Here is a 111,993-nt window from a genome sequence, read left to right on the forward strand (position 1 = left end):
AAGTGAAACGATGCATCGCCGATGGTAGTGTGGGGTTTCCCCATGTGAGAGTAGGTCATCGTCAAGATTAAATTCCGAAACCCCAATTGCGAAAGCAGTTGGGGTTTTGTTTTGCCCGCAGGAAAGTATTTATGGCCTGCTAACGATGCTCTCATCGCCTATTGCAGTCACTCCATTCTCTCGCCGCTGTAAAGTCTCCGGCACCGCCAGCAGCAACAGCCCAAACGCTACCCCGGCAATCACTGCCAAAGTCAAAAACGCCGCGCTGTATCCGGCCTCCTGCACCACAATGCCTGCCACGCTGCTGCTCAAGGCTGCGCCCAGGCCGAACACGGTGGAGAGGGCGCCGAGGCTTATGTTGAAGTGCCCGGTGCCTTGGGTCAGGTCTTTCACCACCACCGGAAACAGCGCGCCGAAGACCCCGGCACCGATACCGTCGAGCAGTTGCACGGCAACCAGCCAGTACGGATCGTCAGACAGCGTATAGAGCACGCCGCGCAGGGGCAGGATCAGAAAGCCTGCCAACAGCAGCGGTTTGCGCCCCCAGACATCGGCCTTGGCCCCGACCAGTAACGCGACGGGCACCATGACCAGTTGCGCAGCGACAATGCAGGCCGAGGTCAAAGGTGTGGCCATTTGCAGATTGACCTGCGCCAGTTTCTGGCTCACCAGCGGCAGCATCGCCGCGTTGGCCAAGTGGAACAGCGCGCAGCAAATGGCAAACATCAGCAAAGCCTTGTTGCTCAGCAGAACCGACAAGCCCGAAGGCGCTTTGCCCTGTGTCGCGTCGTTGGGGTCAAGGCCCCGGGCGATATCGTGGTCGATGGCGTTGGCAGAAACGAAGCTGACGGCAACCACGCTGCCCAGCGCCATGACCGCCATCAGATAGAACACCGCTACCGGGCCGAACAGGTAGGCGAAGCCACCGGCCAACAGCGCCGCGCAAGCGTTGCCAGCATGGTTGAACGTTTCGTTGCGCCCTGTGCGTCGGGTGAAGGCTCGCGGGCCGGTGATGCCCAGGGTAATGGCCGAGATGGCCGGAGCGAACACCGACGCCGCGGCGGCGCTCAAGGCTTGAGTGATCGCCACCAGGCTGAACGATGTGACGAAGGGCAATACTACGCAACTGCCGGTCACCAGCAACGCGGCAATCGCGATCACCGCCCGTTTGCTGCGGGTGTTGTCGACGAGTGCGCCGGCCGGCGTCTGGGTGACGAGGGCGGCGATGCCGGCGAGGGTCATCACTAAACCGATGCTGGCCGGTTCCCAGTGATGCACCGCCAACAGGTAAATGGCCAGATACGGCCCGAGCCCGTCGCGCACATCGGCCAGGAAGAAGTTGAGGCTGTCGAGTGAGAGATTGTTGCAACGATCGGAGTGATTGCTCACGCGGGTATCTTCAGTAATCGAGGTTCGGCGAAATGACTCAACCTCCGCTAAGTCAGTGACTTGTCGCCTGCGGATTTAGTTTCCTGCCGGATGCCGTCGACACACTCTTTTCGCTCGACATTCTCCCGAGCAATGGCAGCCCGACGAGGGTCAAACCTCACCTAGCGGGACAGCACCGCCAGCAACGGCAGACTGTAGACCCACAACCCCGCACCGCCCCATTCGACACTCGCGGCGCTGGCCAGCAGCATGCCGATCACGCACAACGCGACTCCCAGCCATTGCCAGCCACGGGTGCGCTGACCCGGCACGCTGCCGGCAAGCAACACAATCGTCAGCGGTAACAGATTGGCAAACAGTGACGCAGTGCCCGGCGTGACGCCGAGTTGAATCGACGCGGCAATCGGCCCGATGTACCCACCAATCGCGAACCATCCCAACAGCGCCTGATGCAGTACCGCTTTGCCGCGCAGACCACGCAATCCCGCCCAGGCAAACGGCAATAACAGCAGCGCCGCCAGTACAAATCGCCACAACGAGGCGAGGTACACGCTGCCCTGATCGGCGACGTAGCGATAGCCAATAAAACCGGAACTCCAGCTGACCACCATCGTCATCAGCAGCGCGACGCTGATCACTCGCGAAAAGCGAATAGTCGGGACGTTCATCGAATGGCACCTGACAGAGGACTGAGTTCGATGATATGAATCTAGGCTTGATGCATTCAAACGATACGATTCGCACCACTGATGCAGGATTTCTAAACCATGGCCGAAGTCCTTGATATCGACCTGCTGCGTACATTTCAGGCGATCGTGCGCTTCGGGCAATTTCTTGCTGCCGCCAGTTTCCTCAACAAGAGCCCGTCAGCGGTCAGCCTGCATGTGCGGCGTCTGGAAGCCCTGGCCGGGGGACGACTGCTGGAGCGTGACAACCAGACAGTCAACCTCACGCCATTGGGGCGTCGCTTTGCCTTGCAGAGCGCCGAACTGCTGCGTCATCACGATCAATTGTTGGCGAGTTTCAGTACGCCGCTGGCCAGCGGGCGAGTCAGGCTTGGGATTTCCGAGGAGTACGCCGGCGCGGTGCTCGGGTGTTCGTTGCCGCACCTGTCGGCAGATTTTCCGCACATCGAACTGGAAGTCGAAACCGCGTCCAGCGGCCGTTTGAGCGCGCGCCTGGAGCGCGGTCATTTGGATCTGGCGTTGCTGGTGATCGTAGCCGATGCCGAAGTATCGATGCGCTGCGTGAAAACACTCGGCTTTACTCAACCGGTCTGGGTCGCCGCGCACAACTACACGCATAATCTCGCCAGGCCGGTGCCGCGGCCTTGCACGGCAAGGGTTGTCCCTATCGCAGCGTTGCGGTGGATGCGCTGAGTGTGCAGGGTCGCCGTTGGCGCGCGGTGATTGTCAGCGCCGGTGCTACTGCGCTGGAAACGGCCATCGAGGCCGGGTTGGCGGTGGGCATTGTTGATCGGGCGCAAGTGCGGTCCGGCATGCGGGTGCTGAGTCCTGAGGAAGGGTTTCCAGAGTTGCCGTTGCACGAGTTGCGCCTGATGCAGGCGCCGGGCGAGTTGAGTGAGGCGGGGGAGGTGTTGGTGCGTTTGATCGGTGACGGCTTCGTATTGTGAAGTGTTGATCGACGGCAGCCCCGCACGGGGCCGCCGCCAGTCAGCACATCAGTTGATGCGCGGATGCTGCTGCACCAACTCCTTGCGCTTGGCTTCCAGCTCAGCGATTTCGGCGTCGATGTCTTCGATTTTCTGCTCGATGTTGTCGTGGTGTTCCTTGAGCAGTTCCTTGGCTTCCTCAAGATCTGACGCGGCCGGTGCGGCGCCACGCAACGGCTTGTTGGCGGTTTCCTTCATGGTCACGCCAGTGATCAAGCCGACCACGGCAATCACCATCAAGTAGTAGGCGGGCATGTACAGGTTGTTAGTGCTTTCCACCAGCCAGGCCACAGCGGTCGGGGTCAGACCGGCGATCAGCACCGAGACGTTGAACGCAGCGGCCAGCGCGCTGTAGCGGATGTGCGTGGGGAACATCGCCGGCAGGGTCGAGGCCATCACGCCGATGAAGAAGTTGAGCAACACCGCGAGGATCAGCAGGCCGGAAAAGATCAGGCCGATCTTGCCGCTGTTGATCAGCATGAACGCCGGAATCGACAGCAGAAACAAACCGATGCTGCCGACCACAATGAAAGGCTTGCGGCCGATCTTGTCACTGATAAAACCGATCGCAGGTTGCACGAACAACATGCCGACCATGATCGCGATGATGATCAACACGCCACGGTTTTCGCTGTAGTGCAGGTTGTGCGACAGGTAACTCGGCATATACGTCAGCAGCATGTAATAGGTGACGTTGGTCACCGCCACCACGCCGATGCAGGTCATCAGACTGCGCCAGTGTTTGGTCGCGACTTCCTTGAACGAGACTTTCGGACCGCCCGCCAGACCTTCGCGATCACCTTCCTCGAGTTTCTCGACGTGCTGCTGAAACGCTGGCGTCTCTTCCAGCGCATGACGCAGATAGAGGCCGATCATGCCCAGCGGCAGGGCGAGGAAGAACGGCAGGCGCCAGCCCCATTCGAGGAATTTCTCTTCGCCGATGATCGTCGAAATCAGCACCACCACACCCGCGCCGAGGACGAAACCGGCAATCGAGCCGAAGTCCAGCCAACTGCCGAGAAATCCGCGTTTGCGGTCGGGGGCGTATTCGGCGACGAAGATCGATGCGCCGGTGTACTCGCCGCCGACCGAGAAACCCTGAGCCATTTTCGCCAGCAACAGCAGGATCGGCGCCCAGATGCCAATCGACTCATAGGACGGTATCAAGCCGATGGCGAAGGTGCTCAGCGACATGATCACGATGGTCGCGGCCAATACTTTCTGCCGCCCGTACTTGTCGCCCAGGGCACCGAAAAACAGGCCGCCCAACGGCCGGATCAGGAACGGCACCGAGAACGTCGCCAACGCCGCAATCATCTGCACGCCGGGATCGGCGCCGGGGAAGAAGATCTTGCCCAGTGCGTAGGCGACAAAGCCGTACACCCCGAAATCGAACCATTCCATGGCATTGCCCAGTGCAGCGGCGGTGATCGCCTTGCGCATCTTGGCGTCGTCGACAATGGTGATGTCTTTCAATCCGATGGGATTGACCTTGTTTTTCCTTGATTTCATGCGGGTCACTCATAGCTGAACGGATTCGATGCCATTGTTTTGGTGGCATGGGTTCTTTCCGTCAGATACAAGAAGACACGAAAAAATTCACTGCTCGCGGCATTTTTGTCGTCTGCACCAGCAGAGGCGCAGCAGAGCCCACCCGGCGGCGATTACGCAAAAGCACAAGACGTCAGGCTGAAAACCCGGATAATGGCCGCCAATTCGTTTTTGCTCTCTGGTAAACCCGCATGGAAATCAAGGTCAACTTTCTCGACAACCTTCGACTTGAAGCCAAGTTCGACGACTTCACGGTGATCGCCGATCAGCCCATTCGCTACAAGGGCGATGGCTCGGCACCGGGGCCGTTCGACTACTTCCTGGCGTCGTCGGCCTTGTGCGCGGCTTACTTCGTCAAGCTGTACTGCGAAACGCGCAACATCCCGACCGACAATATTCGTCTGTCGCAGAACAACATCGTCGACCCGGAAAACCGCTACAACCAGATCTTCAAGATCCAGGTCGAACTACCGGCGGACATCTCCGAAAAGGATCGTCTGGGCATCCTGCGCTCCATCGACCGTTGCACGGTGAAGAAGGTCGTGCAGACCGGTCCCGAGTTCGTGATCGAGGAGGTCGAGAACCTCGACGCCGATGCGCAGGCGTTGCTGATGCCGCATTCGACATCGGAGGCGGGCACCTACATTGTGGGCAAGGATCTGCCGCTGGAGCAGACCATCGCCAACATGTCGGGGATTCTCGCCGACCTGGGCATGAAGATCGAAATCGCTTCGTGGCGCAATATCGTGCCTAACGTGTGGTCGCTGCACATCCGTGACGCGCACTCGCCGATGTGCTTCACCAACGGCAAGGGTGCGACCAAAGAGGGCGCACTGGCCTCGGCACTGGGCGAGTTCATCGAGCGCCTGAACTGCAACTTCTTCTACAACGACCAGTTCTGGGGCGAAGACATCGCCACCGCCGAGTTCGTGCATTACCCGAACGAGCGCTGGTTCAAGCCCGGTCCGAAAGACGAGCTGCCGCCGGAGATTCTCGACGAATACTGCCTGGACATTTACAACCGCGACGGCGAGCTCAAGGGTTCGCACCTGTACGACACCAACTCGGGCAACACCCAGCGCGGCATCTGCTCGCTGCCGTTCGTGCGCCAGTCGGATGGCGAGGTGGTGTATTTCCCGTCCAACCTGATCGAAAACCTGTTCCTGAGTAACGGCATGAGCGCCGGCAACACCCTGGCCGAAGCGCAGGTGCAGTGCCTGTCGGAGATCTTCGAACGCGCGGTCAAACGCGAAATCCTCGAAGGCGAAATGGCCCTGCCGGATGTCCCGCAGGAAGTGCTGGAAAAGTACCCGAGCATTCTCGCCGGGATCAAAGGCCTGGAAGAACAAGGCTTCCCGGTGCTGGTCAAGGACGCCTCGCTGGGCGGTGAATTCCCGGTAATGTGCGTGACCTTGATGAACCCGCGCACCGGCGGCGTGTTTGCCTCGTTCGGCGCGCACCCAAGCCTGGAAGTGGCGCTGGAACGCAGCCTGACCGAATTGCTGCAGGGCCGCAGTTTTGAAGGCCTGAACGATTTGCCACAGCCGACCTTCTCCGGCCAGGCCGTGACCGAGCCGAACAACTTCGTCGAGCACTTCATCGACTCCAGCGGTGTGGTGTCGTGGCGTTTCTTCAGCGCCAAATCCGACTTCGAATTCGTCGAATGGGACTTCTCCGCTCAAGGCGAAAACTCCAACGCCGAAGAAGCCGCGACCCTGTTCGGCATCCTCGAAGGCATGGGCAAAGAAGCGTACATGGCGGTCTACGACGACCTCGGTGCCAACGCTTGCCGGATCCTGGTGCCGGACTACTCGGAAATCTACCCGGTGGACGACCTGATCTGGGACAACACCAACAAGGCCCTGCAATTCCGCGCTGACATCCTCAACCTGCACAGCCTGAGCAAAGTGGGCCTGCGCAACCTGGCCCAAGGCCTGGAAAACAGCGAGCTGGACGATTACACCGACATCACCACGCTGATCGGCATCGAGTTCGACGACAACACGCCGTGGGGCAAGTTGACGATTCTGGAACTGCGCCTGCTGATCTACCTCGCCCTGCAGAAATTCGAACAGGCCAAAGACCTGGTTGAAGCGTTCCTGCAATACAACGACAACACCGTCGAGCGCGGCTTGTTCTATCAGGCGGTGAACGTGTGCCTGGAAATGGAGCTGGACGAGGATCTGGAACTGGCCGATTACGAAGCCAACTTCCGTCGCATGTTTGGCGACGAGCGGATGGACGCGGCGATTGGTTCGGTCAACGGCAGCGTGCGTTTCTACGGTCTGACGCCGACCAGCATGAAGCTCGAAGGGCTGGATCGTCATTTGCGCCTGATCGACAGCTACAAGAAGCTGCATGCGGCGCGGGCGAATGCCGCAGCGTTGAATCGCTGATGGCAGACGGTCATTTTGCGCTGAGTTAACCGTGGTGAGGGGATTTATCCCGATGGCGTGCTAAGTGGGCCTGGCTTCTTCAATCAAGAAGCGGTCTGCTGCGCAGCCCATCGGGGATGAATCCCCTCGCTACAGATGATTATTCTGGGAACATGGAGATTCAAGGATGGAAGAGAAGGTCGTGAAGTCGAAGCTGGTCAACTTTCTGGTGGCTGACGTCGAGGTCGATTACGAAGGTGTCGGCGATTTTTACGACGCTGCCGGCAGTGGCAATGTCGGTGCATTGGCCGGCGTGCTGGAGGGTTTCAAGGAGGTTTACGGCGGGCTGTGGGTCGGCGGCAAAATGACCCTGACCAATACCGCTGTGTACTTGAACGCCAATGCCATGAACCGCATGGTGCAGGACGGCACACTGGACATCAGGGTGCCGCTGGGGATGATCCGCAAGGTCACCCTCGAAGGTGGCTTCATCACAAAAATCGTCTGTCTCGACACCGATGCCGGCAGCATTCTGTTCCGCTGCTATGGCGCCAAGGACGTCGTCGCGTTGATCGAGAAGTCGATCCAGCCACGGGTGTCGACAGCGGTGCTCAAGCGGGCTCGGTAAGCACGCTGCCGGGCGCGACATTCAAACGCGCTCAAGTGCCGAAAACTGACTGCTCAACCACGTATACAGTTGCGACACCGCTGGCGATATCTGCTTGCGGTGCGGGCATACCATGCTCAGGGGGGAGGCGCTGCCGGGATGGTCGGGAAGTAACACGACCAGCCGCCCGGCCTTTACGTCCGCACTGACATCCAGCCAGGATTTGCAGGCAATCCCTTCACCTTCCACGGCCCAGCGCCGGACCACATCGGCGTCGTCGCTGAACAGCGGTCCGGAGACCTGAATGGTTTGCTCGCCCAGACTCCACTTATCGAAAACCCGGCCGTTTTGCAGATAGAGCAGGCACGGGTGCGCACCCAGCTCTTGCGGTGTCGACGGTTGTCCATGGCGTTCGATGTACTGCGGTGAGGCGACCAGTACACGACGGTTACCGGGAGCCAGGGGCAGCGCGACATAGTTGGCATCCGCGTTCGAGCCGTAGCGGATGGCGACGTCTACCGGGTCGCGAAACAGGTCGGCGACCTGATCGGACAGGACCAGACGCAAGGTCAGTTGCGGATGCTGGCGGCGGAATTCCGAAAGCCAGGGCAGCAGCACATTGCGCCCCAGGTCGGAGGGCGCGGCGACCTGCAGCACACCGCGAAGTGGCGTGTTTTCGCCGCGCAGATTTTCCTTACCCTGTTTGAGCGCTTCCAGCACCGAGTGAGCGGTGGGCAGGTATTGCTCGCCTTCGGCCGTCAGACGCAGGCTGCGCGTAGTGCGGGCAAACAGGCGCACGTCCAGTTCGCGCTCCAGGCGCTTGATGGCGGCGGCGACCTGACCGGGCAACAGATCAGCCTCCAGTGCGGCGGCGGTAAAACTGCCCAGCGCGGCACTGCGCGTGAACAGACCCAGATCATCAATGCGAACCATCTTCACTCCAAGGGTGAAAGTGTTGGCGGATTCTGCCGGTTTTTCTCTGTACTTGTGAGCCTTTTTTGCAGGTGCGTGCATTATTCCTTCAGCACTGCAAGCAATTGAATGAACGCTTCAAGGGTTCATTTTCATTTTTAAAGTGAAAGTGTTGGTGCGTTTTGCAGGTTTTTCTTTGTCAGGGGGCAGTTGAAGATGGCGGCCAGTGAGTGCCACAGGCCATCCGACAGCGAGTTTCCATGAAAGCCATCACCTTTACCCAACACGCCTTACCCATTGAAGATCCACAGTCATTGATCGATACCGACATCCCCGTGCCGACCCCGGGCCCGCGAGACCTGCTGGTCGAAGTGCGTGCGGTGTCGGTCAACCCGGTCGACACCAAAGTGCGCGCCGGTACGTTCACCAAGGAGCCGAAAATCCTTGGCTGGGATGCCGCCGGCGTGGTGCGTTCGGTCGGTTCCGAAGTGACCCTGTTCCAGCCCGGTGATGAAGTGTTCTACGCCGGTTCGATTGCCCGCACCGGCAGTTACAGCGAGTACCACTTGGTGGATGAACGCATTGTCGGGCACAAACCGCGCTCGTTGAGTGCCGCCGACGCGGCGGCGCTGCCGCTGACGTCGATCACCGCCTGGGAGTTGTTGTTCGACCGGCTCGGAGTCGCCGAAGGCACGGGGGAGGGCAAGTGCCTGCTGATCACCGGGGCCGCTGGCGGCGTGGGTTCGATGCTGGTGCAACTGGCTCGGCAATTGACCCGACTGACCGTCATCGGCACCGCTTCACGGCAGGAAACCGCGGACTGGGTTCGCCAGTTGGGCGCGCATCATGTCATCGATCACAGCGCGCCACTGCTCGATCAACTGCGGGCGTTGGGCATCGACGAAGTCAGCTACGTCGCCAGCCTGACTCACACTGAGCAGCACTTCGCGCAGTTGGTTGAAGTCCTGCGGCCACAGGGTCGTCTGGGCGTGATCGACGACCCGGAGACCCTCGACGTGATGCCGCTCAAGCGCAAGTCGCTGTCGTTGCACTGGGAGCTGATGTTTACCCGCGCGTTGTACGAAACCGAGGACATGATCAATCAGCATGAGTTGCTCAACCGCGTCTCCGGCCTGATCGATTTGGGTGTGTTGCACACCACCGTGGGTGAGCACTTTGGCGCGATCAACGCGGCGAACATGCGCCGTGCCCATGCGCTGGTCGAGAGCGGCAAGGCCCGGGGCAAGATCGTTCTCGAAGGTTTCTGAGCAGCACCCACCGCACATTCAGCCCAGCCCTGTAACGGGCCGGTCAGGAGCACTTTATGCGTTTGAAAAAACTTCCCGTGGTGTTGGCGCTGGCATCGGCGTACGCCTTGGCCATGCCGTTCGCCCATGCTATCGACGCGGTTGCGCTGCCGGCCAATGCCCCGGCTGACCGGGCGTTCGGCAAGCTGGAACAGGTGCACGCGTTCTACGATGCGATGCCCACCGGGGTGACGGTCAGCGAGACCGGGCGAATCTTCGTCAACTTTCCGCGTTGGGGTGACGATGTACCGTTCACCGTCGGCGAGCTTCGCGACGGCAAGGTCGTGGCTTATCCCGATGCTGCGATCAACCGGGAGAACCCCCGCGATCCCAGTGATGGCCTGATCAGCGTGCAAAGCGTGGTGGCCGACGGCCAGGGCCGGGTCTGGCTGCTCGACACCGCCGCTCCGGGGTTCGCTGATCCCAAACCGCGCGGCGCGAAACTGGTGGCGGTGGATCTGGCGAGCAACCGCGTGGTCAAGCGTCTGGTGTTCCCAGACAACGTGATGCTGCCCAGCACCTATGTCAACGACATGCGTTTTGATTTTCGTACTGGCACGGAGGGGACTGTTTATCTGACCGATTCGTCCTTGCGTGGCCTCGGTGCCATCATCGTCATGGACATCGCCAGCGGCCGTGCCATGCGCCGCTTGAGCGGCGCGCCATCGACGTCGGTTGATCCGGCATTCGTGCCGGTGGTGGAAGGTTTGCCGGTCACGGTGGAAGCAGCGGATGGCAAGCGCAAACCGCTTGCTGTGGCCTCGGACGGCATCGCGCTGTCGGCGGACGGCAAGACGCTGTACTTCACGCCGCTGTCCAGTCGACACCTGTATTCGGTTGCCACGGCGTTGCTGCGTGATGCCAGTGTCAGCGAAGCGCAACTGGCCACCGCCGTGCAGGACCTTGGCGAGAAGGGCGCGTCCGATGGCATGGAAGCCGACGCTGCCGGGGCGTTGTACGCCGGCGACTACGAGCACAACTCGATCCGCAAACGCCTGCCCGACGGTCAATGGCAGACGCTGGTGCACGACCCGCGACTGCTCTGGCCCGACACCCTGTCCATCGGCCCGGACGGCTATCTGTATTTCATCGCTAACCAGCTGCATCGTCAGGCGGTGTTTCGCGGCGGTCAGGATCAGCGGCAAAAACCCTACAGCCTGATGCGCCTGAAAATCGATGCTTCGCCGGCGCCTACTCGTTGAAAGTTGATTTCACTATTGGAGAAATGATGATGAATGCGTCCACTGAAGTGTTGGTGTCGATTGCCGTGCTCAAGGCCAAATCTGGCAAGGAGCAGGCCTTGAAAGAGGGACTGTTGGCACTGGTTGAGCCGACACGCGCAGAGCCGGGCAATCTCGACTATGTATTGTTCGAGCTGCGCGACGCGCCCGGGACGTTCTACATGCGCGAGGCGTTCAAGAATCAGGCGGCGCTGGATGCGCATTTCGCCATGCCGTATTTCCAGCGCTTTGCCGCCACGGCGGATGACCTGCTCGAAGAGCCGCTGCAGTTGATCTTCCTCGAGCAAGTTTCGTCCTGAGAACGCTTTGACGTTCAGCCATCCATTCAAGCGTTCGGGGTGTTGCCAGGGCTAACTCATTTACTAACGGTGATGCAGTTGCCCTCGGGCCCCGCCTTTCAGCGTTTGCACTGCGCCTGCACCACCTGGCACGTGTTCGGTGTCCCTCCCGATCGGCTCGCATAACGCATGCAGTTATTCATCGCCTTCTTGCGGGCCATGCTCAAAGTATCGCCCCAGGCCAAGCCGCCCTCGCCGGAGGTGGGTACGGCTTTGGCGTAGCAATTCGAGCCGTTGGTGGCGTAGCGCTTGCTCGAACAGCCTGCCGTCAGCGCCACAGTGGTGGCGAGCAGGGTGAGCAGCAGCCATGAGCTGCATTGGCGTGCGGTGATTGCGGTCATTCGGGTTCCTCGGTGGGTCAGGCGCTTCAATTGCCTCGCTGACAGGCGTTGGGCATTATCCAGCAATCGACATAAGGAAGCGTCCCCAATGCATGCACCCACACTACACCTGATGTGCGGCAAGATCGCCTCGGGCAAATCGACCCTGGCGAAATCGCTTGCTGAGCAGCACGGCGCGCTTGTGCTGAGCGAGGATCAGTGGCTGTCGCGGCTGTATCCGGAGCAGATCAATTCGGTGGCGGATTACCTTCGGTGCGCGCGGCAGATTCGCGGGGTGCTGGGGCCGCTGGTGGTCGATGTGCTGGCGGCGGGGGTGAGTGTGGTGCTGGATTTTCCGGCCAATACCGTGGCGGATCGACAGTGGCTGCGCGGGCTGGCGGACAGTGCGCGAGTGCGGCATTGCCTGCACTATCTCGACGTGGATGACGACACCTGCCGCGCCCGGCTGCAGGCACGCAACGCGCTGGCCGAACATGAGTTCGCGGCGTCGGATGCGGAGTTTGATTTGATCACGCGTTACTTTCAGGTGCCGGAGGTGGGCGAGGGGCTGGAGATCGTCACGCACCGCAATCCCTAGCCGGCTGGCGCCCACATTGATCGCGCCCGGCCGCCAATCCCGAGGTCAGCGCATAACCCCGTGGGAGCGAGCCTGCTCGCGAAGACGCCGTGTCAGTCACAATCACGTTGGCAGGCCTTCGCACATTGTGGCGCACCAACCGCTCACCCGTTTACCGAGGATCAGTCAGTTGGCGCAAGACGATCTCCACCGCCTGATGCACGGCGAGAGTCGCTGTGTCGAGGCAAAGGATCGGCTGCGTCCAGGCTTCATATTCGTGATTCACCACAGAGGACCAGCTCGGTGGCGTCAGGCCCATGATGTCTGATTGCCGCTGTTCCACCCGACGGCGATGCTCACGCGGGTCTGAGCAAATCACTTCGATGTTGAGCAACGCTACGCCCGAGCGAGCCGCAACGTCGGCCCATGCTTGTCGGCTTTCAGCCACCGGATTCACACAATCAACCACGACACTGCGGCCGGGACGCAGGTTGTTCATGGCCAGCTCGTTGGCGACCCTGTAACCGCTGCTGCCAACGTCATCAGCCAGAACCCCGGCGTTGCGGATGGCCTGTTCGATCGTGTCGATACGCAGATAGGTCGCCTCCAGTCGAGTCGCGAGTGACTGGGCGATGGTGGTCTTGCCTGTGCCTGGCAGGCCACTGAATACAATTAGCATGGGCACTCCTTAAAAGCCCGTTCGAACAACTCGAGCCATTGAGTGGTATCCATTTCACACATCCTGCGTCAGTCCATTTGGGGGGAGGGATTATGGACGGAATCTCTTTCAACCGAAAACTCCACATTCATCACTGAATCCTGTAGGAGTGAGCCTGCTCGCGATAGCGGTATATCTCTGACATTTACGTTGTCTGACACACCGCTATCGCGAGCAGGCTCACTTCTACAGTGGCTCTCCGGCCGATACGGACAAAAAACGCAGCCCACGGACCAATCGCGCAGCCATTTTCTTACGCAGTCGTTCTGTCATATTCAGTATCAATCGATTGCAGATAGTAGCCAGCCCAACGCTAATTCCAATGAGGCTGCACTGTGTTTCAACGTCTAGTGTGTTCGCTGTCCGTTCTGAGCCTGTCCATCGCCGCTGCCCACGCTGCCGAGCCGGTCGCGCTCGATACGCCGCGGCTGAAAAGCATCGACAATTTCCGTGATGTCGCCGGCCTCACCACCGCGTATTCCACGGCCCACGACGGCACGATGCGCGGCGGGGTGTTCTACCGTTCCAATGCGATCACGCCGTCGGCAGCGGATCTGGCGACCCTCAACAGCCTTGGCATCAAAGCCGTCTACGACCTGCGCACCCCGAGCGAAATCGCCGGTACGCCGGACACGATGCTGAGCGGCGCGACCTACCAGAACATCGACATCATCGGCAGCACCACCTCGGGCGCGAACATCACCACTGTCTCGTTCAAAAGCGCCGCCGACGCCATCGCCATGATGGAGCAGACCAACCGCGCTTTCGTCAGCGACGCGGGGATGCGCGGTCAGTTCGGCACGCTGTTCAACGAACTGGCCACCACCGACGGCGCGCAACTGTTCCATTGCACCGCCGGCAAGGACCGCACCGGCTGGACCGCCGCCGTGCTGCAGAGCATCGCCGGGGTCGACAACGCGACCATCATGGCCAACTACCTCGCGACCAACGACTACACCGCCGCCCGTGTCGCCGCGACGCTCAAGGCGCTGCCGCCAAGCATGGCGTCGATCTACGCGCCGCTGCTCGGCGTGCAGGCCAGCTACTTGCAGGCCGGTCTCGATGAGGTCAGCGCCGAATACGGCAGCATGGACAACTACCTCAAACAAGGCCTCGGCCTGTCGCAGGAAACGATCTACGTTCTGCGCGGCAAACTGGTCGAGTACAACAGCCTGCCGGGTCAGGCCGGGTTGATTGGCAACGCCGCCGCCGGTGCCGATTTGCTCCGCGAGTTGCAGAACACCCGTCTATCCGGCACCTACAGCGCCTACAACTACTACCTGCAATCGGCGATCGACGCCGGCACCCTCGGCGGTGTCGAATCCCAGGTTGGCGGCCAGGTTCACGCCGACGCGGCCAGCTACCTGCTGCGCCAGAATGCGCTGATCGAACAAGCCGCCGCGCCTTACGCCAGCGGCACCGACCTGAAAGTCGGCCAATACCGCGTGTGGACCACCGCGCTCGCCGGCTACCTCGGCACCGACGGCTCGTCCCACGCCGAGAGCAGCAACGAGCACAGCCAAGGCCTGATGGTCGGCATCACCCAGCGCTTCTCCGAACAGCTCAGCACGCGCGGCGGTTTCGGCTACAGCAAAGGCACCGTCGGCGGCGCGGGCGGTGAGGCCGATACCGACTTTACCTTCTTCAACTTTGGCGCCCGCTACGGCTTCACCAGCCTGGAACGCGGCCTGTTCGTCGACGCCAACGCCAGCGCCGGCTATGTCGACTACGACAGCAAACGCGAGCTCGGCAGCGGCCTCGGCACCGCGAAGGGCGACACCCACGGCAACCTCACCGGCGCCACGCTGGCGCTGGGTTACCGCGCGCCGGTCAACGGCATGATCCTCGAACCAAGCCTCGGCTTGCGCGTCAGCCACCTTGACCTCAAAGGCTTCCAGGAGAAGGGCAGCGAACTGTCCCTCGACGTCGACGACAATACCGCCACCCGCCGCAGCGCCGTCGCCAACCTCAACGTGGCGTTCGCCCCAGTGGCGATGGGCGCGTGGCAACTGGTGCCGGGCGTGCAAGTCGGATACGAGCGTACGCTGGGCAACAACGACGTCACCAGCCAGAGCCACCTGCTGGGCCTCGACATCGAACAACGCGCCGCCTTCGACAACCGCGACCAGTTCAGCGGCGGCGTCAACCTGATGGCCAGCCTCGGCGCCGTCAGCCTCGGCGCAGAAGTCGGTGCCAGCGGCGGCGGTGACAGCCACGGCTTCAGTGGCAGCCTGAAGGCCAGTTACGCGTTCTAAAAGAACGGACATCACTCAGGTCAAGGATGACCAAAACTGAAGGACGCTCCCCAACCTGTGGCGAGGGAGCTTGCTCCCGCTGGGCCGCGAAGCGCCCCCCAAACAGCCCCATTCAAACACACCCAACTGACTCACCAACCTGACCATCCCGCTCAGCAATCCCCCCACAACGCTCGCCAGCAAATGCCAAAAACTGCGCAACAGGCAGCGGTCTGGCAAACAACCATCCCTGACCGAAGTGCACGCCATGCCCGCGCAAATACTCCAGCTGCGCGTCAGTCTCGATGCCCTCGGCGACCACTTTCAAACGCAGACTTTTCGCCATCTGAATGATATGCGCCGTCACCGAACTCGCCTCCGGATCGCGCCCGATCGTGTCGACAAACGACTTGTCGATCTTCAGCACATCCAGCGGCAACTGCTGCAAATGCTGCAGGCTGGAAAACCCGGTGCCGAAGTCATCGATGGCCGCCAGGTGCCCCGACTCGCGCGCCTGATTCATCGTTTGTCGCGCCGATTCAATCTGCATAAATCCGCGCTCTGTAGCCTCCAGCCAGATCTGGCTCGGCCACACATCAGCCTTGCTCATGGCCGACTTCAGCCGTGGCAGAAAGCGCCCGCTGCTGACATCCGCGGCCGCCAGGTTGATCGCCACGTGCAGACCGCGTTCTTTCACCAGCAGCGGCCCCAGATCCTGCATGACATGGTCGATCACCTGATCGGTGATCGGCAGAATCAAGCCACTCTGTTCCGCCAGCGGGATAAACAGATCGGGCCGCACCAGGCTGCCGTCCGGATGCCGCCAGCGCACCAGCGCTTCGGCGCCGACACAGGCGCCATCGCTCAAATCGATAATGGGCTGGTAATGCACGATGAACTCACGATTGCGCACCGCCAGCTCCAGTTCCGCCAATGGCGACAAGCGCTTGCGCGTACGCCGCACAATCACCAGCGTGAGCATCCCGGCCAGCAACCCGCCGATGGGCAGCAACAACATCTCCCGACGCACCAGACCCTGCAGCAATTCGTGGCGCGACACCGCCGCGATGGCGACCCAGTCACCGCTGTGAACGAGGGTATACAGATAACCGTCCTCGAGCGCCGAAGCGGGGCCCAGATGCACCCGACTCATGAAGCGCTCCGCCCCCGGCCGCGACACGCCGACCAGTTGTCCGGCAGCGGTGCCGACCATCAAATGCACATCGTCCTCGACCATCACCTGCAAAAACTGCTCAGGGTCCACCAGCACATTGAACGCCGCGTACTGCAGCGCCATCATCGGCTTCGCTGGCACAATCCGCGCCTGCACCCCCAACGACACGCGCACGCCGTCAGCGGTGACGAAGTCCTCCTTCCACGGCGTCACCCGATGGCCCACCGGCCCCCAGGAACCGCAGGCGTAAACCTCTTCCTCGACATAGCCGATCGACTTCACCGCAAACGTGTTGATGGTCAGCAGACGCATCTCGTCGATGCTCTCCGGCGTGCACGGTACGAGGCTGGACGCGGCGACGCTTTTCAGCACTCCGGCGGCTTCATGGAAGGTATTGTTGGCGCGATGGGACGCCACGCTGGCCAGCGATTCAAGACGTTGCTGCGCCGCTGCCAGGTTCAACACCCAGGCGACGTAACCCATCAAAAGCACTGGAAGCAAGACACACGGAAGGCCCAGGAGAATGCTCCCCCAGACAATGCGTTTTTTGTTCATTTGACGCCACCTTGGCCCACGGCCCGTGACGTGCGGCTGCACGGCTGTTAATCAGCTCGTACAGATTAGCGCTGGCGCAATTCACTGATCTTGTCGCAGATCAATGCTCTTACCGACAACGCCTGTCAGCGTCGCGGGCGCGCGCCCGAGCGTAAGTCCGCCGGACTCACCCCATACGCCTGCTGAAAATACTGACAAAACCGTCCGACATTACTAAAGCCAAAACGCAGCGCCACCTCCGTCACTGACGCCGAATGCCGCTGCCCCAGCGCTTCATAAGCCCGCTCCAGCCGCACCTGACGCTGATACGCCACAATCGATGTCCCGACAAACCGCCGAAACCCCTCCTGCAATGCGCGCTGACTGACATTGCTCAAGCGTGCCAACTCCACGCCGCTCACCAGTTGCTCCGGATGCGCCTGAATAAACTCCACCGCCAACTTCACATGCCGCGGCGCCACCATTGGCGCAGGCTGGCGCAACGCCTCGGTAAAATTGTGCGGCCACGCCTCAAGCACCGCATCAATCAACATCTCGCGCAACCGCGACGGCATCAGCGTGCCGCTGTTGAGCAACAAATCAAACTCCGTCCCCGTCGCCAGATCAATCAACGCCTTGATCCCCTGAAACGCCGCCGTGTGCAGATCCACCACCGGCTCAAACACAATCTTCTGCCCAATCGGCCGCCCCAACAACGCCGCCAACCGCTCAGTGAGTTGCCCCCGATTCACCGAAATCCCGTGCTGCGCATGATTATCGAGAAACCGCATCGAACGGATATCCGCCTTATCAATCGCCAACCCCAGCTGCGCCACACCGACGGATTCGGTGCGGTGGTTAAACACAATCTTGCCGGCCGTGGGAATCACAAAAGTGATCTCGTCCTGCAGGTCGGGGAAGGTGACGGTGAAATCGCCGTGGTAATGCATGCGCCGGAAACTGACGCCGTCGTGTCTGCCGTAGACGCCGCCGATGATGATGTCGGGCGGTGGCGGCGGGGTGTCGGCGTAGCGATTGCCGAAAAGCCGGGAGAAGAGGGCGCCGAAGTCTTCGGAATGGAGGTTTTCGGAGCGGAGGATGATTTTTTGGCGGGGTGGGGCGACGGAATACACCTTGGGGCACCTTTTGTTGGGGCTCTTGGGTAAGTGGGGGAGGAGGCGCAGGGGAGGTTAGCAGGTTGGGGTGACAGGTTTGTGACGGTAAAGAGTCCGTCTTGTTCCAAAAGCGGTCGTCCGTGAGCGGCAGCTTTCGGCCATTAGCGGCCGTTCTGGAATGGCAGGAAACGACCGATAACTGTCTTCGATACGCAACTTTCGCCCGGCAGCGGCTCGATTGTAAGAATATGGCGGAGAGCTGCAAAACCGCCTACGCTTATAGAATGATTCCTCGAACGCCTTGCCCATCTGGTGGTATAGAGCCGAGAGATCTGACTTCCTTTGACCGTCCACTTAACACCCACCCGGACCGACCCGCGCCTATCGCCAGCAACTGACCCCTGAATCCGTTCCACACGACCAGCAGTACGGCGCAACGGGTAAAAACCAGACCCAGTCCCCCCACCTGTCGTTCAAAAGCGACCGATGCCGCAGCACCTCTGGAAACGGGGGCGCTGTTCACGTTCTGCCATGAGGTCAATCCGTATGTATCGGCCGAGCACGATTCCTTACCAGCAGCATCAAGGGTTCAGCCGAACCTTCACTCAGGGGCATTTGAGCCTTGGATTATTCTTTCCCATGGAGGCGTTCGACGGGGACACTCCGAGCATGCTCAACCAGGTCACACTGGCTAAACAAGCCGAGGCGCTGGGCTTCTGCGCGCTCTGGTTTCGCGACGTGCCGCTTCGCGACCCTGGCTTCGGCGATGTCGGCCAAGTCTTCGACCCCTGGGTTTACCTGGGTTATATGGCCGCCCATACCTCGGAGATTGCACTTGGCACCGCCTCCATCGCCATCCCGCTGCACCATCCCCTGCACACGGCCAAGGCGTCAGCCAGCGTCGATCAGTTGAGCACTGGTCGCTTGATTCTGGGAGTTGCTTCGGGAGATCGGCCAGTGGAGTTTTCGGCGTTTGGCGTCGATCCAGAAAGGCGTGGAGAGATCTTTCGAGAGCACTACGAGGTGATTCGCCGAGCCCACAGCACCAGTTTTGAACCCATCCACTGGAGTACGGGTGAAATGCGCGGCGCAGACCTGATTCCGAAACCCACCACCCAATTCATTCCAATGCTCGTGACCGGCAACAGTCGCCAGTCACTAGACTGGATCGCGCGCGAGAGCAACGGCTGGATCAACTATCCACGCATACCGAACATGCAGCGGCTGGTCGTGGAAGATTGGCGATTGGAGGTCACCAGGCAATGTGGCTCTGTGTACAAGCCCTTTACTCAGTCGCTGTACATCGATCTCGATGAGAATCCGTCCACGCCACCCACACGTATCCATTTGGGTTTCAGACTGGGACGTTACCATCTACGGTTTTTGCTGGAGTCGCTTGAGGAAATCGGCGTGGACCACGTCATTCTCAATCTCAAATATGGCAAGCGCCCTGCGGCGGAGGTTATCGAGGAATTGGGTACGCACATCGTTGCGCAGTTCGGAGTGCAGCCGCGTCAGGCAGCTCATTGAACATCGGTCACTGCTACGCCGACGAATGCTCACTTGACGAAACCATAAGGTGTCACGGCGCGGATGACCTCCGGTTCTATATCAATGATGGAGATCTTCGCGCCATGAGCGACCGGTGCCCGGCAAACAATCAACCCTACCCAGCCTAAACCCGTGATGAGTACGTTGCCTTGCAGATTTTGTGCGGCTTCCACGCCGTCCATGGACACGATTTGCGCGCGTATCCTTTCACTAATACCGAGCGCGCGAGCATGGCATGAATCCTGGACACGGCACTTTAGCCATGACATTTTCTTCAATACAGGTGTTTTGATTGATCACCGCCCGGAACAGCAGCAGGCCCAGGCGATCCTGATTTTCACAAAATACATCCTGGGCCTCCCCGAACTGAATGGAACTTCCTGTTGGATTTGCTTAACCGGGCAGCTTGGCCGCAAGGACGTCAACCTTCTCGATTGATGGAGGTTCGGCAAACAGCTCGGCAGCGTTTGCCATAAGCGCCGCCGCGACCTTGCCCGAAAGATGAGCCTGCCGGCCCGCTTCATCCGGGAATGCGTCAAAGATGCCAAAGGTAGACGGCCCCAAGCGGATTCCAAACCAGGCTGTAGTGGCTGGCTCCTCCTCCACTAAAGGAAGGCCGCTCAAGAGAAAGCGCTCCACCTCTTTCTCTTTCCCAGGTTTTGCTTCCAGACGAACGAACAACGCTACTTTGACCATGACGTGGCTCCTGTTGTTACGATGCGGCTGGTGCTATCTGGTCGCAATAGCTAAAAGGGGCATCCGGCTGTTAACTATGGTCGACGACACCACGATTACAAACCCAAAGAGACCAAGGGTAGCGCCGCATGTCGCTCGGACACTGAGAATGACGTAGTAGGCAGCGCGCAAACCGCAGACCAGCCGCTTGATCACTTTTCCCGAGCTGTGGCCTGATAATCAAGACTCAACGATATCTGAAATTCAGGAGAACATAACAGATCATGGTGACTGTCAAGCCGACCAATATGTACTCGACACGCGGTAGAAATATAACTAACCCACCTAAAGAAAACACGATCAAGGTGTTTTGCAGTATGTATTTCCTTATTCGACTCACAGCTATGAAATAGCCATATTGCTTCCCCAGGAAAAACAAGACCATGCCGGTGATCGACATAATCTGGAAATCGCGCATCGCAATGTCATTCAGGATCGCATGCCTGATCAAATTTGCCAGGAGCGCCAACCCCATAAAAAGAAAAAGGTGCGAGTAGATCAAGGCGTGCCCACTCATACTGCTGTGATTTTTGCTCAGCAGGTAAAAACTATCAAAATAGATCCACCAGATACTGCAAATCATGATGAATCCGGTGATTGCCGCCATCACATTGTAATAACCCCATTGAATGTTAGATAAGCCTCCGGAAAGGCTAATAATTGACTCCCCCAATAAGATTAGGGTGAGTAGGCCTATGCGCTCAACCAAGTGCTCTGTGTGTGCTGGCAACGGTTTTAATTTAGTCCAGAAAAATACAGGAAACAGAATATCAAGAACAATTCCAATATAAGCAACAAGGTAACGCAAGGGCGGGTCAAAAATAACGGATGAAAGGCTAATAACTGCGCTAACTAATAGGGCGAAGCCGAGCCTTGAGGAAAGTTCGCCGCGAGAATCGAGTTTACTAATGGATGAAATGTACATAACACTGATGATCGCTCGTATACCAAAATAGCAGGCAATAATAAGCGGGTAGTTCACTTCCAGGTCTTCCCCAATCCGTGCCGATAGCACAATGAGCAGGAGCATTATGAACAATGTTGCCAAACGGTGAAGATTACTGTCTGTATCGAACCTGTTGGAGTAAATCGTGTGACTGGACCAGATCCACCACAACGGTACAAAAAGCAGTAAGAATGTCCATAATTGCTTATGTTCAAAGTGGCCGTCATGAACATGTCCGAGCGTGTGCGTAACCTGGCCTATCGTAACAACGAAAGTCAGGTCAAAAAACAACTCCAACCATGTGGCGTGTCGATTTTCTTCATAATACTTCAAAGATTTCATTAGTTGCCGGCTCCGTGTACACCTCTTTAATGTAGAAGGAAGCTAACGCTGGTTTGCCCTCGGCTCTGGTGTGGATGATGCCAGGTCGATGCGGCTATCTAGCGATTTTGTCCGCGCACTAACAGAAGCTCAGTCATCTGACACATCTCGTTGAACTCTGGGACCCCGTCATAGCGAAGTCCGTCAAAGTAAAACGCTGGAGTACCGTTCACGCCGCTGCGTACACCGCCATTGAAGTCGGATTGTATTTTAGGGATGTAAGTGTCCTTTCGCATGGCAACGTCGAGTTCCTCGCTGGAAAGGCCGTGTTTTAGAACAATGGCGCGATACAGCGGTAGACCCAATCGATCCTGATTTTCATACAATTCGTCGTGAGCCTCCCAGAAGAACCCTCGACTCCCGGCATACTCCGCGGTGACCGCTGCACCCAGCGCATGCGGGTGAGCGGTGGTCAGAGGAAAGTTACGGAACACGAACAGCAAATCATCGCGAAAAAGCTGTTGCAGATTCTTGACCATCCAATACGCTTCACCGCAATAGGGACATTCATAGTCGCCAAATTCCACCAAGGTGACCTTGGCATGCGCACTTCCCTGGCGATGGTCGTTGGCACTTACCGGGACTTTGAGAGTGGCCATGTAATCACCTGTTAATTTTTGGTTGACGTGCTTTGTGGCGCATTCGCCAGAGCATCCAGCGCATCCAGAATGCCGTCCGCCCCAGGGTTGATTGCCATTGGTGAGAGGTAGCTCCAGGCGACCACCCCCTCCTTGTCAATCACGAACAGTGCCCTCTTACAAACTCCGGGCTGGGACTCGTAAGCTCCATACTGTCGTGCCACCGCCCCTTTGGGCTCGAAATCGGCCAGCAGGCTGAAGTGGAAATTTCGATCTTTGGCAAAGGCCTGATGACACCAGGCGCTGTCAACCGAGATACCCAATAGCACCGCACCGGATTCTCTGAAGGTGGGTAACAACTGGTTGTACAAGGTCAGTTGGTCACCACACACCGAAGTCCAGTCAGCGGGATAAAACGCCAGTATCACGGGATTTCCCTTTAGCTCACGCAGCGACAACTGTTGATCAGGGGTTGCGTGAAGAGTGAAGTCGGGCGCGACAGTACCGGCCGGAAGCGGACCCTGAACCAGGTCGCCATTGGTTTTTTGTGCATCATCGAACTCTAAAGTGTTCATTGCTTGAACCTTGATAGATGGGTGGTTGGGACGTGCTCAGTGGGATGCGACGTGCCCGGCGGGATAACTCCATCCACCATCAAGGGGTTCAAAAAAAGACAACGCTGCCTCGATCTCAGCCTGAGCCTGAGTGATTTCGGCAGCGAAACGTTCACGTTCCGCATCAAGGAACACAAGAAGATCCGCCGTGTAATCGCGGAATTGGATTAGGCCAGGTTGGCAGGGGAATGGTCAGATTCGCTCTGGCTCACCAATGACTATAGTCGTTGATGACGCTTGCCGTAGTAGCTGAACGATTTTTCGCTACCCACCAGTGCCAACAACACTCACGCGCTTATCTTGCTGCCATTTCAGGCGGCGTTTTAACACGATGATTTTGGCAGCTATTTCGCCACTTCAGACGAATTTACATCTGCTTTCTGGACGACAACTGCTGCCCGTTACGACAAGCAGAAATCGACCAGAGGCAGACACTGAAACCGCCTTCAGGTCGACAGAATGAAGGTTGATATGGGAAATGCTCTGGACAAACGAGTCGTTGTCATTAGTGCCGGCATCGTGGGCGCTTCGCTGGCGTATCACCTGGCTGATAAAGGCGCGAATATCACCTTGGTTGAGGCTGAAGGTAATCAAAGATGCGGCTCGTGCAACGATGGTGCTGTACCTAACGAATAGTCGAGATCGGTCTTCGGGAAGCTGAGCGGTAGTCTTTGCGAATATTGTCACTGACCGCTTTTGGCCGGAAGCAGACGAATCACGCAGTCGATTTCTGACAGATCCCTCTTGGCGCTCACCATAGAGCGCCAAGCGAGAGTGTTCGCTACGCCGTTGGCACCACATTATCCAACGCCTGATTCACCGCCAATTCCCCCAGCATCACCACCTGCGCAATGCCGAGCAGCGTCTTGCGAATCGGTCCCTCTACCAACGCGGCCACATCTCCCAGCATCACCGTCGCCGACCCCAGCGATTCACTGGCGTTCGCCAGCAATTCCTCGGTCGCGATCTCGGGATTAGCGAGGAACATGGCGTTGGGTGTGTAGGGCGTTGCCATGACCTGGCTGGTGGGGTTCAGGTAGTGGTCGAGGGCGCGTTCGGCGGCTTCGTGGAGTTTCTTGGAGTCTGGGGATTCGTAGGGCGAGATCGTTTCTGTTTCGGGCGGATTGGGCGTTACTTTGAACATAGGTGAAGCTCCAGGATGAATAAAGTGGAGCCATCACCTTCGCTACCAAACGAAGGGTGGTGGCCAAACGCAGGTTGGTAGACCGGTCACCTGGATACCCGGCGCATCCGAAGATGCCCTACGCATGGCCACCATAAAAACAGCGGACGAAACCGTCCCTGCAAATAGGATTGCTATGCGACAGGTAAGCCGGGCTACCAAACCCGATCGCTGCTTTTCAGCGACCGACCCACGATAGAACCCGCACCCTAGGCGCACAAGCCGGCGGATTCTGGCGTAGTCGTAGGCAAAGGCGCAAGGCGTTGTAGTTTGGGATGACGTAACGGCGAGTGTTTTTAAACGAATGCGGGGAAATGGTTAAACGCGAAGATTTTTTGAGCTGTTCTTTTTTGAACGGATGGTTTGGCGAGGGGTGGAAGCAGAGCCGATTTGCAGTTCATCGGTGCGGTGCGACGTTTCGCTAAATCCTTTTACCACTGGAGTGGTTTTTGTCTGGGGACTGTCGACGCGGGCGGTGGGGTTGGTGGCTGCGGTAGGCTCGGGTTTTCTTCCTGACTGGGCTGACGCCATCGCGAGCAGGCTCACTCCTACAGTGGGTTTTGCGGTGTTTGCGAATGTTGTGCCGGGCAGCAAACCTGTAGGAGTGAGCCTGCTCGCGATTTGGGTATCCACGATGCTCGGGTTTATTCATCACCCTTTTGGACACAGTGTTTGTCCAGCCGACCGATTTTTGCCGTGCGCTGCAACCCCTAACATCGTCTGCAACCCGTGATCCAACACGGTTCCCCACAAGACGGTGAACATCATGAAGCTTGCAAAAATCGCTCTTCTTCTGGTCCTTGGCGGTATCGGCGCGCAGGCGTTTGCGGCGGATGAAACCGCGCAGGTCGAGGCCTATAACGCTGCCGTTCAACCGGACATCGCCCACGTGGTGTCGATCTCCGACGCGGCCAACCAGTGCGGCGCGGTGCCGGTACAGATGACCTATGACGACTCGACCGGTGCACGGCATGTCGTGCAATACCAGGTGATGGGCAGCGGTTGTTCCAACGGTTGATGGTTGATGCCGGCGCTGGAGGGTCGACACTCCAGGTCTGCGGCACTAAGCGTTGGCGAGTGGTCTGGCGCCGGCCATGTCTTCATCGGACGCCAGCAGTTGCGGGATGGCGGTTTTCAGGAACTCCACCCAGGTCTTGATTTTGGCGTCGACGAATTTGCGCGACGGGTAGATCGCGAACAGGTTGTATTCCTCCAGGCGGTACTCCGGCAGGACCCGCACCAGTGTGCCTCCCACCAATCCTTCGACGGCGGATGCCAGCGGCTGAATGCCGATGCCCATGCCATTTCTGATCGCAGTGGCCATGCCGTCGGCGGTGTTGATGTGGAAGGGTGAGTCGGGGATGTTCTGGGTTTCCATGCCCTGTGGCCCTTCGAACACCCAGTTTTCTGCGGGCATCACCGTGTTGACGATGCGCAGGCAGTCATGCGCGGCGAGGTCGCCGGGTGTGGCAGGGTGGCCGCGTTTGCTCAGGTACGACGGCGAGGCGCAGAGGATGCTGTAGGTGGTGCCCAGGCGTTGCGCGACAAACCCGGAATCGGGCAGGTCGCGGGCGAGGACGATCGACATGTCGTAGCTTTCTTCGAGCAGGTCGGGCAGGCGATTGCTCAGGGTCAGATCGAACATCACCGTGGGGTGAATCTCGCGGTAGCGGGCGATGGCGTTGATCACGTAGTGGTTGCCGATGGCGGCCATGGCGTGGATCTTCAGACGCCCGACCGGCAAGGTCTGGGCGGTGCCGGCTTCTTCGTCGGCTTCGCGCAGGTCATCGAGAATTTTCTCTGCTCGCTGCAGGTAGCGCATCCCGGCTTCGGTCAGGGCGAGGCGGCGGGTGGTGCGGTTGATCAGGCGCGTGTGCAGCCGGGCTTCGAGGCTGGAGACGGCTTTGGACACATTGGTCGTGGTGGTGTCGAGCACGTCGGCGGCGGCGGTGAAGCTGCCGCTCTGGGCCACGCTGACGAAGCAGCGCAGGGTCTGAATGACGTCCATCGTTGTGGTTGGCTCTTTGGATGGGGTTGCCATTCTAGGGTTTGCCGTGGGTGGTGTTGCAAATGTTTGCGAATGAGGGGCGGGCGCATGGCGGGTGAAGGGCTTGAGGACATTCTGGCGCCGGTGCTTTCGGTGGTGTTCTGCGGGATCAATCCGGGGCTGCTCGCGGCGGCGCGGGGGCATCATTTTGCCGGGCGCGGCAATCGCTTCTGGCGCACCTTGCACCTCGCCGGGTTCACACCGTATGAAGTGCGGGCGGAGGATGATCGAAGCATCCTGCAATTCGGCTGCGGATTGACCGCGGTGGTCGAGCGGCCGACGGCGCGAGCGGATCAGTTGGCGGTGCAGGAGTTTGCGGCGGTGGCTTTGAGCTTTGAACAGAAGATCACCCGCTGTGCGCCGCGTTATGTGGCGTTTCTGGGCAAGGCTGCGTATGCGGCGTTGTCGGGGCAGAAGGTGGTGGCGTGGGGGTTGCAGGCAAAGACCTTTGGTGGCGCGCACGTGTGGGTGTTGCCCAATCCCAGTGGGCGCAATCGGGCGTTCTCCCTTGAGCAATTGGTCGCGGCATATCAGGAATTGCATGAGGCATTGATCGCTAGCGGGTAAAGCAGGCATCCAGCGTTTTTCGGTTGGCCAGCTACGATTGATGCAGTCAAACCGCCGAGGAGGACGCCCGCCATGAAACCCGAAAAACCACCCACCGACGCCTCGGCACTGATCGACGCACGAATCGCTGAACTGGCCGACTGGCGCGGGGCCATCCTCGGCGAGATTCGCAAGGTCATGCACCAGGCCGATCCCGAGGTGCTGGAGGAGTGGAAGTGGCGGGGCGTTCCGGTGTGGTCGCGGGGCGGCATCATTTGCACTGGGGAGACCTACAAGACGGCGGTGAAGATGACCTTCGCCAAAGGCGCGGCGCTGGTCGATCCTGCGGGGTTGTTCAACGCCAGTCTGGAGGGCAACACCCGGCGGGCGATTGATTTTCACGAGGGCGACCAGGTCGATGAGCAGGCCTTGAAAGCGCTGATTCGCGAGGCGATTGCGTTGAATTTGTCGAAGTGAATCTTGGTGTTTGCCCCGGCTCAGAAATAACTGGCTGTTTTAAAACAAATTTTTTTGCACTCGGGGCTTCCCAGATCAAAAAAAGGTTGGTAAATTGCGGCCCATTCTCGCAGAGCTTGTTACAGAGCTTGAGATACAGGGGCGTCGCCAAGCGGTAAGGCAGCAGGTTTTGATCCTGCCATGCGTTGGTTCGAATCCAGCCGCCCCTGCCATATTCAGAAAAACGCCAGTCCGAAAGGGCTGGCGTTTTTTTATGCGCGCGATTTGTGTCTGACGGCGACGGTTGCCTCAGCGGCAGCCGGGGACTGTTGTAAACTCCCCCGCGAAAAGTCCCGGTGGGTTATTGGCCGGCGACCCTCACGCTCTCCAGACAAGAGACTTACATGGCTAATCAAGACCTCAGCTTCACCCCTGATCCGGATGCGGATTCGATTTCTTCCGACGTTGTCGGTTTCAACGGCATTCTGGTTTCGACCCAGATCCCGACCCGTGCCGACGGCAGCCTGGAGCTGGGCGACATCACCCTGCAAAGCGAATGCACCCTGCAGGCGCTGAAAGTGGCGCTGGAGCGGGCGGGCAGTTCGATGGATCGGGTCATGCACCTGACCATCTACCTCACCGACATGGCCGACCGCGTGGCGTTCAACGAAGTCTACAAGCGCTTCTTTGCCAAGCCATGGCCGGTGCGCGCTGCGGTGGGCGTGGCGTCGCTGGCGGTGGAAGGCATGCGCGTGGAAGTCACCGCAATGGCTGCCAAGGCCTGATCCTGCTTTAAAACCTGTGGGGGCAAACCAGCTCCCACAGGATTTGCGGTGTTCACGGGGCCGGAAGCCGTTGCCACTTGGCAGCACAGGCGTGCCGCCCGGGCGTTTCGCAGCTACAATGCGCGCCTTAACCGTGACAGCCTGACTAAAAAAACTATGTCCTTGCCCAAGCATCACCTGGAACTGCTCAGCCCCGCCCGTGACGTGGCCATTGCCCGTGAAGCCATCCTGCACGGCGCCGACGCCGTGTACATCGGTGGCCCGAGCTTCGGCGCGCGCCATAACGCCTGCAACGAGGTGAGCGAAATCGCCGAGCTGGTGGAGTTTGCCCGTCGTTATCACGCGCGCATTTTCACCACCATCAACACCATCCTGCACGACAACGAACTGGAGCCGGCGCGCAAGCTGATCCATCAGTTGTACGACGCCGGTGTCGACGCGCTGATCGTCCAGGACCTGGGCGTGATGGAACTGGACATCCCGCCGATCGAGCTGCATGCCAGTACCCAGACCGACATCCGCACCCTTGAGCGGGCGAAGTTTCTCGATCAGGCCGGTTTCTCGCAGCTGGTGCTGGCCCGTGAGCTGAACCTGAAGGAAATCCGCGCCATCGCCGACGAAACCGATGCCGCCATCGAATTCTTCATCCACGGCGCGCTGTGCGTGGCGTTCTCCGGGCAGTGCAACATCTCCCACGCGCAGACCGGGCGCAGTGCCAACCGTGGCGACTGCTCCCAGGCCTGCCGCTTGCCGTACACCCTCAAAGACGAAAAGGGTGGGGTGATCGCCTACGAAAAACACCTGCTGTCGATGAAGGACAACAACCAGAGCGCCAACATCCGCGCGCTGGTCGAGGCCGGTGTGCGTTCGTTCAAGATCGAAGGTCGCTACAAGGACATGGGCTATGTGAAGAACATCACCGCCTATTACCGCCAGCGCCTCGACGACGTGCTCGAAGATCGCCCGGACCTGGCCCGCGCCTCCAGCGGCCGCACCGCGCATTTCTTCCTGCCTGACCCGGAAAAAACCTTCCACCGTGGCAGCACCGACTACTTCGTCACCGACCGCAAGATCGACATCGGCGCGTTCGACTCGCCGACTTTCACCGGCCTGCCAGTGGGCACCGTCGAGAAAGTCGGCAAGCGTGACCTGCAGGTGGTGACTCAGGAGCCGCTGTCCAACGGCGATGGCCTCAACGTGCTGGTCAAGCGTGAAGTCGTGGGTTTCCGCGCCAACATCGCCGAGCCGAAGGGCGAGTTCGAAGAGGACGGCGAGAAGCGCTATCGCTACCGCGTCGAGCCCAACGAGATGCCGGAAGGCCTGTTCAAGCTACGCCCGAACCATCCGCTGAACCGCAACCTCGACCACAACTGGCAGCAGGCGCTGCAGAAGACCTCCGCCGAGCGCCGCGTGGCCCTGAGCTGGGTCGCGCGCCTGCGTGAAGAACAGCTGGAAGTCACCGCCACCAGTGAAGAGGGCATCAGTGCCAGCGTGACCCTGAACGGTCCGTTCGGTGTCGCCAACAAGCCGGAGCAGGCGCTGGAGCAATTGCAGGATCTGCTCGGTCAGCTCGGCACCACCCAGTACCATGCCACCGACATCAAGCTCGATGCACCGCAGGCGTTCTTCATTCCGAACTCGCAGCTCAAGGCGTTGCGCCGTGAAGTGATCGAAGCGCTGACCGCCGCCCGCGTCGCGGCGCATCCGCGTGGCAGCCGCAAGGCCGAAACCACGCCGCCGCCGGTGTACCCGGAGTCGCACCTGTCGTTCCTCGCCAACGTCTACAACCAGAAGGCGCGCGACTTCTATCACCGTCACGGCGTGAAGCTGATCGATGCGGCGTACGAGGCTCACGAAGAGGCCGGTGAAGTGCCGGTGATGATCACCAAGCACTGCCTGCGGTTCTCGTTCAACCTGTGCCCGAAGCAGGCCAAGGGCGTGACCGGTGTGCGCACCAAGGTTGCACCGATGCAGCTGATTCACGGTGACGAAGTGCTGACCCTGAAGTTCGACTGCAAGCCGTGCGAGATGCACATCATCGGCAAGATGAAGGGCCACATCCTCAACATGCCGCAACCAGGCAGCGTGGTCGGCCACATCAGCCCCGAAGACCTGCTGAAAACCATCCCGCGCGCGCCACACTGAGTCTGCAGCGGGCATGGCGCTACGGCGTCATGTCCTTTGAATTCAGAAACGTTGCAAGCGGTATGCCTCCAGCGTCGGCAGATCGGCCATGATCTGGCCTGCCGGCGCCAAGGCCAGTTGCGCAATCATCTGCGCCGTGACCGCGGCTTGCGTCAGCCCCAAATGCTGATGACCAAACGCAAGCAACACGCGGCCGTCGCAGACCTTGTCGATGATCGGCAGCGAGTCCGGCAGCGACGGGCGAAACCCCATCCACGGCGTCGCGTCTTGCACGCTCAAATCGCGGCGGAACAGGCCTTGGCTCAACCGGTGCAGCTGCCAGGCGCGCTCCATGCACGGCGGGCGCTGCAGACCGGCGAACTCCACCGTGCCAGCCAACCGCAAGCCCCCGGCCATCGGCGTCATGATGAATTTGCGCTCTAGCGAGGTGACGGCGAACGGCAGTCGCCCGTGCTCGTGCGGCAACATCAGGTGATAACCGCGTTCGGTGTCCAGCGGCACCTGTTTGCCAGTCAGAGCTGCCGTGAGTTTCGCCGAATGCGCGCCACAGGCGATCAGCACCTGACGCGCGTTGACGCGGCCCTGCGGGGTGATCAGCGACACGCCTTGTGCCTGCAACTGGCCGCCCTGAACCTCTTGTTGCAGAAACTGCACGCCGGCCGCTTTGGCCGCGCTGACCAATTCACACACCACCCGATACGGATCGAGAAAGTGCCCGGTGCGCGGGAAGAACAGCCCGCCCTGAATCTGTGCGCTGAGTTGCGGCGCGCGGTCCTGTACGGCACTGGCCGACCAGGCATCCACCGGCACCTGCTGCTGACGCATGCGCGCCTGCAACGCTTCGATGGCTGGCCGCGATTCGCCGCGTTCGAACACCAGCAGCGAGCCGTCCTCCTTGAGCAGACCTGTTTGGCCGATGCTGTGCAGCAGGCGATTCCACGCGGCGAGACTGCTTTCGTTGAGCGCACGCAACCCGGCGATCGTGCGCTGGAACGGCGCCGGGCGCAGGTTCAGCAATAAGCGGGTGAACCACGGCACGGCGCGCGGCAGGTATTTCCAGTCGAGGCGCAGCGGGCCCATCGGGTCCATCAACATCGCCGGCAAGCGTTTGAGGATCGACGCGTCGGCAATCGGAAACACCTGCTCGGTCGCCAGATGCCCGGCGTTGCCGAACGAGGCGCCGTGGCCGGGCGGTTGCCGGTCAATGACCACCACCCGCCGGCCCTGACGCGCCAGTTGCAGGGCGCAGGCGACACCGATGATGCCGGCGCCGATCACCGCGATGTCGGCGCTGTCCGCTGTGAGGTTATCGGGCATGGTCAGGCTTCCCTCTGACCGTCGAGCAAGCGCCGCAATTGCAGCGGATTCGCTTGTTTCAGCGGCGGCGGCAACAGGCGGTCGGGGAAGTCCTGATAGCACACCGGGCGCAGGAACCGCAGGATCGCCGCCGTGCCCACCGATGTGCTGCGCGAGTCTGAAGTGGCCGGGAACGGCCCGCCGTGAACCATCGCGTCACACACCTCGACCCCGGTCGGCCAGCCGTTGACCAGCAGGCGTCCGGCCTTGCGCTCCAGTGTCGGCAACAACGCCCGGGCGCGATCCAGATCGGCGTCATCCAGGTGCAGGGTGGCGGTCAGTTGGCCTTCGAGGTGTTCGCAGACCTGACGGACTTCATCGTCGTTGGCGCACTGTACGATCAACGACGCCGAGCCGAAGATTTCACCTTGCAGACGCACGTCAGCGAGGAAGTCTTGCGCCGAAGTGACGAACAATCGCGCCTGACATTGGTTCGGCCCTTCAGCCGCGAGGCCGCTTGCCACGCGTTGTGCTTGCGGATGTTCGGCCAGCGCGCCGACGCCAGTTTCATAGGCGCGGAAGATCCCCGGTGTGAGCATGGTCTGCGCCGGGCTGCGCTGGACATGCTCGGCCGCAGACGCGATGAAACGCTCCAGTGCCGGCCCTTGGTGAGCAATGACCAGCCCGGGATTGGTACAGAACTGCCCGGCGCCCTGGGTCAGCGAGGCCACGAAGCCTTGCGCCAACGCCTCACCGTGGGCGGCAAGCGCTGCGGGAAACAACAGCACCGGATTGATCGAACTCATTTCCGCATACACCGGAATCGGCTCGGGCCGCGCCTGCGCCGCTTGGCTCAGGGCCAGACCGCCACTGCGCGAACCGGTGAAGCCCACGGCCTTGATGCGCCAATCGCTGACCAGCGCAATGCCTACTTCGTTGCCGGAACCGAACAGCAGCGAGAACACGCCTTCAGGCAGAGCGGATTTTTTCACCGCACGGCTCAGCGCCTGGCCGACCAGTTCGCTGGTGCCGGGATGCGCGCTGTGCGCCTTGACGATCACCGGGCAGCCGGCGGCCAGTGCCGAAGCGGTGTCACCACCGGCGACGGAGAACGCCAGGGGAAAATTGCTGGCGCCGAACACCGCCACCGGCCCCAGTGCGATCTGCCGTTGCCGCAGATCAGAACGTGGCAGCGGCTGGCGCTGTGGTTGTGCATGATCGATGCGCACGCCCAGCCACTCGCCGGCGCGCACGGTGCGGGCGAAGGTGCGCAGTTGCCCGCAGGTGCGCCCGCGTTCGCCTTCAATACGTGCGCGCGGCAGGCCGCTTTCGGCCACCGCACGCTCAATCAATTCATCGCCGAGGGCTTCGATCTCATCGGCAATGCTGTCGAGAAATTCGGCGCGAGCACTCAGAGACGTCTCGCGATAACCGTCAAACGCTTGCCACGCCAGGGCGCAGGCCTGTTCGACCTGCTCGACGCTGCCGCCGGCGTAGGCCGGTTCGAGCACGGCATCGGTGGCGGGATTGATCGCGCGGATCGCTTCGCGGCTGCCGGCGATGGCTTGGCCGCCGATCAGCATGTGGCCTGTCAGAGTCATGGCGCTTCCTGATAATTCAAGTGAAGCCCCGGCGTGTGATGCCGGGGCGGGGACAGCGGTCAGGCGAGGTTCTGTTCGGCGGACCAGTTTTTGTACCACTGGCGGAACAGCGCGTACTGGGTCTCGGCATAGCGGCGCTGGGCGTCACTCAGGGCGTCGGTTTCGTTGAAGTGCAAGGCGTATTCGCGGTCGCCGTTGAGCACCATCAGGTGCTTGTAATACAGCACCAGATCGCAGCCTTCATCGAACGACGACAGCACTGCCAGCGCCGCTTCCAGTTCGCGAGCCAGGCGTCGGGCCTTGGCGTCGCCCTTGGCCGCTTGCTTGCTCAGCGCGACCAGTTGCAGGACTTCGCGGGGCAGGGCGTTGCCGATGCCGGTGATTGCGCCCGTGGCGTTGCAGTTGACGAAGCCGTGCACCACTTGGGTGTCGACGCCGACCATCAGGGTCACGGCGTCGTCCTGCGAGGTGATGTTTTCGGCGGCGTAGCGCAAGTCGGCGCCACCGCCGAACTCCTTGAAGCCGATCAGGTTCGGGTATTCGCGGCGCAGTTCGAAGAACAGCTCGGCGCGGGTGGCGAAGCCGTAGTAAGGGCTGTTGTAGATCACTGCCGGCAGGTTCGGCGCGGCTTGGAGAATGGCGGCGAAGTGCGCCTTCTGCGCGGTCGCCGAAGCACCACGGGACAGCACGCGGGGAATCACCATCAGGCCATGGGCGCCGACTTTCGCGGCGTGGGCCGCGTGGGCCACCGCTTCACGGCTGTTGACCGCGCCGGTACCGACGATGGTCGGCACGCCAGCCGCCACCAGCCGCGCCACGCCTTCCTGACGTTCGGCTTCGGTCAGCAGCGGCCAGTCGCCCATCGAACCGCAGTAAACCACCGCACTCATGCCGATATCGATCAGCTCGCGGCCCTTGGCGACCAGCGCGTCGAAGTCGGGTTTGCGCGCGGCGGTGCACGGGGTCATCAGGGCCGGAATGCAGCCAGTGAAGATGTTATCGCTCATGGTTGTAGCTCCTCGGGACATTCATTCAGATCGGTAAAAAACGGGGCAGGTCAGATGCCCCAGGCGAAAGGGTCTTGTTCGTCGATCAGCAGGGTGGCGTCGGCGGTCATGTAGGCGCGCCCGGTGATGAACGGGCGCACGCGCTCGCCTTCCCATTCGAAGTGGCCTTCGAACTGGCTGCCGGTGATGCTCGCCTGGGTCCAGACCTGGCCTTCGGCAAGTTTGCCGTCAGCGGCCAGGCAGGCCAGTTTGGCGCTGGTGCCGGTGCCGCACGGCGAGCGATCGTAGGCCTTGCCCGGGCACATGACGAAGTTGCGGCTGTCGGCCTGGTCATCGTCGGCAAACAGTTCGACGTGATCGATCAGCGCGCCGTCCTCGCCGTGGATGCCCTGGGCTTCAAGGGCCTTGAGCATCGCCCAGGTGTAATCGGTCAGGGCTTCGACGTTGCTCATCTGCAGGTCCTGGCCGTGCTCGGAGACGAGGAAAAACCAGTTGCCGCCCCACGCGATGTCGCCGAACACACGACCGTAGCCGGGCACCTCCACCGGCACCTGCTTGCGGTAGCGGTAAGCGGGCACGTTGCGCAGGGTCACCGCGCCGTCCTCGTGCAACGTGGCGCTGACCGGGCCGACCGGGGTGTCGATCTTGTGCACCCCCGGCTGGATGCGGCCCAAATGCTGCAGCGAGTTGATCAGGCCGATGGTGCCGTGGCCGCACATGCCCAGGTAGCCGGCGTTGTTGAAGAAGATCACCCCGCAGGTCGCATCCGGCGACATCGGCGCGCAGTACAGCGCGCCGACCAGCACGTCATTGCCACGCGGTTCGAGCAGGCAGGCGCGGCGCCATTGATCGTGCTGCGTGCGCAGGTTGTCGCGCTTCTCGGCCATGCTGCTGCCGTGTACCTCGGGGAAGCCTTGCATCACCAGCCGCGTAGGTTCGCCGCCGGTGTGGGAATCGATGATGTGTACGCGTTTCATGAAGTCGTCCCTTGCGTGAAAGTCAGGCGTGAGCCGGGCGTTGGCCGGTGGCGGTGCGGGCGGAGGACTCAGCGGCTTCGCTTTCGTCGTCCTCGGTTTCCAGACGAATCAGGTGTGCCGGTACGCCGGTGGCGGCGCCCCAGTAGTAGATGCCCAGCGCGCAGACCGCGACGATCACCGTGTCGAACGGGTGACTGAGCACGCCGATGCCGCCGAAGCTGCCGAGTTTGGAGAGGACGATGGTCACCGCGTAGAAGCCGATCAGCCACGCCGAGGAACGCACTTGCTGACCGAGGTTGAGGTGCGCGGTCGGCACCATGCGCCCACACAGCAGATAGATGACAAACATCAGGATTTGCAGGCCGAGCAACCACGACACGGTGCCCCAGCCCGACCAGTAGACGATCAGCGCCGCAATGATGAACGACAGCGGCCCGAGCACACTCATGCCCTTGACCCGGAACGGACGCGGCATCTCCGGCGCGTTGCGGCGCAGGGCGGCCACCGTCACCGGGGCCACGGCGTAGCTCAAGACCAGTGCAGCGGAGACCACGTTGATCAGCGCCTCCCATGACGGGAACGGCAGGGTCCAGAACACCGACAGGCCGAAGGTCAGCCACAGCGCCGGACGGGGGATGCCGGACTTCTCGTCGATGCGGGTGAAGACCTTGAAGAATGTCCCGGTCTGCGCCCAGCCGTAGATCACCCGTGGGGTGGCGTTCATGTAGATGTTGCCGCAGCCGCTGGGCGAGATCACCGCGTCCGCCACCACCAGATAGGCCAGCCAGCCGACGCCCAGTGCCAGCGCGATGTCGCGATACGGCAGGGCCAGTTCCTTGGCGACGCCGGCCCAGCCATTGGCGAGCATTTCGGTCGGGATGCCGCCGAGGAACGCAGTTTGCAGCAGCACGTAGATAGCGGTGGAGAGCAGTACCGAAAGGATCAGCGCAATCGGAATCGTGCGTTGCGGATTCTTCACTTCGCTGGCCACCGAAATGATCGGCGTCAGGCCCAGATACGCGAAGATCACGCCGCCGGCCGACACCGCCATTTCGATCCCGGACAGGCCGAACGGGGCAAAGCCATGCATCTGGAAGTTGGCCGGTTTGAAGAAGGTGAACAGCACGCCGATTACCAGCAGCGGCACGATGAACTTGAACACGCTGACCAGATTGTTGGCCATGGCGAAGGTCTTCACGCTGCGGTAGTTGAGCAGGAAAAACAGGCACAACAGCCCGAATTGCACGAACCAGCCGAGCATGGTCGGGTCACTGGAACCGACCTTGGTCAGTTCGGGAAACCACGCTGCCGCATATTGCCGTGAGGCGACCACTTCGATCGCCACCAGACTGGAAAACGCGATCAGCGTGATGAAGCCCATCAGGTAGCCGAGCAGCGGCCCGTGAGAGTAAACCGGGTAGCGCACCACACCGCCGGCGCGGGGCAACGCGGCGCCCAATTCGCAGTAGACGATGCCCAGCAGCAACACGGCGAAGCCGCCGAGCAGCCAGGAAAAGATCCCCGCCGGACCGGCAATGGCGGAGACGTGACTGGCGGCGAACAACCAGCCCGAACCGAAGATCGCCCCCAGTCCGATGAACGTGAGGTCTGTCAGTGAAAGTTGTTTTTTGAACTTGCCTTGGCCTTTCATAGCGTCGCCTTCTTGTTGGTTGTTGGAGGGGCGTGCAGTGGCGCTACAGTGAACTCATCCAGCGCGTCGCGATTGATGTTTTTTGCCGGCCGCGATGACGAATTCAGCACAATGGCCCACGCCAAAGCCCCGGCTCGACAGGCTGTCGGCCTTGGGGCAATCTGCGTGCAAGTGATAAAGCCGAGTGGGGAGTGAGAGGCATGCCGCAGAACGCGTTTGCGATCCTGAGCCAACAGAGCGAGGCGAGCCGGCCGCAGACCCTCGACGATCTGCTGGCGGGCATGGCGCTGTTGCTGCCGATGCTGGACGTGATTCCCAATGCGGCGATCTTCATCAAGGATGTGCAGGCGCGCTACGTCATGGCCAACCGCACGCTGGTGCAGCGCTGTGGTTTGAAAGACCTGCGACCGTTGCTTGGCAAGACCAGCGCCGAAGTGTTTCCGGCGCAATTGGGCCCGGGCTATACCGAGCAGGATCGGCGCGTGCTGGAAGAGGGCTGGGTGCTGGAGGATCAGCTGGAGTTGCATCTGTACGGCAGTCGCGAACCCGGCTGGTGCCTGACCCACAAGCGTCCGTTGTACGACCGCAATAATCGGATCATCGGCCTGGCAGGGATTTCCGTCGACCTGCAAACCGCCAGTGAAACCCATCCGGCGTATCAGCGTCTGGCGGCGGTGGACGAATACATCCGGGCGAACTTCAATCGCCGCGTCAGCCTCAGTGAACTGACACGCATCGCCGGGATTTCAGTGGCGCAACTGGAGCGTTACTGCAAACGGGTGTTCCACCTGACGCCGCGCCAGATGATCCAGAAAGTGCGCCTGGAGCATGCGCATCGGCTGTTGCACGGCGACTTGCCGATCACCGAGGTGGCGCTGCAGTGCGGCTATACCGACCACAGCGCGTTCACCCGGCAGTTCAAGGCGTCGACTGGGTTTACCCCGCGCCAGTATCGGTTGGCGACGGGGCCGTGAGGGTCGTCAGGCCTTGACCCAGCGCTGGCGGCTCCACGCACTCAACGAGTCCACGCCCAACACCAGTATCAGCATCGCCAGAATCACCGTGCTCGCCTGCGCTTCCTGAAACAGGCTCAGGCTGATATACAGCATTTGCCCCAGACCACCGGCACCGACGAAGCCCAGCACGCTGGCCATGCGGATGTTGTTTTCCCAGCGGTACAGGCAATACGCGAGCAACTGCGGGGCGAGGTTGGGCAGGGTGCCGTAGCAGAACGCCAGGACCGGATTGCCGCCCTGCAAGCGAATCGCTTCGGCAGGCTCGGGCGGGGTGTTCTCCAGTGCTTCGGCGAACAATCGACCGAGTACGCCGGTGGTGTGCAGGGCCAGCGCCAGGGTTCCGGCATTCGGGCCTAAGCCAGCGGCGAGCACCATCAGTGCTGCCCACACCAGTTCCGGAATCGCCCGCAGACCGTTAAGCAACAGCCGCGAGGCGCTTTGCAGCGGCCAACCGAAACGCCCGGCGGCCGGCAATGCCAGCATGATGCCGAACACCGCCGCAAGCAGGGTGCCGAGGGCCGACATGGCGAGGGTTTCCAGCGAGCCTTTGAGGATCGCCTGCAAGTGCGTGGCGCTCAGGTCCGGGCTGAGAAAACGTTGCGCGTAGGCGCCCATCTGCTTGAGGCTGGTGGCGCTACCCAGTTCACCGAGGTCGAGTTCGAGGTAACCGAACGAAGCGATGACGGCAACGCCAATGCCGACGATCAGCAACAGATTGATCAGGCGATTCATGTCAGCCTCCAGCGCAGCAGGCGGCTGAGTTGGTCGGCGCCGAGCACCAGAACCAGGAAGGTCAGCAACATGCTCGCCACTTCACCGCTGGCGAACATGCGCAGCGACAGGTCAATCTGTTGCCCGAGGCCACCGGCCCCAACAAATCCCATCACCACCGAGGCACGAATCGCGCACTCCCAGCGATAGACCGTGTACGACAGCAACTCCGCCGCGACATTCGGCACAATCCCGTAGGCGAACCCCGCGAGCCGCCCGCTGCCGGCCTGCATCAAGGCATGCGCCGGGCGCTGGTCGGTGGACTCGAAAATCTCCGCGTAGACCTTGCCGAGCATGCCGCTGTAGGTGATGGCGATCGCCAGCACACCCGCCGCCGGGCCGAGCCCTACGGCGCGCACGAACAGCAGTGCCCAGACGATTTCCGGCACGCTGCGCAGGAAGATCAGCAGCCCGCGCACCGGCCAGCGCAGCAAGCGCCCGACCCGACTCGGAATGCCGCCGCGCGACGCGGCCGACAGCGACAGCGCGCGACTGGCGATCAGGCTGGCCGGCACCGCCAGCAGCAAAGCCAGCGCCATGCCGGCGGTGGCGATGGCCAGGGTTTGCAGGGTGGCTTTGAACAGCAACTGGAGAAAGTCGGCGTCGTGGGCCGGCGGCCAGAAACCGGAAATGAAGCGGCCCATTTCGGTCTGGCTGTCGGTGTGCAGCAGCACCCCCAGGTCCAGTTCGCTGAGCTGGATGCCCGGCCACAACAAGGCGATTGCCAGCAGGCTTAGCAGCAACCGTGGCCCGCTGGCCGGGTCTCGTGAATCGACCTTCAGCATCGCGGAATCTGCACAATCAGTGGCGCACTCGGCGTGTTCGGGCTTTGCAGTTGTTCGTTGGCGTACAGCGTGTCGAGCATGTCGCGGCTGACCTGTTCGGCAGGGCTGTCGAACAGAATCTGGCCGTCACGCAAACCGATGATGCGCGGAAAGTGCGCCAGTGCCAGTTCCACCGCGTGCAGGCTCGCCACCAGCGTGACCTGATGCGCCCGGGCATGCTGCGAGAGGATCGACAGGGTGTGGCTGGCCAGGACCGGGTCCATCGCGGATACGGGTTCGTCTGCCAGCAGAATCTCCGGCGCCTGATACAGCACCCGGGCAATGCCCACGCGCTGCAATTGACCGCCGGATAACTGCTGACAGTGAGCGAACAGTTTGTCGCCCAGATCCAGCCGTGCCAGTGCGGCACGGGCGCCGGGAATGTCCAGTGGGTGCAGCAGATTCAACAGACTCTTGCCCAGGCTCCATTGCCCGAGCTTGCCGGCCAGCACTGCGGTTACCACGCGTTGGCGCGGCGGCAGCGGCGGCGCCTGGTGAACCAGACCGATGCGCGCGCGCAGGCGTTGGCGCTGGTGGGTGGAGAGGTGCCAGGGACGTTCGCCCAGCACCTCGATGTCGCCGCTGCTGGGGCGTAACGCGGTAGCCAGGAGGTTCAACAGACTCGACTTGCCGGCCCCGGACGGACCGATGATCGCTACCTGTTCACCGGCGCCAATCTGCAGGTCGACGCCGCGTAGCGCGTCGACCCCGTTGGCGTGGTGCAGGCGGCCTTGTTTGAGGCTCAGGGTCATTTCAACAGATCGGCGGCGCGAGCAGCTTCCTCGATGCCTTTGTAGTTCTCGGGCTTGGTGTCGATGAAACGGCTGGCCGCTTGCAGATCAAGAATCTTCTTCTGCTCCGGATTGGCCGGGTCGAGGTCGAGGAAGGCTTTTTTGATCTTCGCCGCCAGTGTCGGGTCGAGGGTGCCGCGCACGGTCCAGTTGTAATCGAAGTAGGCCGGGGTGGTGGCGAACACATGAACCTTGTTGGTATCGACCTTGCCGGCGTCCACCAGTTTCTGCCAGACGCTGGCGTTCAGCACACCGGCATCGACCTTGCCGGCCTGGACCCAGGCGACGGTGGCGTCATGCGCGCCGGAGTAGGCGACGCGACTGAAATAAGCTTCAGGCTTGATGTTGTCGTTCTTCAACATGAAGTAACGCGGCATCAGGCTGCCGGAGGTGGACGACACCGAGCCGAAAGCAAAGGTCTTGCCCTTGAGGTCGGCGAGGCTTTTCACGTTCGGGTCGGCGGTGATGAACTTGCTGGTGAACTGCGCATCCTGCTCGCGCTGTACCAAAGGGATCACCGGGGTCTTACCTTCGCCCTGAGTCTTCAGCTGTGCCTGAACAAAGGTGAAACCACCCAGCCAGGCCATGTCGAGGCGATCGGTCGCCAGTGCTTCGACCACGGCCGGGTAGTCGGCCACCGGCACGAACTGCACTTTCATGCCCAACTGCTGCTCCAGATAAGCCCCCAGTGGCTCGAACTTGCGCAGCAATTCGGTCGGTGCTTCATCGGGGATCGCGCTGACCCGCAGCACATCGGCGGCGTGCGTCACCAGAGCGGAAAAGGACAGGGCCAGGCCAGCGGTCAGTGCGAGGGTGCGTTTGAGCATGGAAATCTCCGTTTCATGAGCGTCGCATTCTAAGCGCCACGGGGCGAGGTGTCGCGACCGGGCGCTCAATCAGGGTAGACGAAACGGCGAGGTTATACGTAGGCAGGCGGTTAAACGCCAGCGCGGGTGTCGGGTGATGTTTTGCTCTACGTTTCACGCCAGTGGATGGGGCGCTGATGAAACAGGTTATTCAGGATCGCTCGTGGCCGCGTTGAGCGTCGCCGATGCGCTGTCGCGTGTCTTGATCGATCAGTGCCCGCAGGGTGGCGAAGACCGGGTCGGCGCTGGTGTACTGCTTGCCGTAGCCGAGATTGAAAGCGTAATCGAAATCCGCCGGGTTCAAACCTTGATTGTGTTGCAACAAGGTTTCCAGCTTATCCAGCGCCTTGACCGCTTTGGCCTCGGCCGACTGTGCGTTTTCATAATCGTCCCACAGCGCCAGAATCTCGCTGCGCAGCGCCTCATCGAGTGACCGGGTCAGTAACAGAAGGTCGTTACGTTCCTGCTCGCCCTTGTCGGGGAAAGCGGCTTGATTGACCGCTGGAATGTCGCCATTGATGGCTTCGCCCAGATCGTGAACCACGCACATCTTCAGGACTTTCAGCACGTCGAGGCCCGTCAGTTGATCGGCGAAGACCATCGCCATCAGGCACAGGCGCCAACTGTGTTCGGCAGTGCTTTCGGTGCGGCCGCTGGAGGTGTGGGCGCTGCGCAGGACGTCTTTGAGTTTTTCCGCTTCGCGCAGGAATTCGAGGCGTCGCTTGATCGTGTCGATATCCATGGTTCTGTCCGGCATGTTGAGCCAAAAGGCCAGACTAGAACCGCAGGCGTGGATCGTCCACGCATAAAATATGCGCTCAGAGCGTTTCGACCAGGCGTGTGGCGGTGCCATCGGACAGTGCGATGCGCGTCCAGCGGCACAGGCTTTGACGGATTGGCACGATCTCGGAATCGTTGCGGCCGGTGACGAACTCCACCGCTGCGGGCGCTTGAATCTCGTGCCAGCCGCTGCTCGCCAGGGCCGACTCCCTGAGCTGTATTTCAGCGGTTGCGTAGCGCCAGAGCGACTGCCCCAACAGCTCGCTGAGCGGACGGCTGAACTCGGCGGCGCGGGCCGGAGAACACGCCAGCAAGCGATGGGAAACATCACAGATCAGGTGCATCGGGCGCTGACTTTCATTGACCAGCCGGGCCAGGGCCTGATCGGCCGCGCTGTTCAGGCGTGCGCCGAGCAGCCGCTCCAGCTGTTGCTGCGCGGCGGGCTCCATGGCCTGAACGCCGCTTTCCCAGCGGGAGATGGTCGATTGGGTGACATTGAACAACTGCGCCGCGTGCGTCTGTTTGACGCGATGCAGCAGGCGCCAGCGACGCAGGGCGATGCCGGGCAAGACGGGTTTCAATATCGGATCGGACATCACGGTTGTCGATCAAGACTGATGGGCCGGACAGTCTGAAGACTGCCGGCCCGGGGTGCAAATTCGCCGGACGATCAGCTGCTTTCCGGCAGTCTGGCGATCACTTTGATCTCGAAGCGAAAGCCGGCCAGCCAGGTCACGCCCACTGCCGTAATCGTCGGATAGGGTGCGCTGCCCCAGAACTCCGGGACCACTTCCCAGATGGTTTCGAACGTCGACTGCGGATCGACCATGAACACCGTCACGTCCACCGCATCATCGAAACTGCACCCGGCAGCATGCAGGATCGCATTCAGATTGTTGAAGGCCAGACGCACCTGGTTTTGCAGGTCCGGTTCCGGCGAGCCGTCTTCAAGGCTGCCGACTTGTCCGGAGACGAACAGAAAACCGTTGGAACGAATCGCCGGCGAGTAGCGATGGCGCTCGTAAAGCGCATGGCGGGCGGGTGGGAAAACGGCGTCGCGCTGGGTCATGGGAGTCTCCATCATTGTTTGGTTGTTGACGATGGAGTGACTGTAGGGGCTTGCGCAGCGCCGATAAACGCGCAACCTTGGCGTTCACTGTTTGTAAATTCCAAACAATCGGAGGGCGACAAGTGGACCGTTTCGATGCAATGCAGGCGTTTGCCCGGGTGGTCGAGGCGGGCAGCTTCACCAAAGCCGCCGAGACCCTGCACATGAGCAAGACCACCGTGACCCAGCTCGTCCAGCAACTGGAGGCGCGGCTGCGGGTCAAGTTGCTCAATCGCACCACGCGCAAGGTCAACGTCACCGCCGATGGCGCAATATTCTACGAGCGGGTGATCAGTTTGCTGGCGGATCTGGACGACGCCGAAACCGCTTTGTCCGGCGCCTCTGCGTTGCCCAGGGGACGCTTGCGGGTGGATGTGCCGAGCCCGCTGGCCCGCCTGATTCTGATTCCGGCGTTGCCGGACTTCCACCGGCGCTACCCGGACATCCAGATCGACATGGGCGTCAGTGACCGCATCGTCGACATCATCGATGAGAACGTCGATTGCGTGGTGCGCGGCGGCGAGTTGCTGGATCAGTCGCTGATGGCCCGGCGGGTGGCCGATCTGCAGCTCGGGGTATTCGCCGCGCCGAGTTATCTGGCCCGCGCCGGAACACCGACGCATCCTCTGCAGCTTGAGGATTCGGATCATCGCGTGGTGGCGTTTCTCTGGGCCCGCACCGGCAGACCGGTGCCTTACGCCTTGCACAATGCCAGTGAACGCCTGTTGATCAAGGGACAGCACGTTCTGGCGGTCGATGATGGCAACGCCTATCTGGCGGCGGGCCTCGCCGGCATGGGCGTGCTCTGGCTGCCCCGGTACATGTCGGCTGAACACGAGGCGCGGGGCGCGTTGGTGCCATTGTTCGAGGGCTGGGGTCTTGATCCTATGCCGTTGTACATCGCGTACGCGCCGAACCGGCATATCAGCCAAAAGCTAAGGGTCTTTATCAATTGGATCGTGGAGTTGATGGCGGGCCACGCCAATGGCCCGGAACTTGCTGAGACGCGCTCCGAGACTGTCAAATAAATAACGAATAACGGCAATCACAACTTCGGCAGTTCTGGATGCAGCGCTATTCGCCCAAGGAGCGTCACCCCCGTCATGAATATGTATATCGATATTGTCGGCGCGTGCAATTTAAGCTGCCCTTCGTGCCCGATGGGCAACTCGGAAAACGTCAACTTCAAGAAAGCCATGCAAGTTGACATGTTCCGCAAGATCGTCGAGAAGGCCCGGAACGAAGGGGTCGAGACGATCTTTCTGTATAACTGGACCGAGCCATTGATCCACCCGCGAATCGGTGAGTTTGTCGAGATCATCAATTCGGCCGGTTTGCAGAGCGGTATCAGCTCCAACTTGAACCTGGCCAAGAACATAGAAACCGCCATGCTGGCCAATCCGTGGTTCTTCCGTATCTCGTTGTCCGGGTTTTACCAGGAGACTTACCAGCAGGGGCACGTTGGCGGTGACATTGAAGTGGTCAAGGCCAACATGATCAAACTGCATGAGCTCAAGCAGCAACATGGTTTGAATACGCATATCGAGGTTTACTACCACCGTTATCTGGACAATATTGAAGAAGAAGGGCTGATGCGCGAGTTCAGCCAAAGTCTGGGTTTCGAGTTCTCCACCGGGTATTCAGTAATGATGCCGCTGGAGAAAACGCTGGCGCTGATCGAGCGCGACCCTTCGGTGACGGATACCGATCATGAAACCCTGAAAAGACTGGCGCTGCCGCCTTACGACGATCTGGTCAATCTAGTCCGCCAATTTCCGAGGCAGGCGTGCTCGCTCAAGGATGACTGGCTGGTGCTCGATTGCAACGGCAACACCATCTTGTGCTGTACAATTTTCAATCAGACCGAATACCAGGTCGGCAAGTATCTGGACATGCCTCTGGCGCAACTGACCGGCCTCAAGTCCACCCAGAAAAATTGCGTCGACATGTGCAATCGCTGTGCGAAAAACGGCATGCACATCTATGCGACGTTACCCAATCAGGGACCGCTGCGAGAACACGCAGTCAACCGCATTATCGACTTCCAGCGCCGTACGATCTTGGGGCTGCCGGTCGAAAGCGAAAAGCTTGGGCGAACCGGCGAAGTCAGTGCGGAGAACTTCGACGAAGCGCAATACCTGCAAATGAACCAGGACGTCAAAAACGCGATTTCCACGGGGGCGTTCACCAGTGGTTATCAGCATTACGTGCTGTTCGGGCGTCTGGAAGGCCGGCTCGGTGCGGGTTATCTCACCGTCGTCTGACCGTGCGGATCGGGCCCTGCCAGTTGGGTTGAAAGCCACTCGCTGAAACATCGCGCCATCGGGTCGTTCTCGCTGTCGCGATGGGTCAGCAGCGCCCAGTTCGGGCCGCGAATGGTTTGCTCCACCAGCGGCTGCAACAGCCCACTGTCCTGCGCCTGGCGGCTGAGCAACTGGCTGACCAGCGCAATGCCAAGCCCTGCACACGCAGCGTCCAGCAACAGGCCCGGGTCGGAGAAGTTCAGGCCCTGATCCTGCTGGCCGACATCGATCCCGGCTTCCACCGCCCAATGACTCCAGTCCATTTCCCGTTCGCCGTGCAACGTGGTGCGCTGCGCGGCGGGCTGCGCCAACACGCTCGGGTGGCAGGCCGGGTAGAGGCGGTCGGCATGCAGCACTTTGAAGCTGCATTCGGCTTGCGAGCTGATGTCGTCGCGCACGGCGAGGTCAATCGTCTGGCTGACCATGTCGGGCACTTCATCGGTGCTGAAAATCCACAGATCGACCTGCGGATGCTGTTGCCGGAAATCCGCCAGACGCGGCAGCAGCCAGTGCCGGGCAAACGCCGGCGTGGTGTTGAGCACCAGTTGATTGGGCTTCTGATATTGCCCGAGGCGCCGGATGCCGACCGCCAGTTGCTGCAGCATCGCCTGCGTGGTGCTCAGCAGGTCGTGGCCGGCATCGGTCAGCGCCACGCTGCGTCCGTTGCGAAAGAACAGCGGCTGTTCGAGGTACGCCTCGAGGCTGCGGATCTGCTGGCTGATCGCCGATTGCGTGAGGTGCAACTCATCGGCGGCCTTGTGAAAACTGCCCAGGCGAGCAGCCGCTTCGAAGCCGCGCAGGGAGCTGAGCGGCGGCCAGTGTTTGAGCATATCGATAAGTTCCTCTAATCAGTTCTGCGCAAAATCCATCGTTTGTTCACCTGTTTATGCGTCCGTAGCATGGTCGCCTTGAACACATTGGCTTAACTAGCGAGGCTTATCATGCAGCACAATGACAATAAAAACAGCGCTTGGATGATGCCGGCGGAGTGGGTCACCCATGCCGCCACATGGATGGTCTGGCCGCACAACAAAACGTTGTGGGAGTCGGGGTGGCGCGTGACATTGGCGCAGGTGCAGGAAGACTTCGCCCGGGTCGCCAACGCCATCGCCCGTTTCGAACCGGTGAAGCTGGTGGTCGATCCGTCGGCCATCGCCAGCGCCAAAGCCCTGTGCGGGCCAAACATCGAATTGATCGCGCTGGCGGTCAACGACAGTTGGTGCCGTGACTCCGGCCCGAGCTTCGTCTGCCATCCGCAGCACGGGCTGGCCGGTGTCAGCTGGCGCTTCAACGCGTGGGGCGGCAAGTCGGCGCATGACCTGGACGAAAGCCTGGCACGTCGCGCCCTCAATCATCTGGGCCTGGAGTGCTTCGGCACGCCGCTGAGCAATGAAGGCGGAGCGATTCACGTTGACGGCGAGGGTACGCTGATTACCACCGAGTCGGTGCTGCTCAACCCCAATCGCAACCCGGGCATCGGCAAGGCCGAAATGGAAGAAATCTTCAGCCGCTTGCTCGGCGTGAAGAAAACCATCTGGCTGCCGGGCGATCCGGATTACGTCACCGGCGACATGACCGATGGCCATGTCGATGGCGTCTGCGCGTTCGCTCGTCCCGGCGTGTTGCTGGTGGATGCCACCCATGACCAGAACTCGGTGTACGCCGAGGTGGCGCGGGAGAATCGCCGCGCACTGGAACTGGCGACCGACGCTCAAGGCCGCCGGTTCGAACTGATCGAGCTGTTTGAGGCCAGCGAAGCGGTGGACACCGACGCCGAAGTGTTCTGCGCCTCGTACACCAATTTCTACATCGCCAACGGCGCGATCATCATGCCGGCTTACGGCATCGAGGCTGACCACGCCGCCGCCAAGGTACTGGAACAGGCCTTCCCCGGCCGCGAAGTGGTGCCGGTGCGCATCAATCACCTGGCTCATGGCGGTGGCGGGGTGCATTGCATCACCCAACAGCAACCGGCCTGGCCGGTGGAGGGTTGAGCGATGAGCCATCTGACCATCGCCACCACGCAGATGCCGTGCACCTGGGACCTGCAGCACAATCTTGATCAGGCTGAGCAACTGGTCCGTGACGCCGCCGCGCAGGGCGCGCAAGTGATCCTGCTGCAGGAGCTGTTCGCCACGCCGTACTTCTGCATCGAGCAAAGCCACAAACACCTGGCGCTGGCCGAGGAGTTTCGCGACAGCCGCATGCTCCAGCGCTTTGCCGCACTGGCGAAAGAGCTGGGCGTGGTGCTGCCACTGAGCTGGTTCGAGAAGGCTGGCAATGCGTACTTCAATTCGCTGACCGTGGCCGATGCCGACGGGCGCCTGTCAGGGGTGTACCGCAAGACCCACATCCCCAACGCCATCGGTTATCAGGAGAAGGAATATTTCAGCCCCGGCGACAGCGGTTTCAAAGTCTGGGACACCGCGTTCGGCCGCCTTGGCGTGGGCATCTGCTGGGATCAGTGGTTCCCCGAAACAGCGCGCTGCCTGGCGTTGATGGGCGCCGAAGTGCTGCTGTTTCCCACCGCCATCGGCTCTGAACCGGGCTGCGCGGCGCTGGATTCCCGTGACCACTGGCAGATGACCATGCGCGGTCACGCCGCGGCCAATCTGCTGCCGGTGGTGGCGGCGAATCGGGTCGGGCGCGAGGTGGCGACCACCGATTCGGCGTTGCACATGCGCTTTTACGGCTCGTCGTTCATCAGCGATCACAAAGGCCAATTGCTCGCCGCCGCCGACCGCGACAGCACCGGTGTGCTGGTGCACGGCCTCGATCTCGACGCCATGCGCGAAGAGCGCCTGAGCTGGGGCATCTACCGTGACCGCCGCCCGGACATGTATGGCGCGCTGCTCAGCCACGACGGTCGCCACCTCCATGCACGCTGGAACACTCAAGGGGTTTGAACATGGCTACGCACCACAAACGACTGCTCGGCGTATTGGGCCTGGCGCTGACTTGCGTGATCCCGTCGCTGCATGCTGAGGATAAAACCCTGCGGCTGTACAACTGGGCCGATTATTTTGCCGAAGACACCCTCAGCCGCTTCACCGCCGAAACCGGGATCAAGGTGATCTACGACGTCATGGACGGCAGCGAAACCCTAGAAGCCAAGATGCTCTCCGGCGGCAGCGGCTACGACCTGATCTTTCCCGGCGACACCGTGGCCGAGCGCCTGATGCGCGCGGGCAGCCTGATGCCGCTGGATCCATCGAAGCTGACGGCGCTGGCCGACATCGAACCCGGTTTGCAGAACCTGCGCAGCCATTACGAGCATTCCCGCCAAGCCACCGTGCCCTACACCTGGGGCACCATCGGCCTGACATATAACGCGGCACAGATCCAGCAGCGCATGGCCGACGCGCCGGTCAACAGCCTGGACCTGTTGTTCAAACCGGAACTGGCGGCGAAATTTGCCGATTGCGGAATCTCCATGATCGACTCGCCGGACGAAGTGCTGGCGGTGGTGCTGAATTACCTGGGACGCGATCCGCGCAGCGCGAAACCGGCGGATCTGGCGGCAGCCAGCGACTTATTGATGAAACTGCGTCCGTACATTCGCAAGTTCCAGTCGCAACCGGTGACCGATCTGGTCAACGGCAATCTGTGCCTGTCGCTGGGTTACAGCGGTGACATGACCCAGGCCCAGCGCACCTCGGACAGCGCCGGCAAGGCCACGAAATTCCAATACCGCATCCCTCGCGAGGGCACCACGGTGTGGATGGACACCATGGCGATTCCGGTCGATGCGCAACACCCGGAATACGCCTACGCCTTCATCAACTTCGTGATGCGCCCGCAGAACATGGCGGCGATCAGTAACTTCACCGGCTACCCGACTTCCAACGCCAAGGCGCGGGCCAGTGTCGATGAGGCGATGCGCGACAACCCGGACATTTACCCCGACGAGGCCACCTATGCGCGGTTGATTCCGGGCAAGGACATTCCCCAGGCCGACATGCGCGCCCGCATGCGCACCTGGACCAAATTCAAAACCGCCACCCACCCGTGATGCCAGCGCCGGCGCCCGCGCGCCGGCCAATTTCAGGAAAACCCGCTATGTCGACCCGTCGTGAGTTCATCAAACAAGTATCGGTCGCCGCCGGTGTCAGCGCCGCGTGCATCGGCCTTGGCCTGTCGCCGGGCAAAGTGCTGGCGGCCAGCGCAAAGGATTGGTTCATGCCCGACGAGGGCGACCCGCACGAACGCGCGTTCATCGCCTTCGGAGCGCAGGACGCGATCTGGGAGGATTTCACCGCTGACGTGCAGGCCGCCCTGGGCCGTGTCGCCCGTGCCATTGCCCGCTATGAGCCGGTGACCGTGTTCTGTCGCCAAGGCGAGCGCAGCCTGGCCGAAGAGTATTGCGGCACCCGTAATGTCACCTACGTGACCGCCGCGCTCGATGACATCTGGATGCGTGACATCGGCGCCAACTTCGTCATCGACGACAGGGGCGGCCTCGGTGCGGTCGACTTCAATTTCAACGGTTGGGGCGATAAACAGCAGCACACCAAGGACGCGAAAATCGCCGCGATTGTGGCTGACGACGCGCAAGCGACTTACCTGCGCAGCGAACTGGTGGGCGAGGGGGGTGGCATTGAAGTCGATGGTCACGGCACCGGGATCATGACCGAAAGCAGCTGGATCAACGCCAACCGCAACCCGGGCTGGAGCAAGGCAGACGTTGAGGCCGAACTGAAGGCGCGGCTGGGCCTGCGCAAAATCATCTGGCTGCCGGGGATCAAGGGCAAGGACATCACCGACGCCCACGTCGATTTCTATGCGCGGTTCATCAAGCCCGGCGTGGTCATCGCCAACCTCGACACCGACCCGCAATCCTACGATCACCAAGTCACGCTGGCGCATCTGGAGATTCTCAGGAAAGCCACCGACGCTGACGGTCGGCCACTGCAGATTCACACGATTTCGCCGCCGCTCAACCCACGCAAGAGCAAGTTCAATAAGAACAACCCGGATTTTGCCGCCGGCTACATCAATTACTTCGTGATCAACGGCGCGATTATCGCCCCGGAGTTCGGCGACAAGGCCGCCGACCAAAAGGCTTACGAGCTGCTGTCGAGGCTGTACCCGGAGCGCAAAGTCGAGCTGCTGAACATCGATGCGATTACGGCCGGTGGCGGCGGGATTCATTGCGTGACCAGCCATCAGCCGCAAGCGTGATTGACTCTTTGGCCCATCGAGCCAACTATCGGCGGATAACAACATGACCGATGGGCCAGACCTTGATCGAACGACGTCAATTCAGCGGAGGCATGAAGGGCAAAAACCTTCGCTATCTGAATGAGCAAGCCGCCGAGACCCGCATCACCCGCAGCGGTTTTCTGTTGCTGGAGCACTTTTCGCTGCCGGCCTTCACCCAGGCGCTGGATACGATCATCACTGCTAACCTGCTGCGCGCCGGGCTCTTTACGTCGCGCACGTTTGGTCTGGGCGAGGGTGAGGTGATCAGCGATCTGGGGCTGGTGATTCGTCCGGATGCGCAAATTGATTTGGCCTGTCTGGCGGAGCTGGATTTGCTGGTGGTGTGCGGCGGCTACCGCACCGAGTTGAAGGCAAACGAGGGATTGATCAGCCTGCTGCGTTGCGCCGCAGAGCGCGGCCTCAGTCTGGCCGGGTTGTGGAACGGTGCGTGGTTTCTCGGCCGCGCCGGACTGCTCGATGGCTATCGTTGCGCGATCCACCCGGAACATCGTCCGGCGCTGACGGAAATTGCCAAGTCCACTCAGGTCAGCAGCGAACCTTATGTGATCGATCGCGACCGGCTTACGGCATCCAGTCCGTCCGGGGCTTTTCACATGGCGCTGGACTGGATCAAAGGCTTGCACGGCAAAGCGCTGGTCGAAGGCATCGAGGATATTCTGGCGTTCGAGGAATCGCGCTATCGGCGGATCAAGCCGGACGAAAACCTCTGCGTCAGTGCACCGTTGCGCGAGGTGGTCAAACTGATGGACGCCAACCTCGAAGAGCCGCTGGAACTGGAGCAACTGGCGGTGTACGCCGGCCGCTCGCGACGGCAACTGGAGCGCCTGTTCAAGGAGCAACTGGGCACCACCCCGCAACGCTATTACCTGGAACTGCGCATTACCGAAGCCCGGCGCCTGTTGCAGCACACCGAGCTGTCGCAGATGGACGTGCTGGTGGCGTGCGGTTTTGTCTCGCCAAGCCACTTCAGCAAATGCTACAGCGCGTTTTTCGGCTATCGGCCGTCCAAGGAAAAGCGCTTGGTCAAATAGCCCCAGCCGCCGCGTGTGCCGCTGGCCTCAGAGCTGATCGGCATCAATCACCGCCTGAGCAAACGCCTGCGGATCTTCCTGCGGCAGGTTGTGGCCGATGCCGCCGTTGATCAGCCGGAACTGATACTTGCCGGTGAAACGCTTGGCGTAATCCTCCGGCGCCGGGTGCGGTGCGCCGTTGGCATCGCCCTCAAGAGTGATGGTCGGCACGCTGATCGACGGTGCGCTGGCGAGTTTTTGCTCCAGCGCTGCGTATTTCGCTTCGCCCTGCACCAGACCCAGACGCCAGCGGTAGTTGAACACGGTGATCTCGACGTGATCGGGGTTTTCCAGCGCCTTGGCGCTGCGCTCGAACGTCGCGTCATCGAACGCCCATTTTGGCGAGGCGAGCTGCCAGATCAGTTTGGCGAAGTCGTGGGTGTTCTTGCGGTAGCCGTCGCGGCCACGCTCGGTGGCGAAGTAGAACTGATACCACCACTGCCATTCAGCCTTGGGCGGCAGCGGATTCTGTCCGGCGGCCTGATTGCCGATCAAGTAGCCGCTGACCGACACCAGCGCCTTGACCCGCTCCGGCCACAGTGCCGAGACGATGTCCGCCGAGCGTGCGCCCCAGTCGTAGCCGCCGAGCACGGCTTGCTGGATGTGCAGGGCATCCATGAAGTCGATGACGTCGCTGGCCAGCGCCGCCGGCTGGCCATTGCGCAGGGTTTGCTCCGAGAGAAAATGCGTGTCGCCATAACCCCGGGCGTACGGCATCAACACCCGATAGCCCTTGGCGGCGAGCAACGGCGCCACCGCGTCGTAACTGTGAATGTCGTACGGCCAGCCGTGCAGCAAAATCACCACCGGACCTTGCGCCGGACCGGTTTCGGCGTACGCCACGTCCAGTAACCCGGCCTTCACATGCTTGAGCGGGCCGAACGGCGAGGGCGCTGAATATGTTGCGGTTTGCTCGCTGGATTCAGGTGGCGCGGCGCTGGCTGTTTGCATCTGAGCAATGGCAGCCGCGCCAACCCATGCGAGGGCCAGAATCGAGCGGCGTTGAGCTTTAACGGTTGTGCGGTTGTTCACGGCGATCTTCATGGTGATGTCTCCTTGGCGAGCCTTGATGGGGAAGGTGCTGCAACCCGTGCAGGCATTTGAACGCCGGGACGTATCTGGCCCATGTCGAAAAAACGCCGGGACTCAAGCGCATGTATCGGCGGGGCGTTTTCATACACTGTGATACACGGTCGATCCGCTGGCGGCGTCGCTTTGTACCGCCGTGTATCCGGCGCCGGGCGCGGTACACGCCGAGACCAAACGCCCGGCGCCTGACACATCGCCGCTACACGCCGCCCGCACAGTCGTGGCCTTCACACCACGACTGTCGAGAGGGCTCTACCATGCAACGCACATTGATTCTGGCCACTGTGGCCGCACTGGTTTCATTCACCGGCCTGGCGCAGGCGGCGGACGCTCAGGCCATGAGCTGGCAGCAAGGCCTGAGCCGTACCGATCTGATTCGTCAGGACCTGGGCGCGGCCGATCGCGAAGTGATACAGGCGCGCATCGATTTCGAACCGGGGGTGACTGCGCCACGGCATGCGCATCCGGGTGTCGAGGTGGCGTACGTGATCAGCGGAACCCTGGAATATCAACTTGAGGGCCGGCCGGCGGTGACCCTCAAGGCCGGGGATTCGCTGTTCATCCCGGCAGGCGTTGCGCATGTGGCGAAAAACGTCGGCAGCGATAAGGGCGTCGAACTGGCGACCTATGTCGTCAACAAGGGGCAAGCGTTGTTGCAGTTGAAACCGTAAGCGGCTTATCGGGCCCGCAGCAACTTGCGGTAATCCACCGGCGAGATCCCGCGCGCCTGGCGGAAGGAGTGGCTGAACGAGCTTGCCTGCGAGTAACCCAGCATCAGGGCGATGTTCATGATGCTGGTGTCGGTGCGGCGCAAGTAATGGTCGGCCAGTTCCATGCGCATGGTTTCCAGCACCTGATTGAAGTTTTCGCCTTCGGCGGCCAGTTTGCGTTGCAAGGTACGCGGCGAAATCGCCAACTGCCGGGCCAGGCTTTTCAGGCTGAAATCGCCGGACGGCAACTGTTCGGTGAGCAGCGCACGCAAGCGGTCGGTCACGGAAAACGCCGGGTACGACAGGCACAACTGCCAATCGGCTTCCAGCAGCATGCTGCGATGCATGCGCGGATCGGCGCCATGGATCCGTGCCGAGAGTGTCGATTCGGCGAACACCAGCGCGTTGCTCCCGGCCTCGAACTGCACCGGACAACCGAAAAAGTGTTCGTACAGCGCCGGCTCGCCGACAGCGGCATGCCTCATTCGCACTTCCAGCATCGGTTGGTTGCTGGCGATCAACCAGCGCCCGAATGCCGCCCAGCCAACCATCAAGGCTTCCTGGTGCAGGGCACAGTAAGGTTCCAGTTCATTGGTGCGCTGATCTTCGAGGGTCACGCGGCCGTCGCCGATGACGATCCGGGTCTGGCTGGAAGGACTGTCGTAAACGATCTTGCCGAACCGCAGGATCATGTTCAGCGACTCGCCCAAGTTCGCGCTGGTCATCAGCACATAACCCAGCACGCCGTAGGTGCCGGGGCGCACCGCCGCGCCGACCAGCAGACCGAAATGCGCCAGGTTGCTGCTGCAGGCCGCCAGTTCCAGCAGGGCGCGCAGTTGCTTCATGGGGATGCGCACGATCGAGTCGGACAACTGCTCGCGTGACAGTCCGGTCTGGTGCAACAGCCAGTCGCCATCGCAGCCGTGTTGTTCGGCGACATCAAGGACGTGGTTAACGAAGGCAGCGCTGGAAGTGGCGGGTCGCATGGGGGGAGGGGAAGTCCGGTAATCCGGTGATCTTGCTTTTCCGAAAGGTGAAGGAAGCGACGTCGCCAGGCACGCGGCGTCAATAGGCCTACATGCGACCGACCACCGGAATGCCGGTGCCGGTGACCGCCGAAGCTTGTTCCGAGATCAGAAACAGAATGACCGCCGCCAACTGGGCCGGGGTGACCCAGCGCTGATGTTCGGCGTCGGGCATGGCCTCGCGGTTTTGCGGGGTGTCGAGAATGCTGGGCAGCACGGCATTGACGGTGATGCTCATGTCCTTGAGCTCTTCGGCCAGGCTTTCGGTCAGGCGCAGTACGCTGGATTTCGACGCGGCATAGGCGCCCATGCCCAACCCGGCTTTTGCCGCCATGCTCGCACCGATATTGACGATGCGCCCCGCCGAGGACTGCAGGAGTAACGGCAGCAGGGTTTTGCTGGCGTTCAATGCCGTTCGAAGGTTCAGCGTGTAGAGCCGGTCCCAGGCTTCTATCGTGCCGCCGAGCAACGGCTCCCACGCATAGCCGCCCGCGCTGTTGACCAGTGCATCGAGGCGGCCGAAATAGCGGTTGATCTGCCGGGCGACCTCCTGGCAATCGGCGAGGGACGCCAGATCAATGCCGGACAGAACCAGTCGATTGTGCGAACTGGGCAGCCCGATCCTTGCCTGATCGATCAGCACCAGATCTGCGCCCTGGGCTGCGGCCATGTCCGCCAGGGTCTCGCCGAGATTCCCCAGGGCGCCGGTAATCGCCACAACGCGCCGTGAGAGTGACTGAGTCATCAAGAGTCCTTTCCTTTTTCAGGGCGCATACTCTAATGATATCGGTGGCCCATGGCATGCTTTTGGATGTCAACTTGTTGTGCAAAAGTGCCAAAATTTTTTGCCTGGAGAAACGCGTGCAAAGGGTCGTTAAACAGGCGTCAGAAAGTTGGCTTTGGCGCGATGCCGAAACTTCAGCAAGTGCCGTTCAATGGGGTTTCAGCGGAATCTGCCGAAGGTCGATCAAGTGTCGATTCGAAACGGTGCTGAAAGCCTGGCGATAGTTTGGGCTGGCATGCTTGCCGTACTTTTTCCCACTGCATAATCTGTTGCTGCAGCGTTTAACGGCTGCTTGTATCCTTGCGCGCGACAAGGACAGGCGGCTGCAGCCATTGAGTCAATCATGAGTCGCTGGAACGGAAAACCGGACTTTCCCAAAGGTAGTGATGTGAAGCGTGATACTCATCTGGTAGTGCTGCTGTTGGCGGTGATCGGTTGTTCCCTGGCGTCATTGACGGTATGGAAAGTGCTGGCCGCTCGTGAGCGGGCACTGGAAGAAATCAACGTCCATGGCTTGAACCTGACCCAGGCGCTGGCGACGTATTCCGAAGGCATCGTCCGTCAGAGTTCGCTGCTGTTGCTCGGCTTCGTCGAGCGCCTGGAAACCGAAGGCAGCGGTCCGGCGCAGATTGAACGGCTGAGGGCCTTGGTCAGTCGTCAGGAGCCGCTGATGCCACAGCTCAGTGGCATCACCATTTACGATCGTCAGGGCCGCTGGTTGATGTCTTCCAACCGGCCGATTCCCGCCGGCGCGAACAGCAGTGATCGCGTCTATTTCATCCATCACCGCGACGACCCTTCCCGCGAAACCTTTATCGGTCCGCCGATCCAGAGCCGCTCGAATCAGGAGTGGGTGATTACCGTCAGCCGCCGTTTCAACGATGCGCAGGGCGAGTTTGCCGGCGTGGTGGCAGTCACCCTCGGGGTGGAAAACTTCCTGCGCCTGTTTGGCAAGATCGACGTCGGTCAGGAAGGCGCCATCGGCTTGTCCTACACCGACGGCACGTTGCTGGTGCGCTATCCGTTCCGCGAGCAGGACATGGGGCGCAACTTTTCCAAGTCACCGATCTATGCCAAGTATCTGGTTGATCGTTCTGTCGGCACCGCGTCGTTCACCTCCAGCCTGGATGGCGTGGAGCGGCTTTATGCCTTCCGCAAGAGTGATCGGCTGCCCCTGATCACCACCGTCGCCCTCGGCAAGCGCGAGGCCCTCGCCGCGTGGCGTCTGGAGGCGTGGCTGTCGGCAGTGGTGGTGACCGGGCTGTTGGGACTGACCGGGCTGATCGGCTGGTTTCTGATTCTGGATATCCGCCGGCGCACCCGAGCCGAAGACCAGTTGCGCGGCACTCAGCAGCAGTTGCTCTCATCCAATCGGCAACTTGAACTGCTCGCGATGAAGGACGCCCTGACGGGGCTGGCCAACCGTCGCTGCTTTGACCAGAGCCTCGCCATGGAAGCGCGGCGCGCACAACGTGACGGCACGACGCTGGCGTTGCTGATGATCGATATCGACTATTTCAAGCTGTTTAACGACTCGTTCGGACACGTTGCCGGCGATGCCTGCCTGCAAACCGTGGGCAAGCTCCTCGGGGAATGCGTGCGACGCCCGTCAGATCTCGTGGCGCGCTACGGCGGCGAGGAAATGGGCGTGATCATGCCGGACACCGACAGTGACGGTGCGGCGGTGGTGGCGCAGCTCATTCTCGACCGCCTGAAGCAAGCGAACATCGCGCACACCGCCAGCCCGTACGGACGCCTGAGTGTCAGCATCGGCATCGCGACGGCCTCGGGCGCGCAACTGGAACGCTTGCAAGGGTTGATCGAGGTCGCGGATCAGGCGCTGTATGACGCCAAGGCGCGGGGGCGTGATCAGTTTGTGAAGGGATGACTGATTGATACGGCGCATCAACGACCTGTGTGCCTTGCCACACACTTTCCCCTGCTTCGTCATTTGATCGTGAGGACGACCTTGCCCTTGGCGCGTCCCTGTTCGACGTATTTCAGCGCCTCTGCCGTAGATTCAAGGGGGAAGGTGCGGTCAATCACCGGTTTGATGATTCCCGCCTCGACGAGCGTGCTGATTTGTTGCAGTTGATCGCCGTTGGCGCGCATGAATACGAAGGCGTAGCTGACGTCGAGCTTGCGTGCCTTGCGCCGAATACTCAGGCTCAACAGGCGCATGACTTGCTGCAATGGCCAGGATAACCCTTGCTCTTGGGCGAATTGCGTGGTGGGTGGCCCCGAGATTGAAATCAGCTGACCACCGGGCTTGAGCACTTGCAGTGATTTCTCAAGGACGTCGACGCCGAGGCTGTTCAACACCACATCGTAGTCGTGCAAGACACTTTCGAAAGGCTGCTGTTTATAGTCGATGACCACGTCAGCCCCTAACGCCTTGACCCATTCGACATTCGCGGTGCTGGTGGTTGTGGCGACAAAGGCACCGAGGTATTTAGCGAGCTGAATGGCAACGCTGCCGACGCCGCCGGATCCGGCATGAATCAACACCTTCTGGCCCTTTTGCAGGCGGGCGGTGTCGACCAGCACCTGCCAGGCGGTCAGTGCCACCAAGGGCAGGGAAGCCGCTTGCGCCATGCTGGTATTGGCCGGTTTCAGGGCGATCGCGTGCTCGTGCACGGCAATCAATTCGGCGAACGTGCCGATCCGCGTTTGCGGCGGGCGGGCGTACACCTCGTCTCCCGGTTGGAAACGTGTCACCTTCGATCCCACCTCAATCACCACGCCAGCCAGATCGTTGCCCAGAATCAGTGGTAACGAGTAGGGCAGGATCAGCTTGAATTCGCCTGCGCTGATTTTCGAGTCCAGTACGTTGACGCTGCTGGCATGGACCTCGACCAATACGTCGTGAGGACCCACGGCGGGAGCGGGCACTTCGCCCAGGCGCCCGGGATGTTTGCCATAGCGATCAATCAGAAATGCTTTCATCGGGGGGCGACTCTTGTTGGTTATCAGGAGGGTAGCCGGTGCGTGGTCAGGCATCGAGGAACGCCTGTGCCTTGGCCACAAAGTCTGTGTGATGCTGGAAAATCCCGCCGTGCCCGGCGTCCTCATACATCACCAGATCTGCGTTGGGGATACGCTTGGCCAGCTCAAACGAATTGACGCTGGGCACCATGATGTCGTTGTCGCCGTTGACGATCAGTGTCGGCGTGCGCAAATGCCCGAGGTCTTGCGGCACCTGCTGGCCCCACGCGGTGATGGCTTTCAATTGGCGCAGGAAAGCGCGGGGTGTCGGGCCCTTGTCGCGATCTTTTTTGCGTGCTTGCAGGCGTTGCAAATACTGCGTAGCAGATCGACGGCCATTGGCTGATGAAGTGAAGAACAGGTAGAACTTGGGATCGCGCAGGGTCAGCAAGCCTTTGAGGATCAATGGCCACGACACCACCCCGACCTTGTCGATACCCGTGCCCCCGGCGGGTCCGGTGCCGGTCAGAATCAAGCGGCGCACCCGGTCAGGCGCCTTCAGGGCGAGCTCTTGAGCGACGAAGCCGCCGAGGGAGAAACCCAACACATCAACGGTTTTCAGGCCTAGCGCCTGGATCAGCCGGATGGCATCGTCGGCCATTTCGCCAACGGTCAGTGGCGCGGCTCCACCCGAGCCGCCGATGCCGCGATAGTCGGTGGTAATGACACGTCGGGTTTGCGCCAGGCCATCGATGATCGCGGGGTCGAAGTTGTCCAGCACCGCGCCCCAATGGTTGAACAGTACGAGCGGCACGCCGGAATGTGGACCAATGTCGCGATAGGCAAAGCGAACGCCGTTGATCGTGATCGACTGGTTTGCGGCATTGATGAACGATGTCGGCGAACCCGAAGGGGAATTTGTCTGTATTGAATTCATGGCTACTCCGGACAACGGATCGGATTCGATGCAGTGACCTGCGCCTGCATCGAATCCACCGTGAGTGCTCGCTACCAGAAAATCACTGTGGGTTCTGATAGCGCTGGGCAACCGCTGACTGGCGGATTTGCCCCAGCAGGCCCTGACGTGAGCTTTGCAGGTCTTCCCAGCGTTGCGCTTCGTGCAGCGGCGGGATGGTCACCGGTTCGCGACGATCAAAACCGACCAGTGCGGCATCCACCAGATCGCCCACTTCCATGATTTCGCTCAAGGTATTGATGTCGACGCCGGAGCGATCCCAGATCTCTGTGCGGGTCGCCGCCGGCAGCACCGCCTGGACGTAGACGCCTTGAGGCGACAGTTCCAGGCTCAGCCCCTGGGACAGGAACAATACGAATGCTTTGGTCGCACCGTAGACGGTCATGCCGAATTCCGGCGCCAGGCCCACCACCGAACCGATGTTGATGATCGCGCCGTCGCCGGCCTTGGCCAGGCGTGGGGCGATGGCGCTGGCGAGCCGCACCAGCGCCGTGGTGTTGAGGGCGACCAGTTGCGCCACGTTGTCGGTGCTTTGATCGACGAAGTTGCCAGACAGCGCGGCGCCGGCGTTATTGACGAGGATGCCAATGCGGGCGTCGTCGCGCAGGCGATTTTCAACGGTGGTCAGATCGCTGAGTCGGGTCAGATCCGCGGGGATGACGTCGACGGCGACTGCGTGTTCGCTGCGCAAGCGCGCGGCCAGTGCGTCCAGGCGCGCCTGATCGCGGGCGACCAGGACCAGATCGTGGCCGCGTTGCGCGAAACGCTCGGCGTAGACCGCGCCGATGCCGGTGGAGGCGCCGGTGACAAGAACAGTAGAGCGAGTGGTCATGGGGTATCTCTCTTTCAGGATGTGAGAAACAGAACGCGCTCAGTTGGCGCCCGATTCAGCCAGTGTCGGGTAGTCGATATAACCTGCTGCACCGCCGCCATAGAGGGTGGCGGGATTGAACGCGGACAGCGGCGCGCCATGCTTGAGACGCTCCACCAGATCCGGGTTGCCAATAAACGGGCGACCGAAGGCGATCAGGTCGGCCTGGTCTTCAGCGAGTGTCGAGGTCGCTAGGTCCAGGTCGTAGCCGTTGTTGGCGATATAGGTATTTTTGAAGCGCTGGCGCAGGGCGCCGAAATCGAAGGGCGCCACGTCACGCGGGCCGCCGGTTGCGCCTTCGACTACGTGCAGGTAAATCACACCGAGGGCGTCGAGTTGCTCGGCGACGTAATCGAATTGCGCCTGCGGATCGCTGCTGGAAACGCCATTGGCCGGCGACACTGGCGACAGGCGCACACCGGTGCGATCCGCGCCGATCTCACTGACCACGGCCGCCGTCACTTCGAGCAGCAGACGCGCACGGTTTTCAATCGAACCGCCGTAAGCATCGGTCCGCAGATTGGCGCTGTCCTTGAGGAATTGATCAAGCAAATAGCCGTTGGCACCGTGAATCTCCACGCCATCAAAGCCGGCAGCGATCGCGTTGGCGGCAGCCTGGCGGAAATCATTGACGATTCCCGGCAGTTCACTGATGTCCAGCGCGCGTGGCTCGGAGACGTCTTCGAAGCGGTTGTTGACGAACACTTTGGTCGCGGCGCGCAGCGCAGAAGGGGCCACGGGGGCGGCGCCGTTTTGTTGCAGGTCAACGTGCGAGACGCGGCCGACATGCCACAGTTGCAGGAAGATTTTTCCGCCCTTGGCATGGACGGCTTCGGTCACTGCACGCCAGCCGTCGATCTGCGCCTGCGTGTAGATCCCGGGGGTGTCCTGATAACCCTGGCCTTGTCGGGAAATCTGCGTGGCCTCGCTGATCAGCAAGCCGGCGCTGGCGCGCTGGCTGTAATAGGTGGCCGCGAATTCGCTGGGGACGAAGCCTTGGCCTGCGCGGTTGCGTGTCAGCGGCGCGAGCACGATACGGTTCGACAGCGAGAGGCTGCCCAGGGTGTAGGGGGTAAACAGAGTCTGATTGGTCATCTGATGAATCTTCCGTGCCCGTTGAGGGAGATCGGTGGTTTGTGTAATTAGGATGATGATCGAAATCTAAACTGTCAACGGTTTTGATTATGGGTAACATCTATGTATCATCGGATGCAGGATTTCCTGGCAGACACGAGGTATTACACGTGAGAGTGACCAAGGCCCAGGCGCAGGCCAATCGAGAGCACATTGTTGAAACAGCCTCGGAGCTGTTCCGTGAGCGCGGCTTTGATGGCGTCGGTGTGGCGGACCTCATGGCGGCCGCCGGTTTCACCCATGGCGGTTTCTACAAACACTTCGGGTCGAAGTCTGACCTGATGGCCGAAGCCTCGGCGTGCAGTCTCGGCAAGTCGCTGACAGGCGCCCAGGCACTCGATGTGCCGGGATTCATCAACGTCTACGTGAACAGAGAACACCGTGACGGACGCGGCAACGGTTGCACCATGGCCGCGTTGGGTGGCGATGCGGCGCGCCAGGCGCACGAGGTGAAAGCCGCATTTGCCGAGGGCATTGAGCACACCCTGCAAACCTTGGGCGAGAAATACCCGACGGGGCCAGATTCCGAGGCGGGTGAGGGGCGCAAGAAGATGATCGACCTGCTGTCGCGTGCGGTCGGCGCGCTTATTCTGTCGCGTGCTTGCCCGGACGATTCCACACTGGCGGACGAGATCCTTGAGGTGTGCCGCGCAGAAATGCTGGCTTCGCTGCCGGCCGATGATGTGGGCGAGGTGTGAATGCGCGGCTCATTCCGCGAGCGCTTTGGCTCTGGCGATTGAAAACGCTTGCGGCAGGCTCGCGCCATTCTTCGCCGCCAGAATCTCGGCCATCACGCTGACCGCGATTTCCGCAGGGGTCTTGCTGCCGATGTAGAGGCCGATCGGCCCGTGCAGGCGCTCGAGTGACGCCTCGGTCTCTCCGAAATGTTCGATCAGGCGTTCGCGGCGCAGCTGGCTGTTGCGTCGCGAGCCGATGGCGCCGATGTAGAACGCCGGGCTGTGCAGCGCTTCGAGCAAGGCCAGATCGTCGAGTTTGGGGTCATGGCTCAAGGCGACGATGCAGGTGCGCAGATCGACCGCGAAGTCGCGGACCACGTCATCCGGCATGCCGACGATGCGCTCCACGCCGTCTACCGCCCAAGTCTCGATGTACTCGGGACGCGGGTCGCAGACCGCCACCTTGAAGCCGTTGAACAACGCCATGGTCGCCAGGTACTCGGCCAACGCACCGGCCCCGATCATCAGCATCCGATAACCCGGCCCCAAGGTATTGAGCATCTGTGTGCCATCGAAGCTGAATTGTTCCGGTGTCGCGGTGGGTTCGAGTGTGACCTGGCCGCTCGCCAACGCCAGGCGCCGGCGCATCAGTTGCCCGGCGTCCAGTTGCGTCAGCAGTTCATCGAGTGACTGCCACGCCGGGTTGAATTCGAGGATCAGTTCAAGCGTGCCGCCGCAGGGCAAGCCGAATCGATGCGCTTCATCGGCGCTGACGCCATAGCGCACCACTTGCGGTGCGCTGTCGCAAAAACCGCTGCCGCCATGGGCGGTGGTGTAGCGATGGATCAGATCGTCTTCGATGCAGCCGCCGGACACGCTACCCACCACGCGACCGTCGTCACGCAAGGCCATCATCGACCCCGTCGGGCGCGGTGACGAACCCCAGGTGCGCGCCACTGTGGCGAGCAGCACACGCTCGCCGGCGGCAAGCCAGTCCCGCGCTGTGCGCAGGACCAGCAAGTCGATACTTTCCATCAGGTTCTCCTCTTAACGCATCTGCAGGATGATCGGGCTGCTGCTGGCCGGATCGGTGTGTTCACGCAACTTGCTCACCGTCTGCGCATCAACCGCAGGGCTCTGATTGCCCCAGGTGCTGCGCATGAAGGTCAGCACCTCGGCGATCTGCTGATCCGACAATTGCTCACGGAAGGCCGGCATGCGATAGGCGTCCGGCACCCCGGCCGCCACCACACGCTGCGAACCGTTGAGGGTGATGTTGATCGCCGAGGCACTTTCCTTGGCCAGTGCAGACGTTGCGCCGGCCAGCGGTGGCATCGATTCGGGCTGACCCTTGCCGTCCAGGCCATGGCACGAGGCGCAGCGCGTCACGTAGGTATGAGCACCGGGCGCGTCCAGACGTTCCGCTGCCGATGCGTTTTGATACTGCCAGGGCGCGCCGTCGCGTTCGCGGTCCCCGGGCAGCGACTTCAGGTAATGCGCGATCGCGGTCAAATCCTCATCGTTCATGAACTGCGTAGAGTTGTTGAACGCCTCGGTCATCGAGCCGTAGACCACTGCGTGTTGATTGCGCCCGGTCTTGAGGAACTGCACGATCTGCGGCTCGCTCCAGCGGCCCAGGCCGGTGTTGTGATCATCGCGCAGGCTCGGTGCGTACCAGCCATCGAGCAAGGCGCCGGCGAGGTACGGCTTGCCGGATTCATCCAGTGCCTTTTCGTTGAACGCCAGGCCGCGCGGAGTATGGCAACTGCCGCAGTGCCCGGCGCCCTGGACGAGGTAGGCGCCGCGGTTCCACAGGGCGTCCTGTGATGGTTTGGCGGCGTAGGGTTCGGCATCGACAAACACGCCGTTCCACAGTGCAATCGGCCAGCGCAGGTTCAACGGCCACGGAATCGCACTCGGGATGTTCGCCTGCTTCACCGGCGCCACGCCTTTCATGAAGAACGCATACAGCGCACGCACGTCGTCATCACTGAGCTTGGCGTAGGACGGGTAGGGCATCGCCGGATACAGGCGGCGACTGTCGGGCGCCACGCCGTGGCGCACCGCCCGGTCGAAGTCCGCCAGGCTGTAGCGACCGATGCCGGTTTGCGTGTCCGGGGTGATATTGGTCGCGTGGATCGCGCCCAGCGGCGTAGCCATTTCCAGGCCACCGGCGAACGGCGCACCGCCCGGCACGCTGTGACAGGCCACGCAATCGCTGAGCCGGGCGACGTATTCGCCACGGGCGACCAGCGCCGGGTCGATGTCGGCCACGGCGATCTGATGGTGTTCAAGGCGCGAGACAGGCTCGCGGGTGACATACCAGGCCAGCAGGCCTGCCGCGACCAGGCATGGCACGGCCAGCCAGCCTGCGGTTCTTGCGAATCGGCTGTTATTCATGGACGCTCCGGCGCTGATCAAGTGAAGGTGTGTCGGCTCATGGGCAGGCTGCGCACCCGCTGACCGGTCAGCGTCGCCACCGCATTGGCGACGGCTGGCGCGACGGCGGGCAGCGGCGGTTCGCCAATGCCGCCCATTTTTTCGCCACTCTCGATGACGCGCACGTGGACGCGAGCCATCCGCGCAGGCGGCAGGATCGGATACAAGTCATAGTTGCGCGCCCGCGGTTTGCCATCCACCCACACGGATTCCTCCACCAGGGTTTGCGACAGCCCCAACGCCACGGCGCCGTTGACCTGCGCTTCGACAATCGCCGGATTGACGATGCTGCCCGGGTCAATCGCCTGCCAGATATCGTGCACCTTGACCTGGCCGTGCTCGATGGACACCTCGGCGATCACCGCCGTCTGGGTGCCGAACGGCGAAGCCATGGCCACGCCGCGCGCACGTTTGCTGCCGTCCTCGGCGGTAAACGGCCCGCGCTTCCAGCCGCCCGACAGCTCACCCACCGCTTGCAGCAACGTGGTCAACCGCTGGTTATCACGCAGCAGATGCAGGCGCAGTTCGAACGGGTCCTTGCCGCCCTTGTCCGCCAGTTCGTCAAGGAACGACTCATAGAAAAAGTCGTTGAGGGAATTGCCCACCGAACGCCAGTAACCAAGCATCGCCGGACCTTTGACGTAGATCTGCGCGATGCGCTTGTTGGCAATCGCGTAGGACTTGCCCGACAACCCTTCAAGCGCCGTCGGGTCGAGCTTCTCACCCTGCTTGCCGGCGAGGGCTTCGGTTGGGCCTTCGGTGGCACTGATCGCCTCGATTGCCAGCGGCCAGCCGTCGTTGTCCAGCGCCGCGCGGAAGTTCACCGCCGCAACCGGACGCAGCACGTCACGCAGGAACTCTTCTTCGCGACTCCAGATCAGTTTGACCGGGCGCCCAACGGCCTTGGACAGGGCGATCGCCTGGGGATACGGACTGGCCGCATCGTAGAGGAAATGCCGACCGAAGAATCCACCCAGCAGCGGTGAATGCAGGGTGATGCGCGACGGGTCCAGCCCCGTGCGTTTGGCGATGTCGGCACGGAACATGTCCGGCGCCTGATTCGGCAACCAGACTTCCAGCGAACCGTCCGGATTGAACCGGGCCAGCGCAGAGGGCGGCTCCAGTTGGCCGTGGTTCAGGTATTGGTTGTGGTAAGTCGCGTCGATCCGGGTCTTGGCGCTCGCCAGAATCGCAGCCACGTCCCCTTCATTTTCATCATCTTTGGCCGGGCCTTTGTCCTCTGCAAGTCGCTTGAGCCAGGCATCGCTGGAAAAATCCGCCGGCATCGGCCGCACCTGGCTGTCTGCGGTGGGTTCCTGCCAGTCGACCTGAATCGCTTCCACTGCTCGCTTTGCATGCCACCAGCGTTCAGCAACCACCGCCACGGCGCCCGGCAGGCGATGCACGGAATGCACGCCTTTCATCGCCTTGACCTGGTCTTCGTTGCGCAGGTTGCCCACCGTCATCCCCAGGCGCGGGGCATGTTGAACGGCGGCGTGCAGCATGTCGTCGACCTTCAGGTCGATGCTGTACAGCGCCTTGCCCGTGGACTTGTCGTAGGCATCGACGCGCTTCACCGGTTTGCCGATCCAGCGGAACTGGCTTGGATCACGCAATTGCACAGAGGCCGGATCGGGAACCGGCAGATCCAGCGCGTGCTCGGCCAGTTCACCGTAGGCCAGCGAACGGCCCGATTTGGCGTGCACGACTTTGCTAGGTTCGGTGCTCAACTCGCTCACCGGCACCCCCAGTTTTTGCGCACCGGCCTGCAGCAGCATGGCGCGGGCGAGGGCGCCGAGGCGGCGCATGACCGGGTAACTCATGCGCACCGACATGCTGCCGCCGGTGATGCGCAGGCCGTTTTCCATCACCACATAAGCTTCACCGGGCGGGGCGGCTTCAACCAGAAAAGTCGCCGGGTCGGCGTCCAGTTCTTCGCCGACAATCTGCGCCATTGCGGTGAACGTGCCTTGTCCGCCTTCCATGAACGGGCAGAGCAGGCGCACGCGATTGTCCGGGCGGATCTCGAGAAACGCCGGGACCTGTGTGCCGCGCTCGGCGCTAGCCGTTGCTGCTGCCGCTTGCACGCGGGTCACCCCCAGCGGCAGACCGAAGCCGAGCACCAGCGCACCGACGGCGGTGCCGGTCAGGAAACGCCGACGCGACAGGTTGACCGGGTCATGCAGAGCCAGCACCGAGGCTTCCTGTGCAGGGTCGATTCGAACGTTCATCATGCCTCTCCCTTGCCGGCCAGCTCATGCACGGCGGCATGAATGGCGTTGTAAGTGCCGCAGCGGCACAGATTGACCATCGCCGCTTCGATCTGCGCATCGCTTGGCTTGGGGTTCTGTTTGAGCAAAGCGGTGGCGGCCATCACCTGCCCGGACTGGCAATAGCCGCACTGCGCGACTTGCAGATCGACCCAGGTCGCGACGACCCGTTTGCCCACGTCATCGGCCTCGATCGCCTCAATCGTGGTGACCTCGCGGCCGACCACACCGGCCACCGGCGTGACGCACGAACGCACCACGTTGCCGTCCACCAGCACCGAACAGGCGCCGCATTGCGCCAGGCCGCAGCCGTATTTGGTACCGGTCATGCCCAAGTCATCGCGGATCACCCACAGCAGGGGCGTATCGGCGTCGGCATCGACCTGATAGGTCTTCTGGTTGATTCGTAGTTCCATGGTTCACCCGCTGATCATCGGTTGACGTGCATTGTTATAAGCGGTGACACGCGGCGAGGCGCATCACGGTTTTTCGTTAGTTCGCGACTGCGCCGGGCGCGTCTGCCTCGAGTGGCTGCCCGCGCATCAGGGCAATGTCACGACTTGGTGCAGTGCCGAACAGGCGGGCATATTCCCGACTGAACTGCGAAGGACTTTCGTAGCCGACCGCAAACGCCGCCCGCGAGACGTCCAGGCGTTCGCTCAGCATCAGCCGCCGGGCCTCGTTCAGCCGCAGCCATTTCTGGTACTGCAAAGGGCTCATGCCGGTGAGCTGACGGAAATGATGGTGAAAGGTCGGCGCGCTCATCTGCACCCGCGCCGCCAGTTCATCGATACGCAGCGCGTCGGTGTAATTGACCTTGAGCCAGTCGATGGCCTTGGCGATGCGATAACCCTGACCGTCCACGGCAATGATCTGCCGCAGCCTGGCGCCCTGATCGGTGTTGAGCAGCCGATAGTGGATTTCCCGCAGGATCAGCGGCGCCAGCACCGGGATCGCCTCGGGTTCATCGAGCAATGCCAGCAGGCGCTCAAGGGCGTCCTCGAGGGCGGATGACAGGCTGCCAATGCCTGCGCCGGTGTTCATCGACGGCTGCCGTTTCGCCGGCAGACCACCCTTGCTGAGGACCTCGGCGAGCATGCCGACATCCAGCTTGAGCACCAGCCCGACGCAGGGGTGTTCGGGGCTGGCACGCAGCACTTCGGAGTTGGCGGGCAGGTCCAGCGACGTGACCAGAAACCGCGCCGGGTCGTAGCAGTAACCCTCGCCACCGACCCACAAACGCTTTTCGCCACGGCCCACCAGAATCAGGCTCGGCTCGATCATGCACACGACCGGGGGCGCCGGCTGGTCGCGCCGAAACAGCGACAGCCCGGGTATGGCCGTGGGGAAGTCACCCGGCACGCTCACGCGCGGGTCTATGTTCAACGCCAAGGGTGATTCAGGGCGCAGAGGGGTATCGATCATGTCGGGTCACTCCTGTTGAACGAACTCTAGTCCGCGCGCGAGATGTTTCCTATCCATCACCCTGCATCCTCAGAGGATCAGGCAAGCATTCAAGAGGAATGCACTAGGGCGGAGGCGGATCGACCGGGAGAATGTGTCGAACTGTTGCAGGAGAGCCCTTGCAAGGAGAGCCCTTACAAATAAAGCCCCTATGCAGACTCAAGCGTGACAATAACGTCCTTTTGGTGATGGACGACGCGACGCAAGCACAGTGAAAAAATGCGCGTCCGAGCCGTTGCCCGGACGCCTCTCGCAATACAGGTAGTTCCAATGACTTCTCTTTCTACAGAAAAACGCGGCTGGAGCGCCGTGCTGGCCATGTCGTTGGCCGCATTTGCCCTGGTCGCTTCAGAGTTCATGCCCGTCAGCCTGCTGACGCCCATTGCCGCAGAACTGCACATCACTGAAGGCCAGGCCGGGCAGGGGATTTCCGTGTCCGGTGCCTTCGCCTTGCTCACCAGCCTGGTGATTGCCGCGGTTGCCGCGCGCGTCGAGCGCAAGAAGCTGCTGCTGTGCCTGACTTTGCTGATGATCGTCTCGGGCACGGTGGTCGCGTTCGCCCCCGGCTACCCGTCATTCATGTTTGGGCGTGCCTTGATCGGCATCGCCATCGGCGGTTTCTGGTCATTGTCGGCGGCGACCGCCATGCGTCTGGTACCACCCGAGCAAGTGTCCCGGGCGCTGGCCATCGTCAATGGCGGGAACGCGCTGGCCACAGTCATCGCCGCGCCGGCGGGCAGCTTTCTCGGCTCGCTGATCGGCTGGCGCGGTGCATTCTTTTGCGTGGTGCCCGTCGCCGCGCTGGCCGCCGTTTGGCTGCTGATCAGCCTGCCGTCCTTCAAGGCCGAAGGCCGGGGCAACAGTGGCAACGCCCTGCGGTTGATGACACGCTGGCCTGTTGCCTTGGGCATGATCGCCGTCAGCGTATTTTTCATGGGCCAGTTCATGCTGTTCACTTACCTGCGCCCGTTTCTTGAAGGCGTCACCGGGGTCAGCGTTACGACGTTGTCGTTCATGCTTCTGGGGCTGGGCCTTGCCGGTTTTATCGGCACCTTCCTGATCGAGCGATTCATCGGCAGCGGTCTCTACCGCACGCTGACGTTGATCCCGCTGATCATGGCGATTATCGCGCTGGCGCTGGTGAACTTCGGTGCCTCGCCACTGCTCACGGCTGTGCTGCTCGGACTGTGGGGGCTGGTCGCCACCGCGGCGCCCGTGGGCTGGTGGACATGGCTGGCGCAGACCCTGCCGGACGACGCCGAAGCCGGAGGCGGGTTGCTGGTGGCCATTGTGCAACTGGCGATCGCCGCAGGGGCTATCGTCGGTGGCCTGGCATTTGACCTGAGCGGTTACAAAGCCACCTTCGAACTGAGTGCGGCGGTATTGGTGCTGGCGTCTGTGTTGGCCTGGCTGGCGGGGCGCCATGCCACTGCAGCTCATCTTGGCGAATCGAACGCCACAGCCTGACCAGGCCATGCCCTCTGTTGCACCGTCAGTCGCCTTCACTGAACACTGCAGACGCGCAGCCCTCTACCGACTCACAACTCACCAGGGCGATAAACCATGAGCGACGGTCGGAAAGAGCAGGCGCTGGTCGCCTGGCAAAAATTACTCGAAACGCCAGAGATCCGCATGGACGCCGAGGATCAGTACGACGAGTTGCTGAAAATGGCCGACTCGATGGAACTGGAAGGGCTGATCAATGCGACTGAATGGCGTCAACTCGTGCAAAAGGCCGGCACGAATTTCGCCCAGACAACAGAGGGGCTTTTGGGGGGGACGTAGAGACTCGCGAACGGAGGGCGCTCAGTTGCTGCTCTTGGCCGCATGGGGGCGCTCGTAAGCGCCAGTAATCGGTCAGAAGCCACCACTCAACATGACTCGATAATTCGCTTCTGACAGTGCATGATTCTGCTCGCTAGAACCCAGGCGTGGCATTGAAGTCAAAAGCGCAAAGCCTGCCCGCCTGCAAAATGAGCCTTGTGAAATGGAATTCATCTCATGTTCGAACGTAATAAACTGGTTCCGGAGTTGATGGTAACCAGCCTGGAGAGCAGCTTGGCTTTTTGGGTCTCTTGCCTGGGGTTCAGAGTGGCTTATCAACGCCCTGAAGACGGATTTGCGTACCTTGATTTAAATGGTGCTCAAGTCATGCTTGAGCAGGTTGATTCGGACGCGGGTCAATGGCTGACCGCGCCTTTGTCTAAGCCGTATGGCAGAGGCATCAACCTACAGATAGACGTTGAGGCAGTTGCACCCATCATGCAAAAACTTGATCAGGCTGGATTTTCTCTCTATCGAGAATGCAAAGACACCTGGTACAGGGCTGAGGACGTAGAAGTTGGCCAGCGTGAATTCATCGTCCAGGATGACGATGGTTATCTCGTCAGGTTGGTAGAGCGACTGGGCGAGCGACCCGCTTGCTCAATCTGAATCTGCACCAAGCCGACCGTCAGTCTTGGGTCAAAAGTCGAGTTGAACAGCCGCAAAGCTGACTCAACAGATCCGCATCACGCCGAAATAGTGCGTGGAGTGATCCAAGCCTCAGGAGAGAGAGTCTGTAAAGGCGTGGTCGCCGTTGTTGCTTCTGAGCGGGTTCTGAGTACACACAAACGACAAGGCCCCGACTATTCAGGGCCTTGTCTTGGTTATTCTGTAACCCGTGAACCGTTCTTGCTGTAGCCGCTGCCGGGCTCTGTCAAATTCGAGTAGAAGATGCAGCCGATCAGTCTGGCGAACAGGCCTAAAGTGTCCGCCAGATCCGGGTCGTCGAATATGACGGCCCTGGAGTCCAAAGCACACAGCGCGCCCCACAGTTGTCCATCGGGAAGGAAAATGGGCGCGCCGGCGTAGCTTTCAATCAAATATTGTTTGACCACCGGACGCGTCGAGAACCTGCCGTCGCGACTGATTTCTGGCACGAAAAGCACTTGGGGATCTCTTCGAAACTCGCTGCACAGCGTGGTCTCGAGTTCCAGTGTGTCGCCGGTGTTGATCCCCAGTTCGATCGGATCGTACGCGGAGCAGACGATCCATTCCGTGTCGGTGAATTTTGCGATCGCCGCAAAGCGCGTCCCGGTCATGCGTGTGACGAGCTGGAGAATATTGGTAGTGGCTTCTATTTCAGCGATAGAGGAACGTTCCTCCGCGCTTAGCAACGCTCTGTGAATGGTGTCACTGAGAGGCATGCATGGTTCTCCGGTAATGAAATGATCGAGCTGGCAACTGCGGAACGCGCTGGAAACTGTCGCTTTGATTCTAAACAAAACGGATTCGTTCACTTGAGCGTTTCCTGATGGCTTGCATAGTGAAGGATGATTGGCGTGACGCTCGAAGCGCCAATACTTGCGTCGTATCTTTGATCACACCGGTGATTGATTGGCGGTGCTATCAGGCAATTTTTCTATAGCCCTCGATCCTTCTGCGCCTCCCGTGGTGTGAAATTTCCTACAAATCGGTGGGAAAGCGCCTACGGGAATCCTCTCTCCAAACGACCAGGATTGTCTCGTCGCCCAGGTAGATGGCTTGTAAATCACGACGCATTCCGCGCCGGACAACCATCCAGACTTACGCGACGGGTTCGTATCTTACTTTTGGAGTTGTCCCATGAATCGCAAAGCTCTCGCTATCGCTGTGCTGGTTGCCGCCTCTGGCGCTCAGTTCGCCAACGCCGCTGACGGCACCATCAATTTCAATGGCGAGTTGGTCAACCAGACCTGCACCATCTCCGTTGACGGCGTGGTTTCACCGGCTGTCGCAACCGTGACCCTGCCAACCATCTCCACGGGTCTGCTGACGACCGCTGGGCAAGTTGAAGGCCAGACCGGTTTCAACATCCAGTTGAGCAGCTGCGTCGGTACCGCGACGACCGCGGCAGCGTTCTTCAACGCCGGTTCGACCGTTGATCCGGTCAGCGGCAACCTGAATAACATGACCGGCACCGCAAACAACGTGCAACTGCAACTGGTTGACCAGCAGGGCGGCGCAGTGATTCAGGCGGGTAACACCAACCAGATCACCAAAACCACGCGCAACACCATCGATGGCACTGGCGCGGCCAACATGCCGTACGCCGTGCAATACATCGCCACTGGCGCAACCACGCCGGGCACCGTGGTCAGCTCCGTGACCTACAACGTCGACTACCAGTAAGCCGATAGCCCTCTGACGTGCCCTGAACCAGGGGGAAGGGCGCGTCAGAGTGCGGCAAAAGAGGTGCGTCATGCGTTACGCAAGTCTGTTTCGAGTCAGTGCAGTGTTGCTGCTGTGCATGCTGATGCATGCGCAAGCCAAGGCCGGTGTGGTGATCACCGGGACGCGTCTGGTGTACCCGGCGAGTCAGAAAGAAGTCACCGTCAAATTGAACAACAACGGCGCGCGTCCCGTGCTGGTGCAGTCGTGGGTCGACAGCGGTGATATCCAGTCGAGCCCTACCAGCTCCAAGTCGCCGTTTGTGCTGTCGCCGCCGGTGTCGCGTATCGACCCGAGCAAAGGCCAAAGCCTGCGCCTGATGTTCACCGGCGCAGCGTTACCAACCAACAAGGAGTCGGTGTTCTGGCTCAACGTGCTGGAAATCCCGCCGAAGGCCGAAGGCCCGACGGATCTGAACATGCTGCAAATGGCTTTCCGTTCACGGATCAAGATTTTCTATCGCCCCGACGGTCTGCCGGGTAATCCCAACGAGGCGATGCAGCAGGTGCAATGGAAAGTCGTGCCGGCGGACAAGGGATTTGCCTTGCAGGCATTCAACCCGAGCGCGTTCCACCTGTCCCAGGTCGAACTGGCCCTGACAGTGGGTACGCAACGTTTCGAGAGCGAGAACGGCATGGTCGGTCCGGGTGAAACCAAGACCTTTGCCTTGCCCACACTCAAGTCGATGCCCGGTGCTGCGGCGCAGGTCGAGTTCAACGCCATCAATGACTACGGCGCTCTGGTGCCATTAAAGCAACCGCTCAAGCCCTGACTTTCCCGCGAACGTTTTTAGCGCACCGCACGAGTAACCTATGAAGACTCTTCCATGCCTGGGCGCATGCCCGCAGGCTCGACCTCGCTTTGCCCTGAATCGGCTGACCGCTCTGGTTCTCCAGACGCTGGCCGGCGTATCAGGTGCGTTCGCCACCCAGGCATGGGCTGAAGACGTGCAGTTCAACGACGCGTTTCTGCCTGAGGATTCGCGCAGCCTCGATCTGGCGGCTTATCAGCAGGGCAACCCGGTGTTGCCCGGCGAATACCGTGCCGACATCGCGGTCAACGGTAAGCTGATGACGCGTCAGGACATCCGCATCAATGCCCAAGCCGATGGCAGCCACCCGACGGTGTGCTTCAGCCGTGGCTTACTGGAATTGATCGGCGTGGATTTTCGGCGCCTGTCCGCTGAAGCCATGGCGAGCGTGGAAAGCGGCGCCTCATGCCTGGATATCGTGCAGTTGATCGAAGGCGCGAGCGCGACGTTTTCGCCTTCCAATCAGCAACTCGACATCAGCATTCCGCAGGTTGCGTTGCGCCGCGACGCGCGTGGTTATGTCAGCCCGGAGTTATGGGATCGCGGCGTGACCGCGGGGACGCTGAGCTACAACTTCAACGCCAACCACAACAAGACCGACAGCGGCAATTACGACTCGGCCTATTTGGGGCTGAATGCCGGGCTGAACATCGGTGACTGGCGTCTGCGCCACAACGGTTCGGCGAGTTGGGACAAGTCCAACGGTCAGAATTATCAGGTGCTCAACACCTACGCCCAGCGCGATGTCACCTCGCTCAAGAGTCAGTTGACGGTGGGCGAAGCCAACACCAGTGGCGAGATTTTCGACACCTTGGCCTATCGCGGTGTGCAACTGGGCACCGACGATCGCATGCTGCCCGAATCCCAGCGCGGCTATGCGCCGGTAATCCGTGGCATCGCCCGCACCAGTGCGCGAGTTGCCGTGCGACAGGCCGGCAATCTGCTGTATGAAACCACGGTGGCGCCGGGCGCCTTCGTGATCGATGACCTGTACTCGACCGGTTATGGCGGCGACCTCGACGTGACCGTCTACGAAGCCGACGGCAGCGAGCAATCGTTCATCGTGCCGTTTGCCTCGACTGCGCAATTGCTGCGTCCGGGGACCTCGCGTTTCAGCGTGACTGCCGGGGAAACCCGCAATAACTATATCGACAGCCAGGCGAAGCTTTTTCAGGGCACCTATCAGCGTGGCCTGAACAATATTTTCACCGGTTACGGTGGATCGCAACTGAGCGACGACTATCGTGCAGCGCTCGGTGGCCTGGCCTTCAGCACGCCGGTCGGGGCGATGGCGGTGGACGTTACTCATGCGCAGGCCGACCTCAAGAGCGGCACCGCCAGTGGCCAGAGTGCGCGGTTGAGCTACAGCAAAAACATCCTCAGCACTGGCAGTAACTTCGCCGTGGCAGCCACCCGTTTTTCCACGGAAAACTACCTGGATTTCAGCAACGCCGTGCAGTTGCTCGATGCCGAGCGCAAAGGCCTCGACACCAGCCTTTACGGCCGCCCGCGCAGTCGTCTGTCGCTGACCGCCAACCAAAGCATGGGCGACTGGGGCCAGGTGGCCTTCAACGGTTTCACCCAAAACTACTGGAACCTGCCGGGGCGCGATGTGCAGTACCAGTTCAGTTACAACAAGCAGCACGGTTCGGTCAGTTATGGCGTCAGCGCCAACCGGGCGCGCATGGGCATGGGCGAGATGGACACCAGCTTGCTGTTTACCGTGAGCATGCCGCTGGAGTTCGGCTCCACGCTCAATCGCCCGCAATTGTCGGCGCGGGTCATGCGTGACACCCATGGCACTTACAGCGAGCAAGCGACGCTCAGCGGCACCGCAGGTGAAGACCGTCAGTACAACTATGGCGTGACGGCCGGCCATGACGGCGCAACTCGCACCAACAGCACCTCGGTCAATGGTCAGTACATCGGCCCCAAAGCCATTGTCGGCGCCACCGTCAGCCGTGGTGAGGGCTACGACAGCCTGTCGCTGAACGCCAGCGGCAGCGTGGTCGCGCACCCGAACGGCGTGACGCTGACCCCGTATCGCGGCGAAACCATGGCGGTCATCACCGCCGAAGGCGCCGAGGGCGCGAAGGTGGTGGGCTTCCCGGGCCTGCGTCTCGATAAGCGTGGCAACGCGGTGGTGCCGTACTTGCGTCCTTACGAGCTGAACGAAGTGGCGATCGATCCGTTGGGCACCGACATGAACGTCGAGTTGAGCGAAACCAGTCAGCAAGTCGCGCCGCGTGCCGGCGCTGTGGTGGCGCTCAAATACGGTACGCAAAACGGTCAAGCGCTGCTGCTCAACGTCACGTTGGCCGACGGCAGCAGCCTGCCATTCGGCGCCAGCGTGGTCGATGACCGTGGCGTGTCGGTCGGGGTGGTCGGGCAGGGCGGGCAGCTCTACGCCCGGGTCAAGGACAACGCGCGCCGACTGTTGATCAGTTGGGGCACTCAGGCCGGTCAGCAATGCGCATTGCCGTTGCCGTCGGTGAAAAGCTCGGGCAAGCAACTGCAGCAAGTGGATGCAGTGTGCGCTGTCGCTCAAACAGATAATCGCGTTGCTTCTGTGAACAGCGCCCAGGAGTACAAGTTATGAAGACAATGCGTTTGATCAAGTCCGGTTTGGCGGTGGCGGTACTTTCATTGATGGCGAGCGCGGCAATGGCTCAGTGTGACTACACCGACGGCACCACCAACATGATCCGCACGCAGCCTTTGTTAGGTGGCAATCTGACCGTTGGACGGGATGTTCCGCTGGGCGCGGAAATCTATCGTCAGACGTTCAATGCGACAACGGTCGTGCGCATCCTCTGTAATGCAGGTATTTACAATATAGAAACCCGGCGCTGGCTTCCGACCACACCGCTGCCATTGTCCAGTTGGGCTGGTTCACCTTGGGGCGGGCATGTGTACCAAACCGGTGTTCCGGGTATTGGGGTTGCATTGTGGTTCAGCGGTACTCCTTTTCCTTCATCGCTCAACTCCACGAACTGCGGTAACGGGACGGCCAATTGCATCGTGTCGATTCAAGCCCCGCTGGCATTCGACTTGTCCTTGATCAAGATTGGTGACGTCTCTCCGGGCACCATTCAGGGTGCGTCGTTACCGACAATGGCTCAGTCGCGGATCAGCAGCAATAGCGTTGAAGTTCAGCGCGTCAACTTCTCCGGCAGCATCAACATCGTCTCGCGCACCTGTTCGACACCCGACGTGTCGGTACCGATGGGCACGTACAGGCTCAACGAATTTTCCGGCAAGAACTCGTTTACGCCGTGGAAGGACTTCTCGATTGCCCTGAACAACTGCCCGGCGTTCCACGGCTATTACCAAGGCACCGGTCCGCGCTGGTTAAGCGACGGCAGCAGCAACAACCTCGACTCGCGCAAGAATAACGTGCTGCAGGTTCGCCTGGATCCGACCCGTGCGGCAATCACACCCAACCTCGGGATCATGAGCCTCAACCCCAGCGCCCCCGGCGAAGATCCGGCGGCTACCGGCGTCGGCCTGCAAGTGGCCGACAGTCATGGCACGCCATTACCGCTGGCCACTTTGCGCGCCAGTGGCATAACACCGCGAGCCGTGGAGGGCGCCAGTTACACCATCCCGCTGAAGGCCCGCTACATCCAGACCGAAGACAGCCTCACCGCCGGTCCAGCCAATGCGACCGCCACTTTTACCATCAATTATTACTGATGAGCCTGTTTGCGTATGGAGGTGTTTAAGCCGTGAATTTCTACTGAGATATCACTGCTGCGCTTTCAAATTTTCTTCAGGTGTGGAAAGGGGGAAGCGGGGAAGGGAGCCGGCGGTGGAGTCTTGGTCCGAGCCGCCGGCAACGAGCATGGTTACTCTACGATGCAAATCCAGCGGTGGTTTTGCCGGTATGGCGCGCGAGTGAAGTGAACATCTGAAACCAGGTTCATGCCTCGCTCTTGGAGCGCTTCGGTCAGTTGTACGAGTGTCTCTGCTTGGATAGTCATTGCTGTCACCTCGTCAGATTTTCTGCGTTCATAATTCTTGACCGAGCGGGCAAGCCGCTAATTCATTTTTTCTACCTGGTCGATTCGTTCAATCCACACCGCAGAGCTCTCACTGACTGTTCCCTTCTTTCAATATTCAGGGCAATGAGGGGCGCCGCGCGATGGACTCAAGCCGCCTCAGAAAGCCGGCATCATTAAATCTGCGTTGCCGTGACCCGGTACAACTTCAGCTGTGTGGCATTGATCGAGCGGCTGATCTTGTCAGCCGTCTATTTGAACTAAAAATTGACTGATAAGTCAGGATGGTTGTAGGTCACTATTCTTCGAGGGTAATCAATGCGCAACTACACGATCCAATACCTGTTCAACGGCGAGCCCCGTACTCACCATCTTGAACTGAAGCAGTCTGAGCTTGCCGTTCACGATGCCGCTATGCATCTGCTACAGCTCCATTTTGGAGATGGTGAGAACAGCTTGATCATGCCGACAGCGGACTCGACTGCTGACGAGATTCTGGAACAGGCCAGCCTGGTTGGAATTACTGAAATCGAAGTGCAGGTTGGGGTAGAGGGATAACGACCCAAATTGCCGTCGTCGGATTCGGCGTGTTCGGACGGCGGCGTTAGGCCAGAAGCGGTCACCCCATCTGCTTACTAAATCAGGGGCGTCTCAGACTCCAGCCCGCGCTCTCGCGGTGCGTCTTGAAAATGCACCTAGACTTTGCGTGGTGAGCACCTTAAGGACAGCACATGGACATCACGATTCAACGGAAGAAAGGATTGTTTGATAGCGCCTATGGCCAGGCTATTCCGCTGGCAGTCTTGTTTGATGGAACGGTCGTGGGCCGGCTGGAAACGGGTGCAAGATTGGCTTTGGACCTCCCGGACACTTGCGGGACTTTGCAAGTCGGTATGCTTGACCCTGGAAATTCGCCTTACATTGGAAGCACGTCCGGTGAGGTCATATTGACCAGCAATGCACAAAGCGTTACCCCCGGGCAGTCCGTTCAGGCTTTTTCGGTAAAGACCCGGAGATGGGTTTTTTTTGACATGCTTGGTTTGGCAGGCTCGCCTCCGTTTAACCGGTGGGTGCTGGTGCTTGAGATGGATTAGACTTAAGACGCTTCTGGCAGGCAGCAATCGGTCAATAGCAGACGTTCGGAAATAGAGATCTTCTCCCTTGTTTCTCCATCCCTGTAAGCGCCAGCCTCGATGAACCGCCACGAACAGGAAGAGACAGTCACCCTATGAGTTTGGATCGTACAAAGCGGCTGATTCATGGAGAGTTAAATCAGGAGTTCCCTATTGAAAGTCTCATCCATGTTCTTGAAGCAGCCATTGAGCTTATCTCTCTTCCGGACAATGACTTCTGCTGGTCAAGGTGGGAGGACGAAGAACAGGCAAAAAGCGAGTTGCTAGGTTTGGTCAGTACGCTGAAATCTGGCGTGTTACCCGAAAGGCTAAAGTTAGCAGTCCTGTTTGCTCCAACCGGTCCATTGCAAGAAGTCAGCCTCAGCAGTGGTTGGGCGGAACCCTTCCTCAAGGTGGCTGAGAAATATGATGAAGTTGAAGCATTACTTTGGTGAGCGGGCCAAAAACGCACTGAATCTCGACTACCAAACCGCATTTACGCGTTTTGTTGCTAAGCGTTCGTGTATGGCCGCTTTCGGGCGATTTTAGCTGGTCGCGAAAGGCCGGAAGCGGACTTCGGTTTGGTCCGCCTCGAGGCCACGACTCAGAACGCCAGCGCGTTTCTTGCCACTAGAGCTGCATGACTGCGAGCGCCCTGCGCAGGGGCTCGTCGGATATCTGGATAGGACCATGAAATGGCACATCCATGTCCAAGACAAGGTAAACAGAAGCCGCGATGAGGAATGACGAGATGATGAACATTCCTATCACCATCGAATTACGGGGAGCGCGGTATCCAAAACTGGCGAAAATGAGCGTCAACCAGGCAGCAAGCATCCCAATAAGCGGGCCAGGAATCGCTCCCTCTGACTGCTCGACGATCCTCCAGCGTTGCTCGATGAGCGAATGATATTGCTGACGAATATCCTGAAGCATCGTTTCATGGTAACGGTCCGGAGGCTTTATAAGAGCCAAAGACTTACCTATATCATCCAGATATTTAGCCGCCTCGCTGTTACGATGCTGCAGCGCCTCGTCTCCCCGATACGGCGTCTCGATAGCGCGCTCAAGGTAGGTGATAAGACGATTTCGCGTGTCTTGCGCCGCATCACCATAGCCCCGCAGTGTCCGATCAAAAATGATCATGCTGGTTGCATACCCATGAAAGTTTGCGTCAATCGACTCGAAAGTGTTTTTGGCAGAGTTGATCATCAAGCCAAAGACCAGCGATGTCATAACCACAAAAATATTGGCTACTAAACGAATTACGGAGTTGGTTTCGTCATCCCGGTGGTGGGATGCCAGCTTTGGATACCACTGCATCATAAGAAGCGACGCAGCCACGAGGCACCCAAAAATGGCTAGTGCGATCCAGAGAGAATTCATACATCAGCGCCCTGATAAATTGGAGTCAAGTCTTGAAGGATAGACCGATCGAATCTCTGCGAATTCTGCTCGGCAGATCCTGCGTCTGCACTTCGGGAATGACTCCATTATTGATGTGAACGCATGCGCTGTTCATAGGTAGATATTGGTCGAGCTCTGCCTCTCGTTAGAGGCAACGGTTCACGACCGTCTGCTTTCTGCCGATAGCGGTCACTCGGGCGCCATCAAAACCGCCAGCGTCATCTTGATGAATTCCTGATTTCTGTCGATCGTCCAGAGTGCGCCGCGGACGTTGTCAGCCACATCTGCCGACCCGCGATGCTCGACCCAGTTGGACAGTTCCATGATGGCGGCTTCGAGGGTGAGATGGTTTTCGTTGATCTTGACGATTGGGGAAGGGAGCGGGTCAGAGTTGGGTATTTTTGGTTTCTCTGTAGACGAAACCAGCGTAGCAGGGGGGATTAGTTTTTCAGGTGGCGGAACGCCGGGGAAAGTAATGGAACACATCAGTGGGGGCGTAGATTTTCTCAAACCCCAGAAACGACAAAGCCCTGAATAATCAGGACTTTGTCGTACATAAGATGGCGGAGGCGATGGGATTCGAACTCATGGACCTGTTACAGTCGACGGTTTTCAAGACCGTTGCCTTAAACCACTCGGCCACACCTCCGTTGCGTTGCGGGCGCCATAATACCTGAATGAAACACACTGTCAAACTCTGTGCATGGCTTGTTACAGAGCGTCTGTTATGATCTTTGCGACTGAACGTTTCAAACCAACAGGAGTGTCGCCATGCGCGAACAGGATTACGCAGTTCACAACAGCGTGCAGGCTGAGCAGCTAGAGGTTAGCCGCGTCCTGCGCAACACATACGGCTTGCTCGCACTCACCCTCGCATTCAGCGGTGTGATGGCGTTCGTGGCCCAGCAGATGCGTGTCGGCTACCCGAACATTTTCGTGGTGCTGATCGGTTTCTACGGGCTGTTCTTCCTCACCAACAAACTCCGTGATTCGGCGTGGGGCCTGGTGTCCGCGTTTGCGCTGACCGGTTTCATGGGTTTCCTGCTTGGCCCGATCCTCAACCGTTACCTAGGCATGCAGGGCGGCGCTGAAGTGGTCAGCTCGGCATTCGCGATGACCGCGCTGGTGTTCGGTGGTCTGTCGGCCTACGTGCTGATCACCCGCAAGGACATGAGCTTCCTCGGTGGTTTCATCACCGCTGGTTTCTTTGTGTTGCTGGGTGCGACGCTGGCGAGCATGTTCTTCCAGATCAGCGGCCTGCAACTGGCGATCAGTGCAGGTTTCGTACTGTTCTCGTCGGTGTGCATCCTGTTCCAGACCAGCGCGATCATCCACGGTGGCGAGCGCAACTACATCATGGCGACCATCAGCCTGTATGTATCCATCTATAACCTGTTCATCAGCCTGTTGCAGATCTTCGGCATCATGAGCCGCGACGACTGATAGCTGTTGTGAAATAACGAAAAACCCGCCTCGGCGGGTTTTTTGTTGTCTGCGAAAATTACAAGCGCGATCAGTTGATCACAATGCTGCCGTCCGCCTGCTGCTTGTAGATGGTGTAGGGCAACAACAGGGTGTCGAGTACGCCGGATGCGGCGGCATCAATCAGCACGCCGGGGTTGGCGTTCTTGTAATCGAACGCATCAACGCCATCCTTCAGTTCGGCATGCATCAGGCAGAAGTCGTAGGTCACGCCACTGTAGATCCGCGGTACCGCACCGCAGTAGGTTTTCTCGTTCCTGAGACGCTCAGCGGTCTTCTGGTCACTGCTCACAACGGTCTGCACCGTGCCGCACCCGCTGAGCACCAATGCCATCAGCATCACTGCCTGAATTTTCATCACCGCTAATCCTTAGTCGGAAAAACCTCAATCTACGCCGAACTCGCGCAAAACGCACTCACGCCATCGGCGGCAATCGACGTTTGACCGGGGTTTTCTTGACGATCGCGGTGTTGGTTTCAGCCAGGGTATTGAGCCGGTCGAGCAGGGTGTCGAGTTGCTCCATCGAGCGCACGTGCAGGCGCGCGATAAAACAGTCTTCGCCGGTGACCTTGTCGCACTCGGTGAACTCCGGTATCGACAGGATCTGCCGTTCCACTTCCTGCAATTGCCCCGGCAGCGGTCGCACCCGGACGATCGCCTGCAGTTGATAGCCGAAGCATTTGGGATCGATTTCGACGGTATAGCCCTTGAGCACGCCACGCTCTTCCAATCGGCGTAACCGCTCGGCCACGCTGGGCGACGACAGGCCGCTGATCTGCGCCAACGCCTTGAGCGAGCGGCGCGAGTCTTCCATCAGGGCACTGATGAGGATCTGGTCGATATCGTCGGTCATGGAGGCAACTCCGGGATTAGGCATTTGAAGGAAACCACCCGCGATAAAGAAGGCAGAAATCCAGTTTAGCCTGCTTTTTACGCTGGAGGCGTGCGCGGTCGGCTTGGCATACTTTTGCCACGCTTTCGTCAAACGCTAAGGAAGATCGATGATGGACAAAACAATCCGCCGCGGCTCATTCGAAATGACCGCTGCCATGCTGATTTCCGGAACCATCGGCTGGTTCGTGCTGGTGTCCGGGCAACCGGTGCTGGATGTGGTGTTCTGGCGCTGCGTGTTCGGCGCCGGCACGTTGCTGCTGATCTGTGCCGCGTTCGGCTTCCTGCGCCCGGGCATTCTGACCCGCACTACGTTCCTGTTGGCGGTGCTCAGCGGCGTCGCGATTGTCGGCAACTGGGTGTTGTTGTTCGCCTCGTATTCCCGGGCGTCGATTGCTATTGGCACCGCGGTCTATAACGTGCAGCCGTTCATGCTGGTCGGTCTGGCGGCGTTGTTTCTCGGCGAGAAGATCACCCTGCAGAAGCTGTTCTGGCTGGCGATTTCCTTTCTCGGCATGTTGGCGATCGTCAGCGCCCATGGCGGGCAGGGCGAGAGCGGTGGCGACTATCTGCTGGGGATTGCGCTGGCGTTGGGTGCGGCGTTGCTCTACGCGATAGCGGCGCTGATCATCAAGCGCCTGACCGGCACGCCGCCGCATCTGATCGCGCTGATTCAGGTCTGCACCGGGGTGTTGTTGCTCGCACCGTTCGCGCACTTCAACGGCCTGCCGCAAACCACCGGCGCGTGGGCCAGTCTGGTGACGCTGGGCATGGTTCACACCGGCCTGATGTATGTGCTGCTGTACGGCGCGATTCAGAAGCTGCCGACGGCCCTGACCGGCGCGCTGTCCTTCATCTACCCGATTGCGGCGATCTTCGTCGACTGGTTCGCCTTCGGCCATCGCCTGGAACCGCTGCAATGGCTTGGCGTGGCGGCGATCCTGCTGGCCGCTGCCGGGATGCAGCAAGGCTGGGGCTTGAAAACCCGGCGTCAACTCAAATCGGTTTGATCAGATCGCGGAACAGTCCTTTCAACTGCTGGTTGCCGGCATCCACCAGATGGTTGTCATCAAAGTACAGCGGCACGCCGTTCCTTGAACCCATGCAATGGCCGTTGGGGCACAGGTACGGCGTCGGATCGATCACCGTTGCGTTGCAGCGGCTGGCCGCGGCTTCAATAGTTGCGATGGCGACGCGGTTGCGCTTCTCGTACGCCTGCAACGGCAAGGAAATGTCCGTGGTTTGTCGAAACAGTCGCTGATTCAGGTTCAAGCCCTTGTAGACGCTGAACGGCATTTCCGGGATCGGCTTGACGATATAGACCGGATGGTTTTCAGCGATCGAGCAAACGGTGCTGACGTATTCTTCGGTGTAAGCCTCGGCAAACGAGGCCTGCCGCTCGGGAAAGGAAATCCGGTAGCTGTTTTCCCGGCCCGAATCCGCGTACAAAGCCGCGCGGCTGAACAGCACCACCGGGATGCCGGCATACGCGGTTTTCAGCTGTTGCAGCTTTTCCTGATTGAAGCCCCGGCACTGGCTTTCGACGGTCTTGTCGTGCATTGCAAAGTGCGCCAGGGTCGGGCAACCGCCCCGCGACCATGACAACGCCGCCTGAGGGTTTTCCATCTGCACCGCTGCTGCGGTCGATTGCGCATGGCTGTCGCCGTAGAGAATCACCGAAACTTGTCCCGTGCCCAGTTTGCAATCTGCGGCCGCGAAGGCGTTGGGGTAGCACTCCTGGGGGTACAGTTTGCTGGTGTATTCCGGTTGGCCGAATTCGACCAGTGCCGGGCGCCAATCGGGGTGTTGCTTGACCAGCGAAGACATCGTGGCCGACACGGCAACCACCCCCACGGTCAGCGTAGCGAACTTGATCACTGTGCGTGTCGCGGTGGTACCGTACTTCACCTTCGATTCGACCCGGTAGAAAGAGAGGGCGCCGAGGGCGAACGACGCGATGAACGCGCCGACCACGTGTGGCCAACTGCTCAACAGCCCGCACAGGTACAGCAACACCACCAGCGGCCAATGCCACAGGTACACCGAGTAGGAAATACTCCCGATAAATTGCAGCGCGGAATGGCTGCTGAACAGCGACCGGGTGTTGCCGTGAATCACCAGCATCGTCCCCAGCACCGGCACCAGAGCCAGATAACCCGGCCATAGATCCTGTTCGGAAAAGCACAGCACACTGACTGCAATCGCCAGCAACCCAAGTCCTTCGCAGATCGCGCCGCCGCGCTGGCCGAGCCGCAGGGGAAACAGAAACACCAGCCCGCCCGCGATCATTTCCCACGCGCGGGTAGGCAGCATGTAGAACGCGAACGTCGGGTTGAGGCGGGTCACGACGATGGATGCTGCGAGTGACATCAACGCCAGGGCAACCAGTGCCAAGCGGGTTCTGTCGGCGCCGAAGAACCTGTGCAAGCCCATGATCAACACGGGGTAGAGCATGTAGAACTGCCACTCGACCGACAGCGACCAGGTGTGCAGCAACCAGTTTTCATGCAGGGGGGCGGCAAAATAGTTGCCACTCTGGGCGAAGCTGAAGTTCGAGCTGAACAGCAGGCTGCTCTTGATTGTGCGGATCGTTTCGCGCAGGTCGTCCAGTGGCAGGTACAGGTAGCCGAAAATCAACAGCGCAACGCACAAGGTCAGCAGGGCGGGAATGATGCGGCGCGCGCGTGAGGCGTAAAAGCCGAGGAGGGAAAAGTTCTGTTGTTGCACGCCTTTGAAGATGATGCCGGTCATCAGGAAACCGGAAATGACGAAGAACACGTCTACGCCGACGAATCCGCCTGCGAACCCAGGCACCTTGAAATGAAACAGCACGACCGAGAGCACGGCCAGTGCCCGCAGGGCGTTGATACTCTTCCTGAATTGCATTTATGCGTCCATGTCACATCGGTTGTGCGGCGCATTGTAGTGATGATGTCGTTTTTGTTACATGGGTTTTTTCGAGAACTCAGATGTTCCAGCGCGGCGCGGTCACTGCCAGACGCTGGCGCAGTTCGCCGGTGTTGGCGGCCAGTTGCCGGGTCAACAGACGATAACCGTCGAGGGTGTTGTAGACCGGTGTGTCGAGGCTGGCGTCGGGCAGTTCGAGCGGGCGCTCGAGACGTTGTGCCGCACCAGTCTTCAAGGCCCGGGCCATGCCGATCAGTTGCACGCGGATCACCCGGTGCTCGGCCCGTAGCGCCGATTGCAGGTGGGCCATGGCGTCGGGATCGTTTGCATCCGGTCGGGTGTTACCGAGGATTTCCAGGGTGCTGACGCACATCCGCAGGTTGCGCTGGATCGCATCCAGTTCGGTCATGGAAATCTTCACTTCCTTGGACACCGATGGCATCAGCGAGCGCAGTTGCACCATCACCGTGGTCACCCGGGCCATCAGCTTCAGGTGTTCATCGGCGCTGACCGGTTGGCCGCTGATGATCCGCCCATACAACGTGGCGCAGTCGCGCAAGGCATCGGCCAGGTTGTAGCGCCACGAATACACCGCGTACAGCGGCAGGGCGAAGGAAAACGCCAGGGCCAGGGCGATGCCGATCAGGATGTCGACCCCACGCCACAAGCCGTCGGTGATCGGGTTGTCGCCATGCCCGGCGACAATGAACACGGTGATCGCCGAGAGCAGGGCGGTGTAACCACCCTTGCCGATCGCGTGATAGGAGAAAAATCCGCAGACCACCGCCATGGCGAAGTACGTCAGCCACGGCAGGCCCAGCCACGCCTGTTGCGCCACCAGCAGCAGACCGACGCCGGCACCGATCAGGGTGCCGGTGGCGCGTTCGGCGGCTTTCTTGCCGATGTTGCCGTGGTGTTGCAGGCCGCCGATCACCACCAGCATCGTCACCGAGGCCCACTCACCGTGGGGCAGGTTGATGCCGGTGGTCAGCAGGATGGTCGCCAGCAAACCCAGCGCCACCCGCACCGCGTGAATCAGCCGGGCGTGCCGGTAGCGGCGATAGGGGTCCAGTAACGGACGCAGGATTCGCCGCAGCAGCTGTGGCAGTCGGTGGGTGCTGAATGTACTCAGTGCAAGGTCCTCGTCAGAAGATGTAGTCGGTGGTCAGGAAGCTCGAATCGCGGCCGCGAATAATTTCGCTGATCAGATCCTTGTTGCTGTCCTGGAACTTGGTCGCCACCAGCGTGCGGATCGAAAATACCCGCAACGCATCGTGTACCGACAGCGTACCCTCGGCGGAGTTCTTGCGCCCGTTGAACGGATAGGTGTCCGGCCCGCGCTGGCACTGGGCATTGAGGTTGATCCGTCCGACCTGGTTGGCAAAGGTATCGACCAGTCGGCCAATCGCCACCGGATTGGTGCCGAACAGGCTCAGTTGCTGACCGAAATCCGATTCCAGCACGTAGTCGATCACGGTATCGAGATGACGGTACGGCACGATCGGCACCACCGGGCCAAACTGTTCCTCGTTGTACACGCGCATCTGCGGCGTCACCGGGTACAGCACGGCCGGGTAGAAGAACGACTCGCGACTCTCGCCGCCGTTCGGGTTGACCACTTGCGCACCCTTGCTCTGCGCGTCGGCCACCAGACCGTGCAGGTAATCGACCTTGCCCGACTCCGGCAACGGCGTCAGTGCCACGCCGCTGTCCCACGGCATGCCCGGCTTGAGGGTGGCCAGTTTGGCGTTGAATTTTTCGATGAAGGCGTCGACCACGTCCTCGTGCACAAACAGGATCTTCAGCGCGGTGCAGCGCTGGCCGTTGAACGACAGCGAACCGGTCACCGCTTCGCTGACGGCGTTATCCAGATCGACTTCCGGCAGGACGATGCCAGGGTTCTTCGCATCCAGGCCCAGCGCGGCGCGCAAGCGGTGTGGTTTCGGGTGCAGCTTCTTCAGGTCGCTGGCGGCCTTGTTGGTGCCGATGAAGGCGAAGATGTCGATCTTGCCGCTGGCCATCAGCGCGCTGACGGTCTCGCGGCCGCTGCCGTAGATCACGTTGATCACGCCGGTCGGGAAGCTGTCGCGGAACGCTTCGAGCAACGGGCGAATCAGTAGCACGCCGAGCTTGGCCGGTTTGAACACCACGGTGTTACCCATGATCAGCGCCGGAATCAGCGTGGTGAAGGTTTCGTTCAGCGGGTAGTTATAAGGCCCCATGCACAGCGCGACGCCGAGCGGCACGCGGCGGATCTGGCCGAGGGTGTCCTGTTCCAGTTCGAAACGGCTGGAGCGGCGGTCGAGTTCTTTCAGCGCGTTGATGGTGTCGACGATGTAGTCGCAGGTGCGATCGAACTCTTTTTCCGAGTCCTTGAGGTTCTTGCCGATCTCCCACATCAGCAGCTTCACCACCGCTTCGCGCTGCTGGCGCATGCGGCCGAGGAAGGCTTCGACGTGCTGGATACGCTCGGCCACGCGCATGGTTGGCCACAGGCCCTGACCGCGATCATAGGCACGCACGGCGGCATCGAGCGCGGTAAGGGCGGTGTCGGCGTCGAGCAGCGGCGTGCTGCCGAGAATCACTTGTTCATCACCGTTTTCGCCGTGCAGGTACACAGGGCTGCGCACGGTGGCAAGCGGGCCATCCCAGCGCCGCAGTTCGCCGTCGACGAGGTATTCGCGTTGTTCGACTTGACCGTCGAGACGGTATTTTTCCGGGATGTCGCTGACAGAAGGGAACAGGTTGCCAAGGATGTTTGCTGTGGTCATGTCGCTACCCCGTGTTGATGTCCGCATACAGATCAAAAAGTCTGTACAGGTTATACGCCTGAATACGCTGAAATTTAAACCCGTGAATGTCACGCGAATGTCACGCCAAACCCCGGAACAGAGCGGCAATGCTCACACCCAACCCTGTAGGAGCTGCCGAAGGCTGCGATCTTTTGATTTTGTTTTTCAAGTGCAAGGTCAAAAGATCGCAGCCTTCGGCAGCTCCTACAGGGGGGATGTCCCCGGATGGCCCCCTCGTTGTCCCGCAATGCCCTCAACCCGCTGCCGTGCCTGCCTTAAGGTGGGATCACAACAATAAGCGATGCCACCCTTGAGGATCGTTATGCGGGCCATCCGATTCACCTTACTGCTGGCGCTGTTCGTGACGCTGTTCGGCTGTGGCGAAAAAGCCCAACCGCCAGCGACCACGCGCAACGCCACACCTTCCGACCCCGCACTGGCGCAGATCTACACCAATAGCTGCCAGCTGTGCCATGCCAACCAGGCCGCCAACGCACCGCTCACCGGCGATCGCAAAGCCTGGGAGCCGCGCATTCAGCAGGGCGCCGACACGCTGCTCGACCACGCCATCAACGGCTACAACGGCATGCCGCCGATGGGCCAGTGCGTCGAATGCTCGGAAGAACAATTCCTGCAACTGATCGGCTTCATGGCCGACCAGCCCCTCCTACAATAAGGGCGCGCGCATGACCATGGATCTGACACGGCGTCAGTTGTTGCAACGGGCAAGCATCGTCGGCGCGTTCAGTGCGCTGGCGGCCAACCCCGCGCTGGGGCAGTTGATGCGCGCACCGCGGCTGATTCCCTGGCGCAACTGGTCGGGCGGGCAGAGTTGCCTGCCGGCGGCGCGGCTGGCGCCGAAAAATCTTGATGAGTTGACCGCGGCGATTCGCCAGGCCCAAGGCAAGATCCGCCCGGTCGGCTCGGCGCATTCCTTCAGCGCGCTGGTGCCCACTGACGGCACGCTGCTGTCGCTGAGTTACTTCACCGGTCTGCTCAATCACGACCCGAACACCCTGCAGGCCGAGTTCGCCGCCGGCACGCCGATGTCGCGCATGGGCGTGCCCTTGAAGGATGTCGGTCAGGCCCTGCAGAACATGGCCGACATCGATTATCAGACTCTCGCCGGGGCGATTTCCACCTCGACCCATGGCACCGGCAAGACCTTTCAGTCGTACTCGGCGCATGTCAGCGGCATGCAACTGGTGACGGCCAGCGGCGAGGTGGTGGACTGCGACAGCCTGCGCCACCCTGAAGTGTTCAACGCCGCTCGCGTGTCGCTCGGCGCCCTCGGCGTGGCGACGAAAGTCCGCCTGCAAAACCGTCCGGCGTATCGCCTGCGCGAGCGCCAGTGGATCGCCAAGACCGAAGAACTGCTCGAAGACCTCGACAAGAACACCCGGGAAAACCAGCACTGGGAAATGCTTGTGGTCACCCATTCCGACTACGCCTTGTCGATCGCCCTCAACGAAACCGGCGACCCGGCCACGCCGCCGATTCCGCCTGAAGAGGAGGGCGGCAACGAGTTCGTGACGCTGATCGAGAAGATCGACAAATACGGCAGCGACTTCCCCGAGCTGCGCCGCACGCTGCTCAACAGCCTGCGGCATCTGGCGAGTTTCGATGACCGGGTGGGCGACTCGTTCGACATCTACGCCAACGTGCGCACCGTGCGCTTCAACGAGATGGAATATTCGGTGCCCGCCGAGCACGGCCCGGCCTGCTTGCGCGAAATCCTCAAGCTGATTCAGGACAAGGACCTGCGCACCTGGTTTCCCATCGAGTACCGCTACGTCAAGGCCGACGACATTCCGCTGAGCATGTTCGAGGGCCGCGACAGCTGTTCGATCTCGGTGCACCAGCATTACCAGATGGATCACCACAACTTTTTCGCCGCGGTCGAGCCGATTTTCTGGAAGTACAACGGCCGTCCGCACTGGGGCAAGTTGCACACGCTCAATGCGCGCACGCTGCAGCCGCTGTACCCGCGCTGGCGTGAGTTTGTCGATGTACGTCGGGCGCTGGACCCCAGCGGCAAGTTTCTCAACGCGCATCTGTCGTCGATTCTGGGGGTGAGCTGATGGCGGTCAATCGACGCAATTTTCTCCTTGGCAGCCTGGGCGTCGGGGCTTTATTGGTGGGCGTGGGCGCCTGGCTGCGACCCGGTGATCGTGGCGGGCTGTACAGCGAGTATTTCCGCGCGCTGAACGAAGAGCTGAAGCACAACGGGCCGATGCGTCCGGTGCTGCTGATCGACCTGGATCGCCTCGACCACAACATCGACGTGGTGATGCAATCGGTCAGGCGCGGCGCCAAGCACCTGCGGCTGGTGGAAAAATCCCTGCCGTCACCGGGGTTGTTGCGCTACATCGCGCAACGGGCCGGGACGCAGCGCTTGATGTCGTTTCATCAACCGTTTCTCAATCACGATGCGGTCACGTTTCCCCAGTCCGATATCTTGCTGGGCAAACCACTGCCGGTGCGTTCAGCCGAATTGTTTTATCAGAGCCACAAAGGCCCGTTCGACCCTTCGAAGCAACTGCAATGGCTGCTCGACGGACCAGAGCGCTTGCAGCAATACCTCGCGTTGGCGCAGGGGCTCGGCACACGGATGCGCATCAACATCGAACTGGATGTCGGCCTGCATCGCGGCGGGGTCAGTGATGTGAAGGTGTTGGGGCAGATGCTCACGCTGATCAGTGCCAACCCGCAGCATCTGGAGTTCGCCGGGTTCATGGGCTACGACCCGTTCGTGGGCATGGGCGTGCCGGGGATTCTCGGTTCGCCCGAGGAGTTGTTCACCAAGGTCATGCTGATTTATCAGCGCTGCGTGGATTTCACCCGGCAGCAGTTTCCGACGCTGTGGCATGACAACCTGTGCCTGAATACCGCCGGCAGCCCGAGCTATCGCATCCACGAAAACGAGCAGTTGAGCACCGAGGTTTCGGTGGGCACGGCGATGCTCAAACCGACTCACTATGACCTGCCGTCACTGGTTGACCACCTGCCGGCGACCTACATCGCCACCCCCGTGCTGAAAAGCACCGGAGCGGTGAACATTCCGGCGCTGGACGACAAATCCATGCTGTTTTCGTGGTGGGACGCTAACCAGCGTCAGACCTTCTTCATCTACGGCGGCAACTGGATGGCCGAGTTCGAATCGCCGCCCGGACTCCAGAGCAACGGCGTTTACGGCCGCAGTTCGAATCAGGAGATGGTCAATGGCTCCAACGCAGTCGGCCTGACCATTGAAGACCAAGTGTTCCTGCGTCCGACCCAGACTGAGGCCATGCTCCTGCAATTCGGTGATCTGCTGGCGGTGCGTGGCGGGAAGATTGTCGACACCTGGCCCGCTTATACCTGATGACCAAATCGCACAGCGTGCGACCTATATCCCGGGGCCGTCTACTGTCAGGTTTTACAGTAGACGGGGTGTTTGTGTCGCGCGCAATAATTTGCTGCAAGGCGTCGTCGTTGAAGGGGCAAATATTACCTTTAGGCGTTCTTCACAAATCCCACTTAAAGATAGGTGATGCAAATGGCGACTACCGGTAATTTCAGCTTCAAAACCGACGCGCATGGCAGTTTTCAGGCTAATGAACTCACGCTCAGCGAGGTCGGCAATCTGTTTAAAGTGGCTGCAGTCCAACGTATTAATGCCAAGTCTAGTAATTGGTTTTCTATGGATATCGAGAAGTTTGAGGGAACAAAAACCTTCAAAGATAAGCAATTGCCCGTGATCAAATATATTTCCAGGAGTGATGATTTCACTTTTAAATACACCGTGAATTCTGGATCTCTGACGGCCACCATCAAGGCAGGGGTGTTTGCAATCAGTGGAACATTGGACCTTGAAATGACCGCCGATCCTGACAGTGATTCACAAGGGCCAAAAACACTCAGAATCACCGATGGCGTATTCGATCTGAAAAACTGATTCACCGCGTTTATCTGCATTATCCAGAACCGTGGGAGCGAAAGTCTCGATCCCACGGTTTTTTTACGCCTGTGAGTTCTTTGCCAATTCATTAATGAAGCTTTCATGACAAAAGTTCGGTAGCACATAGCCAGTCCGGTCATGCCTATGTAACGCGCTTGAGGGGCCCAACGGGGCGCTTTTCACAAGCCGAGGCGGGACGCCGGGAGTGAGGCAATGGGGACTATGGAACGCTACTCGAAAGTGGGCATGCAGGAGCTCGATCAGCGCCTGTCGAAGATCGTCGAAGCGGCGCGCAAGAAGCCGGTTTCGGTGTATCGCTACGGTGCGCCGTGGGTCTGGATCGTGTCGCAGGAAGACTGGCAGGGCGCCTTGAAAGAGGTCTCCAGCTACATTCCGCCGGGCCACTCGCTGGTGTTGCTGCGCCCGCAGATCGACGACTTGCTTGACGCCCACCAAGGCCTCCTGCATGACCTCAACGCCGCGCCCGGCATGCTGATCCCCGCGCAAACGGTCATGCACATCCTGCTCCTGCAACTGCTGTATTCGGTGCCCAGCGAACAGCAGCTGTTCGAACAGCTCAATTACAACCTGTTGTTCCGCTGGTTCGTCGGCCTCGGCCTGAACCAGAAAGTCTGGAGCTACAACGTCCTCAGTCGCGACATCGCCACGCTGCTCAATGAGCCGCGTGCGGTGCTGCTCATTCAAAAAATCATCGGCGAAGTGTTCTGCGGTGCCTTGCTGCAAATGCCCGAGTTCTCTCTGAACTTCGCGCTGTTGCACACCTGGCTCGGCAAGCACAGCGGTGCCTCGCACGTCAGCAATTAGCCGCGCCCGCCATTGCCGCAACACACGAGGCGCGCAACAGCGCCAACAGGGTCATCGCGAATTCAGGGGGTAGTGTGGATCAGATTTTCACGTCACGGCTGGCGCTGTGGGGCTGGCTGCTGGTGACGGCCGGCGCTCAGCCAGCGTTCGCCGACGAGGCCGCCGACAGCGCAGCGCCGCAGCGTCTGGTGGACGTCAACGAATACTTCGTGCGCGGCAACACCGTGCTCGATGCCCGGGCGATTGAAGAGGCGGTGTACCCGTTTCTCGGCCCGCAAAAGGCCATGAGCGACATCGAAGGCGCCCGCGATGCCTTGCAGAAGGCCTATCAGCAACGCGGCTATCAATCGGTGTTCGTCGAACTGCCGGAGCAAGCGGTGGCCGACGGCATCGTCTACCTGCAAGTCAGCGAAACCAAGGTCGGCCGGGTGCGGGTGGTTGGCGCCAAACACTATTCGCCGCTGGACATCCGCGACAACGTCCCGGCGCTGAAAGAAGGCGAGGTGCCGGACTTCGCCAAGGTCCAGGGCGAGCTGGCGCAACTGAACAAAACCCCGGGCCGCCAGGTCATGCCGCTGGTGCGCGAAGGTCAGCGCCCGGGGACCATGGACGTCGATTTGCAGGTTGAGGACCAGAACCCGTGGAGCGCCAGTGTCGGCCTCAACAACGACTACAGCGCCGACACCGAAAAGCTGCGCGCCGTGACCAGCCTTGGTTACAACAACCTCTGGCAGCTCGGCCACAGCATCAACCTGACGTACTTCACCGCGCCACAGGACACCGACAACGCCAAGGTCTGGTCGGGCTCCTACACCGCGCCACTGACCGAGCGCTGGAGCGTGCAGTTCTCCGGTTACCAGTCCGACAGCAACGTCGCCACCATCGGCGGCAGCAACGTGTTGGGCAAGGGCCACTCCTACGGCGTGTCGGCGATCTACACGCTGCCGTCCAGCGGCAGCTGGTCGAACTCGCTGTCGGCTGGCATCGACTTCAAGGACTTCGACGAGCGCCTGACCTTGTCCGGCGAGAGCGACAAGGTGCCGCTCAAATACGCGCCATTCACCTTCGCCTACAACGGCTTCCGTTACACCGAAAAGAGTCAGCTCGGCCTCGGCCTGAGCCTGGTGGCGGCCACGCGCAGCCTCTTCGGCTACGGCAGTTCCGACGAAGAGTTCGACTACAAACGCTACCGCGCCAACCCGAGTTTCGCCGTGGTCAAGGGTGACAGCAATTTCACCTGGACCTTCGACAACGACTGGCAGAGCGCGAGCAAAGGCGCGTTCCAGCTGGCGTCGGGGCCACTGGTCTCCAACGAGCAATTTTCCGCCGGCGGCGCGACCTCGGTACGCGGATATCTGGCCGCCGAGCGCACCGGCGATGACGGCGTGCTGCTCAGTCAGGAGTTGCGTACACCGTCACTCGCGAAATACGCCGGCAGCTGGATGCAGGAGTGGCGCTTCTACGCCTTTGCCGAAGGCGCGCAACTGTACCTGCGCGACGAATTGCCGGATCAGGACGCCAGTTACGCCCTGGCCAGCGTCGGCCTCGGCACCCGCGCCAGCCTGAGCAAATGGCTGTCCGGCAGCCTCGACTGGGGGTACCCGCTACTCGAAGGGCCGAACACCTCGAAGCAGGAATCGCGCCTGCACTTCAACCTTCAAGCCACTTTCTAAAGGAGCACGTTCATGCAGCGCCTCATTCTTTCGTTGTTGATCTGCCTGGGCTTCGTGCTCCCGGCCACGGCTCAGGCCTGGTGGCAGGACGACTGGCACTACCGTAAACAGATCGCCGTCGATACCACGCCGCAGGGCGCCGGGATCAATCAGGCCCTGGGCCGCACCGCGCTGCTGGTGCGCCTGCACACCGGCAACTTCACCTTCGATGGCGTCAAGGAGGACGGTTCGGACCTGCGCTTTGTCGCCGCCGATGACAAGACCGTGCTCAACCACCAGATCGAAAGCTTCGATGCGCTGATGGGCATGGCGCTGATCTGGGTCGATGTGCCGAATGTCGAGGGCGGCCAGCGCCAGGACATCTGGATGTACTACGGCAATCAGAAGGCCCCGGCCACCGGCAACGGCCAGCTGACGTTCGATCCGAATTACACCGCGCTGTATCACTTCGACGGCGCCACCGGCACCCCGGCCAAAGACACCACCGCCTACGGCAACACCGCGCAAAGCGCCACCGGCGCGGCGATTGACGGTGTAGTCGGGCGCGCCTTGCAGTTCAGCGGCCAGCCGTTGCTGCTGCCGGCCAGTCCGTCGCTGCAGCACAACGCGGGCAGCGCGTTCACCTTCAGCGCCTGGCTGCGACTGGATCAGGCCAATGGCGAGCAACTGATTCTGGCCCGTCGGGAAGGCGCCAACAGCCTGCTGGTCGGGGTCAATCAAGGCGTGCCGTTCGTGGAGATCGACGGCCAGCGCGCGGTCGCCACTCAGGCGCTGAATCCCGGTCAATGGCAACACGTCGCACTGACTGCCGAAGGCACGAAAGTCAGCCTGTTCATCAATGGTCGTGAAAGCGCCACGCTCGCTCAGGCGATGCCGGCATTCAACTCGGTCATGGCCATCGGTGCGGATCTTTCCCCGAGCGCCTTCCAGCCGTTCGTGGGCGCCATCGACGAACTGCGCCTGTCGAAAGTCGCGCGTCCGGCGCCGTTGTTGCTGGCCGATGCCACCGCGCAAGGCGCCGAGTCGAAACTGGTGGCCTACGGCGTCGACGAAGAACAGTCCGGTTTCGGCTTCGGCAGCCTCGGTTTCCTGCTCAATGCGGTGCCGGTGGACGCCTGGGTAATCATCGCTGTGCTGGTGCTGATGATGTTCCAGTCGTGGATCATCATGCTGCGCAAGAACCACACCCTCAGCCGCGTGAGCAAGGCCAACGAGGACTTCCGCGAGCAGTTCGCCAAGGTCGGCACGCGCCTGGAAATGTTCGCCGACGACACGCAATTGGCTCAGCGCCTGCAACATTCGCCGCTGTGGCGCCTGTACACGGTGGCGGTCAAAGAAATCCGCACCCGCCGCGAGCAGGGCGCCGATACCTCGTCGGTGTCCGCTGCGACCATCGAAGCCATTCGCTGCTCGATGGACGGCGTGCGCACCCGCGAGAACCAGGCGCTCAGCTCGAAACTCTCGACCCTGTCCAACGCCATCGCCGGCGGCCCGTACATCGGTCTGCTCGGCACCGTGCTGGGGATCATGGTGGTGTTTCTCGGCACCGCGATGGCCGGCGACGTCAACATCAACGCCATCGCCCCGGGTATGGCGGCGGCCTTGCTCGCCACCGCCATGGGCCTGTTCGTCGCGATCCCGGCGCTGTTTGGCTACAACCGCCTGATCACCCGCAACAAGGAGGTCAGCGCCGACATGCGTGTATTCGTCGACGAGTTCATCACCCGTCTGGCGGAGATGCACGGCGAGAGCCAGTTCAGTGAGGCGTCGCACCCGCGCGGCCATCACGCCAACCACTCCGTACCGGCCTGAGGAGCACTGACATGGCGTCCGTAAATGCCTCCCACGACGATGACGAAGATGCAGCGGTGGACAGCATCAACATCACTCCGCTGGTGGACGTGCTGATGGTGGTGCTGGTGATGTTCATCCTTACCGCCACCGCGCAGGTCTCGGGGATCCAGATCAACCTGCCCAAGGCCAGCGCCTCGGTGTCGCTGTCGGAGGCCAAGACCAAGGCGATTTCGGTGAATGACGGCGGTCAGGTGTTCCTCGATGCCTACCCGGTGACCCTGTCTGAGCTGGAGGAACGCCTGCGCATCGAGAAAGCGCAGAACCCTGACTTCCCGGTGATCGTGCGCGGTGACGCGACGGTGCAATACCAGAAAGTCATTGAAGTGCTGGATCTGCTGCGCCGGCTCGAACTGTCCCAGGTCGGTCTGGTGACCGGCAAACCGACGCAGGGCTGAGTGATGACTGCACAACTCCCGATCGAGCCACTGCCGGTGAAGGGCTCGCCGCTGCGTTACGTGAAGTGGGGCGCCGGGCTGCTGCTCGGCGCGCTCGCCGCGTACCTGCTGTGGCAGTGGGCCAACGACATGAGCGGCATCCGCCGTGAAGCGCCAAAGGTGCCGACGATTATTCCGTTGCCGCCACCACCGCCACCGCCCCCGGAAAAACCGCCGGAGCCGGAAACCCCGGTGGAAGAAAAAATCGTCGAGCCCGAGCCGACGCCCGAGCCGCAGGAGGTCAAGCCCGAGGAGGAAGCACCGCCATCGCCGGCGGACGATCTGGCCAACCCGATGCAAATGGACGGCGACGCGCAGAGCGGCAGCGACGCTTTCAACATCGGCGCCGGCAAGGGTGGCGGTATGGCCGGTGCTGGCGGCGGGCGTTTGGGCACGGGCACCTACAGCCAGTTCCTCGCGTTCACCTTTCAGAGGCTGCTGCGCGAGAACCCGGACCTGCGCAACCTCGCGTTTTCGTTGCAGGCCGATGTCTGGCTGAGCGCCGTCGGCGAGATCACGCGCGTGGAGCTGATCAAGTCCAGCGGCAACCCCGAAATCGACACCCAGGTACTGGCGGCGCTGCGCAATGCGCCGCACCTGAGCGAACGGCCCCCGGCCTCCATGACTTTGCCTGTGCGCCTGTCCCTGCAAGGGCGGCGTCCGGGTTAACCGAACCTATTTATTGCCAAGCATTTGAGCTTTGCCAAAAGGAGTTGTGTGCAGATGATTTCCAATGTGAATCGATTGTCCCTGGCGGTCGGCATGGTCATCGCGACCCTGGTCGGTCAGGCCGCGGCAGCGCCTGCGCCCTCGGAGAACGCCACGATCAATCTGATCCGCTTGCTGGTCGAGCAGGGCATTCTGAAACAGGACAAGGCCGACGCGCTGATCGCCCAGGCGCAGAACGAAGCCGCTCAGGCCAGACAGGCCGTTGCATCCACTGCGGTCGCAGCCGGTCCGGTGGCCGCCCCGGGCGATGTGCGTGTGCAATACGTGCCCGCCGCGGTGCGTGACCAGATCCGTGATCAGGTCAAGGCCGAGGTCATGGCCACCGCCAAGCAGGAAAACTGGGCCGCGCCCAACACCTTTCCGGACTGGGCGTCGCGCATCAGCTTCGACGGCGACATCCGCCTCCGTGACGAATCGCGCTACTACTCGGGCAGCAACAGCAACGAAATCGTCGACTTCGCCAAACTCAACAACAACGGCCCGTACGACGTGAACCCCAACAGCAGCACCAACCTGCCGCCGTTGCTCAACACCCGCGAAGACCGCACCAACCTGTTCCGCCTGCGCGCGCGACTGGGCATGAAAGCGGTGATCTCGCCGGAATGGACCGCCGGCATCCGCATCGGCACCGGCTCGGACAACAATCCGGTATCGACCACGCAAAACCTCGGTGGCGGTTTCGCCAAGAAAGACATCTGGCTCGATCAGGGCTACCTGAACTGGAAACCCACCGACGAGTTGACCCTGACCGGCGGGCGTTTCGCCAACCCGTTCATGTCCACCGACATGCTGTATTCCAACGACCTCAACTTTGACGGCGTGGCGGCGATTTTCGACCACAAGCTCAACCGCGACTGGGGTGTGTTCGGCACCGTCGGTGCGTTCCCGGTGGATTACACCAACGACACCACCACCAGCAACGGTTTCGACAAGGAAGAAAGCGACAACAAATGGCTGTACGGCGCGCAACTCGGTGCCAAGTGGGCGATCAACAGCAACAACCGGCTCAAGGGGGCTTTGGCCTACTACCGCTTTGACGACATTCAAGGCCAGCGCTCCAGCCCTTGCGCACCTTGGGCCGGCGCCCCGGGCTGCGACACCGACGGCACCCGCGCGGCGTTCATGCAGAAAGGCAATAGCGTGTTCCTGCTGCGCGACATCACGCCAAACCCGGCCAATCCGACCACCACGCCGCAGCCGCAATTCGTCGGTCTGGCGTCGGAGTTCAATCTGCTCGACCTTAACCTGGTGTGGGACGCCGATCTGCCGCAAGACTTCAAATTGCGCAGCCAGGGCAACTACATCCACAACCTCGGTTACGACGAAGGCGACATGCGCAAGCGCTCCGAGGGGCAGATCGTCAACAACCTCAACAGCAATGGCGAGATCGAAAGCGGTGCCAATGCGTGGATGGTGCAGTTCACCCTCGGCAACGCGCTGGACCTGAAGAAGCAGGGCGACTGGAACATGTTCGCTGGCTACAAGTACATCCAGCCGGACGCCTTGCCTGACGGCTTCAACGATTCGTCATTCCACCTCGGCGGCACCAACGCCAAGGGCTACTTCCTCGGCGGCAATTACGGTCTGGCGAAGAACGTCTACGCCACCGGCCGCTGGATGAGCACCGAAGCGGTGTACGGCGCGCCGTTCGACATCGACGTCTTGCAGCTTGAGATCAACACGCGCTTCTAAGGCGCCGGGAGTACGGTCATGCACGCACGAGTTTTACTGTTGGGGCTGAGTCTGTTCATCGCTCAGGGAGCCAGTGCCGAAGGCATGGAGGAGCGCCTGCGTACCCAGTTGCGCAGCACCACCCAGCAATTGCAGGCGTTGCAAAGCCAGCAGGCCCAGGCCAGCGCCGCGCAACTGGCGGCGCAGAACGAAGCCAAGGCTGCGCAGGCGCAGATCAAGCAATTGACCGCCGAACTGGCCAAGGCCAAGGGCGTCGCCGAGCAGTTGGCCGACCAGCAGCAGAACCTGCACAGCCAGGCGCAGGCGCAAGTCGCGGCGAGCAACGAACAGGTCGGCAAGTTCAAAAAGGCCTATGACGAGTTGTTGGTCATGGCCCGTGCCAAAGAGGCAGAACGGTCTAAGCTTCAAGCGCAATTGGCTGAACGTGACACACAAGTGCAGCAATGTTCAGTCAAGAATCAGCAGATGTACGGCGTCGCCAAGCAGATCCTCACTGCCTATGAAAACATCGATGTGGCCGAGGTGATGAAGATCCGCCAGCCCTTTGCGGGCAGCGCCCGGGTCAAGTTCGATGAACTGGCCCAGGGGTTCGGCGACGAGCTTTACAAGACTCAATTCGACGCGCCGCAAGCCGCGCTCGCGCACTGATAAACAAGGAAGACACAATGACTCAATTGATCACCCACGTTTCCCCGCAATCGCTGACCGAAGTCCTGCAAGCGGCCGGTTATCGCGTCAACCAGACTGAACAGAACGGCATCGTGCAACTGCTCAGCGCCAGCCAGGGCATCGGCTATGCCGTGCGTTTCGGTAACCCGGCGGTGGAGCAGGGCAGCTACGTCGATTTCACTTTCAGCTGCGCGCTGCGGGTGCAAGGTGAGTTGCCACAGGGCGTGGCCGAACAGTGGAACGCCAGCCGCCGCTTTGCGCGACTGTCGTTGCAGGGCGAGTTTCTGGTGATGGAGATGGACGTGGTGGTGGCGGCCGGCGTGAGCAACGATCACCTGCGTGGCAACCTCGAATTGTGGGATCGCCTGCTGCAGGAGTTCATCGTCTACCTGCGTGATTTCAGCCAGGCCGCGCAAGCTTCGACAGCCAACGTCGCGGTCGCCGAGCAAGAGGAAGTCGCGCTGTGAAAAAGCCTGCCATGGTGATCAGCGCTGCGGCTGTAGCGCTGTTGGTGGTAGCCGTGGCGCTGGTGCTGCGACCGGGCACTGACCCGGTTGCCGCTCAGCAATCGTCGCCCATGGCGGCGGTTGCTGCGGGGCCGGCGGTGGCGCGGTTGGGTAATCAGCAGGTGACGCCGCAGGAATTGCAGGCGTTGCTGGCGACAGTGCCGCCGGCGACCCGCGAGCAATTGCGCGGCAATCGTGAGGCACTGGAGCGCTGGCTGCGCACGCGTCTGGCAGAGAAAGCCGTACTCGAACAGGCCGACGCCCAGGGCTGGGCGCAGCGTCCGGATGTGGTGCGGCAAACCCGGGCCGCCAGCGAGCAGATCATCTTCCGTGATTATCTGCGCTCGGTCAGTGAGGTGCCGGCGGACTACCCGAGTGCGGCTGAATTGCAGCAGGCTTACGACGCCGGCAAGGCCAACTGGGTGACGCCAGCGATGTATCGCGTCAGCCAGATTTTCCTCGCGGTGCCGGATGCCCAGAACCTGGAAGCCGTGCGCAAACAGGCCGCTGAGCTGAGCAAGAAAGCCCAAAGCACGCCGGGGGATTTTGCCGCGCTGGCGACGCAGTATTCACAGGATCGCCTCACCGCCGAACGTGGCGGCGATACCGGGCTGCAACCGCTGCAGCAACTGGTGCCGGAGGTCCGGGGGGCGGTAGCGAAGTTGAAGGTCGGCGCGGTGTCCGATCCGGTGCAGAGCGCCGCCGGCTTCCATGTGATCAAACTCACCGAACAGCAACCGGCGCGCACCGCGACACTGGATGAGTTGCGCGACCAGCTGACCCAGGCCTTGCGGGCCCAGCGCCAGGAGCAAATTGCACAGGCGTACCTGGACGGGATGCTCAATACCGCGACGCTGAGTATCGATGGGGCCGAATTGAACAAGGTCCTCGAAACCAACCAATAAATCACCTTGTGGGAGCGAGCCTGCTCGCGAATGCGGTGTGTCAGGCACCGTAATTGTTGAAGGTGCTGACGCTTTCGCGAGCAGGCTCGCTCCTACAGTGGATTGTGCTGCACTCAAGACCAACAAAGATCGACAGGGAGTCATCGATGTCATTCACCGAACCCGCAGGACGACAGGGTAGCCCCGACTACCGTTGGGCACAGGGCGAACGCGAGCCGTGGCTGGCGCAAGCCGCGACCATCGATGCCGACGTCGCGCAATTCTTTCTGGTCAGTGCCCGCTGCGGCTGCTTCATGCAGGCGGCGCGCAGCCTCAATGTGCGGTCGACTTTGCTGCGCAAGCAACTGGCGCAGCTTGAACAGGAGCTGCAGCATTCGCTGTTCAGCTTTCAGGGAAGCGCCCTGAGCCTGACGCGCGAGGGCCAGCAACTGCAGGCGCAACTGATGGCGCTGGCCCACGAGCGCAAATTGCCGGTGGTCGAGCAGCCGCTGATCCGCCTGGCCGTTGCCGAATCGATCCTGCATGACATCCTTGGTCGGGACCTGATCGCGCTGTTGCGCCGCAACGCCAGCGTGCGTCTGGAGATCATCGCGCTGGACAGCGAACTGTCGTTGCGTGCAGTCAGTGCCGACGTGGTGCTGTGGCTGGCCCACGGTGAAAGCCCCAATCCCGGTCCGACCTTCGCCACCAGTCAGCCGCAGGCACTGGCGCGTCTGGATTACCTGCCGCACATCGCCAAACGCTATTCCCGGGTCACCGCGCGCCCGGCCAGTGCCGACGACCTGAGCGATTTCATGCTGGTGCAATGGCAGCACGACCGGCAGATCGACAGCTTTCGGCCGTGGAATGAGTTGGTCGAACAACGTCTGGCCGGCGTGGTGCAGATGCAGTCCTATGAGCTGATGCTGGAAATGATCCGCTGCAGCGCGTGCATTGGTTTGCTGCCGGCGTACATGAGCCGCTTTGATCGCGGGTTGGTGGCGCTGCCGGGGCTGTTTGACGAGCCAATGCAGCTGCAGGCATGGCTGGCGGTCAACGTTGAATCCCTGGACGTCGCCGAAGTGCAAACTTTGGTCGAACTGATCCAGCACACCTTCAGCGAACGCCACGAATGGTTCCAGAATTAACTCAATCCCCTGTAGGAGCTGCCGCAGGCTGCGATCTTTTGATCTTCAAAAGCCAAGTCAAAAGATCGCAGCGTGCGGCAGCTCCTACCGTTTGTATGCGTCGGACTTTGCAGTTTAGAGTGTCTGGCCACACTTCGATCCAGGAAGGATCCGCCATGCCCGACCACAACCCCGCCATCAGCCTCGAACGCTTCAACGAATCGCACATCGAGGCCGTCACCGCGCTGTACAACGATCCGGCCGTGACCCGCCAGGTGTTGCAGATGCCGTTTCAATCCACCGAGATCTGGCGCCAGCGGTTGCTGGCGGAGAACGAACGGATGGTCAAACTGGTGGCGCTGCATCAGGGCGCGGTGGTCGGTCATCTTGGGCTGGAAAACTACTCACGGATTCGCCGCGCACACGCCGGCAGTGTCGGCATGGCGGTCGCCGTGGCGTGGCAGGGCAAGGGCGTCGGCTCGAAACTGCTGGGGGCGGCGCTGGACATCGCCGACAACTGGATGAACCTGCACCGGGTCGAACTCTCGGTGTACGCCGACAACGAGCCGGCCATCGGTTTGTACCGCAAGTTCGGCTTCGAGAACGAAGGCCTGTTCCGTGACTACGCCGTGCGCGACGGGCAATGGGTCGACACCCTGAGCATGGCCCGCCTGCGCACGCGCAACAAAACCTGACTCAGTCGCGCAAGGCGAACGCCACCGCCGACTGCGCATGCAGCTCGGTGGTGTCGAGCAGGGGCAGGGCGCTGTGTTCGGGTTTGACCAGCAGGCCGATTTCCGTGCAGCCGAGGATGATCGCTTGGGCGCCGCGCGCGGTCAGCGATTCGATCACCTGTTGATAGAGCTTGCGCGACTCGTCACTGATCACCCCGACGCACAATTCGTCGTAAATGATCCGATGCACGTCCTTGCGCTCGGCGGCGTCCGGCACCAGTACCGTCAAGCCCCTGGCAAGCAGACGCTGCTTGAGAAAGTCCTGCTCCATGGTGAACGCCGTGCCGAGCAGGCCGACCGTATGCGCATCAATGTCCAGTGCAGCCTGCGCCGCCGGTTCGGCGATGTGCAGGAATGGAATGCTGATTGCCGCCTGAATCTGTTCCGCCACCTTGTGCATGGTGTTGGTACACAGCACCACGCATTCCGCGCCACCGGCCTCCAGCCTGCGCGCCGCATCCACCAGAATCGCCGCCGCATCGTCCCAGCGTCCGGCATGCTGGGCCTGTTCGACCGGGCCGAAGTCGACGCTGTACATCAGGATTTGCGCCGAGCGCAGCGCTCCGAGGCGGTCGCGGACTTGTTGATTGATGAGGCGATAGTATTCGGCGCTGGATTCCCAGCTCATGCCGCCGATCAGGCCGATGGTGCGCATTGAAATTCCTCTGGCAGTGGCCCGTATTGGAAAAGTCGGGCTTGGGCCGAGTGTCCATCGGTTCAAGGACGGATGCCAGTACAAAGCAACTGTACCGTTGATCCTTTTGCCAAGTGTCCCGGTGCCAACGCTTGAGGTTTAACGTACGCCAGCGCCTCGATCTGTCACTATCGACTGTCGCAGGCTTTCCCGAGGAACGTACCGATGAACGACGTACAACAACTGGGCGAAATGCTTCGCCACTATGCCGCGAGTGAAGCGCACAAGAAGCAACTGTTCGAAACCCAGTCCCAGGCGTGGGCAACCCGAATCACCGAGCTGTTCGGCAACATTCAGCAATGGCTGGAACCGGTGCAGGCGCCGAACCTGCTGGAGGTGAGCCGCGAGGCTTATGTCGCATTCGGGCCGAGCACACCGGTGGAAACCTCGACCTTCAAGACCGAAAAACTGAGCATCGTGATCGCCGGCAAACCGGTGGAGTTCGTGCCGGACGTGATGGGCAGCGCCGGGCAGATTTCCCTGGCGGTGATGGGTCTGACGGCAGCGCGCTATGGCAGCATCTCGCTGGTGGGGCTGCCGAGCGGCGAGTGGCAGTGGCGCAAGACCAACGGCCTGAAGGACCCGGACACGTTTGTGTTTGATGCGGATTTTCTCGCGCAGCAACTGCAAAGCCTGATTCCGCGCGAGCGCACCTGACCTGCAACAATCCCCTGTAGGAGCTGCCGCAGGCTGCGATCTTTTGCCTTTGATTTTTTAAAAACAAAATCAAAAGATCGCAGCCTGCGGCAGCTCCTACAGGGGCCTTGTTGGTTCTACATATCCAGGTTGACCCAGCCCGGTTTTGCCTCTTCCGGCGCCACCGCTTTCACGGTTTTCCCCGTCGCCAGCTCCACCCGCCGCGCCACCTCCGGGTCATCGGCAAACGGCACCATGCTCGCATCGTCCAGGCTTTCCGCCGTCTGGTGGCGCAGGCAGTACTCCACCGCCAGCCACAGAAACACCACCCCCAGCACATTCAAGAACATCTCGAACATTCTCGGCTCCCTGCCTCAGGCGATCTGCGCCTGGCTGCGCGCCAGCGATACGTCGGCAACCCGCACCGTGCGCCAGACGTTATAGGCCATCAGCAGCATCCCGCTGAGGAAGAACACCCCACCGGCAAACCGCACGATGAACCCCGGGTGACTGGCCTGCAGCGCTTCGACGAAGGAGTAGGTCAGCGTGCCGTCCTCGTTGATCGCCCGCCACATCAGGCCCTGGGTGATGCCGTTGACCCACATCGAAGCGATGTACAGCACGGTGCCGATGGTCGCCAGCCAGAAGTGCAGGTTGATCAGCGGCGTGCTGAACATCTGCTCGCGGCCGAACACCTTGGGCACCATGTGATAGGTCGCGCCGAAGGTGATCATCGCCACCCAGCCCAACGCCCCGGCGTGGACGTGGCCGATGGTCCAGTCGGTGTAGTGGGAGAGGGCGTTGACGGTCTTGATCGCCATCATCGGCCCTTCGAAGGTCGACATGCCGTAAAACGCCAGCGACAGCACCAGAAAGCGCAGGATCGGGTCGGTGCGCAACTTATGCCAGGCACCGGACAAGGTCATCATGCCGTTGATCATCCCGCCCCAGCTCGGCGCCAGCAGGATCAGCGACATCGCCATGCCCAACGACTGTGCCCAGTCCGGCAGCGCGGTGTAGTGCAAATGGTGCGGGCCGGCCCAGATGTACAGGGTGATCAGCGCCCAGAAGTGCACGATCGACAACCGGTACGAATACACCGGGCGGTTGACCTGTTTCGGCACGAAGTAATACATCATCCCGAGGAACCCGGTGGTCAGGAAGAACCCCACCGCGTTGTGCCCGTACCACCACTGCACCATGGCGTCGGTGGCGCCGGAATACACCGGATAAGACTTGAACCAGTCCACCGGAATCGACAGGTGATTGACCACGTGCAGCATGGCGATCACCAGAATGAACGCGCCGAAGAACCAGTTGCCGACGTAGATGTGCTTGGTCTTGCGCTGCACCACGGTGGTGAAAAACACGATGCCGTAGGCGACCCAGACCACCGCCATCCACACTGCGCCGGAGAATTCGATTTCGGCGTATTCCTTGGTGGTGGTGTAGCCCATCGGCAGGGTGATCAGCATGATCACGATCACCGATTGCCAGCCCCAGAACGTGAAGGCCGCGAGCTTGTCCGAGTACAGCCGTACCTGGCAGGTGCGCTGCACCGCGTAATAACTGGCGGCGAATTGCGCGCTGCCGGCAAAGCCGAAAATCACCAGGCTGGTGTGCAATGGCCGCAAGCGACCGAAGGTGGTCCACGGCAGGTCGAGGTTCATGTCCGGCCACACCAGTTGCGAGGCGATCCATACCCCCATCGCCATGCCGACGACACCCCAGAAAACCGTTGCGATAACGAATTGGCGGACGACCTTGTAGTTGTAAGCCTGTCCGATTGTTGCTGTGCTCATGGTCAGTTCTTCCACGGTTGCAAAGTCTTGCCAGGCCACCCGGTCTGGCACGAGCTGCACTGTAGGAACACCGCTGGAAACAAAACAGGCTCAGGAATATTTCATTTGTACGGATCAGATTGAAGTGCTGCCTGCGGCGTTCTGCCGCGTCCTGATACGGTTTTTATCGTTTCAGGTGAATCTGTTGCGTGCTGCGCTGCACCTGCATAGTGCTTTGCAAAATCTGTAGGAGTGAGCCTGCTCGCGATAGCGGTGTGTCAGTCAACAAAGCCGTTGCCTGACACACCGCTATCGCGAGCAGGCTCACTCCTACAGGAATTGCGCAAAAATCTGATGAGGTAGCCGCTGCATGTATCAATACGACGATTACGACCGCGCACTGGTGTTCGAGCGCGTTGCGCAATTTCGCGATCAGGTCGAGCGCTTCATGGCCGGGGCGTTGAGCGAAGAGGAATTCCTGCCGCTGCGTTTGCAAAACGGTCTCTACCTGCAGAAGCACGCCTACATGCTGCGGGTGGCGATTCCCTACGGCACCTTGAGCGCCGCGCAGATGCGCACCCTGGCGAGCATCGCCGCCGACTACGATCGCGGCTACGGCCACTTCACCACCCGGCAGAACCTGCAATTCAACTGGATCGAACTGGCCCAGGTGCCGGACATCCTCGAGCGTCTGGCGCAGGTCAACATGCATGCGATCCAGACCTCCGGCAACTGCGTGCGCAACATCACCACCGAGGCGTTCGCCGGGGTCGCGGCGGACGAGATGATCGACCCGCGCCCGTTGGCGGAAATCCTTCGGCAGTGGTCGACAATCAACCCGGAATTCCTGTTTCTGCCGCGCAAGTTCAAGATCGCCATCTGCTCGGCGAAGCAGGATCGTGCGGCGATCATGATGCATGACATCGGCCTGTATCTTTATCCGGGGCGTGACGGGCAAATGCTCCTGCGGGTGATCGTCGGCGGCGGGTTGGGGCGTACGCCGATTCTCGGGCTGCAGATCCGCGAAGGCTTGCCGTGGCAGCATCTGCTGTCCTACGTCGAGGCGATCCTGCGGGTCTACAACCGGCACGGTCGGCGTGACAACAAGTACAAGGCGCGGATCAAGATTCTGGTCAAGGCGCTGGGCATCGAAGCGTTCGCCCGGGAAGTCGAAGAAGAATGGCAACACCTCAAGGACGGCCCGGCGCAGTTGACCGACGCTGAATACCAGCGGGTTGCCAGCGCATTCGTGCCGCCGATCTATCACTCCCTTGCTGACACCGACCTGGACTTCGGCACGCGCCTGGCCGAGAGCCCGGCGTTTGCCCGTTGGGTCGCGCGCAACGTGCAGCCGCACAAGAAACCGGGTTACACCAGCGTGGTGCTGTCGACCAAACCGGGTCTGAGCGCGCCGCCGGGGGATGTCACCGGGTTGCAGATGCTGGCGGTGGCAGACTGGTCGGAGCGCTTCGGTTTTGGCGAAATTCGCATTGCCCACGAGCAGAACATCGTCCTGCCCGATGTGCAAAAGTCTGACCTCTACGAACTCTGGCAACTGGCCTGCGAGCGTAATCTGGGCAGTGCCAACGTCGGCCTGCTGACCGACATCATCGCCTGCCCGGGCGGGGATTTCTGTGCGCTGGCCAACGCCAAGTCGATCCCGATCGCCCAGGCGATTCAGGCGCGCTTCGACAACCTCGACTACTTGCACGACCTGGGCGACATCAGCCTGAACATCTCCGGTTGCATCAACGCCTGCGGCCATCACCACATCGGCAATATCGGCATCCTTGGCGTCGATAAAAACGGCAGCGAGTGGTACCAGATCACCCTCGGCGGTGCGCAGGGCAAAAACAGCACGCTGGGCAAAGTCATCGGCCCGTCGTTCAGCGCGGCTGAAGTGCCGCAAGTGATCGAGCGGATTATCGGCACCTTCGTGCGCTACCGCGAGAGCGAAGAGTTGTTCGTCGACACCCTGGCGCGCATTGGCCTGGAGCCGTTCAAGGAGCGGGTCTACCCGAAAGCGCTGGAGGTATCGGCATGAACAATCTGCTGCGCTTGGAGCAGGGGGTCGCGCGGCAGGTCGAGGATGATCCGTGGACACTGGTACGCGAGCCGGACCAGGGCCGGCCGCCAGGATTGCAGATCCTGCCGCTGGCGCACTGGCTGCAATCGCCTTCGACCCACGCGGTGTGGCTGGGGCCGGACGATGAGGTCGAAAGCGTGGTGCCGTGGCTGGCCTCGCTGCCGCTGATTGCCCTGGACTTCCCGAGCTTTCGCGACGGTCGCGCCTACAGCCAGGCGTATCTGCTGCGCAGTCGATTTGGCTGGGCCGGCGAGTTACGCGCGATCGGCGATGTGTTGCGTGATCAACTCAGCCACATGCGCCAGTGCGGGTTCGACAGCTTTGCGGTGCGTGAGGACAAATCGGCGGAAGATGCCCTCAAAGGACTGGCCGGCATGAGTGTGCTGTACGGGCGCTCGGTGATTGAGCCGCGCCCACTGTTTCGGCGCCGCTGATACTTCTGTGGCGAGGGAGCTTGCTCCCGCTGGGTGGCGAAGCCGCCCCGAAGCTGAACAATGCGATCCGTCAGGGGATAGGTGTTGGCTTTCTTCGGGAGTGCTGCGCACTCCAGCGGGAGCAAGCTCCCTCGCCACGGTGTTTCGGTGTTGCCCGTACCGGGGAAACCCCTACAACCTTTGCCGATCAGGGATTTTCCCTTGGGTCGATGCTGGCCTTTTGGTAGAGTCCCCGTCGCCAGCGGGTTTTCGGCTGGACGACGGAATGAAGAAGGGAGTCTGGGTAGTGAGTGCGGGCAAAAAGATTTTGGGCCTCACGGCGATGCTGTTGATGCTGACGCTGTGGGCCAGCTACTTTTATGTGATCAAGGAAAACCGCGACGGCCAGTTGGGCGGCGCCGGTGAAAGCACCGCGTGGTGCGGCACGCCGCCGTCCACGGAAGCAGCGCTGTTGGGCAAGGATCAACTGACCTTGCGCGTGACCAACAACCTGCGCGGCGAGTTCATGCTCAGTGGCTCGCTGGTGGTGTCCGAACGCACCTTCAACCGCTATGACCTGGGTCGCAACGAACTGCGTCTGCGCCTGGAACCGTTGCAGTGGTCGTACGGCGTCACACCGATCTTCCTGGAGCAGGTCAAGGTTCAGCCCCTGAGCCGCAACCTCGCCTCGCCGACCAAGAGCGCCTACGCCGAACTCGAGCCTCGGCCGATCGGCGTGCAGGGCCAAGTCACCGAATTCCCCTTCGACACCTATCGCTACGGCTACAAACCGGTGCTGTATTACCTCAAGGGCAGCGAGCGCGTCGACCTGCGCTTCAAGAACATCACTACGCTGATGGACATGTCCAACACCTTCACGCCGATCCAGAAGTACAACCGCGTCGAATACATCAACGAAAAAAACTCGATGATCCGCGATGAGGACTACAAGGCCTACGGTCCGCACGAGTGCGCATTCAGCGTCGAGCGTAAAGGCTCGTTCAAGGTTGTGGTGCTGTTGTTGCTGCTGGTGCTGTGCCTGCCATTGCTGCATGTGTTCTATCGCGACGAGCCGGGGATCGACTTCCTCGCGACGCTGGTGGCGATTGCCGTGGTGCGCGTGGTGCTGGTGGGGCCGGTGCAGGACTTTCAGCTGTACAACATCGACTTCCTGTTTGGCGCGGCGATCCTGCTGGTGGGTTCGGTGTCGCTGATCAAGGCGATGCGCGCCAACAGTCGGCGGGAGATGGCGTTGAAGAGCGGGGCGACGTCTTCCTGGTAGCGCCCGGAACCTGATCTCGACACAGGCCCTGTGGGAGCGAGCCTGCTTGCTCCCACAAAGCATCAGCGTCTGTGCATCCGCATGGGAATCTTGCGTGTGTACAAGGTAATTTCCCCGGCATTGGCTATAACTGTATTTCCCGCCAGGCAATATATCTCGGCGTTCTGACAGGAGTTACAGCATGAAGCTTGCAGTGATGATGGGCACCCTCTGCATCGCCACCCTTGGCGTGGTGGGTTGCTCCAGCAAAACCGTCGCTCCCGATGAGTATTCCGGCTTTCTCAAGGATTACAGCCAGCTCAAGGAAGCCAAGTCGCCATCCGGTGCCGAAGTGATGCGCTGGATTGATCCGAAGCTCGACATGAGCAAGTTCACCAGTGTGTACATCGAGCCGACCCAGCTCTATCCAAAGCCGCAGCCGACCGCGAAGATTTCCCAGCAGACCCTCAACGGCATCACCTCCTACTACGATCAAGCCCTCAAGCGTGAAATCAGCAAAGACCTGCCATTGGCCAACGGCCCCGGCCCGGGCGTGATTGTGGTCCGAGCGGCGATCACCGCCGTCAGCAGCAAGACCGAAGGCCTGCACGCGTATGAAGTGATCCCGGTTGCTCTGGTGGCGGCAGCCGTCAGCACCGCCAGCGGTATTCGCGATCAGGAAACCACCCTGGCCACCGAAGCGGTGTTCCTCGATGGCGCGAGCAACAAGGTCGTGGCGCAAGTGGTGCGCAAAGGCACCGGTAAACCGCTGCAAAACGATAAGCAGGCGATGACCGCCAACGACGTTAAACCTGTGATTGATGGCTGGGCTTCGGACTTGCATCAGTCCTACCTCAAACTCAAGGCGCAGTAAGGTCCGGCAGCGGGATCGTTCACGGTGAACGATCCCGCGTGTGGTCTCAGAACTCGGCTCTGGCCCTGCGGTTGTAGTAGCTGAGCAGGCCATCGTAACTGCGGCTGACCGCGTAGAAGTCGTCGCTCAGGCGCTGCGGTGGGGCGTGTTCCAGCCAGTCCTTGTGCAGGGTGTTCAACGCCTGCAGATAGCGGGTCGACGGCTTGCCAATGTACAACCACAGATCCCGCGCTGCGTCGGTCCTGGTCTGGAAACCTCCATCCGTTTGCGCGAACAGGAAAGGTTCCCGACGATCCCAGGCTTGTTGCAGTTTTGCTGTGGTGTCGGCCAGCAGTTGCGGGGTCAGCGTGCGGTTTTTCATGGCTGCATCAAGCACGTCGATGGTCTTTCGTGCCTGCATCATATAGGCCAGCAAATACCAGTGGATGTCCTTGCCCACGCGTTCTTCCAGGCGCTTCAACTGTTCGGGTCGCTGCGCGGCATCGAGGGGCAGCAGGCTTTCTCTCAGCGCAATTGAAGCGTTGTTGTAACTGTCCGCCACGGGCGGAATAAAAGCATTTTCGACAATGAGGGCTGCGGCATTCTGTGTCCCGGTGACAAAGCTCGCCCCCCGGTCAAACCGGCCGCTTGGTATCGTCATCGCTACCTGATCCAGCGCGCGAACGTAAGCATTTGCCGTTTGTGCCAGTTCTGGCTGGTAGGCCAACAGTTCGAGTTTTTCGGTGAGACGCCCGGAGCACAGGTCACGCTGGATGTCGCGCACATTGCGCGCATCGCTGTCTTCAAAATCGCTGAGGCTGCGCAACCATTGCTCGGTGATCTGCCGAGGTGCCTGTGGGGTCTTGTAGAGGTCATAAGCCACGCGCCATTGCACGTCGACCCGGTTGACGCAAGCAATCAGCGGGCTCAAGGCATTGGCTTGGGCGGTGACCGGCGCATCGCGTTGGTCGAGCCAGAGGTCGAGTTGGGAGAAGGGGCGACTGGCGCCGGTCAAACCCATGATGACGACACCGAACACCAGACCGATCGGGACCAGCAGTTTGATATTCATGGGCGCGCCTCCTTGCCGTACCACTGTTCAACGGTGGCCGGTGCGCTGCATTCGGCGGTGGTCGCCGGCATGCGACTGCACAAGCGTTCGGTCCAGGGTTGCAGTCCCTGGTTGCGCTTGACCGTGCCTTGGCTGCCGATCACATTGATCACGCCGAGCACAACGATAAACACCATGGCCGCGATGGTAGTCAGACAGACTTTCAGCAGCGGACTGGTCTGTTCCCAGGAAACGTGTGGCTTGACCTGTCGCCGACGTATCAGCCCGAAAGTTGCCAAGGTCGTGGCGTACACAACGCCGGCGATCGGACCGAAAAACCAGCTGAGCCCGGCCACCATCAGCGCACAGGGAACCAGATCGCGCAAGACCCCGAACGGCGGCGACTCCGCGGGGAACCCCAGGCAAAGTCGCGCACTCAGCCGGTCATCCAGCACCCACCAGCGATGGGCGAAATTGTGCACCAGCCAATTGAGCCCGGCGCCGATCACTGCAAACACTACCGTTGTGATCATGACGATATTTATCAGCCCGCTGAGACGAAGCCCCTGCGGGATGAAGTGGGTAAAGGCGCCGATCAGGCAGGCGAGCACGACGCCCACGTAGGTCGGCCAGTCGTTGAAACGGGTTTCCCAGTCGCGCCAGAAGAACGCGGTGCCGCCGGGCATGTCTGCCCAGACGTCGGGCGCGTTGGCGTACAGCGCAGAGCTCAACTGTCGGCACTGGGCCCAGTCCTCCTCGTGCAGGCGCCGGGCCAGCGCCCGACGCTGACTGAAGGGGCCGTTGCCGAGCAGCAGGCGTGCGGCGCGGTGTTGCGGCGTGGCGAGCGGTTCCCGGGCGAGCTGGCGCTGTCGCGCCA

The 111,993-nt window shown here is 60.9% G+C and carries 109 protein-coding genes, 2 tRNA genes and 3 pseudogenes (1 of these 114 only partly in view); 59 read left to right on the forward strand and 55 right to left on the reverse strand.

Going from position 1 to position 111,993, the window contains the following annotated elements; genetic code table 11:
• Window positions 1–129: 129 nt before the first annotated feature.
• Entirely contained in the window at window positions 130–1,389 is a 1,260-nt protein-coding gene (locus tag HBN98_RS18770) for an MFS transporter (RefSeq protein ID WP_083369318.1), read from the reverse strand.
• Window positions 1,390–1,550: 161 nt separating this feature from the next.
• A complete protein-coding gene (locus HBN98_RS18775) occupies window positions 1,551–2,057 on the reverse strand; it encodes an EamA family transporter (RefSeq protein ID WP_229755004.1) in 507 nt (168 codons plus the stop codon).
• Between the two features lie 99 nt (window positions 2,058–2,156).
• Between HBN98_RS18775 and HBN98_RS18780 the strand changes: the two are divergent.
• Window positions 2,157–3,022, forward strand: a pseudogene (locus tag HBN98_RS18780) (LysR family transcriptional regulator).
• Between the two features lie 48 nt (window positions 3,023–3,070).
• Here HBN98_RS18780 and proP read toward each other — a convergent pair.
• Window positions 3,071–4,573 carry a glycine betaine/L-proline transporter ProP gene (gene proP / locus HBN98_RS18785; RefSeq protein WP_083369317.1) on the reverse strand — a complete coding sequence of 501 codons (1,503 nt, stop codon included), beginning with the start codon at window positions 4,571–4,573 and terminating at the stop codon, window positions 3,071–3,073.
• 230 nt (window positions 4,574–4,803) lie between these two features.
• Between proP and HBN98_RS18790 the strand changes: the two genes are divergently transcribed.
• Both HBN98_RS18790 and HBN98_RS18795 read left to right on the forward strand, forming a co-directional pair.
• Window positions 4,804–7,008 carry an OsmC domain/YcaO domain-containing protein gene (locus HBN98_RS18790; protein WP_083369316.1) on the forward strand — a complete coding sequence of 735 codons (2,205 nt, stop codon included), beginning with the start codon at window positions 4,804–4,806 and terminating at the stop codon, window positions 7,006–7,008.
• 166 nt (window positions 7,009–7,174) lie between these two features.
• Complete coding sequence (locus HBN98_RS18795) at window positions 7,175–7,615, forward strand: hypothetical protein (protein ID WP_083369315.1); 441 nt, start codon at window positions 7,175–7,177, stop codon at window positions 7,613–7,615.
• Window positions 7,616–7,636: 21 nt separating this feature from the next.
• On the opposite strand, the gene HBN98_RS18800 is transcribed toward HBN98_RS18795, so the two are convergent.
• The gene (locus HBN98_RS18800; RefSeq protein WP_083369314.1) at window positions 7,637–8,527 is read right to left on the reverse strand and encodes a LysR family transcriptional regulator; all 891 of its coding nucleotides are present in this window, start codon (window positions 8,525–8,527) and stop codon (window positions 7,637–7,639) included.
• Between the two features lie 239 nt (window positions 8,528–8,766).
• On the opposite strand from HBN98_RS18800, the gene HBN98_RS18805 reads away from it, so the two are divergent.
• The 3 genes from HBN98_RS18805 to HBN98_RS18815 are packed head-to-tail and all read left to right on the forward strand — an operon-like array spanning window position 8,767 to window position 11,353.
• Window positions 8,767–9,774: a zinc-binding alcohol dehydrogenase family protein gene (locus HBN98_RS18805; protein ID WP_083369313.1), complete on the forward strand. Its 1,008-nt coding sequence runs from the start codon at window positions 8,767–8,769 to the stop codon at window positions 9,772–9,774.
• A gap of 56 nt (window positions 9,775–9,830) precedes the next feature.
• Window positions 9,831–11,015 carry an L-dopachrome tautomerase-related protein gene (locus tag HBN98_RS18810; RefSeq protein ID WP_083369312.1) on the forward strand — a complete coding sequence of 395 codons (1,185 nt, stop codon included), beginning with the start codon at window positions 9,831–9,833 and terminating at the stop codon, window positions 11,013–11,015.
• A gap of 29 nt (window positions 11,016–11,044) precedes the next feature.
• A complete protein-coding gene (locus HBN98_RS18815) occupies window positions 11,045–11,353 on the forward strand; it encodes a putative quinol monooxygenase (protein ID WP_083369453.1) in 309 nt (102 codons plus the stop codon).
• Window positions 11,354–11,451: 98 nt separating this feature from the next.
• Here the strand turns inward: HBN98_RS18815 and HBN98_RS18820 are convergent, their stop codons facing one another.
• A complete protein-coding gene (locus tag HBN98_RS18820; RefSeq protein WP_064587281.1) occupies window positions 11,452–11,733 on the reverse strand; it encodes a hypothetical protein in 282 nt (93 codons plus the stop codon).
• An 88-nt stretch (window positions 11,734–11,821) separates the two neighbouring features.
• Here HBN98_RS18820 and HBN98_RS18825 point away from each other — a divergent pair, with 88 nt between their 5' ends.
• Entirely contained in the window at window positions 11,822–12,310 is a 489-nt protein-coding gene (locus tag HBN98_RS18825) for a P-loop nucleotide/nucleoside kinase family protein (protein WP_083369311.1), read from the forward strand.
• A gap of 151 nt (window positions 12,311–12,461) precedes the next feature.
• Here HBN98_RS18825 and HBN98_RS18830 read toward each other — a convergent pair whose 3' ends face one another.
• Window positions 12,462–12,968 carry a P-loop nucleotide/nucleoside kinase family protein gene (locus tag HBN98_RS18830; protein WP_083369310.1) on the reverse strand — a complete coding sequence of 169 codons (507 nt, stop codon included), beginning with the start codon at window positions 12,966–12,968 and terminating at the stop codon, window positions 12,462–12,464.
• 374 nt (window positions 12,969–13,342) lie between these two features.
• On the opposite strand from HBN98_RS18830, the gene HBN98_RS18835 reads away from it, so the two are divergent.
• Complete coding sequence (locus HBN98_RS18835) at window positions 13,343–15,262, forward strand: tyrosine-protein phosphatase (RefSeq protein WP_083369309.1); 1,920 nt, start codon at window positions 13,343–13,345, stop codon at window positions 15,260–15,262.
• A gap of 112 nt (window positions 15,263–15,374) precedes the next feature.
• On the opposite strand, the gene HBN98_RS18840 is transcribed toward HBN98_RS18835, so the two are convergent.
• Window positions 15,375–16,898 carry an EAL domain-containing protein gene (locus tag HBN98_RS18840; RefSeq protein ID WP_229755005.1) on the reverse strand — a complete coding sequence of 508 codons (1,524 nt, stop codon included), beginning with the start codon at window positions 16,896–16,898 and terminating at the stop codon, window positions 15,375–15,377.
• Window positions 16,899–17,095: 197 nt separating this feature from the next.
• Window positions 17,096–18,082: a helix-turn-helix transcriptional regulator gene (locus tag HBN98_RS18845; RefSeq protein ID WP_083369307.1), complete on the reverse strand. Its 987-nt coding sequence runs from the start codon at window positions 18,080–18,082 to the stop codon at window positions 17,096–17,098.
• A gap of 528 nt (window positions 18,083–18,610) precedes the next feature.
• On the opposite strand from HBN98_RS18845, the gene HBN98_RS18850 reads away from it, so the two are divergent.
• Complete coding sequence (locus HBN98_RS18850) at window positions 18,611–19,594, forward strand: LLM class oxidoreductase (protein WP_083369306.1); 984 nt, start codon at window positions 18,611–18,613, stop codon at window positions 19,592–19,594.
• Window positions 19,595–19,632: 38 nt separating this feature from the next.
• Here the strand turns inward: HBN98_RS18850 and HBN98_RS18855 are convergent.
• The 5 genes and pseudogenes from HBN98_RS18855 to HBN98_RS18875 all read right to left on the reverse strand — a co-directional run.
• Window positions 19,633–19,815 (reverse strand): annotated as a pseudogene (locus HBN98_RS18855) (monovalent cation:proton antiporter-2 (CPA2) family protein); the annotation flags it as partial.
• Between the two features lie 193 nt (window positions 19,816–20,008).
• A complete protein-coding gene (locus HBN98_RS18860) occupies window positions 20,009–20,311 on the reverse strand; it encodes a putative quinol monooxygenase (protein WP_025569629.1) in 303 nt (100 codons plus the stop codon).
• 226 nt (window positions 20,312–20,537) lie between these two features.
• On the reverse strand, window positions 20,538–21,638 hold the full coding sequence (locus HBN98_RS18865) for a low temperature requirement protein A (RefSeq protein ID WP_083369305.1): 1,101 nt from the start codon (window positions 21,636–21,638) through the stop codon (window positions 20,538–20,540).
• 98 nt (window positions 21,639–21,736) lie between these two features.
• Window positions 21,737–22,276: a DsbA family protein gene (locus HBN98_RS18870; RefSeq protein WP_083369304.1), complete on the reverse strand. Its 540-nt coding sequence runs from the start codon at window positions 22,274–22,276 to the stop codon at window positions 21,737–21,739.
• A gap of 11 nt (window positions 22,277–22,287) precedes the next feature.
• Window positions 22,288–22,830 carry a redoxin domain-containing protein gene (locus HBN98_RS18875; RefSeq protein ID WP_083369303.1) on the reverse strand — a complete coding sequence of 181 codons (543 nt, stop codon included), beginning with the start codon at window positions 22,828–22,830 and terminating at the stop codon, window positions 22,288–22,290.
• 510 nt (window positions 22,831–23,340) lie between these two features.
• Here HBN98_RS18875 and HBN98_RS27835 point away from each other — a divergent pair.
• Window positions 23,341–23,454, forward strand: a pseudogene (locus HBN98_RS27835) (FAD-dependent oxidoreductase); the annotation flags it as partial.
• Window positions 23,455–23,650: 196 nt separating this feature from the next.
• Here HBN98_RS27835 and HBN98_RS18880 read toward each other — a convergent pair.
• Both HBN98_RS18880 and HBN98_RS18885 read right to left on the reverse strand, forming a co-directional pair.
• Window positions 23,651–24,013 carry a DUF6124 family protein gene (locus HBN98_RS18880; protein WP_083369302.1) on the reverse strand — a complete coding sequence of 121 codons (363 nt, stop codon included), beginning with the start codon at window positions 24,011–24,013 and terminating at the stop codon, window positions 23,651–23,653.
• A 357-nt stretch (window positions 24,014–24,370) separates the two neighbouring features.
• Window positions 24,371–24,685, reverse strand: a complete 315-nt coding sequence (locus HBN98_RS18885) for a hypothetical protein (protein WP_151101569.1) — start codon at window positions 24,683–24,685, stop codon at window positions 24,371–24,373.
• Window positions 24,686–24,818: 133 nt separating this feature from the next.
• Between HBN98_RS18885 and HBN98_RS18890 the strand changes: the two genes are divergently transcribed.
• Window positions 24,819–25,070, forward strand: coding sequence for a DUF2790 domain-containing protein (locus HBN98_RS18890; protein ID WP_064587293.1), 252 nt, complete (start codon window positions 24,819–24,821; stop codon window positions 25,068–25,070).
• A gap of 45 nt (window positions 25,071–25,115) precedes the next feature.
• Here HBN98_RS18890 and HBN98_RS18895 read toward each other — a convergent pair whose 3' ends face one another.
• Window positions 25,116–26,060, reverse strand: a complete 945-nt coding sequence (locus HBN98_RS18895) for a LysR family transcriptional regulator (RefSeq protein ID WP_083369301.1) — start codon at window positions 26,058–26,060, stop codon at window positions 25,116–25,118.
• Between the two features lie 87 nt (window positions 26,061–26,147).
• Between HBN98_RS18895 and mug the strand changes: the two genes are divergently transcribed.
• The 5 genes from mug to HBN98_RS18920 all read left to right on the forward strand — a co-directional run bounded on the left by mug (window position 26,148) and on the right by HBN98_RS18920 (window position 30,031).
• Window positions 26,148–26,666, forward strand: coding sequence for a G/U mismatch-specific DNA glycosylase (gene mug, locus HBN98_RS18900; RefSeq protein WP_083369300.1), 519 nt, complete (start codon window positions 26,148–26,150; stop codon window positions 26,664–26,666).
• Between the two features lie 72 nt (window positions 26,667–26,738).
• Window positions 26,739–27,122 (forward strand): DUF1801 domain-containing protein, encoded by a 384-nt coding sequence (locus HBN98_RS18905; protein ID WP_083369299.1) that lies wholly within the window; start codon window positions 26,739–26,741, stop codon window positions 27,120–27,122.
• A gap of 137 nt (window positions 27,123–27,259) precedes the next feature.
• Window positions 27,260–27,334, forward strand: a tRNA-Gln gene (locus HBN98_RS18910).
• 171 nt (window positions 27,335–27,505) lie between these two features.
• Window positions 27,506–27,886 carry a RidA family protein gene (locus HBN98_RS18915; RefSeq protein ID WP_083369298.1) on the forward strand — a complete coding sequence of 127 codons (381 nt, stop codon included), beginning with the start codon at window positions 27,506–27,508 and terminating at the stop codon, window positions 27,884–27,886.
• A gap of 156 nt (window positions 27,887–28,042) precedes the next feature.
• Window positions 28,043–30,031: a peptidase U32 family protein gene (locus HBN98_RS18920; protein ID WP_083369452.1), complete on the forward strand. Its 1,989-nt coding sequence runs from the start codon at window positions 28,043–28,045 to the stop codon at window positions 30,029–30,031.
• Between the two features lie 42 nt (window positions 30,032–30,073).
• Here HBN98_RS18920 and HBN98_RS18925 read toward each other — a convergent pair whose 3' ends face one another.
• Genes HBN98_RS18925 through HBN98_RS18945 form a run of 5 tightly spaced genes read right to left on the reverse strand, consistent with a single transcriptional unit; the run spans window position 30,074 to window position 36,563 of the window.
• The gene (locus HBN98_RS18925) at window positions 30,074–31,348 is read right to left on the reverse strand and encodes an NAD(P)/FAD-dependent oxidoreductase (RefSeq protein ID WP_083369297.1); all 1,275 of its coding nucleotides are present in this window, start codon (window positions 31,346–31,348) and stop codon (window positions 30,074–30,076) included.
• Window positions 31,349–31,350: 2 nt separating this feature from the next.
• Window positions 31,351–32,928, reverse strand: coding sequence for an aldehyde dehydrogenase (NADP(+)) (locus HBN98_RS18930; RefSeq protein ID WP_083369296.1), 1,578 nt, complete (start codon window positions 32,926–32,928; stop codon window positions 31,351–31,353).
• A gap of 59 nt (window positions 32,929–32,987) precedes the next feature.
• Window positions 32,988–33,935 carry a dihydrodipicolinate synthase family protein gene (locus HBN98_RS18935; protein ID WP_083369295.1) on the reverse strand — a complete coding sequence of 316 codons (948 nt, stop codon included), beginning with the start codon at window positions 33,933–33,935 and terminating at the stop codon, window positions 32,988–32,990.
• A gap of 50 nt (window positions 33,936–33,985) precedes the next feature.
• The gene (locus HBN98_RS18940) at window positions 33,986–34,912 is read right to left on the reverse strand and encodes a 4-hydroxyproline epimerase (RefSeq protein WP_083369294.1); all 927 of its coding nucleotides are present in this window, start codon (window positions 34,910–34,912) and stop codon (window positions 33,986–33,988) included.
• Window positions 34,913–34,934: 22 nt separating this feature from the next.
• The gene (locus HBN98_RS18945) at window positions 34,935–36,563 is read right to left on the reverse strand and encodes an APC family permease (RefSeq protein WP_083369293.1); all 1,629 of its coding nucleotides are present in this window, start codon (window positions 36,561–36,563) and stop codon (window positions 34,935–34,937) included.
• A 200-nt stretch (window positions 36,564–36,763) separates the two neighbouring features.
• Here HBN98_RS18945 and HBN98_RS18950 point away from each other — a divergent pair, with 200 nt between their 5' ends.
• Complete coding sequence (locus tag HBN98_RS18950) at window positions 36,764–37,537, forward strand: AraC family transcriptional regulator (RefSeq protein ID WP_064587312.1); 774 nt, start codon at window positions 36,764–36,766, stop codon at window positions 37,535–37,537.
• 6 nt (window positions 37,538–37,543) lie between these two features.
• Here HBN98_RS18950 and phnE read toward each other — a convergent pair whose 3' ends face one another.
• The 7 genes from phnE to HBN98_RS18985 all read right to left on the reverse strand — a co-directional run bounded on the left by phnE (window position 37,544) and on the right by HBN98_RS18985 (window position 42,680).
• Window positions 37,544–38,311: a phosphonate ABC transporter, permease protein PhnE gene (gene phnE / locus HBN98_RS18955; RefSeq protein WP_083369292.1), complete on the reverse strand. Its 768-nt coding sequence runs from the start codon at window positions 38,309–38,311 to the stop codon at window positions 37,544–37,546.
• Window positions 38,308–39,135 (reverse strand): PhnE/PtxC family ABC transporter permease, encoded by an 828-nt coding sequence (locus HBN98_RS18960; RefSeq protein ID WP_083369291.1) that lies wholly within the window; start codon window positions 39,133–39,135, stop codon window positions 38,308–38,310. Before HBN98_RS18960 ends, phnE begins: the two co-directional genes overlap by 4 nt.
• A complete protein-coding gene (locus tag HBN98_RS18965) occupies window positions 39,129–39,926 on the reverse strand; it encodes a phosphonate ABC transporter ATP-binding protein (protein ID WP_064587315.1) in 798 nt (265 codons plus the stop codon). The genes HBN98_RS18960 and HBN98_RS18965 overlap by 7 nt, the downstream gene beginning before the upstream one ends.
• Window positions 39,923–40,792, reverse strand: a complete 870-nt coding sequence (locus HBN98_RS18970) for a putative selenate ABC transporter substrate-binding protein (RefSeq protein WP_064587316.1) — start codon at window positions 40,790–40,792, stop codon at window positions 39,923–39,925. Before HBN98_RS18970 ends, HBN98_RS18965 begins: the two co-directional genes overlap by 4 nt.
• A 190-nt stretch (window positions 40,793–40,982) precedes the next feature.
• The gene (locus HBN98_RS18975; protein WP_083369290.1) at window positions 40,983–41,573 is read right to left on the reverse strand and encodes an HD domain-containing protein; all 591 of its coding nucleotides are present in this window, start codon (window positions 41,571–41,573) and stop codon (window positions 40,983–40,985) included.
• 76 nt (window positions 41,574–41,649) lie between these two features.
• The gene (locus HBN98_RS18980) at window positions 41,650–42,207 is read right to left on the reverse strand and encodes a helix-turn-helix domain-containing protein (RefSeq protein WP_083369289.1); all 558 of its coding nucleotides are present in this window, start codon (window positions 42,205–42,207) and stop codon (window positions 41,650–41,652) included.
• A 74-nt stretch (window positions 42,208–42,281) separates the two neighbouring features.
• Window positions 42,282–42,680, reverse strand: coding sequence for a RidA family protein (locus HBN98_RS18985; protein ID WP_064587319.1), 399 nt, complete (start codon window positions 42,678–42,680; stop codon window positions 42,282–42,284).
• A 122-nt stretch (window positions 42,681–42,802) separates the two neighbouring features.
• Here HBN98_RS18985 and HBN98_RS18990 point away from each other — a divergent pair, with 122 nt between their 5' ends.
• Together HBN98_RS18990 and HBN98_RS18995 are read left to right on the forward strand one after the other, a co-directional pair.
• The gene (locus tag HBN98_RS18990) at window positions 42,803–43,747 is read left to right on the forward strand and encodes a LysR family transcriptional regulator (RefSeq protein WP_083369288.1); all 945 of its coding nucleotides are present in this window, start codon (window positions 42,803–42,805) and stop codon (window positions 43,745–43,747) included.
• Window positions 43,748–43,822: 75 nt separating this feature from the next.
• Complete coding sequence (locus tag HBN98_RS18995) at window positions 43,823–44,983, forward strand: radical SAM protein (RefSeq protein WP_083369287.1); 1,161 nt, start codon at window positions 43,823–43,825, stop codon at window positions 44,981–44,983.
• Here the strand turns inward: HBN98_RS18995 and HBN98_RS19000 are convergent.
• Complete coding sequence (locus tag HBN98_RS19000; protein WP_083369286.1) at window positions 44,965–45,852, reverse strand: LysR substrate-binding domain-containing protein; 888 nt, start codon at window positions 45,850–45,852, stop codon at window positions 44,965–44,967. The genes HBN98_RS18995 and HBN98_RS19000 overlap by 19 nt on opposite strands.
• 111 nt (window positions 45,853–45,963) lie before the next feature.
• Here HBN98_RS19000 and HBN98_RS19005 point away from each other — a divergent pair, with 111 nt between their 5' ends.
• Genes HBN98_RS19005 through HBN98_RS19025 form a run of 5 tightly spaced genes read left to right on the forward strand, consistent with a single transcriptional unit; the run spans window position 45,964 to window position 51,276 of the window.
• Window positions 45,964–47,016, forward strand: coding sequence for an agmatine deiminase family protein (locus tag HBN98_RS19005; RefSeq protein ID WP_083369285.1), 1,053 nt, complete (start codon window positions 45,964–45,966; stop codon window positions 47,014–47,016).
• 3 nt (window positions 47,017–47,019) lie between these two features.
• Window positions 47,020–47,928, forward strand: coding sequence for an N-carbamoylputrescine amidase (gene aguB, locus HBN98_RS19010; protein ID WP_083369284.1), 909 nt, complete (start codon window positions 47,020–47,022; stop codon window positions 47,926–47,928).
• A gap of 2 nt (window positions 47,929–47,930) precedes the next feature.
• Entirely contained in the window at window positions 47,931–49,034 is a 1,104-nt protein-coding gene (locus HBN98_RS19015) for an extracellular solute-binding protein (protein ID WP_083369283.1), read from the forward strand.
• 47 nt (window positions 49,035–49,081) lie between these two features.
• The gene (locus HBN98_RS19020; protein ID WP_083369282.1) at window positions 49,082–50,203 is read left to right on the forward strand and encodes an agmatine deiminase family protein; all 1,122 of its coding nucleotides are present in this window, start codon (window positions 49,082–49,084) and stop codon (window positions 50,201–50,203) included.
• Between the two features lie 50 nt (window positions 50,204–50,253).
• Window positions 50,254–51,276 carry a GlxA family transcriptional regulator gene (locus tag HBN98_RS19025; protein WP_083369281.1) on the forward strand — a complete coding sequence of 341 codons (1,023 nt, stop codon included), beginning with the start codon at window positions 50,254–50,256 and terminating at the stop codon, window positions 51,274–51,276.
• A 27-nt stretch (window positions 51,277–51,303) separates the two neighbouring features.
• On the opposite strand, the gene HBN98_RS19030 is transcribed toward HBN98_RS19025, so the two are convergent.
• Window positions 51,304–52,359 carry an alpha/beta fold hydrolase gene (locus HBN98_RS19030; RefSeq protein WP_083369280.1) on the reverse strand — a complete coding sequence of 352 codons (1,056 nt, stop codon included), beginning with the start codon at window positions 52,357–52,359 and terminating at the stop codon, window positions 51,304–51,306.
• A 302-nt stretch (window positions 52,360–52,661) separates the two neighbouring features.
• Here HBN98_RS19030 and HBN98_RS19035 point away from each other — a divergent pair, with 302 nt between their 5' ends.
• Entirely contained in the window at window positions 52,662–53,075 is a 414-nt protein-coding gene (locus HBN98_RS19035; RefSeq protein ID WP_083369279.1) for a cupin domain-containing protein, read from the forward strand.
• Window positions 53,076–53,080: 5 nt separating this feature from the next.
• On the opposite strand, the gene HBN98_RS19040 is transcribed toward HBN98_RS19035, so the two are convergent.
• Window positions 53,081–54,100, reverse strand: coding sequence for an AraC family transcriptional regulator (locus HBN98_RS19040; protein ID WP_083369278.1), 1,020 nt, complete (start codon window positions 54,098–54,100; stop codon window positions 53,081–53,083).
• Between the two features lie 88 nt (window positions 54,101–54,188).
• Window positions 54,189–54,884, reverse strand: a complete 696-nt coding sequence (locus HBN98_RS19045) for an SDR family NAD(P)-dependent oxidoreductase (protein ID WP_083369277.1) — start codon at window positions 54,882–54,884, stop codon at window positions 54,189–54,191.
• A 427-nt stretch (window positions 54,885–55,311) separates the two neighbouring features.
• Here HBN98_RS19045 and HBN98_RS19050 point away from each other — a divergent pair, with 427 nt between their 5' ends.
• Window positions 55,312–56,811 (forward strand): GGDEF domain-containing protein, encoded by a 1,500-nt coding sequence (locus HBN98_RS19050; protein ID WP_083369451.1) that lies wholly within the window; start codon window positions 55,312–55,314, stop codon window positions 56,809–56,811.
• A gap of 59 nt (window positions 56,812–56,870) precedes the next feature.
• Here HBN98_RS19050 and HBN98_RS19055 read toward each other — a convergent pair whose 3' ends face one another.
• The 4 genes from HBN98_RS19055 to HBN98_RS19070 all read right to left on the reverse strand — a co-directional run bounded on the left by HBN98_RS19055 (window position 56,871) and on the right by HBN98_RS19070 (window position 60,790).
• Window positions 56,871–57,869: an NADP-dependent oxidoreductase gene (locus tag HBN98_RS19055; RefSeq protein ID WP_083369276.1), complete on the reverse strand. Its 999-nt coding sequence runs from the start codon at window positions 57,867–57,869 to the stop codon at window positions 56,871–56,873.
• Between the two features lie 46 nt (window positions 57,870–57,915).
• Window positions 57,916–58,785, reverse strand: a complete 870-nt coding sequence (locus HBN98_RS19060) for an alpha/beta fold hydrolase (RefSeq protein WP_083369275.1) — start codon at window positions 58,783–58,785, stop codon at window positions 57,916–57,918.
• 82 nt (window positions 58,786–58,867) lie between these two features.
• Window positions 58,868–59,656 (reverse strand): SDR family NAD(P)-dependent oxidoreductase, encoded by a 789-nt coding sequence (locus tag HBN98_RS19065; protein ID WP_083369274.1) that lies wholly within the window; start codon window positions 59,654–59,656, stop codon window positions 58,868–58,870.
• A 39-nt stretch (window positions 59,657–59,695) separates the two neighbouring features.
• Entirely contained in the window at window positions 59,696–60,790 is a 1,095-nt protein-coding gene (locus tag HBN98_RS19070) for an alkene reductase (RefSeq protein ID WP_083369273.1), read from the reverse strand.
• A 149-nt stretch (window positions 60,791–60,939) separates the two neighbouring features.
• On the opposite strand from HBN98_RS19070, the gene HBN98_RS19075 reads away from it, so the two are divergent.
• Window positions 60,940–61,527 carry a TetR/AcrR family transcriptional regulator gene (locus HBN98_RS19075; protein ID WP_083369272.1) on the forward strand — a complete coding sequence of 196 codons (588 nt, stop codon included), beginning with the start codon at window positions 60,940–60,942 and terminating at the stop codon, window positions 61,525–61,527.
• Between the two features lie 9 nt (window positions 61,528–61,536).
• Here HBN98_RS19075 and HBN98_RS19080 read toward each other — a convergent pair whose 3' ends face one another.
• The 5 genes from HBN98_RS19080 to HBN98_RS19100 all read right to left on the reverse strand — a co-directional run bounded on the left by HBN98_RS19080 (window position 61,537) and on the right by HBN98_RS19100 (window position 67,640).
• On the reverse strand, window positions 61,537–62,541 hold the full coding sequence (locus HBN98_RS19080; protein ID WP_083369271.1) for an XdhC family protein: 1,005 nt from the start codon (window positions 62,539–62,541) through the stop codon (window positions 61,537–61,539).
• A 12-nt stretch (window positions 62,542–62,553) separates the two neighbouring features.
• A complete protein-coding gene (locus HBN98_RS19085) occupies window positions 62,554–63,906 on the reverse strand; it encodes a c-type cytochrome (protein ID WP_083369270.1) in 1,353 nt (450 codons plus the stop codon).
• Between the two features lie 17 nt (window positions 63,907–63,923).
• Window positions 63,924–66,176: a xanthine dehydrogenase family protein molybdopterin-binding subunit gene (locus HBN98_RS19090; RefSeq protein ID WP_083369269.1), complete on the reverse strand. Its 2,253-nt coding sequence runs from the start codon at window positions 66,174–66,176 to the stop codon at window positions 63,924–63,926.
• Window positions 66,176–66,631, reverse strand: a complete 456-nt coding sequence (locus HBN98_RS19095; RefSeq protein WP_064587334.1) for a (2Fe-2S)-binding protein — start codon at window positions 66,629–66,631, stop codon at window positions 66,176–66,178. The genes HBN98_RS19090 and HBN98_RS19095 overlap by 1 nt, the downstream gene beginning before the upstream one ends.
• Window positions 66,632–66,707: 76 nt before the next feature.
• Window positions 66,708–67,640 (reverse strand): AraC family transcriptional regulator, encoded by a 933-nt coding sequence (locus HBN98_RS19100; protein ID WP_083369268.1) that lies wholly within the window; start codon window positions 67,638–67,640, stop codon window positions 66,708–66,710.
• Between the two features lie 309 nt (window positions 67,641–67,949).
• Here HBN98_RS19100 and HBN98_RS19105 point away from each other — a divergent pair, with 309 nt between their 5' ends.
• The 3 genes from HBN98_RS19105 to HBN98_RS19115 all read left to right on the forward strand — a co-directional run bounded on the left by HBN98_RS19105 (window position 67,950) and on the right by HBN98_RS19115 (window position 70,112).
• Window positions 67,950–69,146: an MFS transporter gene (locus HBN98_RS19105; RefSeq protein ID WP_083369267.1), complete on the forward strand. Its 1,197-nt coding sequence runs from the start codon at window positions 67,950–67,952 to the stop codon at window positions 69,144–69,146.
• A gap of 96 nt (window positions 69,147–69,242) precedes the next feature.
• The gene (locus HBN98_RS19110; protein ID WP_083369266.1) at window positions 69,243–69,464 is read left to right on the forward strand and encodes a hypothetical protein; all 222 of its coding nucleotides are present in this window, start codon (window positions 69,243–69,245) and stop codon (window positions 69,462–69,464) included.
• A 216-nt stretch (window positions 69,465–69,680) separates the two neighbouring features.
• Complete coding sequence (locus HBN98_RS19115) at window positions 69,681–70,112, forward strand: bleomycin resistance protein (RefSeq protein WP_083369265.1); 432 nt, start codon at window positions 69,681–69,683, stop codon at window positions 70,110–70,112.
• A gap of 215 nt (window positions 70,113–70,327) precedes the next feature.
• Here the strand turns inward: HBN98_RS19115 and HBN98_RS19120 are convergent, their stop codons facing one another.
• Window positions 70,328–70,867: a GAF domain-containing protein gene (locus HBN98_RS19120; RefSeq protein WP_083369264.1), complete on the reverse strand. Its 540-nt coding sequence runs from the start codon at window positions 70,865–70,867 to the stop codon at window positions 70,328–70,330.
• 418 nt (window positions 70,868–71,285) lie between these two features.
• On the opposite strand from HBN98_RS19120, the gene HBN98_RS19125 reads away from it, so the two are divergent.
• The 7 genes from HBN98_RS19125 to HBN98_RS19155 all read left to right on the forward strand — a co-directional run bounded on the left by HBN98_RS19125 (window position 71,286) and on the right by HBN98_RS19155 (window position 78,249).
• Complete coding sequence (locus HBN98_RS19125) at window positions 71,286–71,831, forward strand: fimbrial protein (protein ID WP_064587339.1); 546 nt, start codon at window positions 71,286–71,288, stop codon at window positions 71,829–71,831.
• A gap of 70 nt (window positions 71,832–71,901) precedes the next feature.
• Window positions 71,902–72,642 carry a fimbrial biogenesis chaperone gene (locus HBN98_RS19130; RefSeq protein ID WP_083369263.1) on the forward strand — a complete coding sequence of 247 codons (741 nt, stop codon included), beginning with the start codon at window positions 71,902–71,904 and terminating at the stop codon, window positions 72,640–72,642.
• 40 nt (window positions 72,643–72,682) lie between these two features.
• A complete protein-coding gene (locus HBN98_RS19135) occupies window positions 72,683–75,280 on the forward strand; it encodes a fimbria/pilus outer membrane usher protein (protein WP_083369262.1) in 2,598 nt (865 codons plus the stop codon).
• Entirely contained in the window at window positions 75,277–76,377 is a 1,101-nt protein-coding gene (locus tag HBN98_RS19140; protein WP_083369261.1) for a fimbrial protein, read from the forward strand. Before HBN98_RS19135 ends, HBN98_RS19140 begins: the two co-directional genes overlap by 4 nt.
• A gap of 623 nt (window positions 76,378–77,000) precedes the next feature.
• The gene (locus HBN98_RS19145) at window positions 77,001–77,240 is read left to right on the forward strand and encodes a hypothetical protein (RefSeq protein ID WP_083369260.1); all 240 of its coding nucleotides are present in this window, start codon (window positions 77,001–77,003) and stop codon (window positions 77,238–77,240) included.
• A 173-nt stretch (window positions 77,241–77,413) separates the two neighbouring features.
• Entirely contained in the window at window positions 77,414–77,776 is a 363-nt protein-coding gene (locus HBN98_RS19150; RefSeq protein ID WP_083369259.1) for a hypothetical protein, read from the forward strand.
• Between the two features lie 134 nt (window positions 77,777–77,910).
• Window positions 77,911–78,249, forward strand: coding sequence for a hypothetical protein (locus tag HBN98_RS19155; RefSeq protein WP_083369258.1), 339 nt, complete (start codon window positions 77,911–77,913; stop codon window positions 78,247–78,249).
• A 175-nt stretch (window positions 78,250–78,424) separates the two neighbouring features.
• Here HBN98_RS19155 and HBN98_RS19160 read toward each other — a convergent pair whose 3' ends face one another.
• The 3 genes from HBN98_RS19160 to HBN98_RS19170 form a co-directional block, all read right to left on the reverse strand.
• Window positions 78,425–79,180, reverse strand: a complete 756-nt coding sequence (locus tag HBN98_RS19160; RefSeq protein WP_083369257.1) for a bestrophin-like domain — start codon at window positions 79,178–79,180, stop codon at window positions 78,425–78,427.
• Between the two features lie 210 nt (window positions 79,181–79,390).
• Complete coding sequence (locus tag HBN98_RS19165) at window positions 79,391–79,600, reverse strand: hypothetical protein (RefSeq protein WP_083369450.1); 210 nt, start codon at window positions 79,598–79,600, stop codon at window positions 79,391–79,393.
• A 162-nt stretch (window positions 79,601–79,762) separates the two neighbouring features.
• A tRNA-Ser gene (locus tag HBN98_RS19170) sits at window positions 79,763–79,850 on the reverse strand.
• Between the two features lie 122 nt (window positions 79,851–79,972).
• Here HBN98_RS19170 and HBN98_RS19175 point away from each other — a divergent pair.
• On the forward strand, window positions 79,973–80,644 hold the full coding sequence (locus tag HBN98_RS19175) for a Bax inhibitor-1/YccA family protein (protein ID WP_027613775.1): 672 nt from the start codon (window positions 79,973–79,975) through the stop codon (window positions 80,642–80,644).
• A 70-nt stretch (window positions 80,645–80,714) separates the two neighbouring features.
• Here HBN98_RS19175 and HBN98_RS19180 read toward each other — a convergent pair whose 3' ends face one another.
• Together HBN98_RS19180 and HBN98_RS19185 are read right to left on the reverse strand one after the other, a co-directional pair.
• A complete protein-coding gene (locus HBN98_RS19180) occupies window positions 80,715–81,041 on the reverse strand; it encodes a YceK/YidQ family lipoprotein (RefSeq protein ID WP_083369256.1) in 327 nt (108 codons plus the stop codon).
• 58 nt (window positions 81,042–81,099) lie between these two features.
• Entirely contained in the window at window positions 81,100–81,537 is a 438-nt protein-coding gene (locus HBN98_RS19185; RefSeq protein WP_007915449.1) for an Lrp/AsnC family transcriptional regulator, read from the reverse strand.
• Window positions 81,538–81,688: 151 nt separating this feature from the next.
• Between HBN98_RS19185 and HBN98_RS19190 the strand changes: the two genes are divergently transcribed.
• On the forward strand, window positions 81,689–82,585 hold the full coding sequence (locus HBN98_RS19190) for a DMT family transporter (protein WP_083369255.1): 897 nt from the start codon (window positions 81,689–81,691) through the stop codon (window positions 82,583–82,585).
• Here HBN98_RS19190 and HBN98_RS19195 read toward each other — a convergent pair.
• The 3 genes from HBN98_RS19195 to HBN98_RS19205 form a co-directional block, all read right to left on the reverse strand.
• On the reverse strand, window positions 82,572–84,461 hold the full coding sequence (locus HBN98_RS19195; RefSeq protein WP_083369254.1) for an acyltransferase family protein: 1,890 nt from the start codon (window positions 84,459–84,461) through the stop codon (window positions 82,572–82,574). The two genes, HBN98_RS19190 and HBN98_RS19195, sit on opposite strands and share 14 nt — an antisense overlap.
• 79 nt (window positions 84,462–84,540) lie before the next feature.
• Window positions 84,541–85,581, reverse strand: a complete 1,041-nt coding sequence (locus HBN98_RS19200) for an FUSC family protein (protein ID WP_083369253.1) — start codon at window positions 85,579–85,581, stop codon at window positions 84,541–84,543.
• Window positions 85,582–85,627: 46 nt separating this feature from the next.
• Window positions 85,628–87,253 carry an NADP-dependent glyceraldehyde-3-phosphate dehydrogenase gene (locus HBN98_RS19205; protein ID WP_064587355.1) on the reverse strand — a complete coding sequence of 542 codons (1,626 nt, stop codon included), beginning with the start codon at window positions 87,251–87,253 and terminating at the stop codon, window positions 85,628–85,630.
• Window positions 87,254–87,596: 343 nt separating this feature from the next.
• On the opposite strand from HBN98_RS19205, the gene HBN98_RS19210 reads away from it, so the two are divergent.
• The 15 genes from HBN98_RS19210 (at window position 87,597) to HBN98_RS19280 (ending at window position 102,302) form a co-directional block, all read left to right on the forward strand.
• On the forward strand, window positions 87,597–87,950 hold the full coding sequence (locus HBN98_RS19210) for a c-type cytochrome (RefSeq protein WP_083369252.1): 354 nt from the start codon (window positions 87,597–87,599) through the stop codon (window positions 87,948–87,950).
• 76 nt (window positions 87,951–88,026) lie between these two features.
• On the forward strand, window positions 88,027–89,355 hold the full coding sequence (locus tag HBN98_RS19215) for a D-arabinono-1,4-lactone oxidase (RefSeq protein WP_162276315.1): 1,329 nt from the start codon (window positions 88,027–88,029) through the stop codon (window positions 89,353–89,355).
• 74 nt (window positions 89,356–89,429) lie between these two features.
• A complete protein-coding gene (locus tag HBN98_RS19220) occupies window positions 89,430–90,638 on the forward strand; it encodes a DSD1 family PLP-dependent enzyme (protein ID WP_162276314.1) in 1,209 nt (402 codons plus the stop codon).
• Between the two features lie 174 nt (window positions 90,639–90,812).
• Window positions 90,813–91,211, forward strand: coding sequence for a hypothetical protein (locus HBN98_RS19225; RefSeq protein WP_151101567.1), 399 nt, complete (start codon window positions 90,813–90,815; stop codon window positions 91,209–91,211).
• 216 nt (window positions 91,212–91,427) lie between these two features.
• Window positions 91,428–92,039 carry a transposase gene (locus HBN98_RS19230; RefSeq protein WP_083369248.1) on the forward strand — a complete coding sequence of 204 codons (612 nt, stop codon included), beginning with the start codon at window positions 91,428–91,430 and terminating at the stop codon, window positions 92,037–92,039.
• Between the two features lie 74 nt (window positions 92,040–92,113).
• The gene (locus HBN98_RS19235; RefSeq protein WP_083369247.1) at window positions 92,114–93,712 is read left to right on the forward strand and encodes a ShlB/FhaC/HecB family hemolysin secretion/activation protein; all 1,599 of its coding nucleotides are present in this window, start codon (window positions 92,114–92,116) and stop codon (window positions 93,710–93,712) included.
• Between the two features lie 12 nt (window positions 93,713–93,724).
• Window positions 93,725–95,524, forward strand: a complete 1,800-nt coding sequence (locus HBN98_RS19240; protein ID WP_083369246.1) for a DUF2341 domain-containing protein — start codon at window positions 93,725–93,727, stop codon at window positions 95,522–95,524.
• An 11-nt stretch (window positions 95,525–95,535) separates the two neighbouring features.
• Window positions 95,536–95,961 (forward strand): ExbD/TolR family protein, encoded by a 426-nt coding sequence (locus HBN98_RS19245; RefSeq protein ID WP_064587363.1) that lies wholly within the window; start codon window positions 95,536–95,538, stop codon window positions 95,959–95,961.
• A gap of 3 nt (window positions 95,962–95,964) precedes the next feature.
• Window positions 95,965–96,669: an energy transducer TonB family protein gene (locus HBN98_RS19250; protein ID WP_083369245.1), complete on the forward strand. Its 705-nt coding sequence runs from the start codon at window positions 95,965–95,967 to the stop codon at window positions 96,667–96,669.
• Window positions 96,670–96,723: 54 nt separating this feature from the next.
• A complete protein-coding gene (locus tag HBN98_RS19255) occupies window positions 96,724–98,421 on the forward strand; it encodes a putative porin (RefSeq protein ID WP_083369244.1) in 1,698 nt (565 codons plus the stop codon).
• Between the two features lie 18 nt (window positions 98,422–98,439).
• Window positions 98,440–99,069, forward strand: coding sequence for a DNA repair protein (locus HBN98_RS19260; RefSeq protein WP_083369243.1), 630 nt, complete (start codon window positions 98,440–98,442; stop codon window positions 99,067–99,069).
• 17 nt (window positions 99,070–99,086) lie between these two features.
• Complete coding sequence (locus tag HBN98_RS19265) at window positions 99,087–99,557, forward strand: YbjN domain-containing protein (RefSeq protein WP_083369242.1); 471 nt, start codon at window positions 99,087–99,089, stop codon at window positions 99,555–99,557.
• Window positions 99,554–100,501: a peptidylprolyl isomerase gene (locus tag HBN98_RS19270; RefSeq protein WP_083369241.1), complete on the forward strand. Its 948-nt coding sequence runs from the start codon at window positions 99,554–99,556 to the stop codon at window positions 100,499–100,501. The genes HBN98_RS19265 and HBN98_RS19270 overlap by 4 nt, the downstream gene beginning before the upstream one ends.
• A 146-nt stretch (window positions 100,502–100,647) precedes the next feature.
• Window positions 100,648–101,628, forward strand: a complete 981-nt coding sequence (locus HBN98_RS19275; protein WP_083369240.1) for a LysR family transcriptional regulator — start codon at window positions 100,648–100,650, stop codon at window positions 101,626–101,628.
• Between the two features lie 155 nt (window positions 101,629–101,783).
• Window positions 101,784–102,302: a GNAT family N-acetyltransferase gene (locus HBN98_RS19280; RefSeq protein ID WP_083369239.1), complete on the forward strand. Its 519-nt coding sequence runs from the start codon at window positions 101,784–101,786 to the stop codon at window positions 102,300–102,302.
• Between the two features lies 1 nt (window position 102,303).
• Here the strand turns inward: HBN98_RS19280 and HBN98_RS19285 are convergent, their stop codons facing one another.
• Window positions 102,304–102,996, reverse strand: a complete 693-nt coding sequence (locus tag HBN98_RS19285; RefSeq protein ID WP_083369238.1) for an aspartate/glutamate racemase family protein — start codon at window positions 102,994–102,996, stop codon at window positions 102,304–102,306.
• Window positions 102,997–103,200: 204 nt separating this feature from the next.
• Between HBN98_RS19285 and HBN98_RS19290 the strand changes: the two genes are divergently transcribed.
• Complete coding sequence (locus tag HBN98_RS19290; RefSeq protein ID WP_083369237.1) at window positions 103,201–103,692, forward strand: hypothetical protein; 492 nt, start codon at window positions 103,201–103,203, stop codon at window positions 103,690–103,692.
• A gap of 116 nt (window positions 103,693–103,808) precedes the next feature.
• Here HBN98_RS19290 and HBN98_RS19295 read toward each other — a convergent pair whose 3' ends face one another.
• On the reverse strand, window positions 103,809–104,030 hold the full coding sequence (locus tag HBN98_RS19295; RefSeq protein WP_083369236.1) for a hypothetical protein: 222 nt from the start codon (window positions 104,028–104,030) through the stop codon (window positions 103,809–103,811).
• A 15-nt stretch (window positions 104,031–104,045) separates the two neighbouring features.
• On the reverse strand, window positions 104,046–105,473 hold the full coding sequence (gene ccoN, locus HBN98_RS19300) for a cytochrome-c oxidase, cbb3-type subunit I (protein ID WP_064589990.1): 1,428 nt from the start codon (window positions 105,471–105,473) through the stop codon (window positions 104,046–104,048).
• Window positions 105,474–105,822: 349 nt separating this feature from the next.
• On the opposite strand from ccoN, the gene HBN98_RS19305 reads away from it, so the two are divergent.
• From HBN98_RS19305 to HBN98_RS19320, 4 genes are all read left to right on the forward strand, one after another.
• Window positions 105,823–107,496, forward strand: coding sequence for a nitrite/sulfite reductase (locus HBN98_RS19305; RefSeq protein WP_083369235.1), 1,674 nt, complete (start codon window positions 105,823–105,825; stop codon window positions 107,494–107,496).
• Entirely contained in the window at window positions 107,493–107,972 is a 480-nt protein-coding gene (locus HBN98_RS19310; protein WP_083369234.1) for a DUF934 domain-containing protein, read from the forward strand. Before HBN98_RS19305 ends, HBN98_RS19310 begins: the two co-directional genes overlap by 4 nt.
• 286 nt (window positions 107,973–108,258) lie before the next feature.
• Window positions 108,259–109,233, forward strand: a complete 975-nt coding sequence (locus HBN98_RS19315) for a hypothetical protein (protein ID WP_083369233.1) — start codon at window positions 108,259–108,261, stop codon at window positions 109,231–109,233.
• Between the two features lie 181 nt (window positions 109,234–109,414).
• Complete coding sequence (locus HBN98_RS19320) at window positions 109,415–110,086, forward strand: DUF3313 domain-containing protein (protein ID WP_064587377.1); 672 nt, start codon at window positions 109,415–109,417, stop codon at window positions 110,084–110,086.
• 46 nt (window positions 110,087–110,132) lie between these two features.
• Here HBN98_RS19320 and HBN98_RS19325 read toward each other — a convergent pair whose 3' ends face one another.
• Together HBN98_RS19325 and HBN98_RS19330 are read right to left on the reverse strand one after the other, a co-directional pair.
• On the reverse strand, window positions 110,133–111,137 hold the full coding sequence (locus HBN98_RS19325; protein ID WP_083369232.1) for a DUF3829 domain-containing protein: 1,005 nt from the start codon (window positions 111,135–111,137) through the stop codon (window positions 110,133–110,135).
• On the reverse strand, window positions 111,134–111,993 hold the 3' portion of the coding sequence (locus tag HBN98_RS19330; RefSeq protein ID WP_083369231.1) for a J domain-containing protein. The gene runs 778 nt beyond the window's last position; the window shows 860 of its 1,638 coding nt (coding positions 779–1,638); its start codon lies off the right edge, out of view; its stop codon occupies window positions 111,134–111,136. Before HBN98_RS19330 ends, HBN98_RS19325 begins: the two co-directional genes overlap by 4 nt.

Source organism: Pseudomonas koreensis (assembly GCF_012986595.1).
GTDB lineage: Bacteria > Pseudomonadota > Gammaproteobacteria > Pseudomonadales > Pseudomonadaceae > Aquipseudomonas > Aquipseudomonas koreensis.

Excerpts from the sequence above, each read along its gene's own strand:
- HBN98_RS19160 (WP_083369257.1), bottom strand. The coding sequence starts at position 79,180 with ATGAATTCTCTCTGGATCGCACTAGCCATTTTTGGGTGCCTCGTGGCT.
- HBN98_RS18840 (WP_229755005.1), bottom strand. The coding sequence starts at position 16,898 with ATGGGTTACGTCGCCTGGGTGTTGAACCTGGCAGCGGCGCAGCAACGT.
- HBN98_RS19065 (WP_083369274.1), bottom strand. The coding sequence starts at position 59,656 with ATGACCACTCGCTCTACTGTTCTTGTCACCGGCGCCTCCACCGGCATC.
- proP (WP_083369317.1), bottom strand. The coding sequence starts at position 4,573 with ATGAAATCAAGGAAAAACAAGGTCAATCCCATCGGATTGAAAGACATC.
- HBN98_RS19320 (WP_064587377.1), top strand. The coding sequence starts at position 109,415 with ATGAAGCTTGCAGTGATGATGGGCACCCTCTGCATCGCCACCCTTGGC.
- HBN98_RS18915 (WP_083369298.1), top strand. The coding sequence starts at position 27,506 with ATGGCTAATCAAGACCTCAGCTTCACCCCTGATCCGGATGCGGATTCG.
- HBN98_RS19035 (WP_083369279.1), top strand. The coding sequence starts at position 52,662 with ATGCAACGCACATTGATTCTGGCCACTGTGGCCGCACTGGTTTCATTC.
- HBN98_RS19105 (WP_083369267.1), top strand. The coding sequence starts at position 67,950 with ATGACTTCTCTTTCTACAGAAAAACGCGGCTGGAGCGCCGTGCTGGCC.
- HBN98_RS18820 (WP_064587281.1), bottom strand. The coding sequence starts at position 11,733 with ATGACCGCAATCACCGCACGCCAATGCAGCTCATGGCTGCTGCTCACC.
- HBN98_RS19095 (WP_064587334.1), bottom strand. The coding sequence starts at position 66,631 with ATGGAACTACGAATCAACCAGAAGACCTATCAGGTCGATGCCGACGCC.
- HBN98_RS18815 (WP_083369453.1), top strand. The coding sequence starts at position 11,045 with ATGAATGCGTCCACTGAAGTGTTGGTGTCGATTGCCGTGCTCAAGGCC.
- HBN98_RS19265 (WP_083369242.1), top strand. The coding sequence starts at position 99,087 with ATGACTCAATTGATCACCCACGTTTCCCCGCAATCGCTGACCGAAGTC.
- mug (WP_083369300.1), top strand. The coding sequence starts at position 26,148 with ATGGCGGGTGAAGGGCTTGAGGACATTCTGGCGCCGGTGCTTTCGGTG.
- HBN98_RS19245 (WP_064587363.1), top strand. The coding sequence starts at position 95,536 with ATGGCGTCCGTAAATGCCTCCCACGACGATGACGAAGATGCAGCGGTG.
- HBN98_RS18935 (WP_083369295.1), bottom strand. The coding sequence starts at position 33,935 with ATGAGCGATAACATCTTCACTGGCTGCATTCCGGCCCTGATGACCCCG.
- HBN98_RS19195 (WP_083369254.1), bottom strand. The coding sequence starts at position 84,461 with ATGCAATTCAGGAAGAGTATCAACGCCCTGCGGGCACTGGCCGTGCTC.
- HBN98_RS19250 (WP_083369245.1), top strand. The coding sequence starts at position 95,965 with ATGACTGCACAACTCCCGATCGAGCCACTGCCGGTGAAGGGCTCGCCG.
- HBN98_RS18880 (WP_083369302.1), bottom strand. The coding sequence starts at position 24,013 with ATGTTCAAAGTAACGCCCAATCCGCCCGAAACAGAAACGATCTCGCCC.
- HBN98_RS18995 (WP_083369287.1), top strand. The coding sequence starts at position 43,823 with ATGAATATGTATATCGATATTGTCGGCGCGTGCAATTTAAGCTGCCCT.
- HBN98_RS19290 (WP_083369237.1), top strand. The coding sequence starts at position 103,201 with ATGAACGACGTACAACAACTGGGCGAAATGCTTCGCCACTATGCCGCG.
- HBN98_RS18920 (WP_083369452.1), top strand. The coding sequence starts at position 28,043 with ATGTCCTTGCCCAAGCATCACCTGGAACTGCTCAGCCCCGCCCGTGAC.
- HBN98_RS19005 (WP_083369285.1), top strand. The coding sequence starts at position 45,964 with ATGCAGCACAATGACAATAAAAACAGCGCTTGGATGATGCCGGCGGAG.
- phnE (WP_083369292.1), bottom strand. The coding sequence starts at position 38,311 with ATGAATCGCCTGATCAATCTGTTGCTGATCGTCGGCATTGGCGTTGCC.
- HBN98_RS18870 (WP_083369304.1), bottom strand. The coding sequence starts at position 22,276 with ATGGCCACTCTCAAAGTCCCGGTAAGTGCCAACGACCATCGCCAGGGA.
- HBN98_RS19110 (WP_083369266.1), top strand. The coding sequence starts at position 69,243 with ATGAGCGACGGTCGGAAAGAGCAGGCGCTGGTCGCCTGGCAAAAATTA.
- ccoN (WP_064589990.1), bottom strand. The coding sequence starts at position 105,473 with ATGAGCACAGCAACAATCGGACAGGCTTACAACTACAAGGTCGTCCGC.
- HBN98_RS18980 (WP_083369289.1), bottom strand. The coding sequence starts at position 42,207 with ATGTCCGATCCGATATTGAAACCCGTCTTGCCCGGCATCGCCCTGCGT.
- HBN98_RS19240 (WP_083369246.1), top strand. The coding sequence starts at position 93,725 with ATGCAGCGCCTCATTCTTTCGTTGTTGATCTGCCTGGGCTTCGTGCTC.
- HBN98_RS18970 (WP_064587316.1), bottom strand. The coding sequence starts at position 40,792 with ATGCTCAAACGCACCCTCGCACTGACCGCTGGCCTGGCCCTGTCCTTT.
- HBN98_RS18805 (WP_083369313.1), top strand. The coding sequence starts at position 8,767 with ATGAAAGCCATCACCTTTACCCAACACGCCTTACCCATTGAAGATCCA.
- aguB (WP_083369284.1), top strand. The coding sequence starts at position 47,020 with ATGAGCCATCTGACCATCGCCACCACGCAGATGCCGTGCACCTGGGAC.
- HBN98_RS19285 (WP_083369238.1), bottom strand. The coding sequence starts at position 102,996 with ATGCGCACCATCGGCCTGATCGGCGGCATGAGCTGGGAATCCAGCGCC.
- HBN98_RS19000 (WP_083369286.1), bottom strand. The coding sequence starts at position 45,852 with ATGCTCAAACACTGGCCGCCGCTCAGCTCCCTGCGCGGCTTCGAAGCG.
- HBN98_RS18790 (WP_083369316.1), top strand. The coding sequence starts at position 4,804 with ATGGAAATCAAGGTCAACTTTCTCGACAACCTTCGACTTGAAGCCAAG.
- HBN98_RS18890 (WP_064587293.1), top strand. The coding sequence starts at position 24,819 with ATGAAGCTTGCAAAAATCGCTCTTCTTCTGGTCCTTGGCGGTATCGGC.
- HBN98_RS19145 (WP_083369260.1), top strand. The coding sequence starts at position 77,001 with ATGCGCAACTACACGATCCAATACCTGTTCAACGGCGAGCCCCGTACT.
- HBN98_RS19310 (WP_083369234.1), top strand. The coding sequence starts at position 107,493 with ATGAACAATCTGCTGCGCTTGGAGCAGGGGGTCGCGCGGCAGGTCGAG.
- HBN98_RS19275 (WP_083369240.1), top strand. The coding sequence starts at position 100,648 with ATGTCATTCACCGAACCCGCAGGACGACAGGGTAGCCCCGACTACCGT.
- HBN98_RS18865 (WP_083369305.1), bottom strand. The coding sequence starts at position 21,638 with ATGAAATCTTTGAAGTATTATGAAGAAAATCGACACGCCACATGGTTG.
- HBN98_RS18960 (WP_083369291.1), bottom strand. The coding sequence starts at position 39,135 with ATGCTGAAGGTCGATTCACGAGACCCGGCCAGCGGGCCACGGTTGCTG.
- HBN98_RS19280 (WP_083369239.1), top strand. The coding sequence starts at position 101,784 with ATGCCCGACCACAACCCCGCCATCAGCCTCGAACGCTTCAACGAATCG.
- HBN98_RS18985 (WP_064587319.1), bottom strand. The coding sequence starts at position 42,680 with ATGACCCAGCGCGACGCCGTTTTCCCACCCGCCCGCCATGCGCTTTAC.
- HBN98_RS18850 (WP_083369306.1), top strand. The coding sequence starts at position 18,611 with ATGTATCGGCCGAGCACGATTCCTTACCAGCAGCATCAAGGGTTCAGC.
- HBN98_RS19100 (WP_083369268.1), bottom strand. The coding sequence starts at position 67,640 with ATGATCGATACCCCTCTGCGCCCTGAATCACCCTTGGCGTTGAACATA.
- HBN98_RS19070 (WP_083369273.1), bottom strand. The coding sequence starts at position 60,790 with ATGACCAATCAGACTCTGTTTACCCCCTACACCCTGGGCAGCCTCTCG.
- HBN98_RS19030 (WP_083369280.1), bottom strand. The coding sequence starts at position 52,359 with ATGAAGATCGCCGTGAACAACCGCACAACCGTTAAAGCTCAACGCCGC.
- HBN98_RS18860 (WP_025569629.1), bottom strand. The coding sequence starts at position 20,311 with ATGGTCAAAGTAGCGTTGTTCGTTCGTCTGGAAGCAAAACCTGGGAAA.
- HBN98_RS19120 (WP_083369264.1), bottom strand. The coding sequence starts at position 70,867 with ATGCCTCTCAGTGACACCATTCACAGAGCGTTGCTAAGCGCGGAGGAA.
- HBN98_RS19205 (WP_064587355.1), bottom strand. The coding sequence starts at position 87,253 with ATGACCACAGCAAACATCCTTGGCAACCTGTTCCCTTCTGTCAGCGAC.
- HBN98_RS18965 (WP_064587315.1), bottom strand. The coding sequence starts at position 39,926 with ATGACCCTGAGCCTCAAACAAGGCCGCCTGCACCACGCCAACGGGGTC.
- HBN98_RS19190 (WP_083369255.1), top strand. The coding sequence starts at position 81,689 with ATGGACAAAACAATCCGCCGCGGCTCATTCGAAATGACCGCTGCCATG.
- HBN98_RS18950 (WP_064587312.1), top strand. The coding sequence starts at position 36,764 with ATGCCGCAGAACGCGTTTGCGATCCTGAGCCAACAGAGCGAGGCGAGC.
- HBN98_RS19260 (WP_083369243.1), top strand. The coding sequence starts at position 98,440 with ATGCACGCACGAGTTTTACTGTTGGGGCTGAGTCTGTTCATCGCTCAG.
- HBN98_RS18895 (WP_083369301.1), bottom strand. The coding sequence starts at position 26,060 with ATGGACGTCATTCAGACCCTGCGCTGCTTCGTCAGCGTGGCCCAGAGC.
- HBN98_RS19020 (WP_083369282.1), top strand. The coding sequence starts at position 49,082 with ATGTCGACCCGTCGTGAGTTCATCAAACAAGTATCGGTCGCCGCCGGT.
- HBN98_RS18800 (WP_083369314.1), bottom strand. The coding sequence starts at position 8,527 with ATGGTTCGCATTGATGATCTGGGTCTGTTCACGCGCAGTGCCGCGCTG.
- HBN98_RS19230 (WP_083369248.1), top strand. The coding sequence starts at position 91,428 with ATGGGGACTATGGAACGCTACTCGAAAGTGGGCATGCAGGAGCTCGAT.
- HBN98_RS19305 (WP_083369235.1), top strand. The coding sequence starts at position 105,823 with ATGTATCAATACGACGATTACGACCGCGCACTGGTGTTCGAGCGCGTT.
- HBN98_RS18875 (WP_083369303.1), bottom strand. The coding sequence starts at position 22,830 with ATGAACACTTTAGAGTTCGATGATGCACAAAAAACCAATGGCGACCTG.
- HBN98_RS19135 (WP_083369262.1), top strand. The coding sequence starts at position 72,683 with ATGAAGACTCTTCCATGCCTGGGCGCATGCCCGCAGGCTCGACCTCGC.
- HBN98_RS19085 (WP_083369270.1), bottom strand. The coding sequence starts at position 63,906 with ATGAATAACAGCCGATTCGCAAGAACCGCAGGCTGGCTGGCCGTGCCA.
- HBN98_RS18830 (WP_083369310.1), bottom strand. The coding sequence starts at position 12,968 with ATGCTAATTGTATTCAGTGGCCTGCCAGGCACAGGCAAGACCACCATC.
- HBN98_RS19130 (WP_083369263.1), top strand. The coding sequence starts at position 71,902 with ATGCGTTACGCAAGTCTGTTTCGAGTCAGTGCAGTGTTGCTGCTGTGC.
- HBN98_RS19045 (WP_083369277.1), bottom strand. The coding sequence starts at position 54,884 with ATGACTCAGTCACTCTCACGGCGCGTTGTGGCGATTACCGGCGCCCTG.
- HBN98_RS18905 (WP_083369299.1), top strand. The coding sequence starts at position 26,739 with ATGAAACCCGAAAAACCACCCACCGACGCCTCGGCACTGATCGACGCA.
- HBN98_RS19060 (WP_083369275.1), bottom strand. The coding sequence starts at position 58,785 with ATGAATTCAATACAGACAAATTCCCCTTCGGGTTCGCCGACATCGTTC.
- HBN98_RS19150 (WP_083369259.1), top strand. The coding sequence starts at position 77,414 with ATGGACATCACGATTCAACGGAAGAAAGGATTGTTTGATAGCGCCTAT.
- HBN98_RS18795 (WP_083369315.1), top strand. The coding sequence starts at position 7,175 with ATGGAAGAGAAGGTCGTGAAGTCGAAGCTGGTCAACTTTCTGGTGGCT.
- HBN98_RS19175 (WP_027613775.1), top strand. The coding sequence starts at position 79,973 with ATGCGCGAACAGGATTACGCAGTTCACAACAGCGTGCAGGCTGAGCAG.
- HBN98_RS19015 (WP_083369283.1), top strand. The coding sequence starts at position 47,931 with ATGGCTACGCACCACAAACGACTGCTCGGCGTATTGGGCCTGGCGCTG.
- HBN98_RS19090 (WP_083369269.1), bottom strand. The coding sequence starts at position 66,176 with ATGAACGTTCGAATCGACCCTGCACAGGAAGCCTCGGTGCTGGCTCTG.
- HBN98_RS19295 (WP_083369236.1), bottom strand. The coding sequence starts at position 104,030 with ATGTTCGAGATGTTCTTGAATGTGCTGGGGGTGGTGTTTCTGTGGCTG.
- HBN98_RS18925 (WP_083369297.1), bottom strand. The coding sequence starts at position 31,348 with ATGCCCGATAACCTCACAGCGGACAGCGCCGACATCGCGGTGATCGGC.
- HBN98_RS19185 (WP_007915449.1), bottom strand. The coding sequence starts at position 81,537 with ATGACCGACGATATCGACCAGATCCTCATCAGTGCCCTGATGGAAGAC.
- HBN98_RS18945 (WP_083369293.1), bottom strand. The coding sequence starts at position 36,563 with ATGAAAGGCCAAGGCAAGTTCAAAAAACAACTTTCACTGACAGACCTC.
- HBN98_RS18775 (WP_229755004.1), bottom strand. The coding sequence starts at position 2,057 with ATGAACGTCCCGACTATTCGCTTTTCGCGAGTGATCAGCGTCGCGCTG.
- HBN98_RS19115 (WP_083369265.1), top strand. The coding sequence starts at position 69,681 with ATGTTCGAACGTAATAAACTGGTTCCGGAGTTGATGGTAACCAGCCTG.
- HBN98_RS18975 (WP_083369290.1), bottom strand. The coding sequence starts at position 41,573 with ATGGATATCGACACGATCAAGCGACGCCTCGAATTCCTGCGCGAAGCG.
- HBN98_RS18940 (WP_083369294.1), bottom strand. The coding sequence starts at position 34,912 with ATGAAACGCGTACACATCATCGATTCCCACACCGGCGGCGAACCTACG.
- HBN98_RS19055 (WP_083369276.1), bottom strand. The coding sequence starts at position 57,869 with ATGAAAGCATTTCTGATTGATCGCTATGGCAAACATCCCGGGCGCCTG.
- HBN98_RS19180 (WP_083369256.1), bottom strand. The coding sequence starts at position 81,041 with ATGAAAATTCAGGCAGTGATGCTGATGGCATTGGTGCTCAGCGGGTGC.
- HBN98_RS19040 (WP_083369278.1), bottom strand. The coding sequence starts at position 54,100 with ATGCGACCCGCCACTTCCAGCGCTGCCTTCGTTAACCACGTCCTTGAT.
- HBN98_RS19125 (WP_064587339.1), top strand. The coding sequence starts at position 71,286 with ATGAATCGCAAAGCTCTCGCTATCGCTGTGCTGGTTGCCGCCTCTGGC.
- HBN98_RS19140 (WP_083369261.1), top strand. The coding sequence starts at position 75,277 with ATGAAGACAATGCGTTTGATCAAGTCCGGTTTGGCGGTGGCGGTACTT.
- HBN98_RS18810 (WP_083369312.1), top strand. The coding sequence starts at position 9,831 with ATGCGTTTGAAAAAACTTCCCGTGGTGTTGGCGCTGGCATCGGCGTAC.
- HBN98_RS19255 (WP_083369244.1), top strand. The coding sequence starts at position 96,724 with ATGATTTCCAATGTGAATCGATTGTCCCTGGCGGTCGGCATGGTCATC.
- HBN98_RS18930 (WP_083369296.1), bottom strand. The coding sequence starts at position 32,928 with ATGACTCTGACAGGCCACATGCTGATCGGCGGCCAAGCCATCGCCGGC.
- HBN98_RS19325 (WP_083369232.1), bottom strand. The coding sequence starts at position 111,137 with ATGAATATCAAACTGCTGGTCCCGATCGGTCTGGTGTTCGGTGTCGTC.
- HBN98_RS19080 (WP_083369271.1), bottom strand. The coding sequence starts at position 62,541 with ATGGAAAGTATCGACTTGCTGGTCCTGCGCACAGCGCGGGACTGGCTT.
- HBN98_RS19210 (WP_083369252.1), top strand. The coding sequence starts at position 87,597 with ATGCGGGCCATCCGATTCACCTTACTGCTGGCGCTGTTCGTGACGCTG.
- HBN98_RS18825 (WP_083369311.1), top strand. The coding sequence starts at position 11,822 with ATGCATGCACCCACACTACACCTGATGTGCGGCAAGATCGCCTCGGGC.
- HBN98_RS19225 (WP_151101567.1), top strand. The coding sequence starts at position 90,813 with ATGGCGACTACCGGTAATTTCAGCTTCAAAACCGACGCGCATGGCAGT.
- HBN98_RS19025 (WP_083369281.1), top strand. The coding sequence starts at position 50,254 with ATGGGCCAGACCTTGATCGAACGACGTCAATTCAGCGGAGGCATGAAG.
- HBN98_RS19155 (WP_083369258.1), top strand. The coding sequence starts at position 77,911 with ATGAGTTTGGATCGTACAAAGCGGCTGATTCATGGAGAGTTAAATCAG.